Origin of the sequence: Bradyrhizobium sp. CCBAU 45321 (assembly GCF_028128975.1) — a bacterium.
Lineage (GTDB): Bacteria > Pseudomonadota > Alphaproteobacteria > Rhizobiales > Xanthobacteraceae > Bradyrhizobium > Bradyrhizobium yuanmingense.
Map to the genome: position 1 here is coordinate 169,306 of NZ_LFKZ01000125.1, position 112,389 is coordinate 281,694.

Here is a 112,389-nt window from a genome sequence, read left to right on the forward strand (position 1 = left end):
CGCCTTCGACCGCCTCGGCCATCGCATCGGCTATGGCGCCGGGCATTACGATTTCACCTTCGCGCATTTGCGCAAAACCAAGCAGATCGTCGGCATCGGGCTCGCATTCGCCGTGCAGGAGATCGAGGCGGTTCCGGCACTATCCCACGACGTGGCGCTGGATTATGTGCTAACGGAATCGGACGTGTTCGATTTCCGGAGTTCTGAAGTTGCGCATTCTGTTCGTGGGTGATGTCGTCGGCCGTAGCGGGCGCGAGGCGATTGCCGAATATCTGCCCGGCATGGTCAAGGACTGGTCGCTCGATCTCGTCGTCGTCAACGGCGAGAATTCGGCCGGCGGTTTCGGCATCACGGAAGCGATCTACCAGGAGTTTCTCGAGGCCGGCGCCGATGCGGTGACGCTCGGCAATCACTCCTGGGACCAGCGCGAGGCCCTCGTCTTCATCGAGCGCGCCGACCGCCTGGTGCGTCCCGCCAATTATCCGCGCGGCACGCCCGGCCGCGGCGCCGCCTTGGTGGAGACCAAGAATGGCAAGCACGCGCTCGTCGTCAACGCGCTGGGCCGCGTCTTCATGACCCCGTTCGACGATCCCTTCGCCGCGCTCGAGCGCGAGCTAGGAGCCTGTCCGCTCGGCGTTGCCGCCGACGCCATCGTCGTCGACTTCCATTGCGAGGCGTCAAGCGAGAAGCAGGGCATCGGCTTCTTCTGCGACGGCCGCGCCAGCCTCGTCGTCGGCACGCACACCCATGTGCCGACCGCCGACCACCAGATCCTCACCGGCGGCACCGCCTACATGACCGACGCCGGCATGACCGGCGATTACGATTCCATCATCGGCATGCAAAAGGAAGAGCCGCTGCGCCGGTTCACATCGGGGATTCCGTCGGGCCGTTTCGAGCCGGCCGCGGGCGCCGCGACGCTCAGCGGCGTTGCGGTGGAGACGGATGACGCGACGGGCCTCGCGCTCCGCATCGCGCCGGTGCGCATGGGCGGAAGGCTGGAGCCGACGACGCCGAAATTCTGGTTGAGCTGAAGCGCGAAGCCAAATCACCCGGTGTCGTCCCCGGACGATTATATCAACTTTGCCCTCAGCCGCGGACATTGGCGGGCAACCAAGGGACGTCCGCCTTGGGCCAACAGCCGACTTGCGTCGGCATTGAAAGTTGGACATTGCCACCGTGAGCCGAGGCGGGTCATGACTTTATGAGTTCGCCCGCGCAGCCGCTCTTACGAGCCGGACGAAATTGGCGACGACGGCAGACGAGTCGTTTCGTCGCGAGACTAGACTCAATGTTGACTTGGGGGCATTCGGCCCCTTGAGCGACTTATAGGTAACGCCATGCATGTTGATGCGTTGGATAGAGCTCGGAACGAAGAAGACTCCAAGCCCCGCGGCGACAAGGTTCAACGCGGACGCCAGGCGTGGAGATTCCTGTCCAAATCTGGGGCTAAAGCCTGCAGCGCGGCAGGCAATGATTGTGGCAGCGTATAAACCGAAGCCGTCCTTGCGCCCATACACGATGAAGGTCTCTCTTGCGAGAGCCTTCACCGGAATTGCTGAGTCCCGGTCCCGAGTGAGCGGGTGCTCCGATGGCAGCGCGACAACCAACGGATCGTCCAACAAAGAGAAGCTAACCAGTCCCTCGGCGCGGGGAGTCCATAGGAAGGCGACGTCGATGCGCTGGGCGCGCACCAAGTCAAGCAGCTCGCTACTGAGGCGCTCCTCCAGCGTGACATTCACATTTGGAAAATCGCGGAGGAATGCATGAATGACCTGAGGCACGAATGGAACGAAGGGTCCCGTTGGGGTAACGCCTACGCAGATGCGGCCTCTCTCGCCCCGAGCCGTGCTCCTTGTGGTCTCGACAGCTTTGTCAACGCTGGCGAGCACCTGAGTTGCCTCATGATAAAAGGCCAGACCCGCCTCCGTCAGTTCGACGCCACGCGGTTTGCGGATGAACAACCGGGCTTCGAGGTCCCGCTCGATAGTCCTAATCAATCGGCTGAGCGGCGGCTGTTGGATGCCGAGCCTGTCCGCAGCCCGCGTGATATGCCCCTCCTCCGCAACCGCGATGAAATAGCGAAGCTGGCGCAAATCCATGCCATACCCCGGCAGGTATGAGGTTCGATCCTTTCATATCATATCTAGAAAGGCGTGCCGCGGGTAGGGTTTAATAATGGAAGTCGTAAGCTAGGAGGATTCCCATGAACCGCCTGCTGGCGCTCTTTTTCGCAAGCCTCACCCTCGTTCCCGGAGTGGCCGGGGCCGACTATCCGTCGAAAGCAATTTCGCTCATCGTGCCCTATGCGGCCGGCGGATCGAACGACACCTTGTCGCGCATTCTCGCGGAGCACATGTCAAAAACGCTCGGCCGCCCCATAATTGTCGACAACGAGCCCGGTGCTGCAGGCACGACGGCGACGACGCGTGCTGCCCGTGCGGCTCCGGACGGATATACGATCATCATGGGCAACATGGGGACGCACGGCGCCGCCCCCGCACAGTATCCCGACCTAAAATACGATCCAATTAAGGACTTCGCGCCCGTCGGTCTCGCTGCCGAAGTACCTGCTGTCATCGTCACGCGAAAGGACTTCCCGGCGAACAGCCTCGCTGAGTTCATCGACTATCTCAGGACGAACCGCGACAAGGTCAGTGAAGCTCATGTCGGTGTCGGGGCTCCTACCCACCTTTTCTGCACGATGCTGCAATCAATCATTGGTGTTCAAACAGCGCGCGTGCCATATCGCGGCGGCGCACCTGCGATGAACGACCTGATGGGTGGCCAAGTCGATTTCAGCTGTATTTCGCTGAGTGGCGCCATCTCTCAGATTCAAAGCGGAACCCTGAAAGCAATCGCGATCGCGAGCCCGCACCGCGCTGACATCATCCCTAACATTCCGACCACCGTGGAAAGTGGCCTCCCCCAATTCGTCGTCTCGACCTGGAACGCGATTTTCGCGCCCAAGAGTTTGACACCTGAAATACAGGCCAAGCTAAGCCACGCCTTGAACAAAGCACTGGACGACGAAGCGACGCGTAAGCGACTTGTCGAGATGGGATTTGTCATCCCCGATGCCACGCGGCGGACACCCGAGGCTCTACGCGAATTAGTCGCAAGCGAGGTGCCGCGCTGGGGCAAAGTCGCGACCTCATCACTGGGAAAAAATTAGAGAGCGAGTTCAAGCCCCAACCAGCAACATCTGCTAAGGGGGTCATTTGCAGTCGTTCCCAGCCGGGCAAGCCACGTCTGCTCGTCCTTTGGAAACAGGCATCCCGAATTATGAGTGTCCGCCTTGGCCCGCAATTGCGAACGAGGGGCCAGAACCATGACTCCGAGCGCGAGCGCGCAGTTGTTTTGCGAAGCTTGTCACTCCGCGTTTTCGCCAAACCAATGCTGCGGCGCATGGGTCTTGGATCTGTGCTTCGCTTGTCCGTGGCAATGGCGGAGATCGGCGCGCGCAATCACGCGTCAATCTCAGGTGATCGCGCCCCGCGCCGCGACTGGCCAAAGTGCCTCCACGCGGGCATCCGGCGTGTTGAAGCCGCGCACGCCGACATACCAGTCGTAGAGATTGACGGTTGGGTCGCAATGGCCGGGGATCAGCGTCACCTTGTCGCCGATCGCCAGTCGCGACGAAGCGCTGTCGAAATCGAGCAGGCCATGCTCGTCGGAGGGCCGATGATAGCGCAGGTCGGGCCGGCCGAGCACGACCGGAAATCCGCTGTCGTTCGACAGGGCCTTGTGGCCCGCATCGATGACGGCGCGTTCGCCGGCGCCGGTGCTCATCACGGTCGCGATCACGAACAGCGCATGCTCGAACGGATTGGCGTTGCGCGTCCCGTCGGCGAGGTTCTTGGCGTAGTCGGCGTCCATGAAGATATAGGAGCCCGCCTGCAATTCGTTCCAGATGCCGCTCGCGCCTTCGAGCTCGAACGTGCCGGTTCCTGCACCTCCAATCGTCCGGCACTGAAAGCCCGCGTCCTTGAGCACGCGCAATGTTTCCGAGGTCGCATCGGCGGCGCTCGCGATGGCAGCGCGCCGCTCCTCCGGCGTGCGCAAATGCTGGGCAGAGCCGTGATAGGCCTGCAAGCCGCCGAACGACAGGAAGCGCGAACCCGCCACCTGCCGCGCCAGGGTGGCCGCCGCCGGCCCCGGCCTGACGCCGCAGCGACCGGCACCGACGTCGATTTCGACCAGGACTTCGATTTGCGATCCTGCCCGCTCCGCGGCGTGCGACAGTTGCTCGACCATGATCGCATCGTCCACGCAAACGCTGATGCGTGCGTGGCGCGCGAGGCCTGCGAGACGTTCCAGCTTCCGCGGGCCCACCACCTCATTGCTGACGAGCACGTCGCTCACCCCACCCGCAACCAGGATCTCGGCCTCGGCGACCTTCTGGCAGCACATGCCGATTGCGCCGCGCGCGATCTGCTTGGCCGCAATGATCGGCGACTTGTGGGTCTTCGCATGCGGACGCAGGCGAACGCCGAGCTTGCCGACCCGTGCCGCCATCGTATCGAGATTGCGCTCGAAGGCGTCGAGGTCGATGATCAGCGCCGGTGTGTCAATCTCGGAAAACGGCGCGCCGATTTGGGCAGGTGGACAGGACATCAAAAAACCAGCTTGCTGTGTTCGGGTTCGAATGCGCGGCGGCACTTCTACGGCAACGTCGGCCGCCGCACCAGTGCAGGCGCGGGGCGAACCGAATGCCTTCCAATTTTCGGAATATTAGCATTCTACCCCTGTTTTGCCCGACGGGTCAACGCGCGCAACGGCCTGCCGGCGCAAGCCATTGATTTCGCACACCCCGGCTACTGTGCATGGGGTTGTTTTCGAGTTTTTGTTTTGAAGATGCCGGAGCGTCCTCGTCAGCCCTGGCGAAAGCCCATCCGGAAAGCGCCCCAGTGCTTGCCGCGGATCATGATCGGCGAGGACAGGTCCTTCATCAGCACGAACTGCCCGCCGCCCATGTCGCGGCGGTAGGTCTGCAGCAGGAAGGGTTTTGTATTGGCCGCCACCTTCTTCACCGCGCGGTCGGTGAACAGGCGGCGGTTGCGGCAATTGGCGTTGTTCCAGACCGGGTCCTTGCCCTGCGGCAGGCGGTAGTTCGGATTGTGGGTCGGAAGGTAGCCGCCCCGCGCCCAGGCGACGCAGAACACGATGCGCGGATCGGAGTTCTGGATCGGGTCCTGGATCGCGGGCAGCACGCGGTCGGTGAACGCGACGTAGTTGGTCAGGTACTGCTTCGGATCGGTGCCTGATATCTCGCGGTAGGTCTCGTCCATGAGCTGGTCGAGCGTGATCTCGCCGCGGTCGATCGCGGCTTCGAACTCCGCCGAGATCCGCTTCGCGGTGTCGACGACGATGCGGATCAGCGGCGCGTCCGACGTCTCCACGCCGCTGTCGGCGATCAGCGCGATCAGGCCTTCCGAGGTGTCGAGCAGCTTCGCCACCCGATCGTCGGCGCTCCTGAGGTCGCGCGAGGAGAGGTCTACGCCCTTGGCGAGCTCGTTGAGCTCGCTGATCACGGTGTCGCAGTGGCCGAGGTTGGAGGTCGCCGCGCGGGCGACGCCGTCGATCTCGGCTTCGACCGAGGCGAAGCCCTGCTGGACCCGCGAGATGATGCCGGAGATCGCTTGCGCGCCTTCGCCGGCGGTCTTGGCGCGCTGCGAGGCGTCGCTGCTCTCGCCGATCAGGCCTTCGATCTGGCCGTCGAGATCGCGCACCGTGTCGGAGATCTCGTGCGTCGCCTGGCGGGTGGCTTCGGCGAGGCTCTTGACCTCGCTCGCGACCTCCGCGAAGCCGCGGCCGGAGGTGCCGGCGCGCGCCGCCTCGATGGTGGCGTTGAGCGCGAGCAGATTGGTCTGCTTGGCGATCGCCTCGATCGAGCCGGAGACCTTCGCCACCTGCGCCAGCGCCGCGCCGACGGCGGACAGGCGCGCCTCGATCCGCTCCACCGCGGCGACGAGTTCGGAGATGTGGCTGACCGCGGTGTCGACGGCGCCGCGCGACTGCGCGATCTCGCCGACCGCGGCCGACGTCGTGGTTTGCACCGCCTGCGAGGATTTGGCGATGTCGTGGTTGGCCGAGACCATCGTCTCGGCCGTCTTCTGCAGATGGTGAAACCGTTCCGACTGGCTCGCGACGCGGTTTGCGACGTCCTGGACGTTGCCGGCGATATCGGCGAGCTCGACGCCAAGACCGCCGATGCGGTCGGCGAGCTGGTCGATCAAGCGCTCGGCGAGCGTCCGGTTGGAGGCAGTGTCCAATACGGCAAGTTGTGCAAAGGACATGTACGGGCTCTCTCCAGTCGGAGCCGTTGATCGGCTCCTCGGCGGCATTCCGATTCCAGGTCCGACCTTAGAGGATGATTCGCGCCCGGCGTCTTGCCCAGGAGTGCACGGGGCGCGCTACAGCTTGTAGGCCGTGCGGAAGCCGCCCCAGTGCCGGCCCTGCACGCGGATCGGGACGTCGATCTCGCGCATCATCACCGTGTTCCCGTTGCCCATGTCGCGTGCATAGCTCTGGACCAGGTACGATCGCAGGTTGCGTGCGGCAGCTAACCCCGCCGGATCGTTGAAGATGCGCCGGTTGCGGCTGTTGGCCGTGTTCCAGGCGACGTCGCCCGGCCGCTGCGGATGCGAATAGATCTTGTTGTGCACCGGCAAAAAGCCGTTGCGGTCGACCATGGCGCAGAACGCCATCCGCGACTCCCGCGCCAGAAAGGCTTCCTGGAACGGCGGCAGGGCGCGATCGGCCCAGTCGAGATATTTGGTGCGGTATTGCTGCGGATTGGTGCCGGCGATTTCCAAATAGTCCGTGTCGAAGAGGTCGTCGAGCTTGACCTCGCCGCGCGCAACCGCCTGCTCGAATATCTGCGTCAGCGCATTGCCGGCTTCCATGGCACGGGTGACGAACTCGGTGTTCTCCTCATGGATCGACCAGAGCTTGTCCTCGATCTTCTCGCTGAGCGCGGCGCTGACGCCGACGAATTGCGCGCGGGCGCCGGCCTTGGATTGCTCGAGCACGCGCAGGCGGCAGGCGCCGATGTCCTCCAGGCTGCCTTCGATCGTAGACTGCGCGGCGAGCCGGCTTGCGTCCGCGCCGCCGATCAGCACGCCCTCCATCGCGATTTCATAGACCGGCATCACGCCGCGCGCGGTCTCGAATTTGAGGTGGCAGGGCAGCCGCTCGGTCTTGCGGCGGTCGTCGTGCTCGCTCTGGCGCAGCAGCACCGCGCAACGCGATTTCAGCTTCCGGGCGAAGGTGGTGACGGCCTTGCCGGCGCTGGCGACGCTCTCGCCATGGGACTCGGCCGCTTTGGTCGCCGCGTCGATCTCGGCCGCGCTCTCGCCGACCGAGATGATGAACTCCGAGGCGCTGGCGGCATTGCCGGAGACTTCGCTGGTCGTGGCATTCTGCTCGGCGACCGCGCCGTTGACGGTGTCGAACACCGGGCGGATCGCCTCGATCGCTTGCGAGATGCGGTGCACGGCGTCAGCCGAGCCGGCGGCGTCGCGCTGCAATGCGTCGATCTTCTTCGTGATTTCCTCGGTCGCACTCTGGGTCTGCACCGCGAGCGCCTTGACCTCGGTGGCGACGACTGCAAAGCCTTTTCCGGCGGCGCCCGCGCGCGCGGCCTCGATCGTCGAGTTGAGCGCGAGCAGCGTGGTCTGCCGCGCGATCTGCGCGATCAGATTGACGACGTTGCCGATCGCGGCGGAGGATTCGCGCAGGCGGTCGACATTGGCGCGGGCTTCCTGGGCGGCGGCGCTGGCCTCGTCGGCGAGCTTGCCGGCTTCCCGGACCTGCGCGCCGATCCCTTGCGCGGACTGGGTGAACTTGTCGGCGGCATGGGCGAAGGTGGAGGCGGTGGATTGCGCCGCGTTGGTCCGGCCGGTCAGGGCGTCGGTGCGGTCGCGAATGGCGGCGAGGGTCGCCGCGGTCGCCTCGGCGCCGCCAGCCACCGAATTGGCGGCGCGCTCGAGCTGGCGGATCATGGCGCCGAGCTCGAGTTCCAGCAATTCCAGGATTTCCCGGGCCGAATCACTTTCGGCGGTCGGGGCGGGTGCGGCAGGGGCTGCCGGCTGCGCAGCCTCCGGGGCTGCCGCAGGCGCGGCCGTGTCCGGCAGACGCTTCCGAAATAGTCCGAACGCCATCGGGTCTCTCTTGTCGGGGGACGGTCGGGCGCTATTTTCGCAGTCCGGAATGAAATCAGGGTTAACGGTGCCCATCTGGGCAGGGGCCGTTACGGCAGTTACCTTTACAGGGCTACCTCAGGATAAGCCCGAGCCCTTTGATTCCGGTGGGTGGGCGGCCTATAAGGCCGCGCTTCCCGCATTTACCTTGACGCACGCTTCCATCAAGAGACCACGCATGGCCGGACATTCCCAATTCAAGAACATCATGCACCGTAAGGGGCGGCAGGATGCCCAGAAGTCGAAACTGTTCGGCAAGCTGGCGCGGGAAATCACCGTCGCCGCCAAGCTGGGCACCCCCGACCCCGCCATGAACCCGCGCCTGCGCGCCGCCGTGATCGCTGCGCGCCAGGAGAACATGCCGAAGGACAATATCGAGCGCGCCATCAAGAAGGCGCTTGGCAGCGACGGCGAGAATTATGACGAGATCCGCTACGAGGGCTACGGCCCCGGCGGGGTCGCCGTCATCGTCGAGGCGCTGACCGACAATCGCAACCGCGCCGCCTCCGACATCCGCTCCTTCTTCACCAAGTCCGGCGGCAATCTCGGCGAAACCGGCTCGGTCTCCTTCATGTTCGACCGCACCGGCATCATCGAGTACGACCGCAGCGTCGCCTCGGACGATGCGGTGCTGGATGCCGCGATCGAGGCCGGCGCCGACGATGTGGTCTCTGGCGAGAACGGTCACGAGATCTACGCTTCGACGGAAAGCTATCGCGATGTCGCCAAGGCGCTGGAAGCCAAGTTCGGCGAGCCGCGCAAGGCCGCGCTGATCTGGAAGCCGCAGAACACGGTTGCGGTCGACGACGAGACCGGCGAGAAGCTCCTGAAGCTGATGGACCTGCTCAACGAGCACGACGACGTGCAGAACGTCTACGCCAATTTCGAGGTGTCGGACGCGCTTGTTGCGAAGATGGGCGGGTAGGGCTCGACGGCCCTACTTCCCCTGTTACTTCCGTTCTGTTTCTGTTTCCTCCAGGGCAGCCAGCCGCTATCACTGGCGCATGACTGCGCTCCCGATTCGTGGCCCCGTTCGCATCATCGGCATCGACCCCGGCCTGCGCCGCACCGGCTGGGGCGTGATCGAGGCCGAGGGCAATCGCTTGGTCTACGTCGCCTGCGGCTCGGTGGAACCGCCCGACGATTTGCCGCTGTCGAGCCGGCTGCTCGCTATCCATGAAGGGCTCGCTTCCGTCTTGTCCAATCACCGGCCGGTGGAAGCTGCGGTCGAGCAGACCTTCGTCAACAAGGACGGCGTCGCGACGCTGAAGCTCGGCCAAGCCCGCGGCGTTGCCATGCTGGCGCCCGCAATGTTCGGCATCTCTGTCGCCGAATACGCGCCGAACCAGGTCAAGAAGACCGTGGTCGGCGCCGGCCACGCCGACAAGCAACAGATCGCGATGATGCTGAAAATCTTGCTGCCGAAGGCCGAGCCGCCGTCCGCGGACGCAGCCGACGCGCTCGCCATCGCCATCACCCACGCCCATCATCGCCAGAGCACCGCTCTCAGGCTGAAGGTGGTGGGGATATGATTGGTCGTCACGCGTTCTCGCCGTCATGCCCGGGCTTGTCCCGGGCATCCACGTTCTTTCTTGTCGGCGTTGAAGGCGTGGATGGCCGGGTCAGGCCCGGCCATGACGATGGAGAAGACTCTGCCGCGAATGAGGTCTTGATATGATCGGCAAGCTCAAGGGCTTGATCGATTCCTACGGCGAGGATTTCGTCATCCTCGACGTCGGCGGCGTCGGCTATCAGGTACATTGCTCCTCGCGCACCCTGCAGCATCTGCCTTCGCCGGGCGAGGCCGCCGTGCTGTCGATCGAGACTTATGTCCGCGAGGACCAGATCAAGCTGTTCGGCTTCCGCACCGATCAGGAGCGCGAATGGTTTCGCCTGCTCCAGACCGTGCAGGGCGTCGGCGCCAAGGTCGCGCTGGCCGTGCTCGGCACGCTGTCGCCAGCCGATCTCGCCAATGCGATTGCGCTGCGCGACAAGGCCGCGGTGGCGCGCACGCCGGGCGTCGGCCCCAAGGTCGCCGAGCGGATCGTCACCGAATTGAAGGACAAGGCGCCGGCCTTCGCCAGTGTCGATCCCGCCGTCGTGCATCTTGCCGGCGCCGTCGACGACCAGCGCGCGCCGCGCCCCGTCGCGGATGCGATCTCCGCCCTGGTCAATCTCGGCTACGGCCAGCCGCAGGCCGCCGCCGCGATTGCCTCGGCCTCGCGCAGTGCGGGTGAGGGCGCCGAGACGGCGCAGCTGATCCGGCTCGGGTTGAAGGAGCTCGCGAAGTGAGCGATCCCAAGGCCAGCCGCATGGTCTCGCCCGAGCGGCGCAGCGATGATGTCGGCGACACCGCGCTGCGGCCGCAATCGCTGTCCGACTTCGTCGGCCAGGCGCAGGCGCGCAAGAATCTCTCGATCTTCATCGAGGCGGCGCGCAAGCGCGGCGAGGCGCTGGATCACGTGCTGTTCGTCGGCCCGCCCGGCCTCGGCAAGACTACGCTGGCGCAAATCGTCGCAAAGGAGCTCGGCGTCGGCTTCCGCGCCACCTCGGGGCCTGTCATTGCCAAGGCCGGCGACCTCGCTGCGCTGCTGACCAATCTCGAAGAGCGCGACGTGCTCTTCATCGACGAGATCCATCGCCTCAGCCCCGCGGTGGAAGAGGTGCTCTATCCCGCGATGGAGGATTTTCAGCTCGACCTCATCATCGGCGAAGGACCGGCGGCGCGCTCGGTGAAGATCGAGCTGTCGAAATTCACCCTGGTGGGCGCCACCACGCGCGCCGGCCTTCTCACCAATCCCTTGCGCGACCGCTTTGGCATTCCGGTCCGGCTCAACTTCTACACGATCGAGGAGTTGGAGAGCATCGTCAGCCGCGGCGCGCGCGTGCTCAACGTCGGCATGAGCGCGGACGGCGCCAACGAGATCGCGCGCCGCGCCCGCGGCACCCCGCGCATCGCCGGCCGCCTGCTCCGCCGCGTGCGCGATTTCGCGTCCGCGGCCGATGCCGACAAGATCGACCGCAAGATTGCCGACCACGCGCTGAGCGCGCTCGAGGTCGATGCCGCGGGGCTGGACGCCATGGATCGACGCTATCTTTCGACCATCGCGCTCAACTATGGCGGCGGCCCGGTCGGCGTCGAGACCATGGCTGCGGCCTTGTCGGAGCCGCGCGATGCCATCGAGGACATCATCGAGCCCTATCTGATCCAGTGCGGCTATCTACAGCGCACGCCGCGCGGCCGCCTGCTGACCTCGCACGCCTTCCGCCATCTCGGCCTCGCCGAGCCCTCGCGCGATGCGGCGGCGCAGTTCGGCCTGTTCGGCACGGATGACAGCGACGAGTGATCTGCTGAACCGCGCCGTTCCGGCTTTGATGAATTTCCGTTAACCTCGTGCAGACGATCTGCACGAAAGCATCCCAATTCCGCTCCAATCGGATATCATCAAGACGCCGCATCATCATCGGGCTTCCATGATCACGCGTCGTCACCTCATCCGTTCCATCGGCGGCCTGTCCGCCCTCGGCGTCTCGACCGCCGCCTATGGCGTCGGTGTCGAGCCGGTGCTGCGCCTCCGCGTCACGCGCTATCATCCGATGCCGCGGCAGTGGCCGGCGGATTTTCCGCTGAAGATTGCCGCCATCGCCGACATCCATGCCTGCGACCCCTGGATGTCGCTGGAGCGCATCGAGGGCATCGTCGACCGGACCAATGCTCTCAACGCCGATCTCATCGTGCTGCTCGGCGACTACGTAGCCGGCCTTCACCACGTCACGCGCTTCATTCCGTCGAGCGAATGGGCAAGGGTGCTGGCGCGCCTGAAGGCGCCCCTCGGCGTCCATGCCGTCATGGGCAACCACGATTATTGGGATGACAGAACAGTGCAGCGGGCAGGGCACGGACCGACCATCGCACATCGGGCGCTGGAGGCGGCCGGCATCCCCGTTTACGAGAATGATGCCGTCCGCCTCACCAAGGACGGCCGTCCGTTCTGGCTTGCCGGCCTCGGCGATCAGCTCGCCTTCCTGCCGGCGCGGCGCTTCCGGAGCATGGCGCACTTCGGTGCCGACGATCTCAATGCTACGCTGGCGAAGATCACCGACGATGCGCCCGTCATCCTGCTCGCGCACGAGCCCAATATCGCACCGCTCGTGCCCGCGCGCGTCGCACTGCAATTGTCCGGCCATACCCATGGCGGCCAGGTCCGCCTGCTCGGCTGGTCGCCGGCCGTCGCGCCCAAGAACGGCCTGCGGCTCGCCTATGGCCATTTCCGTCTGAAATGCGATCTCATCGTCTCCGGCGGCCTCGGTTGCAGCATCATGCCGCTCCGCTTCGGCGTGCCGCCCGAGATCGTCGAGGTGACGCTGGGAAGGTCAGGGCTGGTTGTGTCCTAACACGCTTGCGCGTCCGGCTGTTTTTGCGCACAACGATCCGGTTACCGACCAGTGAAGAGGCTCGCGACGTGACAGCTCATCTCGACGGCGAGATCCGCGACGGCCGCCACCACATGCAGGTCCGCGTCTATTACGAGGACACGGATTTTTCCGGCATCGTCTATCATGCCAATTACCTGCGCTACATGGAGCGCGGACGCACCAATCATCTCAGGCTGATGGGCGCCGAGCAGCAGGTGCTGTTCGAGCAGGCCGAGACGGACGGCGTCGGCTTTGCCTTCGTGGTGCGCTCGATGCATCTGGACTTCCTGAAGCCCGCGCGAATGGACGACGTGCTCGACGTCGTGACCTGGCCGGTCGCGGTGAAGGGGGCATCCATCATGCTGGCGCAGGAGGTGCGGCGCGGTGGTGACGTGCTGGTGAAAGCCGAGGTCCGCGTTGCCTTCATCAGCGGCGGCCGCGCCCAGCCGATCCCGAAATCGATCCGCCAATTGATGAAGGCCGATCTGGTTTCGTGATCGCTCGATAGTGGATGGCCTATCGACTCCGCTGATTGCGACGATACATTCGCGGTCCCGATCAACCGATGAGGCCATCATGTCGCGCCCGCCACTTCCACCCTTCACCCGCGAGACCGCCGCGCAAAAGGCCCGCATGGCCGAGGACGCCTGGAATTCACGCGATCCGGTGCGCGTCTCGCTCGCCTATACCGAGGACAGCCGCTGGCGCAACCGTTCGGAAGTGTTTCAGGGCCGCGAGGCCATCGTCGCCTTCCTCACCCGCAAATGGGAGAAGGAGCAGGATTACCGCCTGATCAAGGACCTCTGGGCCTTCGACGGCAACCGGATCGCGGTGCGCTTCCAGTACGAATGGCACGATGCAAGCGGCCAGTGGTACCGCTCCTACGGCAACGAGCAATGGGAGTTCGACGAGCACGGCCTGATGAAGCGGCGCGAGGCCTCGATCAACGACATCGCCCTTGCGGAGAAGGATCGCCGGTTTCACTGGGCGGCGCCGGGCCCGCGACCGGCCGATGTGCCGGGATTGGGAAGCGATCCGTTCTGAACCGCTTCCTCTCCCTCTCCTCGTTCTTACGGGGAGAGGGGTGGGGTGAGGGGCTGTCTCAGCAAACTCGATGGCAGACGGACTGGCGGAGAGTCCCCCCTCACCCGGATTGCGCAGACGATGCTTCGCATCGCCGCGCGCAATCCGACCTCTCCCCGCAAGCGGGGCGAGGTGAACTCACCGTTTCGTCAGGAATCTTGTAATCGCCCCGCCGAGCTTCGCATTATCCATCGGCTCCGCCAGCGACGCCCTCGCGGTGGCGACGACTTCATCAGGTGCCTTGCCGTCGCGCAGATCGCAGCACACTTGCGCAAACCCGACATCGAATTCCGGATGCGGCTGCACTGTCAGCGTCGCGCCATTGGCATAGAGCAGGCCGGCATGCGGGGTGAATTCGGAGGAGAGGATCGTCAGCGCATCGTTTGGCGGCTCGATCACCTGGTCCTGATGCGAGGCGGCGATCGCAACCGCTTCACCGTCGATGACGCCGTTTTCCGGCAGCACCTGATAGACATGCCGGCCGATGCCCCAGCCATGCTCCGATTTGCGCACGGTGCCGCCGAGCGCCTGCGCGATCAGCTGGTGGCCGAAGCAGACACCGACCATCGGTGTCTTGTTGGCGTAAGCCGTCCGCACGAAATCTTCCAGCGGCGCGATCCAGTCGAGCCCGTCATAGACCCCGGCCGCCGCGCCGGTGATCAGGACGGCCTCGAGCTTGCTCGGATCGGGAAGTGCATCGCCGTTGGGGATGCTGACGACCTCGATCGTCGCGGCCGGCTCCTCGGCGCGGATCATGCGCGCGAACATGTCCGGAAATGAACCGTGACGCTCGCGGTATTTTTGCGGCACCTCTCCGGTCTCGATGATGGTGATGCGTGCCATGGGCCTCCCGGTCAAAAGGTTGCGAAGCTCAGCCGCTTTCTGCCCCATGTTGCTGGTGCGGCGCTGTGCGCTCGAGCAGAGCGCTCTCCTTGCGGATCTCGTTGAGAAAGGCCTTGGCCAGACGCGACAGCGGCTCGGCTTCAGACCATAACATATAGGCGACCGCCTGCGTCGTCGGCGTGAACGGACGGACGACGAGGCCGCTGCCGCCGTTCTGCCGCGGCGAGAAGGGATCGACCACCGCCGCGCCGACGCCGGCGGCGGCCAGCACGCAGGCCGTGTTGCAGTAGCGCACCTCGACCGTCGGCCGGAACGGCGCACCGGCACGGGCAAAGCTGTCGCGCACGGCTTCGCCCAGCCGCGTGCCGCGTTCGAGCCCGATGAAGGGCAGGCCGGAGAGATCAGCGGCCGAGATCACCGGTCGTTCCGCGAGCGGATGCTGTGGCGGCAGCACGCAGACCATCTCGCCGGTGTGCACCACCTCATGCGCGATGCCGGGATGATGCGTGAGGCCGAGCGCGAAGCCGAGCTCGGCGACGCGGCTCAGCACACCCTCGATGATGCCCTCATAGCGCCGTACGTCGAAGAACACCCGCGTCTCCGGGCGGCGGCGCAGGAAGCCCGACAGCGCGGACGGAATGATGCTGTAGGCGAGCGGCGGCGTCGCCACGATGGCGAGATGCCCGGCGCGGTTCTCGCGCAAATCGCGCATGCGGTTCTCGAGCTTGGCGTGCAGCGCAAAGATCGCCTCGCTCTCCTTGTAGAGCGCCATCGCTTCGGCGGTTGGAAACAGCCGGTTGTTGACGCGCTCGAACAGCGCAAAGCCCGCCTGCGCCTCCATCGTCTTCAGCGCGTTGCTGACCGCCGGCTGCGACAGCGCCAGCTCGTCCGCCGCCGCCACCGTGGTGCGGTGGCGGATCACGGCGCGAAGGATCTCGAGCTGACGCAGGTTCATATCACTGCCGATTATAGTCAGGGCCAAAACATCATAGCAACGCGAATTGATTTTGCAGCAGCGCTTGCCCGTAATGGCAGCGGATTTGCGCGTCGCATCAAAGGGTTCGTTCGCCCATTGAGGCGGCAACGCGCACAGATTGGAGGCAAACTTGGTTCGTGTCCTTCGCGCCGCCGCGGCTCAGATGGGGCCGACGCAAAAAGCCGATACGCGCGAGCATACGTTGTCGCGGATGCTCGACATGCTGGAGGAGGCGGCCGGTCGGGGTGCGAGCCTCGTGGTGTTTCCGGAGCTCGCCTTCACCACCTTCTTCCCGCGCTGGCTGCTCGAAGGCGAGGCCCTCGACCGGTATTTCGAGCGCAGCATGCCGAACCCCGCGGTGGCGAAGCTGTTCGATCGCGCACGTGCGCTCCGCGTCGGCTTTTACGTCGGCTATGCCGAGCTGACGGCGGAGGGGCGGCGCTACAATTGCGCCATCCTGGTCGATCGCGACGGCGAGGTTCTCGGCCGCTATCGCAAGGTGCATCTGCCGGGCTCGGTCGAGCCGCGTCCGGGCGCGCGCTACCAGCAACTCGAGAAGCGCTACTTCGAATATGGCGACCTCGGCTTTCCCGCCTTCCGCGCCGGCTCGTCCTGGGCCCATGCCATCATGGGCATGATGATCTGCAATGATCGTCGCTGGCCGGAATCCTGGCGCGTGCTCGGTCTGCAAGGCGTCGAGCTCGTCTGCATCGGCTACAATTCGGCGGCCTACGATCCCAACGGCGGCACGACCGAAGACGGAGCCTTGCGCACCTTCCACTCGACGCTGGTGACGCAGGCCAACGCCTACATGAACGCGACCTGGGCGATTTCGGTGGCGAAGGCGGGCGAGGAGGACGGCTCCGGCCTGATCGGCGGCTCCTGCATCGTCGATCCCAACGGCCGCATCGTCGCGCAGGCGCAGACGCTGGCCGACGAGGTGATCGTCGCCGACATCGATCTCGACCTCTGCCGCCAGGGCAAGGACAAGATGTTCAACTTCGCCGCCCATCGGCGGCCCGAGCAATACAGGGTGATCACCGAGCGTGCCGGCATCATCGAGCCGGCCGTTCTCGACGCAGATTGACCAACGGCCGGTCGCGGCGTTGGCAAAAGGAGCTGACATGACACGCCTCTCGTATTTGCTTGCCTGCGCGGCGCTGGCCGCGGTGACGTCGGCGCGAGGCGCCGAGCTCCCGGCGGAGATCAAGCAGGCCGGCACGCTGAAGCTGACAGTCAACTCCACCTACGCGCCGATGGAATATCGCGATCCCGCAACCAACGAGCTGGTCGGGCTCGACATCGATCTGGCGAAAGAGCTCGCCAAGCGGCTTGGCGACCTCAAGATCGTCTGGAGCGAGACGCCGTTCGCCGAGTTGATCCCCTCGCTCCAGACCAAGCGAGCCGACTTCATTATTTCCGGCATCTCCGATCGTGCCTCGCGGCGCGAGACCGCCGACTTCGTCGATTACCTCGCAACCGGCCCGCAGTTCTTCGTGATGGCGGAGAGCGCGGCCAAGGACGCCCCCGATCTCTGCGGCAAAAAGGTCGGCACCACCCGCAGCACCAGCTTCCCGGTCGAGATCGAGAAGTGGAGCAAGCAAAATTGCGAGCCGGCCGGCAAGCCCGCGATCCAGTACGTTCCGGGCGAGAATTCCATCGACGTCCGCAACCAGCTCAAGCAGGGCCGCATCGACGCCGCCGTGCAGGGCAGCGAGACGTTGCCTTATGCGCAGCAACAGGAGCCCGGCAAGTATCGCATCGTCGGCGAGCCCTTTGCCAGGGGCTATCAGGGCATCATGTTCCGCAAGGACGATGCGGTCTTGCGCGAGGTCGTGACGGAGAAGCTCGCGGCGATGATCGCTGACGGCTCGTACAAGGCCATTCTCGACAAATGGGGCTTGGGGACCAATGCAGTCGCCCAGCCCATGCTGAACGCGGCGCCGCAATGAAGCAGGCGCCGGCACTCGCGCAAGGATTTCCCGATCTGTCGGGCATGCGGATCGCGCGCGAACCGCACTGGTTTCGCTGGATCAGCGCGGCCCTGATCGTCCTCGTGCTGGCGGCGATCGCGCGCGCCTTTGCGAACGGCCAGATCGAATGGTCCTATGTCAGCCGCTTCCTGACCGCAAAGGTCATCCTCGAAGGCATCGTCAACACCATGGTAATGGCGGTGCTGGCGATGATGCTCGGCATCTTCCTCGGCATCGTCGTCGCGATCATGCGGCTGTCGCCCAATCCGGTGCTGAAGTCGGTCGCCGCCGGCTACACCTGGCTGTTCCGCGGAACGCCACTGATCCTGCAGCTGCTGCTGTGGTTCAACCTCGCGCTGGTGTTCCCGACCATCGGTATCCCCGGCCTGTGGTCCGCGCGCGCCGTCGACGTCATGACGCCGTTCCTTGCCGCGCTGCTCGGGCTCGGCATCAACCAGGGCGCCTACACCTCCGAAGTCATGCGCGCCGGCATGCTGTCGGTCGATATCGGGCAATATGAGGCGGCGCAGGCCATCGGCATGGGACGGCTGCGCGCGCTGCGCCGGATCGTGCTGCCGCAGGCGATGCGCGTGGTGATCCCGCCGCTCGGCAACGAGTTCATCGGCATGGTGAAGGCGACCTCGCTCGCCAGCGTGATCCAGTATCCGGAGCTGCTGCACAATGCCGAGAACATCTACTACGCCAACTCCCGCGTCATCGAGCTCCTGATCGTCGCCGGGCTCTGGTACCTGCTCGCGGTTTCGATCCTGACCCCGCTCCAGATGTTGCTCGAACGCCGCTTTGCGCGCGGCACATTGCGGCTGGCGCGATGACAAAACCGCTCGTCGCGATCCGCTCCGTAGCCAAGAACTTTGGAGAGTTTCAGGCTCTCAACAACGTCTCGCTCGACGTCTGGCCCGGCGAGGTGATGTGCCTGATCGGCGCCTCCGGCTCCGGCAAGACGACGCTGCTCCGCTGCATCAATCAGCTTGCCACGATCGATGCCGGGGGCATCTGGCTCGACGGCGAGCTGCTCGGCGTGCGCGAGCAAGGCGGAAAACTCCATCGCCTCAGCGAGCGCGAGATCGGGCGGCAGCGGCTCAAGACCGGCATGGTGTTCCAGCGCTTCAACCTGTTTCCGCACAAGACCGCGCTGGAGAACATCACGGAAGGTCCGATCCAGGTTCAGGGGCGCAAGCCGGACGAGGTGCGCGCCGAGGCGATCGAACTGCTTCGTCGCGTCGGGCTGGCGGCCAAGGCGGATTCCTATCCGGCGCAGCTCTCCGGCGGCCAGCAGCAGCGTGTCGCGATCGCGCGGGCGCTCGCCATGAAGCCGATGCTGATGCTGTTCGACGAGCCCACCAGCGCGCTCGATCCCGAGCTCGTCGGCGAGGTGCTCGCGGTGATGAAGGAACTGGCGCGAAGCGGCATGTCCATGATGGTGGTGACGCACGAGCTCGGCTTCGCCCGCGAGGTCGCCGACCGCGTCGTCTACATGGATCAGGGCGCGATCGTCGAGCAGGGCCGCGCCTCCGACGTGTTGGGCGCGCCGCGCGAGGAGCGCACCAAGGCATTTCTATCGGCAGTGATCTGACATTGGGGGTATGTGATGAAGAGACTTTTGCTTGCGGCGGCGTTCCTGGGCGTCATGAGCGCGTCGGCAATGGCGGCCGAATTGCCGCCTGAAATCGCAAAGCGCGGCAGCATCAAAGTGGCGGTCGTGCCGAATTATCCGCCGATGGAGTTCCGCGATCCCGCCACCAACGCGCTCTCCGGCTTCGACGTCGATCTCGGTGAAGCCATCGGCCGCAAGCTCGGCGTCAAGATCGAATGGACCGAGACCAGTTTTGCCGAGTTCATGCCCTCGATCTCGACCGGGCGGGTGGATGCCATCCTGTCCGGCTTCACCGACTATGCGAGCCGGCACGAGGTCGCGACCTTCGTCGATTATTTGCGCAGCGGCCCGCAGTTCTTCGTGCAGGCGTCGCGCAAGCCGGAATTCAGGGGTGCGACGTCACTGTGCGGCAAGAAGGTCGGCTCCAGCCGCCGCACGATGTTCCCGGCCCAGATCACCGCGTGGAGCGAGAAGAACTGCGGCAGCAATCCGATCCAGGTCGTCGGCACCGACGGCTCGGCCGACGCGCGCACCCAGCTGAGGCAAGGCCGCATCGATGCCGCTGCCCAGGGCAACGAGACGCTGCCCTACATCATGGACCTCGAGCCCAACACCTATGCGACCGTGGGCGAGCCCATCGCACAGCAATTCACCGGCATTGCTCTGCCGGTGAAGGAGAAGGCATTGCAGCAGGCAATGCTGGAAGCCGTCGACGCACTGATCGCGGACGGCACCTACAAGACGCTGCTGGCGAAGTGGAATTGAGCGACAACGCAATCGAGAAGGCGACCATCAATGCTGGACAGTAAGGCACTCCAGAGCATTCCGCTCGTTCCGGCCAACACCGCGGATCCCGCGCCCGAATATCCCTGGCCGAAGCCGTACACATCCGCGATGTTCCTGTCGTTCGACGTGGACGCCGAGAGTGCCTGGACCAGCAAGGACGCGGCGCATGCGCAGCGGCTCATCACCATGAGCTATGGCGGCTACGAGGCGCGCGTCGGCACGCCGAAGCTGCTGGAGCTGCTCGGCCAGCTCGATCTCAAGGCGACGTTCTTCGTCACGGGGTGGTCGGTCGACGCGCATCCGGCGATGGCGGAATCCATCTTGAAGGCCGGTCACGAGATCGGACATCACGGCTATCACCATCTGCTGCCGGATCCCGGCGATCCCTGGATCGAGGAGGAGCTGGAGCGCGGTTTCGAGGCTTTGAAGCGCCGGCTCGGCGTCAAGCCGACCGGCTATCGCGCGCCCTATGGCGAGTTCACGGAGGAACTGCGCGTCGCGCTGGTGCGGCACGGTATCGTCTATACGTCCTCGTTCCGCGACGACGTCAGGCCCTATCGCCATCGTCTCGCCGACGGCAGGCCCGGCACGATCGAGCTGCCGGTCACCGCGAGCTATGACGACTGGATGCACGGCCTGTCCGCGCGCTTCAGTCCGCGCTCGATTTTCCCGAAGGAGCACGTGCTCTCGATGTGGAAGGACGAGCTGGACGAAGTCCGCGACTGGGGCGCGATGGTGACGACCGTGCTGCATCCGCAATGCAGCGGCCGCCCGATGCGGCTGCGTCTGCTGCGCGAGTTCCTGAGCTACGCAAAGTCGTGCCCGGATGTCTGGATCACCACCGGCGAGAACATCGCGGAAAACTTCCTGCGCCACGAAGCCGGTCACCGCTGATGTCCATCTCCCGCCGTTCGCTCCTCAAGGCCGGCGCGGCGCTGCCGGCGCTGTCGCTGCCGGGCATCGTCCGCGCTGAATCGCAATCCACGCTGCGCTTCATTCCCGTCATCGATCTCGCCTTCGTCGATCCCATCTATTCGACGGCACAGGTGTCGCGAAACCACGGCTTCATGGTTTACGATACGCTGTACGGCATGAGCTCCTCGCTCCAGGTCTCGCCGCAGATGCTGTCGGGCCAGGCCATCTCCGCCGACCAGCTGCAGTGGGACCTCACGCTTCGTGATGGTCTGTTCTGGCACGACGGCGAACGCGTGCTGGCGCGCGATTGCGTCGCCAGCATCCGCCGCTGGGCCGCGCGCGACGGCTTTGGCGGCGAGCTGATGGAGGCGACCGCCGAGCTCACCGCTGCCGACGACCGCACCATCCGCTTTCGTCTGAAGCGTCCTTTTCCGCTGCTGCCGCAGGCGCTCGGCAAGGCCGCGATCAACGCTTGCTTCATGATGCCGGAGCGGCTGGCGAGCCAGGATCCGTTCAAGCCGCTCACCGATGTCATTGGCAGCGGCCCGTTCCGCTATCTCGCCGACGAGCGCGTACAGGGCGCGCGCAACGCCTATGCCAAATTCGAGCGCTACCAGCCGCGCACCGACGGCAAGCCGGATTGGACCGCGGGGCCGAAGATCGTGCACTACGATCGCGTGGTCTGGACCACTACGCCCGATGCCGGCACCGGCGTCGCCGCGCTGCAGACCGGCGAGCAGGACTGGCAGGAGACCACGCCGCACGATCTCTTGCCAGTGATCAAGGCGGCCGGCGATATCGAGACGCGCATCCTCGATCCCAGAGGCTACGCCTGCATGCTGCGCCTCAACCACCTGCAGCCGCTGTTCGACAATCCCGCCATCCGCCGCGCGCTCCTGGGTGCGATCGATCAGTCCGCGTTCATGACCGCTGTCGCCGGCACCGATCCGGCGTTCCAGGTCTCGCCGGTCGGCTATTTCGCACCCGGCACCCCGATGGCAAATGAGGTCGGCCTCGACGTGTTCCGCGGCCCGCGCGACTACGCCAAGGTCAAGGCTGACCTCAAGGCCGCCGGCTATAACGGCGAGAAGATCGTGCTGCTGGTCCCCACCAATTCGCTGGCGCAAAAGCCGCTTGGCGAGATCGCGGTGGACTCGTTGCGCAAGGCCGGCATGAACGTCGAATATGCCGGCCTCGATTTCGCCGTGGTGCTGCAGCGCCAGCTGAAGAAGGATCCGCTTCCGCAGGGCGGCTGGAGCGCCGCGGTCGGCAACTGGCAGGGCATCGACTGGCTCAACCCGGCCGGCAACACCAACATCCGCGGTGAAGGCAAGGTCGCCGGCTGGTACGCGAGCACGAAGATGGGCGAGTTGCGCAGCCAGTGGCTGGCGGCCTCCGAGCTCGCCGAACAGCAGCGCATCTGCCGCGAAGTCCAGAGGGTGGCGTTCGAGGAAATCCCCTATATTCCGATCGGCCTCTACAAGCAGCCGACGGCCTATCGCAAGGCCATCACCGGCATTCTCGACGGCACCGCCGTGTTCTGGAACGTGCGCCCCGCATGAGCACCACAGCAATCTTCGGCAGCTATGTGCTGTCACGCAAAGACGGCGCGCAGGATGTCTTGCGCGACCACTGGGTTCTCGTCCAAGGCAAGAAGATTGCAGCGATCACGCGCGACAAGCCGCGCGCCGATCAGGTCTATGATCGCCCAGGCCGCTTCGTCCTGCCGGGCCTGCTCAACCTGCACAATCATTGCTTCTCGGAAGCAGTGGCGCGCAGCCACACCGAGGACGGCAACGGCCGCAAGAACAACCAGAGCATCGTCTACACGGTGCTGCTGCCGCTGACCAAGCGCGGCGCCGATATCCTCTCCGCAGAAGAGCGGCTTGCGGTGGCGCGGCTCGGCATCCTCCAGCTGCTCAAGGGCGGCGCCACCACGGTGATGGAGCCGTTCCGCAACTCGATCCCCGAGATGTTCGACGCGGCGGAGGAGATGGGCATCCGCTTCTACGGAGCGCCCTATCTGTTCTCGACCTCCGACGCCAAGGCCGGGCCTGACGGTGTGGTCCAATATTCCGGCGATGACGGCGCTGCTGATATGGCGACGTGGGACGCGCTCTATCAGCGCTGGAATAGTCGCGGCGACGGCCGCATCAAGCTCGCCATGAGCCCGCATGCGACCGACACCTGCGGCCCCGATCTGCTGAAGGCCTGCGCCAGCCGGGCGCGCGAGCTCGGCGTTCCCATCACGACGCACATGGCGCAGAGCCGCGCCGAGGTCGAGACCATCGCCAAGCGCTATGGCGGCCGCACCCCGGCGCAATATCTCGATTGGCTCGGCCTGCTCGCGCCCGATCTGATGGCGGCGCATTGCATGTTCTCGAGCGACGACGATCTCAGGCTGATGGCCGCGCGCGGCATGACCGTCTTGAACTGCCCGCGCGTGTTCGCGCGTGCCGGCATCACCGCGCCGTTCAGCCGCTTCGCCGCGCACGGCGTGCGCACCGTGGTCGGCACCGACGGCTACAACATGGACCTGCTCGGCGAGCTCAATGCGGCGTCGCTGATCTCCAAGATCATTTCGGCGCGCCCTGACGTCGCGAACTCACCCGAGCTGATCGAGGCGAACACGAGGGTCGCCGCCGACGTCATCAAGCGGCCCGATCTCGGCCGCATCGAGCCGGGCGCGACCGCCGATCTCACTATCGTCGATCTCACCCATCCGCATCTGCAGCCGCTGTTCGACCCGCGCCGCGCGCTGATCGCACTCGCCAACCGCGCCAATATCGATCAGGTCATGGTCGACGGCCGGGTCCTGGTCGATGAGGGGCGCTATCTCGGCGCGGATGAAGCTGCGATCATTGCGGCGGGCACCGCCGCGATCGGCAAGATCTGGGATCTGCCGGAGGCGCAGGCGGCGTTCAGTGGTTGAGCGCTACTGGCGCCACGAAGACGGTGCGCTCCCTCTCCCGCTTGCGGGAGAGGTGGCAGCGAGCATGGAGCTGCACTGTTCGAACCGAAGCCCTAATCCTCGAACTCCACCAGCGCCTTGCGCATGGTCTCGACCAGGTCCAGCGCCACCGGTGATGGACTGCGCTGCGCCGGAAAGACCGCGGAGAATTCGAAGTCGATGCGCGGCAGGAAGCGGCGCACGACGACGCCGCGCGTTGCAAATTCCTGCGCCGTGAAGGGATCGCAGATCGCGACGCCAAGGCCCGACGACACCATGCCGCACATGATCTCCGACAGCGTGGTCTCGACGCGCAGCACGCGGCGGACATCGTGGCGGTGGAAGACCTGGTCGACGAGATGCCGGCTCGAGGATCCCGCCGACAGCGAGATGAAGGTCTCGCCCTCGAAATCGCGCGGCTCCAGCACTTCCTTCTCCGCGAGGCGATGACCGGTCGGCAGCACTGCGACGCGCGCTGGCGCCGGCAGTCTCTGGCTCGGCAGACCGGAATGCGCGATCGGCACCTCGGCAAAGCCGACGTCACATTGATTGTTCAGCACCCAGTCGACCACGATCGGCGAGATGACACCGAAGAAGGCCAGGTTGAGGTTGGGCCGCTCCTTCAGGAAGTGACCGGTGAGCCGCGGCAGATAGCCGTTCGACAGCGCCGGCAGTGCTGCGATGCGTAGCGAGCCCGTGCGGCGTCCGCGGATTTCTTCCGCCGCCGCCGTGATGCGTTCAAGGCCGACGAAGGAACGCTCGACCTCGGTGTAGAGCGCCATCGCCGCGGCGGTCGGCACCAGACCGGTGCCGCGCCGCTCGAACAGCTCCATTTTGAGCAGGGCCTGGAGGTCGCGCAGCAAGCGGCTGACGGCCGGCTGCGTCACCTTCATCAGCGCCGCCGCCTCGGTCACGCTGCCAGTCAGCATCGTCGCGCGGAAGGCCTCCACCTGCCGCGAATTGATCCGCGCCATCCCCAGTCCCATCCATAACATTTCGGCATGCAGAGGGTGCCATTATTCATTGGACGATGGAAGCTTGGGTCTGCGATCTTTTTCATCAGGACTGGAGACAGCCCGCTTTTTCGGCAGATTGGAGGGGTTCAAACCTCCAGATCGCGCCAAAACCCACCGAATGGGGGCCGGAGCCCTGATCGGAGAGGGATTCGCGCGGAAGGGAATGCGGCAACGCGCTTCAGCCAAGCGAGACTCGTCGGCACGTCACCTCATTCCGGTATTGGAGATCGGTCCACATGAAGACTTTTCGCCTTCTGACCGCGGTCAGCATCGCAGCGCTCATTGCCGCTCCCTCGGCCGCCTCGGCCCAGCAAAAGACGCTCTACGTCGCCGGCTATGGCGGCTCGTTCGAGAAGACCATCCGCGACGAGGTGATCCCGGCCTTCGAGAAGGAGAACGGCGTCAAGGTCGAATACGTCGCTGGCAACTCCACCGACACGCTGGCCAAGCTCCAGGCCCAGAAGGGCAACCAGCAGATCGACGTTGCCATCGTCGACGACGGCCCGATGTACCAGGCCATCCAGCTCGGCTTCTGCGGCAAGCTCGACGGCCTGCCCGCCGATCTCTACGACACCGCGCGCTTCAAGGACGATCGCGCCGTCGCGATCGGCATCGTCGCTACCGGCCTGATGTACAACACCAAGGTGTTCAAGGAGAAAGGCTGGGCGCCGCCGACCTCGTGGAACGATCTGAAGGACACGAAATACGCAAAACAGCTCGTGATCCCGCCGATCAACAACACCTATGGCCTCGAAGCGCTGGTGATGCTGTCGAAGATGAACGGCGGCGGCGAGACCAACGTCGAGTCCGGCTTCAAGATCTTCAAGGAGCAGATCAATCCGAACGTGCTGGCCTATGAGCCGTCGCCGGGCAAGATGACCGAGCTGTTCCAGTCCGGCCAGGCCGTGATCGCGGTGTGGGGCACCGGCCGCGTGCAGAGCTTCGCCAATACCGGCTTCCCTGTCGACTTCGTCTATCCCAAGGAAGGCGCAGCGACGCTGCTGACCACGGCGTGTCCGATCAACAAGCCCAATGCTTCGCCGCTCGCTGCGAGCTTCGTCAAGATGCTGCTCGATCCGAAAACCCAGCTCGTGATGCTGAAGGATTACGGCTACGGCCCGGTGCTGAAATCGCTGGTGATCCCGCCCGAGCTCGGCAAGATGGCGCCGATCGGCGAGCGCGCGGCCAAGCTCTACAATCCGGACTGGACCGTCATCAACGAGAAGCGCGAGGAGTGGACCAAGCGCTGGAATCGCGAGGTCGAACGCTGATCGGTCGCCGCGGAGACAGCGTCATGGCCTATCTCGAGCTCGATCGGGTCGCAAAGCAGTTCGGCACGCAGACCGTGGTCGATGACTTCAGCCTGTCGGTGGGAAAGGGGGAGTTCATCTCCTTCCTCGGCCCGTCCGGCTGCGGCAAGACCACGACGCTGCAGATGATCGCGGGCTTCCTCGATCCGACACGCGGCGCGATCCGGCTCGAGGGCAAGGACCTGACCGCGATCCATCCGGCCAAGCGCGGCCTCGGCATCGTGTTCCAGAGCTACGCGCTGTTTCCGCACATGACCGCGGCGGAGAACGTCGCCTTCGGCCTGGAGATGCGTGGCGTGCCGCGCGCTGAAAGGTCCGAACGCGTCCGCGCCGCACTCGCGATGGTGGGCCTCGCCGGATACGAGGACCGTCACCCCCGCCGCATGTCCGGCGGCCAGCAGCAGCGCGTGGCGCTGGCGCGTGCGCTGGTGATCAAGCCGAGCGTGCTGCTGCTCGACGAGCCGCTGTCCAACCTCGACGCCAAGCTGCGCGAGGAGATGCAGATCGAGCTGCGCCAGATCCAGCGCACCGTCGGCACCACCACGATCCTGGTCACGCACGACCAGAACGAGGCGATGTCGCTGTCCGACCGTATCGTGGTGATGAGCCAGGGCAAGATCGAGCAGATCGGCACGCCGCAGCAAACCTATGAGAAGCCGGCCTCGGCCTTCGTCTCGCAATTCCTCGGCAAGACCAACGACTTTGCCGGAATGATCGACCGGACCGTGGCGCCGACGCAACTGGTGGCCGGCTCCTGGCGCGCACCGGCGCCGGCCGGGCTTGGCGGTCCCGTGACCGTCAGCGTGCGTCCCGAAAGAATCGGCTTCGGCGATACGGGGCTCAGCGCAAAGATCATCACGCGCATCTTCCAGGGCAATCACTGGCTGTTCCAGTGCGACAGCGAATGCGGCCCGGCGATCGTGATCCGCCAGAACGACGGCAAAGCGCAGCCGGCCGAAGGCGACGCGGTTCGCCTCACCTGGCGGCCCGAGGACATGAGCGTGCGCGCGAGGGCCGGCGCATGAGCATGGCGGCCGAGGAGCGCAGCCTGCGCGCGCCGTGGGTGCTGACCGCGCCCGCTTTGATGCTATTCGTTGGCGTGCTGCTGATTCCGCTGGCGATGACGGTGATGCTGTCGTTCCACGATTGGGGCCAGTACAAGGGCATCGAGCCGGTCTTCATCCTCAAGAACTGGCACGAGATCGCGACCGATCCCTATTACGCCGAGATGTTCTGGCGGACCTTCCGCATCGCGATCCTGACCACGCTGCTCACCGCACTGCTCGGCGCGCCCGAAGCCTATATCCTCAACCGCATGAGCGGCCGCTGGAAGAGTTTTTTCCTGCTGGTCATTCTCGGGCCGCTTCTCATCTCGGTGGTGGCGCGCACGCTGGGCTGGGCCCTGCTGTTTGGCGGCAACAACGGGCTGGTCAACAAGCTCCTGATGTCACTCGGGCTAATCGGCTCCCCCATTCCCTTCATGTTCACCGAAACAGGCGTGGTGATCGCGCTCGCGCATGTGATGATGCCGTTCATGGTGCTCTCGGTGTGGGCGGCGCTGCAGCGACTCGATCCGCAGATCGAGAATGCCGCGATGTCGCTCGGCGCGGGCCCTGCGACCATCATCCGCCGCATCATCATGCCCCAGATCATGCCCGGCGTGCTGTCGGGCGCGATCATCGTGTTTTCGCTCTCGGCCAGCGCGTTCGCAACACCCGCGATCATCGGCGGGCGCCGGCTCAAGGTCGCGGCAACGCTCGCCTATGACGAATTCCTCAACACCCTGAACTGGCCACTCGGTGCCGCCGTCGCGACGCTGCTGCTGGCCGCACTGGTGCTGATCGTCGTCGGCAGCAACGCGCTGATCGAGCGCCGCTATGCGGAGGTGTTCCGATGAGCCGGAACGGACCGCTCGCGCTGATCTTCCACACCGTCTTCGTCATCGTCATGGTGGCGCCAATCTTGGTGGTCTGTCTTGTCGCCTTCACGCCCGAAGGTTTTCTGTCGCTGCCGACCAACGGGTTTTCGCTGCGCTGGTTCAGGACCATCGCGAACTACCCCGAGTTCATCCATGCGTTCTGGGTCAGCCTCGGCCTTGGCGCGCTGTCCTCGCTCGTGGCGCTCCTGTTCGCGGTGCCGGCGGCGCTCGCAATCGCGCGCTATCGTTTCCGCGGCCGTGATGCGCTGGCGGCGCTGTTCCTGTCGCCGCTGATGATCCCGCACGTCGTGCTCGGCATCGCCTTCCTGCGCTTCTTCACCTCGGTGGGACTAGGCGGAAGCTTTGCCGCGCTGATCATCGCCCATGTCATCATCGTGTTCCCGTTCGCGCTGCGGCTGACGCTGGCGGCGGCGACCGGCATGGACCGCACGGTCGAGATGGCGGCGGTCTCGCTCGGCGCCGGCGGCTGGACGCTGTTTCGCCGCGTGACCTTGCCGCTGATCCTGCCCGGCGTCATCAGCGGCTGGGCGCTCGCCTTCATCCAGTCCTTCGACGATCTCACCATGACCGTCTTCCTTGCTGCGCCAGGGACCGAGACGTTGCCGGTCCGCATGTTTCTCTACATCCAGGACAACATCGATCCGCTTGTGACGTCGGTCTCGGCCTGCGTGATCGCAATCACCATGGCCGCCCTCATTCTGCTCGACCGCTTCTACGGGCTCGACCGTGTGCTCGCCGGCAAGGGCGATACGGGACGATAGGAGAACTCATGCCAGGAGAATACGACGTCGCCGTCGTCGGCGGCGGATTGCTCGGCTCCGCCATTGCCTGGGGCCTCGGCCGGCTCGGCAAGAAGGTCGCCGTGCTCGACGAAGGCGACATCACCAAGCGCGCCTCGCGCGCGAACTTCGCGCTGGTGTGGGTGCAGAGCAAAGGGCTCGGCATGCCTGCCTATACGCGGTGGACCGTGCAGGCCTCGCAAGCGTGGGGCCGGCTGGCCTCCGAGCTGAAGCAGCAGACGGGCCTCGACGTCGCCCTGCAGCAGAACGGCGGTTTTCATCTTACGCTCGGCGAGGACGAATTCGGCCAGCGCACCGAGCTCGTCAAGCGCATGCACAACCAGGTCGGCGCGGCCGACTACAAGATGGAGATGCTGCGGCCGTCCGAGGTGAAGAAGGCACTACCGCTGATCGGCCCCGAGGTCTCCGGCGGCAGCTATTGTCCGCTCGACGGCCACGTCAATTCGCTGCGCACTTTCCGCGCCTTCCACACCGGCTTCATTGCGTTCGGCATCGACTATTTTCCGGAGCGCCCGGTATCGGCGATCAGCAAGAGCGGCGGCGAATTTCGCCTGACGACGCCGCAGGGCGAGCTGCGTGCCGCCAAGATCGTGCTTGCCGCCGGCAATGCCAACCAGACGTTGGCGCCGATGGTCGGCCTCTTTGCGCCGATGGGCCCGACTCGCGGCCAGGTCGTCGTGACCGAGCGCACCATGCCGTTCCTGCCGCATCCGCTGACCACGATCCGCCAGACCGACGAGGGTACGGTGATGATCGGCGACAGCAAGGAGGACGAGCTCGACGATCGCACGTTGAAGCCGTCGATCAGCGGCGTCATGGCCGATCGCGCGCAGCGCATGTTCCCGCATCTGGCGCGGCTCAACGTGGTCAGGAGCTGGTCCGGCATTCGCGTCATGCCGCAGGACGGCTTCCCGATCTACGACCAGTCGGAGACGCATCCCGGCGCCTTCGTCGCCTGCTGCCATTCCGGCGTGACGCTCGCCTCCAACCACGCCTTCGAGATCGCGCGCATGGTGGCACAGGGCGCGCTCGAGCCGGAGCTGGTCGGCGCGTTCTCGGCGAGCCGTTTTGGCGGCGCAGGTGCTGCCAACAGCAGCGGTTACTGAAGATTTTGAGAAGGAGCCAAGAGGCATCCCCATGTTCAAGCGATCCGAACAGGACAACCGGCCAGAGGTGCAGATCTTCGTCGACGGCGTCGCCGTCGCAGCGCGCCAGGGCGACACCGTCTCTGCCGCGCTGCTGGCCTCGGGCTGCGACGCACGGCGTTCCACCGCTGTCAGCGGCGCGCCGCGTCTGCCTTATTGCATGATGGGCGTCTGCTTCGACTGCCTCGTCACCATCGACGGCGTCGGCAACCGGCAAGGGTGCCTTGTGCCCGTCGCCGAGGGCATGCAGATCGAAATTCAGAAGGGCAAGCGGGAGATCGGAAAATGAGCGTGGCTCCCAAGCGCGAAAACTATGACGTCGTGGTGATCGGCGCCGGGCCTGCCGGCCTTGCTGCTGCCGCAACATCCGCTGAGGCTGGCCTCTCGACGCTGCTGCTCGACGAGAACATCGGCCCCGGCGGTCAGGTGTTCCGTGCGATTTCTTCGACTCCGGTCACCGAGCGCAATCAGCTCGGCGCCGATTATTGGGTCGGGGCCGAGCTCGTGCAGTCGCTGCGCGCGAGCAGCGCGGAAGTCATCCAGCGTGCGACTGTCTGGAGCCTCGACCGCAATCTCGATATTGCCGTCTCGATCGGCGGCGCCTCGGCCTTCGTCAAGGCGAAACGCGTGATTCTCGCGACCGGCGCGCTGGAGCGGCCCTTCCCAATTCCCGGCTGGACGCTGCCGGGCGTGATGACCGCGGGCGCGGCGCAGACCATGCTGAAGTCCTCGGCGCTGGTGCCCGACGGACGCACGGCGATCGCAGGGCAGGGGCCGCTGCTGTGGCTGCTCGCCGCGCAGATCCTGCGGCTTGGCGGCCGCATCGATCGTATTCTAAACACCACCGAGCGCGGCAATTATTTCGCCGCGCTGCCGTATGCCTTCGCGTTCCTGACCTCGCCCTATTTCGCCAAGGGCCTGTCGATGATGCGCGAAGTGAAGGCAAAGGTGCAGGTCGTCTCTGGCGTCACCGAGCTTGCGGCTTCCGGTGATGGCCAGCTTGCCAGCGTGAGCTATGTCGCCGGCGGCAAGCGCGAGACCATTCCCACCGATCTGTTGCTGCTGCATCAGGGTGTCGTGCCCAACGTCAATCTGGCGATGTCCGCCGGCATCGAGCATCGCTGGGATGATCTGCAGCTCTGCTGGTCGCCGGTGCTGGACGCGAGCGGCAATTCGTCGGTCGCCGGCATCGCGATCGCCGGTGACGGGGCCGGCATCGGCGGCGCGAGTGCAGCCGTGGTGCGCGGTCGCATTGCCGCGCGCGCCGCGGTCGAAGCACTGGCGCCCGCTTCTGCCGCAAAACTTCCCGCAATGGCGACGCTCCGTTCCGACCTCGCCAAGGCCGAGCGTGGCCGCCTGTTTCTCGACACGCTGTTCCGCCCCGCGCCGCACTTCCGCGTTCCCTCGGGCGATACTATCGTCTGCCGCTGCGAGGAGGTGACCGCGAAGGACGTGCTCGATTCCGTCGCGATCGGCGCGACCGGACCGAATCAGCTCAAGGCCTATCGCCGCACCGGCATGGGCCCGTGCCAGGGCCGGCTCTGCGGCCTCACCGTCACCGAGCTGATGGCGCAGGCGCGCGGCAAGACCCCGCAGGAGATCGGTTACTACCGCCTGCGCGCGCCGGTGAAGCCGATCACGCTGGCCGAGCTCGCCGCCGTTCCGAAGAGCGAGGCCGACGTCAAGGCCGTGGTGCGCGGATGAGCACAAACGTGGATGCGATCGTCATTGGCGGCGGCATCCACGGGTGCTCGACCACGCTGCATCTGTGTCTCGCCGGCCTGAAGCCGGTGTTGATCGAAAAGGACTATGCCGGCCGCCACGCCTCGGGCGTCAACGCCGGTGGCGTTCGTCAGCTCGCCCGGCACATCCCGGAGATCCCGCTGTCGATCCGCTCGATGGGAATCTGGGAGAAGATTTCGGAGCTCCTCGACGACGATTGCAGCTTTGAGAGCTACGGCCAGGTTCTCGTCGCTGAGAACGAGGACGAGCTCGCGGCCTGCCGCGCGCGGGTCGCCGAGCTCAACGCACTGGGCTTCACCCACGAAGAGCTGATCGGCGCCGCCGAACTGCGCCGGCTGGTGCCGGCGGTGGCCGAGACCTGTCCCGGCGGCGTGGTCTCGCGCCGGGATGGCGCGGCTAATCCGGCGCAGACGACGACGGCGTTCCGCCGCAAGGCCGAGCAGTTAGGTGCGACCGTGCGCGAAGGCGTCGCGGCCGGCAACATCCGCCACAACGACGGTCTCTGGCACGTCGATGCGGGTTCGGAGAGCTTTGCCGCGCCGGTGCTGGTTAATGCGGCCGGCGCCTGGGCGGGCAGGATCGCGGCTGATCTCGGCGAGCCGGTGCCGGTCGAGACCGTGGCGCCGATGCTGATGATCACTTCGCGCGTTCCGCACTTCATCGACCCCGTCGTGATCCTGCGCGGCCGGAAGCTGTCCTTCAAGCAGTTCAAGAACGGCACCGTGCTGATCGGCGGCGGCCATCTGGCTACGCCTTATCAGGACCGCAACGAAACGGTGCTGGACTGGAAGAGCCTTGCGACCAGCGCGCAGATCGTGTTCGAGCTGTTTCCGGTGATGCGTAGCGCCACCATCGTTCGCGCCTGGGCCGGCATCGAAGCCAAGATGAAGGACGACATTCCCGTGTTCGGGCCGAGCTCGCGTCACAAGGGCCTCTATCACCAGTTCGGCTTCTCGCTGCACGGTTTCCAGCTCGGCCCTGGCGCCGGCGCCGTGATGGCGGAGCTGATCGTCAACGGCGGCACCCAGACCCGCATCAGTGATCTCGGCATCGACCGCTTCCACCCTTCCGCACTCTAGCATGATCCGAATAGCCGAAAAGATCATGCTCAAACAAAGGAACAAGAGGACATCATGAGCATCACCCGCAGCATCCGCACGCCCATCATGCACCGCGCCGTCGAAGCCAATGGCTTCGTCTTCCTCGGCGGCACGATCGCCGACGACACCTCGGTCTCGATGGGTGAGCAGACCCGCAACATCCTCGGCAAGATCGCCGGCTATCTGAAGGAGGCGGGAACCGACAAGTCGCGCGTGGTCAGCGCCTCGATCTTCGTCACCGATCTCTCCAAGAAGAAGGAGATGGACGCGGCCTGGACCGAATTCTTCGGCGACAATCTGCCGACCCGCGCCACCGTCGGCGTCGCCGATCTCGGCGGCGGCGCGCTAATTGAGGTGGTGGTGACCGCGCTCAAGGGCTGATGGCGCACGGCGAGGAAGGACGACAGCGCCCATCACGCTGTTGCCTCCTCGTGCCGCGCCTTGATCTCGCCCTTTGATGGGACTAGTTAGAGAATTCCTCAATCAGGATCTTCGCAGCCATGGATTTCACCCCGACCGCAACGCCCATCCGCCTTGCTCACGGGGAACTCCATGCCCGCTTCAATCATCCTGTCGAACTTGTCGCTGTCCACGCCTGACGGCCGCTCTCTCTTCTCAAACCTCGATCTGACATTCGGCGCCGAGCGAACTGGTCTCGTCGGCCGTAACGGCGTTGGCAAGACGACGCTGCTTGCGTCGATGCTCGGAGAACATATTCCTCAGTCGGGACGCGTTCTGATCAACGGCACTATCGGCTTGTTACGCCAGGACGTGCAGGTTCTTGCCGGCGCGACCGTGGCGGATATGTTCGGTGTGCGGCCAGCGCTCGAGTTGCTGCGCCGTGCCGAGCGGGGCGACGCCTCCGCCGACGAGGTCGCTGCGGTCGACTGGACGCTCGAGACGCGGCTTGGGGCCGCGCTGGCGCGCCTCGGGTTCGATCCGTCTCCCGATACGGAGCTGTCGTGCCTGTCCGGTGGCCAGATCACGCGGGTTCGTCTCGCCGCGCTGGTGTTCGCTGCGCCTGACTTCCTGCTGCTGGACGAGCCCACCAACAATCTCGACCAGGACGGACGCAAGGCCGTCACCGATCTGCTGGCTGCCTGGCGCGGCGGCGCGATTATCGTCAGCCACGACCGGACACTGCTCGACACCATGGATGCGATCGTCGAGCTGACGTCGCTCGGCGCGACACGATATGGCGGCAATTGGAGCAGCTTTCGAACGCAGAAGGCCATCGAGCTCGCGGCTGTGAGGCACGATCTCGCGCTTGCCGAGAACCGCCTGTCCGAGATCGACGGGAGGGCGCAGGAGGCCGCGGAGAAGAAAGCGCGCAAGGACAGCGGCGGCAGAAAGAAGCGCGCCAAGGGCGACATGCCGCGCATCCTGGCCGGCGCCCGCAAGGATCGCAGCGAGGACACCGGCGGCAAGAATGCGCAAATCGCCGAGCGGCAGCGCGCGGAAGCACTTCAAGCCATCGACACGGCGCGCCGGCGCATCGAGGTTCTTCAGCCGCTCTCGGTCAAATTGCCCGCAACCGACCTGCCGGCGGGGAGGGAGGTGCTTTGGCTTGACGGTGTCAGCGCTGGCTTTCGGCCGGAGCAGCCTGTCCTGCGCGACCTCTCATTTGCGGTGGTCGGGCCGGAGCGCGTCGCGCTGCTCGGGCCCAATGGCTCCGGCAAGACGACGCTGCTGAAGCTCATCGTGGGCGAGCTGCGTCCGCTTGCGGGCATCGTGCGGGTCAGGCCGGATTTCGCGTTGTTCGACCAGAAGGTCAGCCTGCTCGAACCGGCGCGCTCCATCCTGGACAATTTTCGGCGTCTCAATCCGAAGGCCGGTGCGAACGAGTGCCATGCCGCGCTGGCCCGGTTCATGTTTCGCGCCGATGCCGCCTTGCAAATCGTCGGGAGCCTGAGCGGTGGGCAAATGTTCCGCGCGGGCCTCGCTTGCGTGCTGGGCGGGCAGCCGCCGCCGTCGCTGCTGATCCTGGACGAGCCGACTAATCATCTCGACTTCGAGTCCATCGAAGCCGTCGAGGCCGGCTTGCGGGCCTATGACGGCGCTCTGCTGGTCGTCAGCCATGACGAGGCGTTCCTGCAGGCGATCGGGATCACGCGGCGGATCGAACTTGCCGCCAATTTGCCGCGCATCGATGGCGGGATCGTCTGATCCCGCCTGGCGCTCTGGATCTGGCTGTGATTATCAAAAGCCCGACGCCCTGCCCCCAGCGCGTCGGGCGGAAAAAATGAGTATAAATCCGTGATCCCAACGCCAGTGTTGTGACGCGGGCCGCATCGATTTTCTACTCCGGGAAACTACCGCATCGGAACCAGGCTTCGTCTGCTCACCGACTGCGCGGCCTACGAGGCCGCGCCTCCACCCGGCTCCAGCGCCTCGCCGATCTCCAGCGGATGCGCCATGGTCTCGTGCAGCGCGTCGCGGTCGAGCTCGCCTTCGGAGATGCTGATGACCACGCAGGCAACGCCATTTCCGATCAGGTTGGTCAGCGCGCGGCATTCGCTCATGAACTTGTCGATGCCGACCAGGATCGCGATCGACTGGATCGGGATATCAGGCACGATCGACAGCGTCGCGGCGAGCGTGATGAAGCCGGCGCCGGTCACGCCCGAGGCCCCCTTGGAGGTGATCATGGCGATGCCGAGAATGCCGAGCTCCTGCCAGATGGTCAGATGGGTGTTGGTCGCCTGCGCCAGGAACAGCGTCGCCAGCGTCATGTAGATGTTAGTGCCGTCGAGATTGAAGCTGTAGCCGGTCGGGATGACGAGGCCCACCACGGAGCGTGAGGCGCCGAGATGCTCCATCTTCTGGATCATCTGCGGCAGCACGGTCTCGGAGGACGAGGTGCCGAGAACGATCAAAAGCTCGTCCTTGATATAGGCGATGAAGCGCAGGATCGAGAAGCCGGCGAGCCGGGCGATCGAACCCAGCACGATCAGCACGAACAGGATACTGGTCAGATAGAACGTGCCGATCAGCGCGGCGAGATTGAGCAGCGAGCCGAGGCCGTAGGCGCCGACGGTGAACGCCATCGCGCCGAAGGCGCCGATCGGCGCGACGCGCACGATGATGCGGATGATGCCGAAGAACATCTTCGCCGCCTTGTCGATAGCGTCCGCAATAGGCTCGCCGGCCTTGCCGAGAAAGGCGATGGCGAAGCCGGACAGGATCGAGATCAGCAGCACCTGCAAGAGGTCGCCGCGCGCAATGGCGCCGAGATAGCTGTCGGGAATGATCGCCATCAGATGGGCGACGATGCCCTCTTCGTGGGCCTTGGTGACGTAGGTCGCCACCGATTTCGGGTCGATCGTGGTTGGATCGATGTTGAAGCCGTGTCCGGGCTGGAGAATCTCCCCGACCAGAAGGCCGACCGCGAGCGCCACGGTCGAGACCGTCTCGAAATAGATTAGCGACTTCAGCCCGACCCGGCCGACCCGCTTCAGATCGCCCATCGAGGAAATGCCGTGCACCACGGTGCAGAAGATCACGGGCGCGATCATCATCTTGATCAGCGCGATGAAGCCGTCGCCGAGTGGCTTCAAGGCCTTGCCGAGATCGGGATAGAGATAGCCGATGAGCACGCCGAGTGCGATCGCGATCAGCACCTGGACGTAGAGGATCTTGTACCAGGGCTGGTGCCGGCGCTGGATGGCTGACGGGATCGCAATCTGTGTCATAATGTAAGCTCGGGAACGGATTGATTGTGCATGATTTGCATCATGTGATGGGCGCCGCAGAAGCGACAATCACGTTTTTGTCTGTTGGCACGACCATCGGTCGTTGCGCCGAACTTGGGTGGGAACATGACGATCGCAACAGGCTCGGACGAGCAGAGCTATTTTCCACGTTGGAAGCTCAAGACCTCGGGCGTGATCATGCCGGAGGAGCGGCTGTCCTGGGGCCAGACCATCGTCTCGGGTCTTCAACATTGCGTCGCGATGTCCGGTGCGACGATCATCGCGCCGCTGTTGATGGGGTTCGATCCCAACGTTGCAGTTCTGTTCTCCGGCGTCGGCACGCTGATCTTCTTCGTCATCGTCGCCGGGCGCGTGCCGAGCTATCTCGGCTCGAGCTTCGCCTTCATCGCCGTCGTCATCGCCGCCACCGGCTATGCCGGGCAGGGGCCGAACCCGAACCTGTCGGTTGCGCTCGGCGGCATCGTCGGCGCCGGAGTGCTGTATGGCCTGATTTCGCTGGTCGTGATGTGGTCCGGTGTCGGCTGGATCGAGCGGCTGCTGCCGCCGGCCGTTACCGGCGCCGTCGTCGCCGCGATCGGCCTCAATCTCGCGCCGGTTGCGGTCAAGGCAGTTAGCGCCAATGCATTCGACACCTGGATCGGCCTCGCTACCGTCTTGATCATCGGCGTGGTCGCCGTTGCAGCACCAGGCCTGTGGCGCCGCCTACCGATCATCCTCGGGGCGCTCGGCGGCTATCTCTTGTACCTGCTGTTCGCGAACGGCCTCGGCTTCGGCAAGCCGATCGACTTCACGCAATTGTCGGCCGCGCCGTGGCTCGGGCTGCCGAACTTCACTGCGCCGAGCTTCCATGCCGATGCGATCTTCCTCATCGCGCCGGTTGCCGTCATTCTCGTTGCCGAGAACCTCGGGCACATCAAGGCCGTTGGCGCCATGACCGGCCGAAGCCTCGATTTTTATCTTGGCCGCGCCCTTTTCGCCGACAGCTTAGCTACCATCGTGGCGGCGTGCGGCGGGGGCACCGGCGTCACCACCTATGCCGAGAACATCGGCGTGATGGCAGCGACCAAGGTTTATTCGACCCTGCTGTTCGTGTTCGCAGCCCTGGTGTCGATCCTGCTCGGCTTCTCGCCGAAATTCGGCGCGCTCATCTTGTCCATCCCGGGTCCCGTCATCGGGGGGCTTTCGATCGTGCTGTTCGGATTGATCGCGGCGATGGCCGGACGGATCTGGGTCGAGAACAAGGTCGACTTCGCCAATCCTGCGAACCTCATCACGGTCGCGGTGGCGCTGATCGCAGGGGCCGGCGATCTCACGCTCAAATTCGGTGCATTCACGATCGGCGGCATCGGCACCGCGACGTTCGGCGCGATCATCCTCTATCAGATCTTGACCTCGCCGCGCGCGCAGCGAGCCGACTAGATGCCGGCATCTGCGAGGGATGGAACAAAACGCCGGTTCCATCCATGATGATGCATCCCGGAGAAAACACATGCCGCAAACCGAACGCTCGACCCCGTTTCCCTCGCGCCTCGTCGGCCAGTACGCGCTGGTGACCGGCGCCTCACAAGGCATCGGTCGTGCCGTTGCCATCCGGCTCGCCCAGGAAGGCGCGACCGTCGCCATCAATTATTTCGGCAGTCCCGACGGGGCGGACGAGACGCTCGCGCTCGCACGAGCCGCATCGAGCGATCGCGGCCACGGCAGGCTCGACCATATCGTCGTCAAGGCCGATGTCGGCAATGAGCAGGACATCGCCGCGATGTTCGAGACGGTCCTGGCGCGCTTCAAGCGTCTCGATTGTCTCGTCAACAATGCCGGCTTCCAGCGGGAATCGCCGAGCGAGGCGCTCGACGTCGAAACCTATCGCCGCATCATCGACGTCAACCTGAACGGCGCCGTGCTGTGTGCCCAGAAGGCGCTGGCGCATTTCGTCGCGCGCGGCGCAGGCGGCAGCATCATCAACTGCTCCAGCGTCCACCAGATCATCCCCAAACCCGGCTATCTCGCTTACTCGATCAGCAAGGGCGGCATGGCCAATCTCACGCGCACGCTGGCGCTGGAATTCGCCGGCCAGCGCATCCGCGTCAATGCGGTTGGTCCCGGCGCGATCGACACGCCGATCAATGCGGCCTGGACCGGCGATCCGGAGAAGCGCGGCGTCGTCACCTCCCACATTCCGATGGGGCGCGTCGGCACGCCGGAAGAGATCGCCGCGGTGTTCGCCTTCCTCGCCTCGGAGGACGCCAGCTACATCACCGGGCAGACCATCTATGCCTGCGGGGGCCTGACGCTGTTTCCAGAGTTTCGGGAGAACTGGGCAAGCTGAAAACCGGCTTGGGGTTGCGCGCGCCTCGCGTGGGATAGTGGGGCGCGACCGGTTGGGGGTCTGCGGCGCCGTGTGCTATCGATCGTGGATGGCGCTGCCGCTATTGGCGAGCGCCGACACGTGAAGGGCCCGTGACCACAACCATCAACATCAATGCCTATAGTGACGCGCTGGTGGTCCTCGGCACCGCCGGCGTCGTGGTGCCGATCGTCCGGCATTGGGGCATCAATCCGGTGCTGGGCTATCTCGGGGCCGGCGCCATTCTCGGTCCGCTCGGGCTCGGCTCGCTCGTCAAGGACCTCCCGTTCCTGTACTGGTTCACCGTGACGGACGCGAAGAACGTCGAGGGTATCGCCAATCTCGGCATTGTGTTCCTGCTATTCCTGATCGGGCTCGAGCTGTCTTTCAGACGGCTGATGACGATGCGGCGTCTGGTGTTCGGGCTCGGCGGCCTGCAAGTCCTCGCGACGTCGGCGATGATTTTCGGCGTGGCGCTTCTCTTCGGGCAGAGCTCCGATACGGCCGTGATCCTCGGCGCGAGCCTTGCGCTGTCCTCGACGGCGATCGTGCTCGAGCTCCTGTCCGCCGAGAGGCGGCTTTCCACCTCGGCTGGGCGCGCCAGCTTCTCGGTGCTGCTGGCTCAAGACCTCGCAGTCGTCCCCATTCTGGTTTTCGTCTCGGTGCTCGGCGCGGGAAGCGGTGGCTCGGTCGTGGCGCATATCTCCAGTGCGGTCCTGAAGGCGGTGCTGGCGGTAGCCTTCCTCACGCTGGTCGGACGGCTATTGATGCGTCCGCTCTTCCAGATGGTTGCAGGCACCCATTCGACGGAGTTGTTCGTTGCCGCGACCCTGTTCGTCATTGTCGGCGCAGGGCTTGCCGCCCACCAGGCCGGCCTGTCGATGGCGCTCGGAGCCTTCGTTGCAGGACTGATGCTAGCGGAGACCGAGTATGGCAAGGCCATCGAGGCCACCGTGGAGCCGTTCAAGGGCCTGCTGCTGGGCATCTTCTTCTTCACCGTCGGCATGGCCATCGACGTCCGCGTGTTCCTGCGCGAGCCCGTCTGGCTGCTGGCCGCCGTCGTCGGCATTCTCGTCGGCAAGGCGATCGTGCTCATCATCCTGGGGCGCCTCTTCAGGCTGTCATGGCCGGCGGCGATCGAGATCGGCTTCCTGCTGGGCCCCGTCGGCGAATTCGCCTTCGTCAGCATCGGAATGGCGGCGGCCGGAGGCATGATCGAGCCCCGCGTATCGAGCTTTGCCGTCGCCGTGACCGCCGTGACGATGGCCCTGACGCCGCTTCTGAGTATTCTTGGACGAAAATTGGCCGCGAAACTGAGCAGCGAACGCACGCCCGATCCCGAGCTCGCGGTTCGGCCGCCCGGCGACCGCGCGCACGCCATCGTGGTCGGCTATGGCCGTGTTGGAAAGGTGGTCTGCTCCCTGCTGACCAGCCATGGCCTGAACTACATCGCGGTCGATCACGCGGCCGTCGACGTGGCGCGTGATCGCCGGGACGGTCACAAGGTCTATTTCGGCGATGCGACAGAGCCGGGTTTCCTCGAAGCCTGCGGCTTGATGCAGACGACCGGCGTGATCATCACCATCCAGTCGCGGCCGGCGATCGATGCCGTCGTCGAGCGGGTCCGGGCGGTGCGGCCGGACGTGCTGATCGTCTCGCGTGCGCGGGATGCCGATCATGCCCGGCACCTCTACGCGATCGGCGCAACCGATGCGGTGCCGGAAACCATCGAGGCGAGCCTGCAGCTCTCCGAAGCCGCACTGGTCGGCCTCGGCGTTGCGGTCGGGCATGCGATCGCCTCCGTGCACGAGAAGCGGGACGAGTTCAGGCTGACGCTGCAGCAGGCCGCGCGGATCGCGGGACAAGAGAAAGCTCGTCCGCTCGATCTCACGGGACGGCGGTCGCCGCGATAACGGCTATGCGGCCGCCATGCGCCGGGATTGTCGTCATCTGGCAAAACGGGCCGGCGCGAACTACATCATGCGCCATGACGAATGCCCCTCCGGCAAAACCTCCGCTCCAGGATTTCATCGGCCGGCACGAACGCCTGTTCGTGCTGACGGGCGCCGGCTGCAGCACCAATTCGGGCATTCCCGACTATCGCGACAGCCAGGGCAACTGGAAACGGACCCAGCCGGTCAATTTTCAGGCCTTCATGTCGGAGGAGCCAACCCGCCGGCGCTATTGGGCACGCAGCCTGATCGGCTGGCGGCGGTTCGGCCAGGCGAGGCCGAACGATGCTCATCGTGCGCTGGCCCGGCTCGAGGCGAACGGCCGGTGCGGGATGCTGCTGACCCAGAACGTCGACCGGTTGCATCAGTCGGCCGGCCATCGGCAGGTGATCGACCTGCACGGCCGGCTCGATCTGGTCCGCTGCATGGGCTGCGGGGCGAAGACGCCGCGCGAGGAGTTTCAGCACGCGCTCGGCCGCGCCAATGAGGCATGGCTGACGCTCGATGCCGCCGATGCACCCGACGGCGATGCCGATCTGGAGCACGAGGATTTTTCCTCCTTCGAGGTGCCTCCTTGCGAAGCCTGCGGCGGCATCCTCAAGCCCGACGTGGTGTTCTTCGGCGAGAACGTGCCGCGTGAGGTGGTGGCCACGGCGCAGGAGCATCTGGCGCAGGCCGATGCCATGCTGATCGTTGGCTCGTCATTGATGGTCTATTCCGGCTTCCGCTTCGTGCAGGCCGCCGCGAAACGGCAGATTCCGATCGCCGCGGTCAATCTCGGCCGCACCCGCGCCGACGATCTCCTGACGCTGAAGGTCGAGCAGCGCTGCGAGGCGGCGCTTGCATTCCTGCTCTGATCGCTCAGGCGCGAACACGCCTTGCCTATTGCATAGGTGCCGCGCAAAATAGCCGGGCACAGCGTTACAGGCATGCGTCATGGCACGGGAATTGCTGCGCTTTTGGACCCGGTCTTGACGACCAGCACGGAGAAATTGGAATGCTCGAGGGAGCCGAGGTACGGCTTGCCGTTGATATCGGTGGCACGTTCACCGACATCGTGCTGGACGTGGGACAAGACCGCAAAACCCGCAAGGTGCTGACGACGCCGCAGCGGCCTGAGCAGGCGGTGCTGGACGGCATGCGGCTCATTCTTGCCGATGCGCGCGCGCATATCAGCGATATCGACGTCTTCATCCATGGCACGACGCTCGCGACCAACGCGATCATCGAGCGGCGCGGCGCCAGGACGGCGCTGATCGCAACCGAAGGCTTTCGCGACGTGCTCGATATCGGCACGGAGAGCCGCTACGACCAGTACGACCTCAGCATCGACAAGCCGAAGCCGCTGGCGCCGCGCGGCCTCCGCTTCACCGTGCCCGAGCGCATCGACGCTCACGGCGCCGTCCGCCTCCCGCTCGACGAAGCTTCGGTGCGGGCGCTCGCGCCGAAATTGCGCGAACTCGAGGTCAAGAGCGTCGCCATCGCCTTCCTGCATTCCTATGCCAATCCCGAGCACGAGCGGCGCACAGCGGCGATCCTGGCCGAGGAGATGCCCGGCATCTCCGTCACATTGTCTTCCGCCGTCTGTCCCGAAATTCGCGAGTATGAGCGCACATCGACTGCGGTCGCGAACGCCTATGTGCAACCCCTGATCGACGGCTATCTCGCCCGCATGGCCGACGCCCTGCAGGTCGAGCAGTTCCGCGGCTCGATCTATCTCGTCACGTCAGGCGGCGGCGTCACCTCGATCAAGACGGCGCGGCGCTTTCCGGTGCGTCTCGTCGAATCCGGTCCTGCGGGCGGCGCGATCTTCGCGGCGCAGATCGCGGCGCGCCTTGGCGAGAGCAAGGTGCTCTCTTTTGACATGGGCGGCACCACGGCAAAAATCTGCCTGATCGAGAAATACCAGCCCGAGACCTCACGCGTGTTCGAGGTCGATCGCGCGGCGCGCTTCCTCAAGGGCTCCGGCCTGCCGGTGCGCATCCCCGTGATCGAGATGGTCGAGATCGGCGCCGGCGGCGGCTCGATTGCCCATGTCGACGCGATGAAGCGCGTCACCGTCGGCCCGGAGAGCGCCTCGTCGGAGCCGGGGCCGGCCTGCTATGGCCGCGGCGGCCAGCGTCCGGCAGTGACGGATGCCGACGTTGCGCTCGGCATGATCGATCCCGATACCTTTGCGGCCGGTACGATCAAGCTCGATCCGGAGCTGTCGAAAGAGGCGCTGCTGCGCGATGTCGGTGCGCCGCTCGGCCTGTCGGCGGAAACCGCGGCTTATGCCGTGCACGAGGTGGTCTGCGAGAACATGGCGAGCGCGGCGCGCGTGCACGCTGTCGAGCGCGGCGCGGTGGTCGGCCAGCACACGCTGATCGCCTTCGGCGGCGCCGCGCCGCTGCATGCGGCCCGTGTCGCCGAGAAGATCGGCGTGTCCCGCGTGATCGTGCCCTCGAATGCCGGCGTCGGCTCGGCGGTCGGATTTCTGGCGGCTCCCATCGCGTATGAATTGGTGCGCAGCCGGCACGTGCGCCTCGATGATTTCGACACCGAGGCTGTCTCCGACCTCTTGCGGGAGATGGCGACCGAAGCGCGTGCGCTGGTCGAGCCTGGCGCCGCTGGCGCGCCGGTGCGCGAGCGCCGTGCTGCCTTCATGCGCTATGTCGGCCAGGGCCACGAGATCTCGGTCGAGCTGCCGAACCGGCCGCTGACGTCGGCCGATCTCGCTGGCCTGCGGCAAAAGTTCGAGGCCGACTATTCGGCGATGTTCGAGCGACCGATCCCGGGCGCGGCGATCGAGGTGTTGAGCTGGTCGGTGCTGGCGACCACCGAGGCGCGCAATCCGCCTGCCGTTGCGGCGGTCGCGCGCAAGCCCGCGGCCAAGGCGTCCGGCAGCCGAAAATTCTTCGACGGCCGGGCCGGCGAAGTGATCGAGATCCCGCTCTATCGGCGCGAGGACATGGCGCCAGGGGCAACCATCGCAGGCCCCGCCGTGATCGCGGAAGACGAAACCTCGACGTTCGTCTCCACCAGTTTCGACGCCCATATCGACGGTGCCGGCAGCATCGTCATGGAACGAAAGGCGGCCTAATCATGAGCAAGGCAAATGGCGCGAGCCTGATCGACCTCCAGATCATGTGGCACCGGCTGATCGCCGTGGTCGAGGAGCAGGCCCAGGTGCTGCTTCGCACCGCCTTCAGCCCGATCGTGCGCGAATGCGGCGACCTCTCGGCCGGCGTGTTCGACCTCAGGGGGCGGATGCTGGCGCAGGCGGTGACCGGCACACCCGGCCACGTCAACTCGATGGCCGAATCGGTCAAGCACTTCATCGCTCACTTCCCGATCGAGACGATGAAGGAGGGTGATGCCTACATCACCAACGATCCCTGGATGGGGACCGGTCATCTCAACGATTTCGTCGTCACCACGCCCTGCTTCAAGGACGGCAAGGTCGTCGCGCTGTTCTCCTGCACCAGCCATCTCATGGACATCGGCGGCATCGGCTTCGGGCCCGACGCTACCGACGTCTTCATGGAGGGGCTCTACATCCCCATGCTGAAGCTGATCGACCAGGGCGTCGTCAACGAGACGCTGATGGCGATGATCCGCACCAATACGCGACTGCCGATCGACACCGAGGGCGACACCTATTCGCTCGCCGGCTGCAACGATGTCGGCTGCGAGCGGCTGGTCGAGATGATGACCGAGTTCGGCATCGACACGCTCGACGAACTCGGCGACTACATCTGCGACCGCTCGCGCGAGGCCGTGCTGGCCGAAATCGCAAAGCTGCCGAAGGGCAGCTGGCGCAACACCATGGTGGTCGATGGCTATGATGCGCCGGTGACGCTGGCGGCGACGCTGACGATCTCGGATACCGGCATCCACGTCGATTTCGACGGCACCTCGGCGGCCTCGAAGTTCGGCATCAACGTGCCGCTGTCCTACACCACCGCCTATACCGTGTTCGGCCTCGGCTGCGTCGTCGCCTCGCAGATCCCCAACAATGCCGGCTCGCTCTCGCCGCTGACGGTGTCTGCGCCGGCTGGTGCCATCCTCAATGCGCCAAAGCCGGCGCCCGTGGCGTCGCGCCACGTCATCGGCCAGATGCTGCCCGACGTCGTGTTCGGCTGCCTGCGCCAGATCATTCCCGAGCGCGTGCCTGCGGAAGGCACCTCCTGCCTGTGGAATCTCAACGTGCGCGGCCAGACCCGCTCCGGCGCCGGCGGCAATTACGGGTTCTCGATGGCAGTCACCTCCAACGGCGGCACCGGTGCGCGCTTCGGCAAGGACGGGCTGTCGGCGACCGCTTACCCAAGCGGCGTGCGCGGCACGCCGGTCGAGATCGCGGAGACCCAGACGCCGCTGATCTTCTGGCGCAAGGAGCTGCGCCCGGATTCCGGCGGGGCAGGGCGCACCCGCGGCGGCCTCGGCCAGATCATCGAAGTCGGCAGCGGGGTCGATGCGCCGTTCGACATCCTCGCCGCGTTCGACCGCATCGACCACCCGCCGCGCGGGCGGGACGGCGGCCAGAACGGCGAGGCCGGCTATGTCGGTCTCAAATCCGGCAAGAAGCTGCGCGGCAAGGGCTTTCAGCAGGTGCCGCCGGATGACCGGCTGGTCGTGCTGACGCCCGGCGGTGCCGGCATCGGCGATCCCAGGGAGCGCGATCGCGCGGCCGTCAACGACGACGTCGCAAGCGGTCTCGTGTCTTCGGAGAACGCAGTCAAGGTCTATGGGTACGCGCGTTGATGCCATCAACGCGCTCGGTGAACGGAGGGGAGCAATGATTACGCGACGGAACTTCACTGTGGGCGCAGCAACGCTGCTCGCCGCCGGCCACATCTCGAGCCGCGCCCGGGCGGCAACGAGCTGGGACATGTCGACCGTCTGGCCCGACGGCAATTTCCACACCCAGAACGCGATAGCCTTCGCGGAAGAAGTGAAGAAGCAGAGCAATGGTGCGGTCGCCATCACCGTGAAGGCCGGCGGCCAGCTCGGCTTCAAGGGGCCCGAGCACTTGCGGGCCGTGCGCGACGGCCTCGTGCCGCTCGCCGACGTCCTCAACATCCAGCAGGTCGGCGACGAGCCCTTCATGGGCGTCGAGAGCATCCCCTTCCTTTGCGGCTCCGTGGACGAGCTCAAGGTGCTGCACAAATATGTGCGGCCCGAATATGAGAAGATCGCCGCGCGTAACAATCAGAAGATCCTCTACATCGTGCCGTGGCCGACGCAATATCTGCATCTCAAGACCAAGGTCGCCGACGTCGAGGGCCTCAAGAACATCAAGATCCGCGTGCCCGACAAGAACGCGGTCGAGATGCTCAATGCCGTCGGTATGGCCGCGGTGATGATCCCCTGGGGCGAAACAATCCCCGCACTCGCCTCCGGCGCGGTGGCCGGCGTCTCCACCTCGTCGGTGTCGGGCGTCGACGGCAAGTTCTGGGAGTTCCTCAAATACGTCTACCCGACCAACCATGTCTGGTCGTCGCAGATGCTCACCGTCAATCTCGATGCCTGGAAGGCGCTCGGCGCCGATCAACAGAAGCTGGTCGCTGACATCGCGGCGAAGATGGAGCCCGGCTTCTGGGCCAATTCGCTCAAGGCCGACGTTGACAGCCTCAATCGCCTCAAGGAAGGCGGCATGGAGGTGGTGCCGGTCTCGGACGCCATGATGAAGGACATCCGGGCCAAGACCGCGCCGCAGTTGGATGCCTTCCTCAAGCGCGTGCCGGCGGCGGACAAGCCGGTGCGAGCCTATCTCGCTGAAATCAAGCGCGGCTGAGGACGAGGCGTGGTGAGCCTTTCGCCCGAAGCATCGCAAAGCCTCAACGCAGCGGCGCCCGCGCCGCTGCGCATCGTCCTCGACGGCATCGATCGCCTTGGCCGGCTCGACGGCTGGATCGGCGGCTTCTGTCTCCTGATGCTGACGCTGTTGATGCTGTGCGAGGTCGCAACCCGCTTCCTCTCGAACTTCCTGCCGTTCTTCCCGCCGACCATCTCGATCGCGTGGGAATACTCCTCCTATCTGATGGCGGCGGCCTTCACTTTCGGCGCCGCCATGACGCTGCGCGTCGGCGGCCACATCCGCGTCGTGCTGCTCCTGAAGAACGCAGCCGTGCCGGTGCAGCGCGCGCTCGAGATCCTCTCGGCGGCGGCCGGCTTCGCCTTCATGGCGTTCCTGACCATGGCCATGGCGAAATTCGCCTGGAGCGCCTTCGTGCGCGGCCAGGTCTCGACCTCGAGCGACACGCCGCTGTGGTTTCCGCAAGCGATCGTCACCTTCGGCATGTTGCTGCTGACGCTGCAGTTCCTGGCGCGTGCGATCCAGGCCGCGCTCGGCCTGCCGCTGGAGGATCATCGCATGAAGGCCTCGCCCGTCGAATGATCGCCTTGCCCGCATCCGGATCCAAGATCGCATGACCATCGAAGTCGTTGCCCTGTTCGCGATCCTGTTTGTGCTGCTGGCTTGCGGCGTCTGGATCGGCCTCACCCTTGCGCTGACCGCGACGCTGCTGCTCGCGATGTTCCGTTCGGTCCCGCTCGACAAGCTGCTGCCGCAATACGCCTGGAACATCCTGACCACGCAGGAGCTGCTGGCGCTGCCGCTGTTCATCCTGATGGGCGAGCTCTTGTTCCGCACCCGCCTGTCGCGCTCGCTGTTTCAGGGATTGGCGCCCTGGGCCGGGCTGCTGCCCGGCCGTCTTCTGCATGTGAACGTGATCGGCTGTACCATCTTCGCGGCGATCTCGGGCTCGTCGGCGGCGACGACGCAGGTGATCGGCCGCATGTCGCTCAACGAGCTCACGCGCCGCGGATATTCCCGCGACATCGCGATCGGCTCGCTCGCCGGCGCCGGCACGCTCGGCTTCCTGATCCCGCCGTCCAACATCATGATCATCTACGGGGTGCTCGGCGACGTCTCGATCCTGAAGCTGTTCACCGCCGGCGTTCTGCCGGGCTTCCTGCTGGCCGCGACGTTCATGGCCTGGGTGATGCTGCACACCACCCTCAAACCCGCGATAGTGCCCGAGACCGAAGCGAAGCTCTCGCAGGTGCCTTGGAGCGAGCGCTTTGCAGCACTGAAGGATCTCGCGCCGGCGCTGTTCCTGATCGCATGCGTGCTCGGCTCGATGTATGGCGGGCTCGCAACGCCCTCGGAAGCTGCCGCGGTCGGCGTGCTCGGCGCGGCCCTGGTTGCCTGGGCGCAAGGCGCAATGTCGCAGCAGGTGATCCGCGACGTCTTGATCGGCTCGGTCGTCACTTGCTCGATGATCGCGCTGATTGTGCTGGGGGCCTCGATCCTCGGCAATGCCGCGGCCTTCCTCGGCATCCCGCAGGCGGTGGCCGCGTTCGTCAAAAGCCTCGGCCTGTCGCCGTTCATGCTGATCGTGGCGCTGATCGTCTTCTATCTCGTGCTCGGCTGTTTCCTCGACGGCTTCTCGATGATCGTGATGACGCTGCCGATCGTGCTGCCGATCGTGAAGGGTGCCGGCTTCGACGAGGTCTGGTTCGGCATCTTCCTTGTGCTCGCCGTGGAGATGGCGCAGATCACGCCGCCCGTCGGCTTCAACCTGTTCGTCATCCAGGGCCTCACCGATGACGGGCTCGGCTACATCGCGCGTGTCACCTTGCCCTATCTCTTGATCATGATCGGCTTCGTGCTGCTGCTGACGCTGTGGCCGGGCATCGTCACGATACTGCCGAAGGTGCTTTACGGATAAGACGACCTGTTCCGGGATCGGCGGATCGAAAGCAAAAACGGTCAGCGCCGCTGCCGTTTCAAGTCGCCCTGCATCGAATCGGCTTCGGCGCGCATTCCATATTTGCAGGCCCTGTGATCCGTCGTACAGTGTGACGGCAAGCAGAAGTACAACAGCAACCACTCCGGTGAACGTGGCTCCTCGGCGCGATGCGCCGAGGAGGGGACGTCTGTTGACGATTCGGTCCGATGGAGGACGATCGACGCACACTGAACTGCAAGTACCCCTCGCAAGCCGCATTCACGAGACGCAATCAACAAACACAAGAGCGGGAGGAAGTGCAAATGAGAAAGCAATGGCTCAGCTCGGCCTTGGCTGTCGTTGTCGTTGCGACACTTGCAGCGACGGCGGCATTGGCTCAGTCCGTGGATACGGCCCGTATCGAGGCCGCCGGCCAGAACGATTGGCTCACCTATCACGGTTCGTACAAATCCCATCACTACAGCCCGCTTGCACAGATTAATACGAGCAATGTCGGCAATCTGGGCGTGGCATGGATGCACATTCCCGGGCGATCGACGCGCGGCCTGCAGTCGATGCCGCTCGTCGCCGACGGCGTGCTGTACTATTCGGGCTCTTACAGCCGGGTCTTCGCGCTGAACGGCGCCAGCGGCGAGGTCATCTGGTCGTTCTTTCCGGAGCTGGATGAGGCGCTGATCAGCCGGCAGACGCACTCTCCTTACAACCGCGGCGTCGCTCTCGGCGAAGGCAAGGTCTTCGTCGGCACCATGGACGGTCGTGTCTTCGGGCTGGATGCCAAGACCGGAAAGGTTCTCTGGGAGACCAGGCTGATCGACTCGCAGAAGCTGACTGTCGGCTTCACCGGCGCGCCGCTCTACGCCAAGGGCAGCGTGATCATAGGCGCGCAAGGCGGCGAATGGCCGGGCCGCGGCCCGATCTTCGCGCTCGATGCCGCAACCGGAAAGAAGAAGTGGGAGTTCCTCACGGTCGCAGGCACCGAAGAGGCGATGAAGACCTGGGGCAACGAGTCCTGGCGCACCGGTGGTGGTGGCGGCTGGATGCCGGGCACCTACGATTCCGAGACCAACACCATCCTGTGGGGCACTGCGAACCCGGCGCCGCTCTACGATTGGTCGGGTCCGGACTACAAGACCCAGGGGGCGCGTCCCGGCGACAACCTCTACACGAGTTCGGTGATCGGGCTCGACATCGATACCGGCAAGCTGAAATTCTACCATCAGGAACTGCCGCACGATGCCTGGGACTTCGACAGCTCGGTCGGCGAATTCGTGATGCTCGAGCGTGACGGCCAGAAATACGTCGTCCATCCGAACAAGGGCGGCTTCGTCTTCGTCTACGACCGCAATCTCAAAGTGAAGAACGTCTGGCGGCTGGTCGAGAACATCAACTTCGTCAAGGATATCGATCCCAAGACCGGCGCGCTGATCGGCCGTCGCGATTTCCCGGTCGGCAAGGTCACCGAACCACCGCTGTGTCCGTTCATCGGCGGCGGCATCAGCTGGAACGCCGGCTCCTACAGCCCCAAGACCGGTCTCTATTACAAGATCGGACAGGAATGGTGCATGACGCTGGATATCCAGAAGACGACGCCGGTCACCACGCCGCAGGTCCAGCTCAACATCGGTGCCGATTTCAAGATGGTGCCTCCTCCGGGTGGCGAGATCTACGGACATCTCGACGCGCGCGATCCCATCACGGGCGCGAAGAAATGGGAGGTTCGCTATCCCGAGCCTCCGCTCGGAAGCGTGCTGTCGACCGCGGGCAACCTCGTCTTCGTGCCTGATTCGCGTGGCGTGCTGCACGCCTATGATGCCGAAACCGGCGCCGAGCTATGGAGGCACAACAACGGCACCGGCCATCAGGGCGGGATCGTCAGCTACTCCGTCGGCGGCAAGCAATATATCGCGGTGACGGCGGGCTTCGGCGGGATGCTGGCGGACGAATATGCGCCGAACTTCGGCGGCGTCTACAAGAGCATGCCGCGTGACGACGGCGCCTTGGTCGTCTTCAGCCTGAAATAGTCTGCCGCAGATGTTCTGATCATGGAGCGGGCGCAAGCCCGCTCCTCGATCGATGTCGCGGCCGCGTGGCTCAGGAATGGAGCGTAGCTGTTGAGACTGTCTTGCAAGACGATCTTGGCGGGGCTGGGCGCCTCGTTGCTGTGGGCTGCGATGGCCCAGGCCCAATCCGCCACACCGGCGCCGGAGAACGCGGCGTTCGAGGTCGAGCAGGTGTTCGCCGGGACTTGCGGCTTCTGTCACTCCGACGGCGGCCGGGCCGCGGGCAAGGGGCCGCAATTGATGAATTCGCCGCGCGACGACGACTACATCCGCAATCGCATCAAGCACGGCAAGCAAGGGGCGATGCCGGCGTTCGACGGCGCGTTCACCGACGCCCAGATCGACCAGATGGTCAAGTACATCCGCGCGCTGAAACCGCGCGAGGGTTGAACCGCAGAGAGCGCGGAATGAAGGCACATGTCCCCGTCATCGTCGCTGCCGCCATCGCTCTGTCCGGGCAGGCGGCGGCGCGACCCCTGGAGGCGATCCGATCCAGCGGCGTGATCGGGCTCTGCGCACATCCCAATTCGCTTCCCTTCGCGCACAAGACCGGCGATCCGCCCGGCTTCCAGGTCGAACTCGGTCGGGTGCTGGCACGCGAGCTCGGTGTCTCGCTGAGGCTCGATTGGATCATCACGCAGTACCAGATGCGCAGCGCCGGCTGCGACATCCTTCTGGACGTCATCGCCGATCGCGAAGCGCAAGGTGAAACCCGCCTGAGAATCTCCAAGCCGTATTATCGCACAGGCGTCGCGCTCGCCGTGCCCGCATCCAGCACGCTCACGTCCTTCGCCAGCCTCAACGAATCGACCAAGGTGGGCGTGCAGGTTGGATCGATCGCAGCCATGATCATCGGCCGGCGGCGCGTGCCGATATCGACCTTCGGCTTCGAGAGCGACAGCCTGGAGGCCGTGTCGAACCGCGAGATCGATGCCGCCGCAGTCACGCCCACCGCCGCCAGCTATTTCAATCTGACCCATCCGGACAATCCGCTCCGGATCCTCGATCGCGATGAGAGCACGGCAGATCTGAACTGGAATGTCGGCGTCGGCATGGTCCGCCCGGACGATGCGCTGCGCGAAGCCATCGACGCCGCCGTGGAACGGCTACGCAGCGACGGCACGATCGACCGGATCTACCGTCGCTATGGCATCGCGCTGCAGGCGCCGAGATAGCGCGCAGGTCGAATCGATTGCCACGGCTCGTTCACCTCTCCCGCTTGCGGGAGAGGTCGCGCCGGAGGCGTGGGTGAGGGCTTTCTCCTCTTGGGGATGGTCCCATTGGAGAAGCACCCTCTCCCCAACCCTCTCCCGCAAGCGGGAGAGGGAGCGCACCTCCGTCGGTGCAGCGATCGAGCCTCATTTCGTCATGCCTCAGGCCGCCGCCTTCTTCCGCGCGAGCTCGGCCTTGTACAGCTCGAACTCCTCGGCGATCGCCTTGGCAATCGAAGGTCGCTGACGCAGCCGCTCGTGATACGCCTTCAGGTTCGGCCATTTCGCAAGCTCGATCGGCGGCGTCGCCATGGTCCAGTTGATGACCGTGACGAGATAGGCATCGGCCACGCTGAAATGGTCGAGCAGGAACTCGCGTCCTTTCAGGTAATTGTCGAGATAGTCGAGCCGCGACAGGTTCTTCTCCAGGGCATAGGCCTTGGCTTCCTGCGGCGCCTTGCGGTCGAGCATGGGGATGAACAGACCCTTGTGCAGCTCGGTGCCGATGAAGCAGAGCCATTGATGCAGCCGGGTGCGTTCGATGCCGGCGCTCGCGCCGAGGCCGGCTTGCGGGAAACGGTCCGCGACATATTGCAGGATCGCAGCGTTCTCGGTCAGCACCATGCCGTCGTCGGTGCGCAGCGTCGGCACGAGGCCGATCGGATTCACGGTGCGGAAGTCGGAGCCGTCGCTCAGCACCTTCTTGGTCGGCGGATCGACTTCGAGGTAATTCGCCTCGGCGCCGGCTTCATACAGCGCGACGCGTGTCGCCATCGAGCAGGCAAGCGGCGAGAAATAGAGATCCATCTGTAGCCTCCTTGGGCAATTCCTCTTTGGGTGTCGCTCAACCTGGCCAGATTGATTTTTGTACCATCTTGCATAATATGGGTGAGGTCAAGGAATAACTTGCGGAATGGTACAAAAATCGAAGCCGCCAGCTGCTGCCAATCAGCCCGAACGCCGCGGCGAACCCGAGCGTCGCGGTGGGCCTAAGCGCCGCGGCCGTCCGCGCGCCTACGAGCCCGATATCGCGCTCGGCAAGGCGCTCGATCTGTTCCGCAAGCAGGGTTTCGCGGCCACCTCGCTCGACGATCTCAGCGCAGCCACCGGCATGAACCGGCCGAGCCTCTACGGCGCCTTCGGCGACAAGCGCGAGCTCTACATCAGGAGCTACCAGCGCTATCGCGACGAGGCGAGCGCGGCGATGGTCGCGATCTTCCGCGAGGAGATGCCGCTGCGCCAGCGGCTGGAGCGCATCTACGCGGCCGCGCTGGACATCTATCTGTCCGGCGACACCGGGCCGCGCGGTTGCTTCACGGTCGTCACCGCGGCCTCCGAGGCGGTCGGCGATCCCGAGATCCGCGCCATGGTGCTGGACGGCCTCACCGGGCTCGACAAGGGGTTTGCCAGTTGCTTCCGCCGCGCCAAGGAGAAAGGCGAGCTGCCGGAGAGCGCCGATCCGTTCGCGCTGGCGCAGATCGCATCGGCCACCATCCACACCATCGCCATCCGCTCCCGCGCCCGCGTGCCGCGCAAGGAGCTGGAGGCGATCGTCAAGGGGGCGATCGATGTGATGGTGGGAGCTAAAAGCTAGAGCATGATCCGGAAAAGTGTGCAGCGGTTTTCCGAAAGATCATGCTCAAACAATAGCCTAAAGCGAAGCCTCAGTACCCCCTTGCGCGGTCCACCACGTTCTCCAGCGCGCCGCCCGCCTCGAACCGAGCGATCTGCTCGGCGACATAGGCCGAGATCGCATCCGCGTCGGTGTCGGCGGCATTGTGCGGCGTCAACACCACCTTGGGGTGGGTCCAGAACCGGCTGTCCTTCGGCTGCGGCTCCTGCACGAAGACGTCGATCGAGGCGGCGCCGAGCGTGCCGTCGTCGAGGCAGGCGAGAATATCGGCCTCGTTCTGCAGGCCGCCACGGCCGGCATTGATCAGCACCGGCGCGCCGAGCGGGCTGGTGCGATTGAGTTTTTCGAAGATCTCGCGGTTGAGGATGCCGTGCGTGTCTGATGTCAGCGGCAGCAGGCAGACCAGGATATCGGTCTTGCGCAGGAACGCGTCCATGCCTGGAGTGCCATGGAAGCATTCGACGCCCTCGATCGTGCGCGGGCTGCGGCTCCAGCCGGCGACGCGGAAGCCGAGCCGCCGCAGCACGTCGGCCGCATCGGCGCCGAGCGTGCCCAGTCCCATGACGCCGACCGTGATCGCGCTCGCCGGCCACTGATATCTGGGCTCCCAGCGCTTCTCGCGCTGCGATTGCCGGAGGTAAAGCTCCTGGCGGTGATGCATCAGAACGTGCAGCACGACATATTCGGTCATGCGGTTGGTGAGATCGGGCACGGCGACGCGCACCAGCGGCACCTCGGGCAGGCTCTTGTCGGCCATCAGCGCGTCGACGCCGGCGCCGAGGTTGAAGATCGCCCGCAGATTTGGGAACGCCCCGAGATCGCCCGGCACCGGCTTCCATACCGCCGCATAATGCACCTCCGCCGGATCGAGTCCGGCGTCCGGCAGCAGCACCACGCGGCGGTCCTCGCAGACGGCTTCGAATCGGGCCTTCCACCGCTCCGGCAGCCAGTTCTGCTGCGTGCTGTTGATCAGGACGGCCAGTGTGCCCATGGTCATTCGAAGTGCCTCTTTCGGGTTCCGCTCGAGAAAGCCCTCCTTGGCACGATCTGCCGGATTTTTCTTGCAAATTTTTTCCGCAGCGCTGTCGGCGCGGGGCATATTGGCGCGTCTTCAGTACAGACGAGGGAAGTGCCGCCCATGCTTTACGCCATACTTTGCTATCACGATGAGGATTTCGTCGGCTCCTGGAGCAAGGAGCAGGACGAGGCCGTGATGAAGAAGCTCGCCGTGGTGCAGGACAAGCTCACAAGGCAGGGCCGGCTCGGGCCGGTGGCGCGGCTGTTGCCGACGACCGCGGCGGCGACGCTGCGCAAGGAGGATCCGCCGCTGGTGCTCGACGGTCCCTATGCCGAGACCAAGGAGCAGCTGCTCGGCTTCTACATCGTCGACTGCAAGAATCTCGACGACGCGCTCGACGTCGCACGCGAGCTGGGTGCCGCCAATCCCGGCGGCGCCTATGAGGTGCGTCCCGTCGGCGTGTTCCGGCCTGGAGGAAACCTGACGTGAGCGAGGCCGATACCGCCTGGATCGAGACTGCGCTGACTTCGGCGCGACCCCAGGCGGTCGGCGCGCTGCTGCGCTATTTCCGCGATCTCGACACCGCCGAGGAGGCGTTTCAGAACGCCTGCCTGCGCGCGCTCAAGACCTGGCCGCAGAATGGGCCGCCGCGCGATCCCGCGGCCTGGCTGATCATGGTCGGCCGCAACGTTGCGATCGACGAAGTGCGACGCGCGCGCAGGCAGCAGCCGCTGCCGGAGGACGACCAGGCGATCTCCGATCTCGACGACGCCGAAGGTGAGCTGGCCGAGCGGCTCGACGGCTCGCACTATCGCGACGACATCTTGCGGCTGATGTTCATCTGCTGCCATCCAGGATTGCCGGCGACGCAGCAGATCGCGCTGGCTCTGCGCATCGTCTCGGGCCTCACTGTGAAGCAGATCGCCCGCGCGTTCCTGGTTTCGGAAGCGGCGATGGAGCAGCGCATCACGCGCGCCAAGGCAAAGGTGGCCGAGGCCGGGACGCCGTTCGAGGCGCCGGGCGCGGTCGAGCGCTCTGAACGGCTCGCCGGCGTCGCGGCGATGATCTACCTGATCTTCAATGAAGGCTATTCGGCGAGCGGTGACACCGCGGAGATCAGGAAGCCGCTGTGCGAGGAGGCGATCCGGCTGGCGCGGCTGCTGCTGCGGCTGTTTCCGAGCGAGCCGGAGATCATGGGCCTGACCGCGCTGATCCTGTTGCAGCACGCGCGCAGCGCGGCGCGCTTTGCCGCGGACGGGTCGCTGATCCTGCTGGATGATCAGGATCGTTCGTTGTGGAACGGCACAATGATCGCGGAGGGCCTAGCGCTGATCGACAAGGCGATGCGCCACCGCCGCAGCGGGCCCTATCAGATTCAGGCTGCGATCGCCGCACTGCATGCGCGCGCGGCGACGCCGGAGGAGACCGACTGGACGGAGATCGACCTGCTCTACGGGGCGCTCGAAGTGGTGCAGCCCTCGCCGGTGGTGACGCTCAACCGGGCGGTCGCAGTCTCCAAGGTGCGCGGGCCGCAGGCCGCGCTCGAGCTGATCGAGCCGTTGGCGCCGAAGCTCGCCAATTATTTTCATTTCTACGGCGTGCGCGGCGCCTTCCTGATGCAGCTCGGCCGCAACGACGAAGCCCGCGTCGCCTTCGACCGCGCCATTGCGCTCGCCAACACCTCGGCCGAAGCCGCCCACATCCGCATGCATCTCGATCGCCTGATCCGGGACAGCCAGCCGAAGCGCAGCGATGGCAGCGTGAAGTTGGGTACGAAGGCAAAGTAGGCCCGTCTGCCTCCACATCGTCATGCCCGGGCTTGTCCCGGGCATCCACGGTCTTTCCATCTACGCCAAGAACGTGGATGGCCGGGACAAGCCCGTCCATGACGAGCGGTGGGCAGTGCGCCAAAGAATTTCTCTCCCATTGTCGGCCCCCGCCGTTCCCCTTCGTCTTAATCCCGTACCAGGGGAGCCATCCATGCTGAAAGCCATTGCCGTCACCGCCATCGTTTTCGCCGCCGGCCTTGCCGCGGTCCTCGTCTTCGCCCTGACGAAACCCGACACGTTCCGTGTGGAACGCTCGCTCGCCGTCAAGGCGCCGGCCGCTGCGATCTATCCGCTGGTTGCCGATTTCCATCGCTGGACCGCCTGGTCGCCCTATGAGACCCGCGATCCCGCCATGAAGCGGACGTTCGGCGGAACCCCGGCAGGGAAGGGTGCGACCTATGCCAGGGACGGCAACAACAAGGTCGGCGCCGGCCATATGGAGATCCTGGAGGCGACCGGGTCCTCCAAGCTCCGGATCAAGCTTGATTTCGAGCGGCCGTTCGAAGGCCACAACACCGCCGAGTTCACCTTTGTGCCGCAAGGCGATGCCACACTCGTCACATGGGCGATGTACGGTCCGGCCCCGTTCATGTCCAAGCTGATGCAGGTGTTCTTCAACATGGACAGCATGATCGGCAAGGATTTCGAGACCGGCCTCGCCGGCCTGAAGAAGCTCACCGAGAAGCGATAGGTCTCAAGGCAAACGAAGAGGAGAGAAACGATGCTCAATCCCTATCTGTTCTACCAGGACAATTGCGAAGCCGCGTTCAACTATTACGTCAAGGTTCTCGGGGGCAAGATCGATGCGATGATGCGTTCATCGGACGCGCCGCCGGAGGTGCCGGCTACGCCCGGCCGTGAGAAGATGATCATGCACGCGCGGATGTCACTGCCGGACGGCACGGTATTGATGGCCTCCGACTCGCCGGCCGAGCATTTCCAGAAGCCGCAGGGCTTTGCAATCTCGCTTACAGTCAAAGACCCCGCGGATGGCGAGCGCAAGTTCAACGCGCTGGCCGACGGTGGCAGCGTCACCATGCCCTTCAGCAAGACGTTCTGGGCCAAGGGCTTCGGCATGTGCGTCGACAAGTTCGGCATTCCCTGGATGGTGAATTGCCCGGCCGAAGGCATGTGATAGAGCATGATCCGGAAAAGTGTGAAGCGGTTTTCCGAAAAGATCATGCTCAAACAACAACCTAAAGCGCGATGACGATTTATCCTATCGCATCGCGCTTTGGGCGCGACCGTCGCGTTGCGATCCCCTCTCTCCAATGCTGAGGGAGAGGGGACGTACGTTTCGTTACGTCAGGCGCCGATCGGCCGTTTGTCCTCTCACCGGATTGATCCGGTGACGTCCTCGCGCGGCGCTGACGATTCCACGCAGCGAGGGCAGATCACGAGCTTGGCGCCGAGCGTCCTGTCGTTCTCCGCCTGTATCTCGTCCTGGACCGCCCACCACGCCTCGGAATAGGGGCGCAACGTGCCGAGCACTTTTTCGCGCTCCTGATTCGGATCACTTGCAGCCGGCGCGCCGGTCGTGACGCGCCGCTTGGCGACATGCGGACGGTTCGGATCCTTGCCGAGGCCATCCCATGCCATGGCGCGGCGTTCCTGCGCTGGCGCCTCTGCGCATCCGATCAGCGCTGTGCAAAAAGTGAGCACGATCAAGCCGTGTCGAATCATGCCGGGCTCTTGCCTCCATAATCGGCGCGCAGAATCTGCATGAGACACGCGCATCGTCGGTTCAATGGAACTCAAGGCAAAACAAGCTTGCCGGCATGGCCGAATATGAGTCGTGCTTTCGCATCACTTTGCGGACGCAGTGAGGCCGCTTCGTGAAGCGAGCTGCATCGCACAACAATTGGCGCAATATTGGGCTGTGCTCTGCACGCCAGAATCGTTATTGGTGAGTCATAAAAGCTACAAACTGGGATGGACGTCACTTGCAAGGGGAGCGACCGATGGCGGCGGCGCTACAGATCAACTTTGCTCTTTGGGGAATGCTCATTTGCGCCAGCGCGAAGCTGGCGCCAGTGATCCAGACGCTGTTTTGAAAGCGGTTGGCGGCTGCCGGCTGTATCAGCGGCAACGCGGATAGATCGCGGCGAGATCGCGCCCCTTCAACAGCAGCAACCGCGAGGTCAGGCCGCCACGGCGGCTGATCCAGTCGCGCACCGGACCGGGATAGGCGGCAAGCACCGCGACCGATGCTTCCGGCTCGGCATAGAAGCGGCCGCGCCGATCGACCGAGCGTGCGGCATGGAAGCCGAGCACGGCGCGCTTGGTGACGCAGATGCGCTCGCCCGGCACGATGCTCAGCACCAGCGTGCAGGCGGACAGGCAGGGGCCGTCGATCACCACGCGCTCGCCACTGTCGCGGACCTTTTCGAACAGATCGAGGAACGGCCCGACCTGTCCGCCCGGGGACTGGATGATGCGGATCTCGGCCGCCGCGGGCGCGGCGGCGAGCAGCGCGGATGCAAGCATCAGAGCTTTGAGGAAGGTGATGCGTTGCATGAACTCTCCACCAAACCGCTTTCGTGGGGTGGGCAAAGCGTAGCGTGCCCACCATCCGCACCGCAAACTTGCGATAGTGGTGGGCACGGCGCGTTGCGCCTTTGCCCACCCTACAAATCCTGTGCCTACCCGTTGCGCCTCTGCCCGCGCAGCGTCGGCAGGCCGATGCCCGCCGCATCGAAGCCGCCGTCCACGGCCAAAATTTGGCCGGTGATGTAGCTCGCGCGGCCCGAGCACAGGAAATAGATCGCTTCCGCGAGTTCCTCTTCCAGGCCGTAGCGGTTGAGCGGAATGGCGTCGTGATAGTCGGCTCGGATCTCCTTGGTGTGCACCTGCTTCGCCATCGCGGTGTCGACGGGTCCCGGTGCGACCGCGTTGACGCGGATGTTGAGGGAGGCGAGCTCGACCGCGAGCTGCTTGGTGAGGTGTGCAAGGCCTGCCTTGCTGGTGCCGTAGGCCGAGCGCAGCGTCGAAGCGCGCACGGCCGAGATCGAGGTGATGTTGACGATGGCGCCGCCATTGCCGTCGCGCATCAAAGGCACAGCCGCCTTGGTGCAGAGGAACGGTCCGGTGAGGTTGACCTCGAGCACGCGGCGCCAGTCGGCATCCGACGTCTCCATCAGCGGCGCGAACACCGCGATGCCGGCATTGTTGACCAGCGCGTCCAGCCGGCCGAACCGCCGCTCGATCGCCGTCATTGCGGCGCTGACTGCGGCCGCGTCGGCGATATCGCAGGTCAGCGCCAGCGTCGCCTCGCTCTGGCCGATGTCCGCGACCGCGTGGCCGAGCAGTTCGTGCTCGATGTCGAGCAGGGCCACGCGCCAGCCCTCGGCCAAGAATTTCTTCGCGGTCGCAAGCCCGATGCCGCGGGCGGCACCGGTGACGAGGGCGACTTTTTGCGGGGCTTGCGGCATTGGCTGATCTGTCCTGCGTCCGGGAGCGGCGTGCGAGAGCGCCGGCCCCTTTTACTGCGCTTTGGTTCCGGCATGAAAGGCCTCGCCGAGCCGATCGAGCCCGATGCGGCCCAGAATGCGCCAGCCGCGGCTGCGCTGCGGCCTCGAAATAATTTCTGTCCCACTGTCGGCCGGGCAGAATGCCGTTCGTCTTGGAGGTGAGCGCGGGCCAGCCGTTTCCGCCCGCAGGACATATCGGAGCGACTGAGACAGCAAGGAACTCCCATGCGATTCATGATGCTGATGATCCCGCTCGGCTACGAGAACGCGCCGCCGGAGCTTCAACTCGATCCCGAGCGCGTCGCCGCGATGATGCGCTACAACGAGGCGCTGAAGGATGCGGGCGTGCTGATCACGCTCGATGGGCTGCACCCGCCGTCGACCGGGGCGCGCGTCTCGTTCGCGACCGGCAAGCCCGTCGTCACCGACGGGCCCTTTGCCGAAGCCAAGGAAGTCCTGGGCGGCTATTGGATGATCGAGGTCGCCTCGCGCGAGGAAGCGATCGCGTGGGCCAAGAAGTGCCCGGCTTCAGCCAACGAGATCATCGAGGTCCGCCAAGTGCAGGAGATGGCCGACTACTCGCCCGAAGTGCAGGAGATCGTCGCCGGGTTTGGCGACCTGAAGACGTAGACGAGACGGCGGCTGCGCGATTCCCAATCAACCTGAAGGAGAAAACCCATGAGCGCCGAACATAAATTTCTCGCCGTCTATCTCGGCAGCATGAGCGGATCGAAAATGGCGGCGTGGCGGGCGCTGCCCGAGGCCGAGCGGAAGGCGAAGGAGCAGGCGGGCATGGCCGCTTGGCATGGCTGGGTCGAGAAGCACAAATCCGTGATCGTCGAGATGGGCGGCCCGCTCGGCAAGACCCGCAGGATCGACGGGAGCGGCATCACGGAAGTCAGCAACGCGCTGACCGGTTTCACGGTGGTGCGCGCCGCCTCGCAGGAGGACGCTGCAAAGCTGTTCGAGAACCATCCGCATTTTGCGATCTTCCCGGGCGAAGCAATCGAGGTCATGCCCGTGCTGCCGATTCCGGAGATGTAGCCCCGGTCACCCGTCATTCCGGGTTCGATACTCCGTATCGCCCCGGAATGACGTGAAAATACGGGTTAACCAGTCCGGCCGCCGCTAGTGACCTTCACGCCCGGCTCATGTAAAGGTCGTTCACATGAGCTGGCGCAAGGAGCAGCGCCGCGCCGAGCGCGGCTATCACCACGGCAATCTGAAGGAAGCCCTGTTGCAGGCGGCCCTCGGGCTGATCGCCGAGAAGGGGGCGGCCGGCTTCACCTTCGCCGATGCCGCGCGCATGGCCGGCGTCAGTGCGGCGGCGCCTTACCGGCATTTCCGCGACCGTGACGAGCTGCTGTCCTCGATCGCCCAGCGCGGTTTCGAGCAGTTCGAGGCGCGCCTGGCCGCGGTCTGGGACGACGGGCGCCCCGATACGGTCACCGCGTTCGAGCGCGTCGGCAAGGCCTATTTGGCCTTCGCCCGCGAGGAGCCCGCCTTCTACAGCGCGATGTTCGAATCGGGCGTGCCGGTGGATGCCAATCCTGCGCTTCAGGCGGCCAGCGAGCGCGCATTCAACATCATTCGCGCCGCCGCCGAGCGGCTCGCGGCCCTGACGCCGCCGGGCACGCCGCGGCCGCCGGCCATGATGATGGCCTTGCACATCTGGTCGATGGCCCACGGCGTGGCCTCGCTGTTTTCCCGCGGCGATGCCGCGCGCCGCAAGCTGCCGATGTCGCCGGACGAGCTGCTGGAGGCCGAGGTGCTGATCTATTTGCGCGGCCTCGGCTTCCCGACCGACCGTCGTCCCTCAGGCAAGGGCGCCGAGCCGCCGCCGGTGCCACCGGAGGCTTCCTCCGGTTCGGGCCTGCCGCCCGGCAGTCCCTGGGGCAAGCCGAAATAAGATTGCGCGAATAATCACGCGGGCGTGTCTGGCGGTCGGCTTGACAAAATCGCGGGATAGTCTAGCTATGTAAATGTTATTTACATTCACAACGGCGCTGGTGCCGTGATGGAGATGGGAAATGGCCTACACCGCTGACGTCAATCGCTGGCGCGGCCCTTCGGACCAATACCAACAGTACGAGCGTCCTCGCATGCTCGATACGCCTTGGCATCCGGGCTGGATCGCCGTGACCATCCTCGGCTTCATCATCTGGTGGCCGATCGGACTTGCCCTTCTCTTTTTCACACTCGGGAGCAGAAGAATGTCGTGCTGGAGCCACCAGGACCGCTGGCAGAACAAGATGGAAAAGATGCAGTACAAGATGGATCGCATGCGCGACCGCATGGAGCGCCGCGGCTTCGGCTTTGGCTTCGGGCCGCCGTCCTCCGGCAACCGAGCCTTCGACGAGTATCGCAGTGAGACGCTGCGCCGGCTCGAGGAAGAGCAGGTCGAGTTCAAGAACTTCCTCGACCGCCTGCGTCACGCCAAGGACAAGGAAGAGTTCGACCAGTTCATGGCGCAGCACAAGACGCGCCCGACTCCGCCGCCGACCGACCAGCAGCAGGGCTGATCTGAAGAAGTCCACCTCTCAAGCCTTCAGGCGCATGCCCCCAAAGTCCTGATGGCCTCGAGCCGCCCGTCTGCGCAACCCGCAGGCGGGCGGTTTGGTTTATGTCAAACTTCGATGGTCGTCCTGGCGATGCGAAGCGCCTGCGAGGGCTTTGCGAGGCCCATCACGCAGATGTGCAGGGTCGATAGAACCCGGACCGCGCGAGCACCGACCAAGCCTTGACTGCGCCTCCGCGGCGCCGACGGGCACGATCATGACCAATATTGAACGCAAACAAATCGGCCAGCGCCTCGCATTGTTCGAGCGCGCGGCCGTGTTGTTCGAGCGCTTCGGCCCTGTGGTGCCGGCGGCGATTGCGTTCCTCAGTGGGTGGCCCACGGAAGTTCAGCTCTACCCGGAATGGCAGCTCGGTGAGTCCTGGCGGTTGTTTCTCAGCGCCAATCTATATTGGGGCGCATCGTACGCACTCAGCCGCGCGGTGTCGTTCGCGAAGGGAAGTATCGTCCCATGATCCTGCTCCGCGATTTCGCGCTTTTCGTCCTGCCGGTGCTGATCGCCGCAGGCGGCTGGCTCTATGCGCTCAGCCTCCGCAAGCAGGCTGACCCCGGCCGCGCCCGCGATGGACGCGCCCCGGCAGCATGACCGCTGCCGGCCGGTGTCGCATTGCGTGAAGTTTCAGCGCACCGCGGCGAGTTGCGCGTGAACCGAGGCCAGGAAGTATTCGTAGGCGTGGTCGACGATCTCGTTGAGCGATCGCGTGCGCGCGAACATCGCTTTGGCCTCCGCGAGAAACTCCTCGCGGGTCGGGATCTTCGGCAGATGCAGATGCGTCAGCGCGTCGACACCTTCATGCGCGCGATTGAGGATGTCGTGCAGCGTCGGCAGCTGCAACTGAGCGAGATCGGCCCGGCGGCATGCCGACGAAATCGCATGCGCCAGGGTTTGCGCATCGAACCGTCCGGCGAGCTCGCGGGCGGCCCGCTGGATGACCCGCGCGCCGAGCGGCTGCTCGTTGCGCAGCACCTGTTCGGGCGGCGCCTTCATGTTCCAGACGACCCCGATCCACGACAGCAGCGTCAGGATGTAATAGGTCACGTCGACTTCCCACCAGCGAAAGCCCTGTCGCACGCTGCTCTGATAGGCGTGGTGATTGTTGTGCCAGCCCTCACCCAGCGTGACCAATGCCAGCAGCCAGTTGTTACGGGAATCATCGCCGGTCACGTAGCGCTTGCGCCCGTGCACATGGGCAAGCGAATTGATGCAGAAGGTCGCGTGATAGACGAGCACAGTGCTCCAGAGAAAGCCGACCACTAGGCCCGACCATCCTGCGACCAGGAAGCAGAGCCCTGCCAGCACGAAGGCCGGCAGCAGCTCCAGCCGATGCAGCCACATCAGCTCGGGATAGGCGGCGAGATCGCCAACCTTCACGAGGTCGGTTGCGTCGTGCTGCCGGTAAAAGATCCAGCCGAGATGGCTATAGAGGAAGCCGCGGTGACGCGGTGAATGCACGTCGTTTTCAGTGTCGGAATGCAGGTGATGGTGGCGATGTTTGGCTGCCCACCACAACACGCTCTTCTGGGCGCTGCTTTGCGCAAGGCAGGCCAGGATGAACTGAAACACCCGGCTGGTCGCAAACGCCCGATGCGAGAAATAGCGATGGTAGCCGGCTCCGATCGCGAACATCCGCAAGCAATAGAGTGAGACGCAGATCGCGACCGCCTGCCAGGTGACGCCCGACCAGATTGCCGCAAGGCAGCCGAGATGGACCAGCAGGAACGGCAGGGCGGATGGATACATGATGTCGTCGTGCTGGTCGTCGGCGGGGGCGTTGGGCGACATATTTGAGCGTGACCTCGAATGACGTGGATTCGGAACTGGATCCGGCAGCTTGACGTCCGGCGGATACCAAAACCCGCGGATGCCACCGCGGGCTTCGGCTGAAGGCTGGCCGCAGCTCTCTGGCAAGCAAGCCCGTAGCCTTACGGGGAGCATGGCGCACAGGTGGCCGCGCGTGTTGCCGACGCCAATTGGCGCGCAGGCGGCCTGGGTCCTATATTCGACAGCGAGAAGCAAGCGTCAAAACACCGCAGGCGGCAATGCGGACGGAGACTGCGATCATGGCGAGCGACATCCTCTGGCAGGAGATACGCGGCGAGGCGGCGCGCCGCAGCGGCGGATTCCGTCTTCGGCAAGGCTGTCGCCGATGCCATCCTTGCCCATGACGATTTTACCGCTGCCTTGGCCGATCTGATCGGGCGTCGGCTGGGCGGCAGCGCCGCCGATCGCGAGCGCTTCACGACGTTTTCCCGCGATGCCTTTCGCGGCCAACCGGATCTGGTCGAAGCGGCCGGCCGCGACCTAACCGCCATCGTGCTCCGCGATCCCGCCATCGCCGGATTGTTGCCGCCGCTGCTGCACTTCAAGGGCTATGTCGCGCTGCAGTCCTGGCGCGTCTCGCACTGGCTATGGCGTCATGACCATCGTGATGCGGCGCTGCTGTTGCAGAACGAGGCTTCGAACGTCCTGCAGGTCAGCATTCATCCGGCCGCGAGCCTCGGCTCGTCGGTTTATCTCGACCATGCCACCGGCATCGTGATCGGTGCCAATGTCGTCATCGGCGACGAGGCGACCATCCTTCAGAATGTCAGCATCGGACGCCATGGCGACCTGCCGATGCGCTCGCCTCGCATCGGTCGCGGCGTGTTCATCGGCTCCGGCGCGACCATCCTCGGCGACATCGAGATCGGCGACTTCGCCAAGATCGGCGCCGGGACTGTCGTGACCGGTGACGTGCCTGGCGGCTGCACCGCAATCGGCAATCCCGCGCGGCTCACCAATTGCCTTGCGGCCGCTTCGTCCGCTTGACTGTCGCTCAGGCGGCGCGGCGGTGGCTTTCGCCGCCATGATGCGGGTTGACCGGCTCCGAGCTGGTCTGGCCCGGCGCGTCCAGCACCGCGACGTGGTGGCGGTAGACCATTTCCCAGCCCTTCCATCCCGTGAACAGGAGGATGCCGACCACGACCAGGGACAGCACGACGCCCCAGGGGTTGATCGCCGCCTCCGCGCCTTGGGCGTAGCGGAGATAGAAATTGACCAGGGCCAGCACCACCGCCGCGAGATTGCCGATCATGTGGTACCAGGCGTCGTTCAGGCGGCGGATGCGCGGCTCGCTGAAGAAGTCGGTAAAGCCGGCTGCGGCGGCAACCAGCGCCATGACGATGCCGGCGCCGATCAGCCACATCGCGGCGCGTGCCCAAAAACCGTCGCCGGTTCCGATGAAGGCGAGATCGGCGATGGGGGCGCCGACCAGGAACGCGACGGGGAACGGGATCAGCATGGGGTGGAGCGGGTGATCGCCGATCGCGGCGGTCGTCTTGGGGTTGATGGACATGGCAGGACCTCGCTGAGAGTGATTTTCCGGACAATTTTTGGCGCGAGAGCAGGTTCCTCCGGCCGGTGCGTCCGGAACACGGGATCCGGGGTCCATCCCCCTGCACGGACTGCCTTTCCTGCAACCAAATGCGCCGCCGGTAACCCCGCATTAACCATCGGCGGGCTCTGGTATGTGCGGACAGGCGTGCCCGGAGCCCGACGTCAAGGCCTGGGGTCGAGGCCCCTTAGTTTTGACATCTTGGCGGGGAATGCAGGCGGCCGGCTTTTGACGAGCCGTTGGACGAGCCCTGCACCCCAGAAAGACAAGGCTTTGAGCGGGCTTGCCCGCCGCGCGGGTCCAGCGCGGCTGTTGGGGAACACCGGCCGCGATTTGCTGGCCGAAGGACATTAGGTGACGATTGCCTTGAGAGGATACTGCTTATGAATCCGGCCGAATTGGCTCAGTCAGCCCTTCCGGTTGCTGCCTCCGCCGACGTGTCGCTGATCGCGCTGTTCTGGCAGGCTCACTGGATCGTGAAAGCGGTGATGCTGGGGCTTCTGGCCTGCTCGGTCTGGGTCTGGGCGATCGCCATCGACAAGATTTTTCTCTACGCGCGCACCCGCCGCTCGATGGACCGGTTCGAGCAGGCGTTCTGGTCCGGCGAGTCGATCGAGGAGCTCTATCGCACGCTGTCGGCCAAGCCGACGCATTCCATGGCGGCCTGCTTCGTGGCGGCGATGCGCGAGTGGAAGCGCTCGTTCGAGAGCCATGCCCGCTCGGTCGCAGGGCTTCAGATGCGCATCGACAAGGTGATGAACGTCTCGATTGCGCGCGAGGTCGAGCGGCTGGAACGGCGCCTTTTGGTGCTGGCGACCGTCGGCTCCGCCGGCCCCTTCGTCGGCCTGTTCGGCACGGTCTGGGGCATCATGTCGAGCTTCCAGTCGATCGCGGCCTCGAAAAATACCTCTCTGGCGGTGGTCGCCCCCGGTATCGCCGAGGCGCTGTTTGCGACCGCCGTCGGCCTTATCGCCGCCATTCCTGCCACTATTTTCTACAATAAGTTCACCTCCGAGGTGAACCGGCAGGCCCAGCGGCTCGAGGGCTTTGCTGATGAATTTTCAGCCATTCTGTCTCGTCAGATCGACGAGCGGGGCTGACGGACGGCATGTATAGTGTGAAGGGCAATCTGGGCACGCGATCATGGCCATGAACGTTGCGAGTTCGTCCGGCGGCGGCGGGCGCCGCGGCCGGCGCAAGCCGGTCGTGGCCGAGATCAACGTCACGCCGATGGTCGACGTCATGCTGGTGCTGCTCATCATCTTCATGGTGTCGGCACCGATGTTGACGGTCGGCGTCCCGCTCGACCTGCCCCAGACCAGTGCCAAGAGCCTCGAAAACAACGACCAGAAGCCGATCCAGATGTCGGTCGACATCAAGGGCAAGGTGTTCATCAACGACACCGAGATTGCGCTGAACGAGCTGATCCCGAAGCTGAAGGCGATCACCGATGCGCGCGGCGGCCTCGAGGAACGCATCTATCTGCGCGCCGACAAGAAGGCGGATTACGGCACCGTGGCCAAGGTGATGGGCCAGCTCTCGGGCGCCGGATTCAAGAAGCTGGCGCTCGTCACGGAAGCGGATCAGGGGTCTTGAGGCCGTGAAGGTGAACGTCGACAAGACACTCGTTGCGTCGATTGCCCTGCATGTCCTCGTGCTGGGATGGGGGCTCGTCACCTTCAGCAGCAAGGCCTACATCGCTACGCAGGAATCGCTTCCGATCGACATCATCTCCTCCGATCAGCTCGCCAAGATGATGGCGGGGCAGAAGACCGGCAAGAAGGAGGAGCCGAAGCCGAAGGTCGAGAAGATCGCGGAGCCCAAGCCCGAGGAAGACGCCGTCGGCAAGGTCACGGAGAAGAAAGAGCTGATCAAGACCAACTCCCAGCCGGAGCCGCCGCCGAAGCCGGTCGAGAAGCCGGTGGAGAAGAAGCCGGAGCCGCCGAAGCCCGTGGCGGAGGCCAAGCCGAAGGAAGAGCCGAAGCCGCAGGAAAAGAAGCCTGATCCGGCCAAGGAAGATCCGATCGCCGAGCTGCAGAAGAAGATGGAGACCAAGAAGCCGCCGCCCAAGCCCGTGGAGCAGAAGGTCGCGGCGGTGCAGCCGCAGCAGCAGCCCAAGCCCAAGGAGCGCACCTTCGACCCCGCGCAGATCCAGCGCGACCTCGACAAGCGCGCCGCGACACGGCACGAGCAGACCGGCGCGGCGCTGAATGCATCGGCGTCGCTGGGAGCAGCAACCGGGACGGCCGCCAACAATGTTGCGACCTGGCAGGGCGCGTTCATGTCGGCGGTCAGGCGCTGCTTCACGCCCACCTACAACGGGCAGGATGCCGACCAATACGAAGTCGACATCGATATTTTTATGAAGATCGATGGAACACTGGCATCCGAGCCGGTTGTCGTTGCAGCGCGTGGACCGTCCAGGTCGATCGCTCAGGCCGTGGCGGAGAGTGGCAAGCGTGCCATCGTCCAGTGTCAGGTCTATTCGTTCCTGCCGAAGCAGCAGTATGACACCTGGAAGACCATTCCGATGCGCTTCGGCCTGAAGGATATGTTGTGACATCCGAACAAAAGAATTTTGCGATGAATGACATTCGATCGATGAACCGCCGCCGCTTCATGACGCTGACCGGATCCGCGCTTGCGACGCTTGGGGCTGGACATGCGCTCGCCCAACCGCAAAAGCGGCTTGAAATCAATCCCACCGAATTCCAGCCGATCCCGATCGCGATCAGCAACTTCCTGCCCGGCTCGCCCTCCGACGGCGACGTCGGCAACGGCGTCACGCAGGTCATCACCAACAATCTGAAGCGCTCGGGCCTGTTCGCGCCGATCGATCAGGCCGCCTTCATCGAGCGCATCAACAACATGGATGTCGCGCCGCAATTCCAGAACTGGAAGACCATCAACGCGCAGGCGCTCGTTACCGGCCGCATGACGCGGCAGCCGGACGGGCGGCTCAAGGCCGAATTCCGTCTGTGGGACGTCATCTCCGGCCAGCAGCTCGCCGGCCAGCAATATTTCACCTCGCCGGAATATTGGCGCCGCATCGCCCACATCATCTCCGACCAGATCTACGAGCGCATGACCGGCGAGAAGGGCTATTTCGACAGCCGCGTCGTGTTCGTGGACGAGACCGGGCCGAAGGAGCGCCGCGTCAAGCGCCTCGCGATCATGGATCAGGACGGCGCCAATGTGCGCTATCTGACCCGCGGCTCCGATCTCGTGCTGACCCCGCGCTTCTCGCCGAACTCGCAAGAGATCACCTATATGGAGTTCGGCCAGGGCGATCCGAAGGTCTACCTCTACAACATCGAGACCGGCCAGCGCGAGATCGTCGGCAATTTCCCCGGCATGACCTTTGCGCCGCGCTTCTCGCCGGACGGCCAGCGCGTCATCATGAGCCTGCAGCAGGGCGGCAATTCCAACCTGTTCGTGATGGATCTGCGCTCGCGCTCGACCACGCGTCTCACCGACACGCCGGCGATCGACACCTCGCCGTCCTATTCGCCCGACGGCAGCCGCATCTGCTTCGAGTCCGATCGTGGCGGCAGGTCGCAGATCTACGTGATGAGTGCGGGCGGCGGACAGGCGCAGCGCATCTCCTTCTCCAAGGACGACACCAACGCCAGCTATTCGACGCCGGTGTGGTCGCCGAAGGGCGACTACATCGCCTTCACCCGGCAGGGCGGCGGGCAGTTCGCGATCGGCGTCATGAAGCCCGACGGCTCGGGCGAGCGGCTGCTCACCTCCGGCTTTCACAACGAAGGCCCGACCTTCTCGCCGAACGGCCGCGTGCTGATGTTCTTCCGCGATCCTGGCGGCAATGGCGGACCGTCGCTGTACTCGGTCGACATCTCCGGCCGCAACGAATTGAAAGTGCCGACGCCGGGTTTTGCCTCGGACCCGGCATGGTCGCCACTGTTGTCCTCGACCTCGGGCTGACAACGGCGCAGTTGAAACATCGCGCGTTCAGACGCGCGATGTTTTCGAAAAACCGCGCCGATTTTTTCCGAGTTTGCCGTGAACGGCAACACTTCCTTCACCTTGCGCCCGGCAAGGCTTGCCTACCTGCTTGATATTCCAGCAGAAATCATTTCGCTATTGCCGAAAAACAACCCGACTTTAACGATGTTCCCTCAGAAAAGCTTCATCTCGGCTGGGTAAGACTACGCGCTGAACAGGACGCGCGTACAAACCAAAATGCAGTTCGCAAGCCAGAGCGGAGAGCAGGGGCAGCCGCCGCCGGTCAATCCGGCGGCGCAGATCGATTCGCTCTTTGAAGCGCCCGGACCGCTGCTGGCCGGTCTCATCTTCGTGTCGATCGGTGCTGCGCTGACTGCGCTGAAGACAGGTGAGACCCTGATTTGGGCGTGCGTCGCGTTGCTCGTCTTGGCCGGAACGGTGCGGGCGATCGATTTGCGGCGCTATCAGGGACGCAAGTCGAGCGTGACCGCCGAGGCGGCCAAACGCTGGCAGGCGCGGTATCAGATCGGCGCGAAGATCCAAGCTGCAGCGATCGGCATCTGGTGCGGCACGACTCTGCTCGCCACCGACGACGCGGTCGCGCATATGATTGCCCTGTCGGTCACGACAGGCATCGCCGCAGGGGGAGCGGGAAGGGCGTACGGACGACCGTCGATCTTCCATCTGCAGGCGCTGCTCATTTTCGCCCCCGCGGTGTTGGCATTGGCGTGGCGCGGCACGCCCTACTACATCGCGATGGCCGTTGTGAGCGCGGCCTTCCTGCTGGCCATCATGCAGCTCTCGGTCAACTTGCACCGGATCTTCATGGGCGCCGTGGTGGCGCGCGAACGCGAAGCCGCACTTGCGGGCCAGTTCGATACCGCCCTCAACAACATGCCGCACGGTCTTTGCATGTTCCATCGCGATGGCCAGCTCGCGGTGATGAATCACCGCTTCGCGGCGATGATGAACCTGCCCGACCATCTGCCTCGGAGCGGCGCCAGTGCGCGCGACATCATCGCGGCGTGCGTGCAGGCAAGATCCATCTCGAGCGCGGACGGCGAGCATATCGTCGCCGGCATCGAAAGTTCGCGAGAGAAGGAGATCATCACCGCCGAGGCGAACCTGGAGCGAAATCGGTCGCTGTGCTGGACCGTTCAGCCGATGGCGGACGGAGGGGCGGTGCTGCTGCTCGAGGACATCACCGAGCGGCGCAACGCAGAGGCCAAGATCACCCATCTTGCGCGATACGACGACCTGACGGCGTTGCCGAACAGGGTCAACTTCCGCGACCAGATCGAGCACCTGCTGGCTGTCTCCCACGATGCGGCGCAGCTCTCTGCGCTGCTGTTCATCGACCTCGACCAGTTCAAGCAGGTCAACGACACGCTGGGCCATCCCTGCGGCGACCAGCTCCTGTGCGCCGTCGCCAACCGCCTGCGCGAGATGCTGCGCCCCGAGGATTTCGTCGCCCGGTTCGGCGGCGACGAGTTCGTCGTGTTCCAGCAGAACCTCACGGCGCCCGAGGACGCCGCGGCACTCGCCCGCCGCATCGTCGAGCGGTTGAGCGAGCGGTACCGCATCGACAATCATCTGGTCGAGATCGGCGCCAGCGTTGGCATCGCGCTGACCTCGCCGGAGGGCACCAGCGCCGACACGCTGCTCAAGAACGCCGATATGGCGCTGTACCGCGCCAAAGCCGACGGCCGCGGCACCTATTGTTTCTTCCGCGACGAGATGGCCGCGACCGTCGAGCAGCGCCGCATCCTCGAGCTCGACCTGCGCAAGGCGCTCGCCAACGAGGAATTCGAGCTGTTCTTCCAGCCGCTGGTCAATCTGAGGTCCGGCAAGATCACCACCTGCGAAGCGCTGCTGCGCTGGAATCATCCGGTGCGCGGCACGGTCTCCCCGGTCGACATCATCCCGGTCGCCGAGGACATGGGCCTGATCGTCGATCTCGGCCGCTGGATCCTGCGCCGCGCCTGCATGGAATGCATGAAGTGGCCGGAGGGTGTCAGCGTCGCCGTCAATTTCTCGCCGCAACAATTCCACCAGCGCGACGTCCTGAACGAAATCCGCTACGCGCTCGAAGTGTCGGGCCTGCCGGCGCATCGTCTTGAGATCGAGATCACCGAGTCCTCGCTGCTGCGCAACACCCAACTCACCCACGACATTCTGTCGCAATTGCATGCGCTCGGCGTGCGCATCTCGCTCGACGATTTCGGCACCGGCTATTCCAGCCTCAGCTACCTGCACAATTTCCCGATGCAGAAGGTGAAGATCGATCGCTCCTTCCTCGAAGGCATCGATTCCGACCGGCCGCTGACGCTGCTGCGCGGTGTCGCGCGGCTGTCCGCCGATCTCGGCATGGCCGTCGTGGTCGAAGGCATCGAGACCAATGAGCAGCTCGAGCTGATCAGCGCCGACGGCACCGTGACCGAAGGGCAGGGCTACCTGTTCAGCCGGCCCGTACCGGCGGTGCGGATCCGGCAATTGCTCAACGCCTCGCATGGTCGTCGCGTGCCCGACGACCAGCTCGCCCTCGTGTCGTCGCGATAGGCCCGATCCCTTCCCGACAGCTCCACTCCCGCACTCGGCTCCCATCTGCACCGTAGTCTTGCGGGCTCGCAAAGGTTAACCCTAACGATTCTATAGCTTTGCAATTCCGTTAAGGAACCATTAAGGTCTGGCTACTCGTGGAAGTTGCTTGGAGTCAGAGGTTGCAGATGAAGTCCGGAGCCGAACCGAACACGGCGCTCCTTCCACGAGGCGCCGCGTTGTTTGACCGCATCGATTATCGGCTCATCGAAACGCCCGAGGACAAGGACAACCTGTATCTGATGCGCTACCGCGCCTATCTGCAGGCCGGTCTGATCGAGCCATCACCTTCACTGCGCGTCAGCGATCGTTTCGACGAAACGCCCAACACCTGGAATTTCGGGGTCTACGTTGACGGAGAGCTTTGCAGCTCCGTCCGCATCCATCTGCTGACGTCGGAATGGCGGATGTCCTATACCACCGAGGTGTTCGGCGACATCCTGCATCCCCGCCTCGATCGCGGTGAGGTTTTTGTCGATCCGTGCCGGCTCGTTGCAGATCCCGACAAGCACCACCGCTTTCCCGAGCTGCCCTATTTGACCGTCCGCCTCGCCTTTGTCGCATGCGATCATTTCAACGCCGACACCGGCCTTGCCATGATCCGGACCGATCATCAGGCGTTCTACCGCCGCATCTTCCTGCACGAGACCATTTCGCCGGAGCCGCGGGGCTTTCCGGGCTGGCCCACCAAGAAGGCGGTCCTGATGGCGACAGACGTCCGGCGGCAGCGGGACAAGGTGCTGGCGCGCTTTCCGATCATGCGCTCCAGCGCGTTCGAGCGGCGCATGCTGTTTGAACGCAGCATCCCCCGCCAGGCCGCCACGCGGCCGATTCTGCTCACCACGCCGCGGACCCTGGACGTGGCCTCTCAAGCGCTCGGTTCGGTCTAGGCGGGCGCTCCCCGGTCATTTCGGCCCAAAATTCCAGCAAGTGCCGGCTCTTTTGCCGGCCGACGCGGCTTGCCTTCACCCTCGCGCCACATTTACAACCCATTAACCATGACGTTTGCTTTTCGCTGGTTGGGGGCATTTGACCGGCTGAGGCAAGGTTCCGTCAAGGTTGACGGAACGTTCGCTTAACCAACCCCCTGTAGACCGGACAGCAGTGGACTAACGTGAGCGTGGAGGCTCCGGAATGAGACATCCTATGCGTATCCTCCAGGGATTGAAGCTGGCCGCGGTGCTCGCCGTCGCGCTGTCGATGGGCGCCTGCGCCAACAAGAATGCCGCGACGGATGCGATGGCCAATGCGGCGACGCCCGGCAGCCAGCAGGACTTCGTCGTCAACGTCGGCGACCGCGTGTTCTTCGAAAGCGACCAGACCGATCTGACCCCGCAGGCGATCGTGACCCTGGAGAAGCAGGCGCAGTGGCTGCAAACCTATCCGCGCTACGCCTTCACCATCGAAGGTCATGCCGACGAGCGCGGCACCCGCGAATACAACATCGCGCTCGGCGCCCGCCGTGCCCAGTCGGTGCGTTCGTTCCTCGCCTCGCGCGGCATCGACCCGAACCGCATGCGCACGATCTCCTACGGCAAGGAACGGCCGGTCGCCGTCTGTAACGACATCTCCTGCTGGTCGCAGAACCGCCGCGCCGTCACGGTCCTGAACGCCAGCTCCTGACGATCAGTCAGGTCCCCGGCGATCAGTCAGGCCCCGTTCAGCTTTGCAATTGGATGATGCCGGCGCCCTCTCGGGCGCCGGTTTCGTTTCAGCATTCTGTGACTGAAAACCCCTTGGTATCAGTCACATTTTTGGCGTACTCCACTTCAATGTGTGGCGCGTCGAGGGTTCCGTCGCAGGCCATTTCGCTTTCGTCGTCAGGGCAAGATGTCATCCAGATTTAAGGCTTTTACCGGTACCGCGGCGACCGCCGCGCTGCTCTCCTTGTGCTCGCCCGCGCTTGCGCAATCGGTCTACGGGCAGTCGGATGATGCCGACCCGGAGATGCGGATCGAGCGGCTGGAGAACCGGCTGCGCCAGCTCACCGGCCAGAACGAGGAGCTGCAATATCGCAACCGCCAGCTCGAAGAGCGCCTGCGGGCGCTCGAGGGCGGCGCGCAAGGGGCGCCCGGGCAGGCACCCAACGTCGCGGCGATGCCGCCCGCGCAGATCGCACCGAGCCAGATTGCTCCGGGTCAGGTCGCGCCCGGCTATCGCCAGCCGCCGCAACAGCAAGCCGCGCAGCCGAGCCAGGCCGCGCCGCCGAGCTACGAGCAGCCGCAGATCGCCGCCCCCGCGCCGATCGTTCAGGAGCAGCCGGCGCCCGGTGCACCCGGCACGCGCCGCCGCGGCGATGCCTTCGACCCCAGCCAGAACCCGAATGCGCCCGGTGCGCCGCGCGCACTCGGCGGCGGACAGCAGCCGATGCCGGCGGTCACGCCTGGCGGCGGCCGCAATGCGGGCGAGCCGCTCGATCTCGCCAACACCAGCCCGCGCTACCAGCAAGGTGTGCCGCCGGCCGCGCAGCCCGGCTATCCGCCGGCACAATCGGGTTATCCCGCACCGGCCGGTGGCGCTGCTTTGGCCACCCTGCCGCCGTCGGCGACGCCCCGCGACGAGTTCGACCTCGGCATTGGCTACATGCAGCGCAAGGACTACGCGCTGGCCGAGCAGACCATGAAGAACTTCACGCAGAAATTTCCGAGCGACCCGCTGGTCGGCGACGCGCAATACTGGCTCGGCGAGAGCTATTTCCAGCGCCAGCAATATCGCGATTCCGCCGAAGCGTTCCTCGTCGTCACGACCAAATACGAGAAATCGGCCAAGGCGCCGGATGCGCTGCTGCGGCTCGGCCAGTCGCTCGCCGCGCTGAAGGAGAAGGAGGCCGCCTGCGCCGCCTTCGGCGAGATCGGCCGCAAATATCCCCGCGCCTCCGCCGGCGTCAAAGCCACCGTCGATCGCGAGCAGAAGCGGGTGAAGTGCTGATCCGCTGACAAAGCGGATGGCGTTGCGCTAAACATTCGATCCATCCGCGGATGATTGCAGCGTCATGTCAGACGACGACGATTCACCGATCTCGGCGCGCGAGGCGAGGCGGCTCTTCGCGGGCCTGAGAGATGCCCCCGCGCTGGTGCTCGCGGTCTCCGGCGGGCCCGACTCGGTTGCCCTGATGTGGCTCGCGGCGCGCTGGCAGCGCAGCCTCGCGCGAGGCCCGCAAATCACGGTCGTCACGATTGATCACGGCCTGCGCCCGGAGGCCGCCCGCGAGGCGCGCGAGGTCAAGCGGCTCGCCGCAGCGCTCGGATTGCCGCACCGGACCCTGCGCTGGCGCGGTGAAAAGCCGAAGACGGGGCTGCCTGCCGCTGCGCGCGAGGCCCGCTATCGCCTGCTCGCACAGGCCGCGCGTGCCGCCGGCGCGAGCCATGTCCTGACAGCCCACACCCGCGACGATCAGGCCGAGACCCTGTTGATGCGCCTGTTCCGCGGCAGCGGACTTGCCGGACTCTCCGCCATGGCTCCATTCACCGATCGCGACGGAATCGTGCTGGCGCGTCCGTTGCTCGACGTTCCGAAATCGCAGCTGATCGCGACCTTGCGGCGGGCGAGGATCGGCTTTGCCGAGGATCCCACTAACCGCGACACCGCCTTCACACGGCCGCGGCTGCGCGCGCTGCTGCCGCTCCTCGCGGCCGAGGGCGGCGATGCCAGAAATCTGGCCCGGCTCGCGGCAAGGCTGGCGCGGGCCAATGCGGCGGTCGAGGTGCTCGCCGACGGCGCCGAGCGCTTCCTCCGCCTGCGGGCTCGCGGCGATGCGCCGCAGGCGGGCGTCAGGAGCTTCGAGGCCTCGGCCTTTGCGGCCCTGCCGGAGGAGGTGCGGCTGCGGCTCCTGCTGCGGGCCATCGACGCGCTCGGCCATGAGGGGCCGGCGGAACTCGGCAAAGTCGAAACCCTGATGTCCGTCCTTGATCGGGCGATCGCCAGCCCCCGCGCGGCCGCAAATGGCCGGCCGGTCCTGAAGCAGACCCTCGCAGGAGCCTTGATCAGCCTTGCCGGCGGGCGTATCCAGATCGCGCCGGCGCCGGCCCGGCGGCGCAAGGGCAGATGAGCGCGACGAGAGCGGATCATGACACCGGTCAATTCGCGTCCGTGCCGTCAGGCCACCTTAACCAGGCAGGAAAAACCCGGGTTCGGACGCCATGATTTCAGCGGGAATCGCGCTAAGATGGGATAAATAGTCCCATCTCGTTCCCTTGGCAGCGACCGGGGCGGCACCTAAATTGTATCCGTCTAACGATGAGGATTCCTTGGGATTTCCTCGCATTGACCAAATCAACTGCCCAAGGATCACGGCCGCGATCCGCGCGACCACGAAGGAAGATCGATGAACGCCAATCTGCGCAATTTCGCCCTCTGGGTCATCATTGTCTTGCTGCTGTTGGCGTTGTTCACGCTCTTCCAGAATCCGGGTCAGCGGGCCTCCTCGCAGGACATCGCCTTCTCGCAGCTGCTGAGCGAAGTTGACCGCGGCAATGTGCGCGACGTCGTGATCCAGGGGCCGGACATCCACGGCACCTTTACCAACGGCTCCAGCTTCCAGACTTACGCGCCGAACGACCCGACGCTGGTGAAGCGCCTCTATGACAGCAAGGTGCAGATCACCGCGAAGCCGCCCGGCGACAACGTGCCGTGGTTCGTCTCGCTCTTAGTCTCCTGGCTGCCCTTCATCGCGCTGATCGGCGTCTGGATCTTCCTGTCGCGGCAGATGCAGGGCGGCGCCGGCAAGGCGATGGGCTTCGGCAAGTCGCGTGCGAAGATGCTGACGGAGGCCCATGGCCGCGTCACCTTCGAGGACGTCGCCGGCGTCGACGAGGCCAAGCAGGACCTGCAGGAGATCGTCGAGTTCCTGCGCGACCCCGGCAAATTCCAGCGCCTCGGCGGCCGCATTCCGCGCGGCGTGCTGCTGGTCGGCCCTCCCGGCACCGGTAAGACCCTGATCGCGCGCGCGGTCGCGGGCGAAGCCAACGTGCCGTTCTTCACCATCTCCGGTTCCGACTTCGTCGAGATGTTCGTCGGCGTCGGCGCGAGCCGCGTCCGCGACATGTTCGAGCAGGCCAAGAAGAATGCGCCCTGCATCATCTTCATCGACGAAATCGATGCCGTCGGTCGTCACCGTGGCGCCGGTCTCGGCGGCGGCAATGACGAGCGCGAGCAGACGCTGAACCAGCTGCTCGTCGAGATGGACGGCTTCGAGGCCAACGAGGGCGTGATCCTGATCGCCGCCACCAACCGTCCCGACGTGCTCGATCCCGCGCTGCTGCGTCCGGGCCGCTTCGACCGTCAGGTCGTGGTGCCGAACCCCGACGTCGTCGGCCGCGAGCAGATCCTGAAGGTGCATGTTCGTAAAGTTCCGCTGGCGCCCGATATCAATCTCAAGACCATCGCGCGCGGCACCCCGGGCTTCTCCGGCGCCGACCTGATGAACCTCGTCAACGAGGCCGCTTTGACCGCCGCCCGCCGCAACAAGCGGATGGTGACGCAGGCCGAGTTCGAGGAGGCCAAGGACAAGGTGATGATGGGCGCCGAGCGCAAGTCGCTCGTCATGACCGAGGAAGAGAAGCTGCTCACGGCCTATCACGAGGGCGGCCACGCCATCGTCGGCCTCAACGTGCCCGCGACCGATCCGATCCACAAGGCGACCATCATCCCGCGCGGCCGTGCGCTCGGCATGGTCATGCAGCTGCCCGAGCGCGACAAGCTGTCGATGTCGCTGGAGCAGATGACCTCGCGCCTCGCCATCATGATGGGCGGCCGCGTCGCCGAAGAGCTGATCTTCGGCCGCGAGAAGGTGACCTCGGGTGCGGCCTCCGACATCGAGCAGGCCACGCGCTTGGCCCGCATGATGGTGACGCGCTGGGGCCTGTCGGAAGAGCTCGGCACCGTCTCCTATGGCGAGAACCAGGACGAGGTCTTCCTCGGCATGTCGGTATCGCGCACGCAGAACGCCTCCGAAGCCACCGTCCAGAAGATCGATTCCGAGATCAAGCGCCTGGTCGAGGAAGGCTACAAGGAGGCGACCCGCATCCTCACCGAGAAGCGCGCCGATCTCGAGACGCTGGCCAAGGGCCTGCTCGAGTTCGAGACGCTAACCGGCGATGAGATCGTCGACCTGCTCAAGGGCAAGAAGCCAAACCGCGAGTCGGTGCTCGAGCCGACCACCCCGCGCGCCTCCGCCGTGCCCCCGGCCGGCAAGCCGCGCCCGCGTCCCGATCCGGATCCCGGCCTCGAGCCGCAGCCGCAGGCGTAATTCTAAGCGGCAGCTGAGAATCGAAAAACGCGGCGGTAACGCCGCGTTTTTTTATTGTCCGAGCGCGTCTTCGCGAGCTGGCATTGCGCTGGCCCCTCCCACAAGGCAGGCGCCGCCGAACCAGAGCGTTCTGTTCCGGCGCATCGTTCGAGCCTGGGCCGTTTTGCCACAGCCATCCGGCTGAATCGGTTGCGGTGGGTCAAGAAGGAGCATCTCGACGGCGTTAGGTTCCGCCTCGTCAAAGGAGGCACGCATGGCTTTCAAGGATGTTCTGTTGACCCTGGCGAGCTATCCGGAGCCGACGCCGGTTTCGGTGATCGACGATGCCGTCTCGGTGGCCGCCGCCCTGGGTGCGCACCTCGCAGCCATTTCCTGCGAGGTCCATGCGGAGGTGCGCGCAAGCCTGCTCGGGGATGTCATCCTGGACATCCCCGCGCTTGTTGCGCGCGAGGCCGCCAAGAGCCGCGGGAATGCGAAAGCCCTGCTTGCCGCATTCGAAGCCTCCGCCGACAAATCCGGCGTCCGGCATGAGACCATCTTCGAGCAATGTGCAACCGCCAGCGAGGCCGCGCTGCTGGTCGACTATGCAAGGCTTCGCGATCTCACGATCATGGCGGTGCCGGACTCCCATGATCTGGGATACGCCGAGGAGGTGATCTTCGAATCCGGCAGGCCGACGCTGATCCTCCCCACCGGCCCGCGGTCGCGTCCGTTGCGGCTCGATGCCATCTGCGTGGCTTGGGACTTCAGCCGCACCGCTGCGCGAGCGGTTTCCGACGCACTTCCTTTGCTCGAAATCGCAAGAAGTGTGCGCCTCGTGACTGTCACCAATGAAAAGCCCCTGGATTCCAGACATTCCGGCCGAGAACTGGCGAAGAACCTCGCTCGTCATGGCATCGAGATTGTGCGCGACGAGATCGATGCCGAGGGCAAGCCGATCGACGAGATCCTTGCATCTTACGTGCTATCCCACGGCATCGACGTCCTCGTGATGGGCGCATACGGAACGCCGAGGTGGCGGGAATTCGTGCTCGGCGGCGCGACCAGGGGCCTGCTGTCCAAGCCGCCGGTGCCGATCCTGTTTTCGCATTGACGGCTGGTGATGCAGGAGGTGGCGCCGCTCGGGTCTACGAAACTGGTCAGATCGCTGACGCTCACGCACGCGGTCCTCTACGGGCTCGGCGTGACGATCGGCGCCGGAATCTACGTCCTGGTGGGCGCGGCCGCCGCCCGGAGCGGAATGCATGCACCTCTGGCGTTCCTCGCTGCCGCGGTCGTGATGGGCGTGACGGCCGGGAGCTTTGCCGAACTGGGCACGCGACTGCCGGTCGCGGCGAGCGAGGCCGCCTATGTCCAGGCCGCGTTTCATCGAAAATGGCTCAGCGGTGCCACAGGGTTGCTCGTGGTGGCTGCAGCGACGATTTCGGGCGCGACCATCACCGTTGGGAGCGCCGGCTACATCAGCGTGTTCCTGCCGCTGCCGGCCAGCTGGATCATCGCCGGCGTCGTGCTCGCGATGGGAGCGATCGCCTGCCTGTCCGCGGTTCAGTCCATCAGCTTCGCCGGCTTGATGACGGTCGTGGAGATCGGAGGATTGGTCCTTATTGTCGGAGCCGGGCTGTTTGAGGGCGACGCCCTGGTCTCCCGGCTGCCCGAACTGTTGGCTCCCTTGAGCGATAAAGCAGCGTGGACCGGGATCGCACAGACGTCGCTGCTCGCCGTGTTTGCGTTCATCGGGTTCGAGCACCTCGTGAACATCTCCGAGGAAATGAAGAATCCGTCCCAAACGTTGCCTTGGGCGCTCTTCATCACCCTCGGCGTGACCGCGCTCCTCTACATGATCGTCGTCTGGGTTGCGGTGGTCGCGGTGCCCCCGGCCGAGCTCGCGCACGCCTCGGCTCCGCTTGCACTTGTCTTTCAGCGGTTGACCGGTCTTCCCCTCTCGGTCTTGAGCGTCATTGCGATCGTTGCGACGGTCAACGGGATCATCGTTCACATGCTGATGATCGGACGTGTGCTGTACGGGCTTGCGAACCAAGGCAGCCTTCCGGCCTTTCTGGCCCGGGTGAACGCCAGAAGCGGCGCGCCGGTGGTTGCAACCCTCTTCGGCGTGGGCGCCATCCTGATCCTCTCCCTTGGCGTTCCCTTGACCGGATTGGCCGAATGGACCTCACGCCTGACGCTCGGGATCTTCGTCCTGGTCAACCTGGCGCTTCTTCGCATCAAGACGAGAGAATCCAAGCCTCCCGCCGGCGTGTTCCTCGTGCCCATTTGGGTGCCGATCGCAGGACTGTTCACAAGCGCCGCATTGCTCCTGATCGATCTCGTGCGATAGCGCCCGCGTGGCGTTTCGGCGGAGGACCCGGGCGTTGCGATGGCGGTTCTCTCGCTTCCGCACGCGCGTTCGGTGAAACATTAAAGAACACCTTAACAATTAAGGCCTAGCTTGGCCCGCCATGACTGATCAGGTCGTCTCCAGCGCGGTTCAACCGTTTTCGGCGCGTGCAGTGCTCCCTTGGGCTGTGGGGCTCGCCGTCTACGCTGTGTTGCTGGCTGTCGGCCCGAAGCTGCTCGGAGATCCCGACAGCTATTCTCACGTCGAGCTCGGGCGCTGGATCATGGCGCATGGGACCCTGCCGACGAGCGATCCATTTTCGTTTTCGAAGCATGGCGCGCCCTGGATCACGTTCGAATGGCTGTCGGAAGTCATCTATGCCGGAGCCTACGTCCTGTCCGGCTGGTCCGGCGTCGTCGTCGTCGCGGCCGCGGCGATCGCACTCGCCTTTGGTCTGCTCACATACTTCCTGCTGCGCGAGCTGTCGCCGACCCAGACGCTGGTCATGGTGATCGCGGCCGTCATCCTGACGGCGCCGCACATGCTGGCGAGGCCACACGTGCTCGTGATGCCCATCATGGTGATCTGGGCGGCTGCCCTGGTGCGTTGCATGGATCATGGCAGGCCGCCACCATACTGGGCCCTGCCGCTGCTGGTCGTGTGGGGCAATCTGCACGGCAGCGGAGTGTTGGCGCTTGGCTTGATTGGACCCGTGGTGCTCGAGGCGCTGCTGCGCGAGGAGCGAAGCCAATGGCCACGCGTGCTGCTGCGCTGGGTGCCATTCACACTGCTTGCCGTCGCCGCATCCTGCCTGACGCCGCATGGGCCGGAACCGCTGCTGATGCCGATCACGACACTCGGCCTCGGTCCCGCGCTCGCCTGGATCGCGGAATGGCGGCCGCAGGATTTCAGCCGCATCGGCGGCTTCGAGCTGCTGTTGCTGGGGGGCATCTTCGCGCTCTCGCGCGGCGTCACGCTGCCGGTCGTGCGGACCCTGGTGGTGATCGGCTTGCTCCATTTCGCGCTGGCGCAGATGCGCAATGCGGATCTGTTGGCCATGCTGGCGCCGCTCTACCTCGCGGCCCCGCTGGCCCGGAGGTTCGGCGGGCCGAGCGGGAACGAGACCGACCGCTCCTCGCGCGGCTTGAACCTGGCGGCATTCGGCATCTTGGCCGCGATGAGTGGCTTGGCGCTGGCGCGCGACATCCGGCCGGTTCACCTCATCACCCCCGAGGCGGCGGTCGCCCGTGCCGACCTCGCCAAGGCGGGGCCGCTGCTCAACGATTATTCCTTCGGCGGCTATTTGGTCTTTGCCGGCATTCCCACCTTCATCGACGGCCGCGCGGAACTGTTCGGCGGACCGTTCATCGACCGCTACAATCGCGCCCTGGCGCTGATTGACCTCGGAGATTTTCTCAAGCTGCTCGACGACTACAAGATCCGCGCCACGCTGCTCGCACCGAATACGCCCGCCACAGCGATGCTTGACCGGCTGCCGCACTGGCAGCGCGTGTACAGCGACGATGTGGCGGTCGTCCACAAGCGCCGGGAGATGCAGTAAAGCCCGCTCGGCAGCGGCATCGAAGACCAGGTGTTGGCCTCACGTCCGAGATGATTGCGGCGGATCACTCGTTGATTGCGTGCTTGGCGGGTACGGTCGCCGCCTCGTTGCGATCGAAGCCGGCTCGCTTCTGGACCACGTACAGTGGACGGCGCTTTACTTCGGCATGGATGCGGCCGACGTAAAGGCCCACGATCCCCGTCATCAGCATGTTCATTCCACACAACAGCGAGAGGAGGACGATGGTCGAGGACCAGCCGGTCACGAGATGAGCGTCGTTGCTCAGCCACATCACGACGACCCAGCCGCCGTAGAGCAGAGCGAATGCCGAGACGGTCAATCCGCACCAGATCGCCAGGCGCAAGGGCAGATCGGAAAAGCCGAGCGCGGCGTTCACCGCGAGTCGGATCATCTTGAACAGGGGGTACTTGGTCTCGCCCGCGGCGCGCTCGAGACGATGGAAGGCGACCTCGGCTTGGCGGAAGCCGAGCCAGGCGATCATGCCGCGTACGAAGCGATCCTGCTCCGGCATCTGCCTGAGCGCGTCCAGCACCTTGCGATCGATCAGGCGGAAGTCGCCGACGTCGGCGGGGATGCCGACGGAGGACATCTTGCCGAGCAGCCGGTAGAACAGGTGTGCGGTCGCGCGCTTGAATGGGCTCTCTCCCTCGCGCGACAGGCGGCGGGCGTGGACGACGTCATTGCCTTCGTGCCATTTCGCGATCAATTGCTCGATCACTTCGGGCGGATCCTGCAAATCGGCGTCCATGACGATGATCGCGTCACCCTGCGCGGCGTCCATGCCGGCGGTGATGGCGACTTGATGGCCGAAATTCCGCGACAGGCCGATATAGCGAAAGCGGGCGTCGCGCACAGCGAGTGCCTGTAGCACGATCGAGCTGGAATCGCTGCTGCCGTCGTCGACGAAAATCGCCTCTGCCGGCCCGTCGAGCCGGGACAGCAGCAAGTCGAGCCGGCGTAACAATATCGGCAGTACGGCTTCCTCGTTGAACACGGGAATGACGAGGCTGTAGCGGATCGGTCCGGAATTGGCCGCCATGCGAAGGAGTCCAGCTGGGTTGCAGGGGCGGAAGTCTATGGGCAGGTGGTTAAGGTCGCCTTTCTCAGGACTTGCGGCGAATCCTGTAGAGGACGAACCGATCCGAGGTCTGCAATAGTTCCAGCAGATCCGGCAGCGGGTTTGCGGCCCGCGGTCCCAGCACATAGAGGTAGTCGAAATCCCGGTACCAGGTGCGGACAAAGCGCGGCGAGTCCGCCGGTGGGCGGCCCGCTGCTATCGCGGTGAGCAGGCCTGAGGACACCAATCCGCCATCCGGAGTGGCAAGATGGCGCACGGCCTCGACGGCCCGAACAGGCTGCTTGCCCGCCTCCGTGAAGAGATTGGGCACGAACGCGTTGGCATAGTGCACCGCCAGCGTTGGCGCATAATACATCGGATACGCGGTGAGATCGGCGAAGGGCGGGTCGCCCGCTTCGTCCGCATTGCTGACGAGGACGCGCGAGCCGCGTTCGACCTTGCGGAACGACTCGACAATGGCCGCGTAGTCAGCGCGGTAGGGCAGCCATACCGTGAAGACAACGGCGAGATTGATCAGCGTGATGCCGCTGATCGCAGCGAGTGCAGCCATCCGCCAAGCCCGGCTTGGCAGCGACAGCGAGCAGAACGCCGGCAGGATCAGCGCCGCAGCAGGAAACACGCGGAGGTCGGCGAAAGAGGTCCCGAACAGTCTCGAGGGAATGGCCACGTACAGGAGCGCAAGACCGAGCGCGATCCAGATCCCGGCGGGCTCGAGCCTGAGCACGCCGCGCCTTGCGGCGAACAGCAACGCGGTCATGAGGGTCAGCCCGGTCACCGCCGCGGCCGTCAGGTTGTAGCCGTTCATGATGCGGAGCGGCCAGACCGGCTTGAATGCGAGGAACCAATCGTTGCCTTGGCTTCCGATCGCGCCTGCCGTGACATGCATGATCGCAAGCAGCGCAAGCGCCGGTAGGGCCAGCGCGCCAAGCCGCGCGGCCGCGACGGGATACGCGACCCGCCCTTGGCGGATGCGCGACAGCTCGAAAAGGCCGAGCGTTGCGCCATAGATGCCGAGCGAAAAGAAATGCGCCACATAGAGCGCGGCGACGAAGATCAGATTGGCCATGAAGCGCAGCGGCCAGGGGCCTTCGGGCAGCATCAGATAGACGGCGATGCCCCAGAGCGCGAGGCCGAGCCCGAACTCGAAGTTCACGAAACCCCAGCTGAACGGCAGGCAATAGAGGAAAGCGAGCGCGGCGAAACCGGCGAGATGGATGCGTCCCTTCCTGACCCATTCGAGCAGAAGCGCACCGGTGACGATCAGGCATTGGCTCAGCAACAGAAACAGCCGCGTCGCGTTCTCGACGCTCATCAGCCGCGCCAGCTGCGGGACCAGCAGATCCATTCCGAGGTTGGGATAGAAGGCCCACCTCACCTCGTAATACGGATTTGCACCCGCGGTGCCGTTCTGGCTCAGAACAGACATGCGGGCGAGGTGATTGGGATAATCGACCATCGCCGGAATGGGCGTCAGCAGCACCGGAACAAGCGAGACCACAGCCAGCATCGCAAGCAGGATCATCGCCACGGCTCGGTCCGGGGCGGGACGCGCCGGATCTGTCAGGGTCGGCGTGCTGGAAGGAACCATCTGATGAAGTCGCTGAGGCCGAAGACGCGCGCTGGAGCGGGTCGTCACTTCGGAGGTGCCGCGGTCGCGCCGTCTGCGGTGTCGCGCACGTGGATCACGGCGATGTCGTCCGCATAGATCCGCTTCCAGCCCTTGAGCTGGTCGAGGATCTGCGGGCCCGGCGCATCCGCGCCCAGCAGTGTCGCATCGATCTTGTGCTCGTCGAGCAGGCGTGGCAGCAGCTCGGGCTTCTTGCCCTCGGTCGCCCTGAAGAAGTCCATGATGAATTTCTCGCCGTAGAGCTCGGCGCGGCCGTCGACGAACACGGGGATGTCGCGCGAGATCAGATAGCCGCCGAACTGGTAGGCGTTGAAGACGCGCTGCACCTTGCGCTGCTCGAGCAGGTCGACCGCCGCAACCGGCGTCTGCGTCATGGTGAAGGTGAAGCGGTGGTGCCCCAGATAGAGCGAGGTCGAGGTCCAGCTTGCCGCCACGATCATCAGCGCGCCGAGCGCCGTGACGTAGCGGCCCGGCCAGCTTTCGGCACCGGCGGCCGCGGGCTGTGGCTGCGGGAACATTTCGCCGAGCGGCTTTGCCAGCACCAGCGGCACCAGGAATGCAAATGCGTCGATGCTCCTGACATGGCTCAACGCGCTCCAGGTCAGGAACAGGATCAGGAAGATCCGGGGTGCCGACAGCACCAGGCCGCGATAATAACCGAATGCGATCAGGGCGAGCAGGGCGCCTTCGAACGGGGTGAACGTGGCGAAGTTCGCCGGCATCCATTCGACGATCAGCGTCAGCAACTCGCCGAGGCTGAGAATGTTGGTCGCGCCCTGCAGCGTTCGCCAGCCGTACGGCGTGCAGCAGCTCGCGATCAGCGCCCCGATTCCGAACAGCACCCAGCGCATGAACAGGGCGAGCCGCCGTCCCTTCTCGGCATGCTCGACCGCTTCGAGCGAGATCGGGCCGATCAGCGCGAGCCCGAGCACGAAGCCTCCGTGCAGGTTCGCCCACAGCGCCATCAGCGGCAGCCAGGTCCAGGACGGCGCGCTCCTGCGGCTCGCAGCCGCCATCAGCAAGCCGACCCACGCCACCATCACCGGCAGCGCGAGAATATGCGGGCGCGCCAGCACGTGGTGAATCGACAGCAGCAGCGCCAGCATCGCAAACAGCACCGCGCGCGGGGCTCCGATGTGCGCCTCGAGCAGATGGACGAAGATCGCGACGGTGAGCGCGACGGCGGCCGCGGTAAGGATGACAGGACCTGCCCAGCCCCATTGTGCATGCGAGAAGGCGAACGCGACCTGCGACAGCCAGGACGTCGAGATCCACGGCGCGCCCGTCCGCGTGAAGGAATAGAAGTCGATCATGGGCATGGCGCGGTGATCGAGGATCCATTGCCCGATCTTGATCTGCCAGAACGAGTCGGAATCCTGAAGCAGCGTGTCGCCGAGAAAAAGGAAGAACAGATAGGCGCCGGCGCCGACGCACAACGGCACCAGGGCACGCGCGCGACCCTGCACCGCGATGCTGTTGGCGAAGGAAAGGGACATGCCGTCTCGTCGTCCTGGTTGTTCTTGCCGGCCCGAGCGGGCGGCATTGGACCACGCCGGTCATAACTTCGGGTAAACCGGCCGCGCTAGGCCGGCGTCAGATGCGTACAATTTAACGGATTGTTTCGAACTTGGATTTACCATGGGCCGATACACGCAATCCGCTCGGTGTTTACGCAGCCAAATTAACTGCGGTGCAATTCTTTGCCTCTACGTTCCGTTGCCATGGTCGGGCGGCGCTGGGAAGCCGAAGAGACCAGATCAGTTGTAGCCTCGTGTACTCATTTGGAGCACTCTATGAAGAACCTCGTTGCGCGTTTCATGAAGGATGAATCCGGCGCCACCGCCATTGAATACGGCCTGATCGCTGCCGGCATCGCGCTGGCGATCATCACCGTCGTCAACAACCTCGGCACCACGCTGAACACGAAGTTCAGCTCGATCTCGACCAGCCTCAAGTAAGGCCGGACGACCAGCGGAATAGCGAAGGGCCCCGTCATCGACGGGGCTCTTTTGCGTTGCCCGGGAATTCGGCGCGGGGCGTTCGACGATCAGGCTTAAGCCTCCTTCAAGTCACTCGGGTGTATGGCTTGGGCGCATCCGCCTCACATCATCGCGCAAGGAAGCCGCATGGCCGAAGCCTCCTCCGTCCCGTCTGCCGTCGGCCGTCACGGTGCGGTCCCCGCGATCCTCGTCAACATCTCCTTCGTGCTGGCGATCGTCACGCTGGCGTATTTTCCGACGGCCTATCTCGCCCATCTCTGGATCTTTGACGCCGACGGGCGCGGCATTCCCACCGATTTCGTCAACGTCTGGGCGGCCGGAAGACTGGCGCTCGAGGGGCATCCCGCGCAGGCCTGGGATTGGGACATTCAGAAGCAGGTCGAGCTTGCGCTGCTCAAGCAGGATTTCGTCGGCCATTTCGCCTGGCACTATCCGCCGCCCTTCCTGTTCGTCGCGTCCTTCCTCGCGCAGTTTCCCTATACGGTGGCTTTCATCGGCTGGGCCGCGTTCAGCATGGTGCCCTATCTCGCCGTGATGCGCGCGATCATCGGGCGCAATGCGGGCCTTGTGATTGCGGTTGGATTTCCGGCCGCCTTCCTCAACATCCTGGTCGGGCAGAACGGTTTCCTCACGGCCTCGCTGATCGGCGGCATGCTGTATCTGCTGCCGACGCGGCCGGTGCTGGCCGGCATCTGTCTCGGCCTTCTCAGCTACAAGCCGCAATACGGATTGTTGTTTCCGCTTGTCCTGCTCGCCGCCGCCGAATGGACCGTGCTGTTCACCGCCGCAATCGTCACCGTTGCCATCGCTGCGACGTCCTGGCTCGCCTTCGGCACCGAGAGCTGGCAGGCGTTCTTCCACTGGATTCCGATGTTCTCCCAGGCCTTCCTGACCGAAGGCCGGGCGCCCTGGTTCAAGATGCAGAGCATCTTCGCGCTGGTGCGCTATGTCGGCGGCACCGAGCAGCTCGCATGGATCTTCCAGTGGGTGTTGACCGCTTCTGTGGCCGTGGCGCTGGTCGTGGTGTGGCGGAGCCGGCTGCCCTACGCCCTTAAGGCGGCGATGCTGGCGACCGCGACGCTGCTCACGACGCCCTATCTCTTCATGTACGATCTGGTCGTGCTGGGCATCGCGGTGGCGTTCCTCATCCGCGCCGGGCTCGACGAAGGTTTCGCACGCCACGAGGTGATGGCGCTTGCGCTCGTCTTCGCGCTGCTGGCGAGCTTCCTGTTTCTCGGGCAACCGGTCGGCTTCCCGGCGATCCTGATTGTTTTCTGGCTGGTCCTCGGCCGCTGCGCAGCCTGGCGGAGGGCCGAGGCCGCATCGGCGCAGCTCGCTCTCACGCGAACGAGCTGAGAAGCGCGATCATGCTCTGATCGGGCTCCGGGTGAGACGCTGGGGCGTGTACTCGTTGACGCTCGCCGTCAGCGCGCCGGTGTTTGCTGCACTCTCGATGGCGCCGGACAAGTTGACATTTCTCAACGGCCGCGATGGTCGATGAATGGACATGGCGGAATTATTCGATCACCTCGTCGGCGCGGGCAAGCAACGCCGGGGGCAGGGTCAGGGCGAATGCTTTTGCCGTTTTCAGATTGATTAGGAATTCAAATCTGGTCGCCTGATAAATCGGAATGTCACCCGGTTTGGCACCTTTCAGGACCTTGTGCACGTCGTCGGCCAACCGCCGGAACAGCTCCGAGAGATTGAGAGCATAACCCATCAGCACGCCGGCTTCGACGTAATCGCGGTACGGACATATCGTCGGCAGGCGTTTTTTCACGGCGAGCTCGGCGATAAGTTGGCGGTTGGCGTAAAGATCGCCCTCTCCGCTCACAAGCACGGCGTCCGGCCGTTGCTCCGCTATCGCATCGAAGACGCGCTCAATCTCCGAGGGTTTCCCCTCCTGTGGGAAGACAAAGGTCAGTGAGATTCCCAGGCGGGTGGCGGCATTCTGCAAGACCTGGCCCACAGACCCATCCCAACCGCCGCGCATCCCGAGGAATACGGCCTTCTGCATCGAAGGAATCGCTTCTTTCAAGAACTCCAGCCGCTTGCCCCAGATCTCGATGCCGGCATCAAGCGTGATGCCGGTGAGGTTGCCGCCGGGCTGCTGAAGGTTGGTCACCAGTCCCGCCTGCAGCGGATCCAGCATGAAAGCAACGATCGGTATCGTATCGGTTGCCGCCTTGAACATGGTTACGACGGGATTCGTTCCGGTGACGATGACATCCGGCTTGCGGCTCACGATTTCACGGATCACTTCGGCATAACGATCATGACGCCCCTCGGCCCAGTAGCGCTCGATGATCAGATTTTGTCCTTCCAAATAACCCAAACGGCGCAACTCGCCGAAAAAGGCGCGCCATGGGCTGCCTCCGCCCGTTTCAGTCAGGAGCGCCGGCGGGATTGCCGGATGGAACATCGCCAGCAGCGGCGGTCTGGCCGCTTGCTGCGCGTGCGCCGCCAGCGGCCACACCGCCGCGGCGCCTAGCAGAGTAATGAGCTCGCGTCGCCTCACAGCATTGCCTCCGCGCGCTGACCGAAACAATAGCACACCTCGGCAACGTGGGAGAGCGCTGCGCTGCGGAATTCCGGCCCGGCTCGGGACTGGGTTGGGTTATTCTCGACGGTTGGGCCTGGACACCGTTGCGCCCGGTCTACCCCTCACAGGCGACGTCGAGGCGGCAGACGGTGTTGGCCGCGATGGGCGCCGGCTGAGAGCCGGAGATTGTCGGCCGAGCGCCGGAGATGGAACGCGGCTGGCAATTTACCGAAGCTTAGCGCTCGTTGCTGCACAACCGACAGATGTTGCGCCTTCGCACGAGGGATGTCCGCGCGTGAGAACGCTGCTCAAAATTGCCCTCGTGGCTGCCTGCGCTGCAATCCTCGCCACAGTGCTCCTGGTCATCGTCTTGGCTGGCGTCCTTGGGATGCAATGGAGCAGGACGTCGCAAATACTGAGCTCTGAGACGGGGCTCTATGTTTTGCCGACCATCATCTTCTTCGAGTTCTGTTTCCTCACGAACGACCTTTTGGCCTATCTTTGTGAGAAATACGAGCTGGACTTCGGGCTACGTTTCTCCGAGGTGCCATTCGAGTTCGACCTCGACAACCGTGGCACTCCCATTCCGCTCAGGACGAAGCTCGCTCGGCTGTATCCCCTCTCCATTCTGCTGACTCTGCTTGGGTTCGCTGTCGCGCTGATGACGCGGCAATGAGGTCGGTCCTTCAGGTCCGCAGCGGCTCAAAGGCGGCCCTGGCCAGCTTGCATTGCCTCGTTCGGATCACCATCAGGAAGCCGGCTTCGTGCATTTAGTTGCGCGCGCTCCCGCGGCACTTGAAGGCCGCCTTATCATCTTCCAGCAATTCGATGGTGCATCGGATCATCGCCAGGCTAAGCGCGTCCATTCCCGGTGCCATCAACCTGCGGAACTGTTCAATCTCGTTGTCTATCTTGACGCATTTGTTGCACATGTTCATCCCGCGGCTTGGAGGCGGGAGCAACCAGCTCTCAGTCACCGATAGTAGCCCACGGATCCGAAAAGGTGATTAAGCTTAAAGCCGTTCGCCCAGCGGCGTTCCCAGAAAGCCACATGGAAATCACGATCAGCAGCAGGACGTCCCGTCAATGGCATACCAACTCGAGCAAAAACGCCGCCCGCTTAAATGAAGCGCAGGCGGCGGCTTACCAGCCCCGGGAGGGTGAGAGTAAAATCCCGATAGACGTTGGTCTCCACGTGGCATGCTGAAGTTCATCACGCCCCACAAGAGCGAGACTTAAATTCACGAGGGCGCCTGTAGTCCCGGTGAGGACAGCCAATTGTTAATCTCCCCCGCAACATCGATCTGCCGGGCTTTTCGCAGAAGCTCCGTGCGGCGGACACCAACGGGCATCCCCTCGGCCTGTAGGCGCAGGTTGATCGCCTCTTGCGCGAGGCGGTATTCAAGTGTCGAGAATTGTCCTGGGGACCGTTGAGGCGGCATGTTTGACGCTCCGCTTGGGGTTGAGCGGGAGCGCAACTTTGCGTTCACACCACCGATAGATGCTAAGGGCCGCTCGATGGTAGTGAGACAGTGCGCCTTTATCTGCCGAATAGCGAGCGCTTTGTTCGGTTCCTGGCAGGAACTATTGCGAATTGCTGGAAGCTGACGCCGGGGTCGAGAGGCAACGTGCCGAGGACAGAGACAGCTGCAAACCGAGCGCTTCTATTGGCGTTGCTGATCTCTGAGCGATCGGCTGATCGCTCGTTCAGCTGCGCTGACGGCCTCCGCTCGATTGAAGGCAATTCCCGTTCGGGGTGACCGACCGTCTCGCTCAAACGACCATTTCCAGCCGGGCGGGTTGATCGTCTGGACCACCGTGTATCTAATCCCAAGATGTTCCATGCGTCATCATGACTCCGGGCCGAAGCAACCATGCGCGGTGACAAACCTCGATCACTCAGCATCGTTTGAAGTCTTCTTCGAACGATCGACGCGGACCGCTTTGAATTCCGCTGGCCCCTCAAGCAGGCGCTGCTTTCTGGCCGATTGGTCCTTGGAACTCGCAGAGCGGTCTGCCTTGCCATCCAAAACCGTGCCCGCCAGATGAAGAGCGCGCTTTCGTTGGCGGCCCACTCGGCGATCATTAGCATCGTTCGTCATCTTACAGGGTCTCGTAATGGGCGCGTATGTCGGAAGCGAAGCTCAGCAACCGCGGCAAATATTCTTGAGCTTCGCGGCGGTTCGGGCTTCTTCCGCAAGGAATGGATCCTTGTAGCCTGACGATGGATCGACGCCGGCTTCGGCGGGCTTCCTGGCTTTTGGAGGAAATGCCGCATCGTAACAGGAAAGGCGGGCGCTGGTGCTTTCGATCGCACGGCAATTCGGCTCCGCAGCAACAGCTGCTGGCGTGAATGTGCCCAGTGCGGATGTCAGCAAAAGCGCCGCGGTCAATATGCCGGTTCGAACCATCTTCATGCTGAGCACTCCTAGCTAATTGGTTTTACTCGCCCAGGTGGGACTCTCGCCGGTCCAGGCCGGAAGAGCATCCCATTCGGACCAACGCATCCGGCGCTCCTCACCTCCGACCCTCACGAAAACAAAGGGAGCATCGTCCCGGCCAGTCTTCGAACCAACGAAGATCGCCGGAACCCCGTAGGCATCCCTGATGATTGCCGTGTTTGCCATTTTTGGGCTCCCGTTTGGCTTGAACTGGCGCAACGCCCCGGTTTGCAGTTCTGACGCATGGTGATTGAACGGACTTACCGCTATAAAATGGCCGTGACCGCAATCAGCAGTACGAGGAAGACCGGTACCAACAAAGGTGGTACGAGCCACTCACGAATGTCGAATTTGTCGGAATTTGCCATCTGACCGCCTTCTCTTGGGTTGAGGGCGGGAGCGCAAAGCTCTCAGTCACCGATAACAGCCACGTAGCGCGCGGTGATGCGAACTCTGTAGCAGTCTTCTAAGCAATTAGCGAGATCAATCTCAGCCGGCTGGTACCCAATCGCCCAAGGCGAGCGCTTTACACAAGCTCGTCAGTCCACACCTTGAAGCTGACGAGCGTATTGGGTCCGAAAGTATGGACGATCGGAACATCCGCCGCATCGCGGCCTTGCGCGATCAGGACGCGCCCGATTCGCGGAGTGTTGTTGCGGGCATCGAACGTGTACCAGCGGCCGCCAAGATAGGCTTCGAACCAGCCTGCAAAGTCCCCGGGGGCATGGGGCGGCGGGATCCCGATGTCGCCGAGATAGCCGGTGCAATAGCGCGCTGGAATGTTCATGCAACGGCAGAATGCAATGGCAAGATGCGCATAGTCGCGGCAGACGCCCTTGCCCTCGTTGAATACGTCCCAAGCCGTCATGGTGGCCCGCGCGTGCTCGTAGCCGAACGCGATGTGATTGTGCACGAAATCGCAGATCGCCTGGACCCGTGGCCAACCCGGCGCCGCTTTCTCGAACAGCTTCCATGCGATGTCGGAAAGCCGATCGGTTTCGCAGTAGCGGCTGCCAAGCAGATAAACGATGGTATCAGGTGGAAGATCCTCGACCGCGTATTGTGTCGCGGAAGGTGCGATCACATCAGGCAAACCGTTATCGCGCACTGCACCGTTGGCGGAAAGGCGCATGCGGCCAGCAGGCGCAACGAACCGACTGCACCAGTTTCCAAAGCCGTCGCGGTATGGCGAGATCGGCACGGAAGGCTCGGTGATGAGGTAATCCGGCACAATGATGTCGGACGCGCGGGTGAAGTGCATGCCGACGACAGCAATCAATGGTGTGACTTGCTGGAAGTCGTAGGTCATTTCGAAGCCAACCTGTATTTTCATGCTTGGGGCCTGTCTCGACAAAACTCGAATTGGCCGCGGGGGTGATCGTGCTGGCAACGGCGGGCGGCGGTCCGGTGACAAGCCTAGTCGAGCGTGCCCGAGGTCTGCAACGGGCCAATAGGCCACATGGCAAGTTTGCCCGGAGAAGAGATTTGCTCGGAGTAGAGAGAAGGCGCCAGCTGAAGATGCCCCTTGGCGCCCATTGAAGAGATCGAGCCTGCCAAAGCTTCGAAAACATCATCCAGGAGCAAAGTTCGTTCGCCTTGGCTGGGCTCTCAAGTCTGCGTTCCGCGCGCGGCCCGCGCGATCACCATAGAAGCAGCCAAGGCTGCCCTTCTTCGCCTGCGGGAGGTTCCCGTGCGAACCGTTGACGTCTCGGCCGCGATCGAACGGGCACTCGATGTCTTCATCGAACTTGATGGTGTCACGCAACAGGAAATGTCGCCCCTCAAGCTAGAGCCGGCAACGTCACTGACGAGGCCTGCTTTGATTTGTCATTGGACAACCGCCACAGGAGACGAGCGGCGAACAAGGGGAGGATCAGTAAAGCGATCGGTATTTGCGCGAAGCCGAATGGAAACATCAGAATAGGCAACATCCACAACGCAAGCGAAAGAATTTGATCGGCGAACGCTTCGTTTCCGCGCTGACGCAGGAGCGCGACAATCCATCCGAATACGACCATGTCGTAGTTCATGATCCAGGGTGAAAACAAGAAGGTGGCGGTAACGAAGAGCGCTAGTGAGAGGACCGGATCGCGCTTGCGCCAGAACGTCCAAACCACCGCACCGACGGCGCATACCGACGCCGCTCCTTGCACCACCCAGGCTAGATCAGCCGGAAGACCCGCAAGGCGTGCGTTGATCAAGGCTGAGGCGACGATCGGCCAGCCCATGATACCTGCCACATCGAGCAGTTCGTTCTGTTGCGGTAAAACCTTATGCCAATACGCTGTCCAGATTTCTGGCCCAAACCATGCTGCAGTCGCGGCGACAAGAAACACCGTCGTGACGACGGCTGAACCAATGACTCGCCAGTGCCCACCCAGCACCAGCACGATCGGAAGCAGGAGTCCGAGTTGCGGCTTGATGGTCAGGATACCAAACAAAATTCCAGCGAGTATCGGCCGTCGCTCGAGGTTTGCAAGACCGCCGATCAAGAGCGCGGCGGTCAAGAAACCATTTTGACCGAGGAAGACGTTAACCGTGACGGCAGGTGCGACGGCCAGAAACACCCAGTATTTTCGTTCGACACCACACGATGTTGCCGTCCAAACATACAGGGCGAGCCCGGCGACGCACCACGAAATGTACGACGGCAGAAAACCAAGCAAGCCAAGGGGCCAAATGAAGAACAGCAGATGCGGCGGATACGACCAATACAGAGGTGCCAGATCGGGGATGCCGGTCACCTTCGTTATTGCAGCCATGTAGGCGCCGGAATCAAACCAGTCAGCAGGGCCGCCGGAAAAAGCCGATCGGCCGCCCATCCAGGTGTTCATGAAATCTCGACCAACCGGAAAGCCGCCTGGGTCAAGTACGAACGATGGGAACGACTGGGCTGCTGCCAGTTGGAAGTCAAATATGACGATCGCTAGCAGAATGGCCGCAGCGACCACGGTGAAGGCCGCGTAGATCCTGACTGATGTGGAATTGCCTGTGCCAAGCTCGCCATGATTCATTGTACAGCTCAAAGGGGTAAAGCCTCTGTTCAAGGAAGGGCGGTGGTTTTCAAAGTGAGCCCCGCGCGATCAGCGGGCAGCTTTCGATCACCGTGCCGGGGCGGGCGCCCTCGATGGTGACGCAGGGCCGTGAGCGATCGATGGTGAGCTCGTAGCGACCCAAGAGCGCGCTGCGGTCCGGTTCGCCGCGCATGTGCAATTCGCGGACGCCGCCGGGCAGCGGCGCCTTCAGCCCGGCGCGAATGCGCTGGTCGAAGATGCCGCCGGGGACGATTGGCACGGCGATATCGGCGAGCAGGTAGAAGCGCGACTGGGAGGGGAGCTGCGGCGCGATATAGGCGAGCGGCTTGCCGAGGATGAAATAGGTCGCGGGCTGATCGAGCTCGTAGGCGATCTTCGGCCGGTAGACGTCGGACCAGGGGCGGTGCCACCAGTCCGCCGGCTGCGACCACGCTGCGATCGCGACTGCGACCGTCAACGTCAGCGCGGCGAGCGGTCGAGGGGACGTCGTCAGCCATGTCGGCCCCACGCTTCCGGCGAGGCGCGCGAGCAACAGAACGATCAGCGGGCCGCACAGGAGCTCCAGAACCACCGCATAGCGCTGGATCGAGAACAAGCCGAGCCATGCGAGGTAAGAGGCCGCAAACAGCACCACCAGCTGCAAGTCACCCCGGGTGAGGATCGCGCTCTTGCGCCTCGCGCGGACCCACAGGCCGAGCGCGAGCAGGACCATCACCACCGCGAAGCGCGCGTCGCGGAACGGATGCTCCGCGCCTCGGTGGTCGCCGATCAGCCAGTAGAAGGGGTAGGCCAGTGCGTCGAGCACGCCATGCGGCATGAACTGCGCATCCATCAGATTGACGTCGGCTACCTCGCTCGACTGAAACAGTACATTGAACAGCGGGAAGATCGGATTGCCGGTGTCGCGCCACGTGATCAGGCACCATCCGCCGCCGGTGAGCGCCGCGCCGAAAATCCCCCCGATTCCAAGAAGCGTGATCGCCCGCAGCGGACGCGCAGAGACGAGCAGCGCCGCGGCAGCGCCGATCGCGTAGACGACATTGGTCAGCTTCAGCCCGACGGCGGCGCCGATCAGCAATCCCGCGAGCAGGACACAGATCGTGGGTCGGCGATCCGCAGTCAGGATCAGAAGGCAGCCGCCGATCACGGGCAGGGCCAGCAGCACGTCGGAAAAGCTGGTGCCGACTTCCGAGAGCGTCATCGGACCTGACGCCGCGATGACGACCACTGCTGCGACCGACGCGATGGTTGCGGCCTGGCGCAGCACCAGACGTGCGAACAGCCAGATCAGCGCAAGGTTGAGGCCGTGAACGGCGCCGATGATCATCAGCCCCGTAGGGCGCCGGCAGGACATGGCGGAAATGGTAGACGGGAAAATAGACGAGCGGATTGAAGTAGGTCTGAAAGCCCGGTGGAATCACATCGACGCCATAGCGGCCGTTGAGAACGGCCCAGACATTGTATTCGTGGTAGTTCTGCCAATCCCAGTTGACGTCCTCTCCCATGGCCAGGGTGTAGAGCGCGCCTGCCAGCATCGAGCAGACGACAACGGCGATCGCTGCAAGCGCATTGCCGCGCTGCTTCGCCCTCCACGATCGCCGCAGCCTGTCGGCCGCCGGCAGGGACATGACCTCTCGCAGATCGGAGGAAATCGCCGCGCGTTCCAGCATCAAGGCGCCATGTGCGCCGGCAACTTCACGAGCAGAGTCGGGTCGCTGAACCGCAGGAAGCCCGCTCGTGAAACGCATTGCCGAATTCCAATTTACAACCGTATGACTACGGATAGCCAGTTAAGGTTGTATGAATCAATGCGGGAATTCCTCGGTACTACACGTAAAGGTCGCGTTCGGCCGATCAGTTTGCGGGAGAGGGCAGGGAGGGGTGTTTCCACAATGGGATGATCCCAAGCCGAAGCTATTCACGCGCCCGCGCAGTCCGCTCACGCTGCGCAGCCTGGCGGGGGGCCGGCGGCCGACCTCAACTGCTTCGGCCGGCCGTCCAAATGCGCGCCCGCGGACGGTCGCTGCGCGTGCGTGATCCGCGTTTGCGTCCATCCTGACGGCTTGCAGTTATCGTCTCGGCAGAGCCGTAAGCTCTCGAGGCGGCTTGATCGGCCAGAACGAATATGCCGCCAGTTCTTTCGAATGCTGCGCGAACATTTTGACCTGTCTGCTTGTAAACTCCGTCATGACGCCGAAAAATTCAGTTGGTGACCTGATCGTCGCAAGTCTCAGGCCCAATTCAAAAGCAAATTGCGCGTTGATCCCGGCTATCTCAAGAAGCTTCGTTTGAAACGCCTGCATGTTTGCCGTCGCTAGAGCAGAGCCTTCCGTTGCATCGCTATCCGTCATTCTCTGACTGAGGTCATCTACTAAGGAATCCGGCAGAGGCTCAATGATAGTGACCTCGTGTTGAGGATCATCTTGAAGCTCAGGAAGCGGTTCGACCGAGTCTGCCGCAGCAGAGTGAAGTAAATTCTCTTTCGGGCTTCTAACAATGGCCTGCTTGTTCCGTTGGGCCCGCGAGGGCATTTTCGGATTGCGGGCGCGCTTTGGCGCTGCCGCTGGTTTGCGCTTGCTCATCTGACGCTCCAGGAAAATGGGGGGGGGCGACCACAACGGTCATGTCTGAAATGACAACAGGCTTGGTGACGTGGCGTTCCAATTCCGTGCTGTTGGGTGCCGCATGAACTGAGACCAATCGCACGTTCTACGATGTCGACCCTGATCTTTGGTAGCAAACATCGGCGTCAGTCTGAGAACAATCAGCCCTCCGCTCGTTGTTCTCTCCAGATCGCCTTAAATTGCGGCGACCATGATGGGCCATATCGCTGGAGCGAGTTGGTGCTCTAGCACTAGCAGTAGTACCAGCGGTTCTTGGTGGAGGAGAGGAAGAGTACGAGGTCATCCATGTGGCTGACGGCGCAGAGCCGTAGGCGTGGTACGCAACGGCGGGTCGCCGACCCTCATCACGGACGTCAAGCTGCCCGAAGGCATCGACGGATGGCAGATCGCCGAACGTTGCCGCGAGGATGGCCCCAACCGACCGGAGATCTATGCGATCTGTTTCTCGCCGTCGCGCCCGCGCTGGCGGATACAGGCCGGCTTCGGACGCCAAACTGATCCGGGAGCTCGGCGATGTGCTCGAGGACAACCTGAGCGCCCTGACTATCCACTGAGCGAATGCTCGAGGAAGAAGCGCAATATTTCCCTGGTCGCATCCGGCCCTTGCGGATCAGTGTAGGACCCAGCGGGGCTACCGCCTGACCACGCGTGTCCGGCGCCATCGATGTTCCAGTGTTCGGAAATCGCCCGGCCGGCCCCGTCGATCAGGATGGTGCGAGTATAGGAATGGCCGTGGGGTACGCGTCCGCGAAGCACCTTCCTAGTCGACCTCGTTGCGCTGGCGGACTGCTCGATAATCTGATCGCCATTATTTGGATGCACCGTTGTGTCGCGATCGCCATGGAAAACGATGGTCGGCACAGAAATGTCCGCAATTGCCCTGGAGCCGCCTCCCTGCCGCATGGCGATGAACGCGGAGGAAAGATCACTCGCGGCTCCGCACGCGAGGCCTGAATGAATACCGACGGCCGCATACAGGTCGCTATACGTTGCGCCCATGATGGCTGCGGCGGCCCCGCCGGCCGACAGACCCGCGACGTATACGCGCTTCGGATCGATCACATAGTCGCGCATGATCTGGCGGGTAATGCCGGCGATTATCGAGGGCTCGCCCCCGCCGCGGCGCTGGTCGCTCGTGCGAAACCAGTTCCAGCACTTCGACTGGTTGGCTCCGCTCGGCTGCTCAGGATAGGCCACCAAGCAATTCTGCTCTTCCGCCAGAAAGTTCATCCGGGTGCCGGCCGCGAAATCGTCCGGCGACTGGGTGCAGCCGTGAAGCATGACGATCAGGGGAAGCCGTTGTCCCTGATAGCGGCTTGGGATGAACAGCTTATAGGTCCGGCTTCCCGCGACGTTACTGAACTGGCCGGCGATGAACCGTGTGCCCTCCGGCACGATGTCCGATGGGGACAGAGGAGCGCGTGCGATCGGACTTCGCAGGCGGAGCCCGGAAACATCCCGCATGCCGTCGCGCAGTAAGGAGGGTCTGAGTCCCTGACCAGAGCGGGCCGGCGCAATCTGCGGAGCTTTCCGCTCCTCGACAACGTCGGCCGTGGCGTCGATGGTAAGCGGATCGCACCGCGGGAGCTGAGCCTGAGTGGCGCTGCGCCAGTCCGGTGTTGGAGCAATGCCGCCCTGGAGCATGCGCTGCAGCAGTGCGGTGGCCTCAACTAGTTGGCCGGCACGCGTGAGGCGGGTTGCTTCGCGGACTATGTCTTGATTCAGCATCATTCACCTTGTTCTGTCGGCGAGAGCGGCCTTGACCGCGGGAGTGGCGTGAAGCGCCCCCAGCACCGAGACCGACGCGATTGTGGCGCGAGCCAACGCGGGAGTGACGTCCTGGGCGATGGTGGCCAAGCCCAAAACATTGATTTGCAGCATCTCGCCGGCGCGCCGCGCCGCTTCGAGGTCCTCGCGAGTGTAATGGCGGAGCCCGAGGTCCAGGTTCTTCCGGGCCGTGGACTGTCTGACGACCTCTCTGTGTCGCTCGAGCTGGTTGCGGATTGCTGTCCGGATGAAATCGGTCCGGTTCGAATAGAACCCTTCCTGCACCATAAGATCGACATGACCGAGGTCAACGTAGCCAAGGTTGATCGTGATCTTCTCGGTGTCGGGGGCCTTGGGTCGCAGCTCGTGCACGTTAGCAGCCATAGCGAAACATCCCCTTACCATCCAGCTGGATGGTGATTGGATGTTAGTTGGATGTTCGCCAGCGTTTTTCAAGGGAAGCCATTCAAATGATCCTGGACGAGCAGCTCGCGTGGGTGGGCCGTCTCACGTCGAGAGCGGTCGCCGCTTCATGGAGGCCAGACAAATTCCTGGCGAAACTAGCTTCCACGCGGCGTTGCGGGCACTCTCTGGCTTCTCCTTGCGGCTAGGAGCTTTCGATTGGGCCCCGCTTGCCTCATTCTGTTCCTCTCGAGAAATCGCCGGGCTAGGCGGATATTCTCATGTGAATGACGCGCTCCATGGCAGGCCTCCTTAAACGCGGCCAAGAATTCAAATTAGGACAGCGCTGCGCCTTTGGTCGGATATGCCGCCCAATCCTTTCCCATGCAGGCGAGTACATTGGCGGCGAGCGACAGGTCTTTGAAGTCGTCGTTCGCTGTAGAACTAACAAAGGGAGATCGCCGCGCATCAGGGTGCACGATGAAGTGCATACCGCTACGGGGTGATGATTCAGATGCAGGTTCGATCCTTGGTGGACCTTGTTTCTTCTGCCGAGAGCGTCGAGTCCTCGCATCCGCCTCGAGGGACGTCGTCGATTGCAGCACTGTCACCTTCGCGAAACACCTTGCGGTTGACCTACGGAACAACATTACATCTGGAAAATCGCGGAACGAATTGACTCATCAGTCTTTCTCTGACTTCGGGAGGTGCCCATGACTTCTCAGGCCATAGAAGGCGCATGTGCGTTTGCTTGGCGGAACTACTTGCTGCTCCATAGTGGCATCAGTGAGGACGATAACAGGCGTTCCGCCCTCTTTCGCTACGTCACCAATCTTCGTGATTCCGGCGAATATGATTTCGATCTCTTGCAAACAGCAGCGGTCGCTTACTTGAAAAAGCTGGACGAACTGCATGACGACCGACGCGCTACACTCGCGGCAGATCAGGCTTTGGCCGAACGGTTAGCATCACGTGGTGCACAACCTGGCAACTAGCTTTGGGTTAATCACCGGACAAGGAGCAAGTCATGGCAGACAACACCTCTAACTCAGACCGTCTCGCGCGCGACGCCCAAAAGCGCACAACCGCCGCGACAGAAATCGGTATGATTGCCTTGAAGCCGATTATGCACTTTCAGGTCTCAATGCTGAGGATGTGGGCCGACAGCATCGAACGGTTTGCGGGCAATTACGAAAAGGGGTTCGAAGAAACCGCGACCGCAGTCAAGGAACAGTCCGACAAGGATCGCGCCGCGTAAATCAACCTAATCCTTCGACGGAGTTGGGTCAAAGGCTGCCCGTGAGCTCGCATCACGGTGGTCGGCTCACCTACCGGAAGCAGACGACACGGTGCTCTGAGCTATGGTCGGTGACGGGCCAAAATGCGCATTCTTTATTGGTCTGATATCCTACTCGCCAGCGGAGACCATCGATTCAAGCCCATGAACGGACATTAAGCAGGGATTGCTGATTGTGGATTTGCGCACTATGCGCGCCTGCCGCTCGGACATGAGCTCGACCCCTAGCGTCGCCAGTGCTGCCGCCTTTTCAAAGTCCATGTGTCGCCGTCCCACGGGGCTCTCGTACAGGTCGTCAGGCTCAGAGTTCGGCCAGAGCCGCGAGCAAGATGCTCTCCGAATAGGTTATAAGAAGAGCCAAGCCCGGCGCGACCACATCGATCCCATAGCGGCCGTTGAGAACGGCCCAGACATTGTATTCGTGGTAGTTCTGCCAATCCCAGTTGACGTCCTCGCCCATGGCCAGGGTGTAGAGCGCGCCTGCCAGCATCGAGCAGACGACAACGGTGATGGCGGCAAGCGCATTGCCGCGCAGCTTCGCCGTCCATGATCGCCGCAGCCTCCCGGCCGCGGGCAGGGACATGACCTCCCGCAGGCCGGAGGAAATCGCCGCGCGTTCCAGCGTCAAGGCGCCATGTGCGCCGGGAACATCAGGAGCAGAGCCGGATCGCTCAACGCAGAAAGCCCGCTCGTGAAACGCATTGCCGAATTCCAATTTACAACCGCATGACTAGGGAGAGCCAGTTAAGGTTGCATGGATCCTTGCGAGAACTTTCTGAGTTGACACGTAGAGATTGCGGACTTCGGAAACGAGAATGAGGGCGGAGTGCGTTGCAGAACGAAAGCTTACGCGCCCGCCAGCGCAGCCGTGGCGTCCCCGTCCGCCCACCATGGCGCTTCACGCATTTGCATCTTGTCATTCACCCTGAATAGTTGTTCAGTCCTTGCGGGGCGATTTGCATCTATTGCGTGAGAAGCGTCGGGCCGCAGGGCGTGCGGCCGGCGTGTGGGACAGGAAGCGCGCCATGGTTTATCGGCGGACGCATCAAGTGGTGAAGCGCCTTGCGGCGCGGCGCAGCGCCATTCTGGCGGCAGCGCGGGAGGCGGCGGCGGAAGGCGGGATGGCGGCGGTGCAGATCGCGCCGGTCGCGGTCCGGGCCAATGTCGCAGCGGGCACGGTCTACCGTTATTTCCCTTCTAAGGCCGAGCTGATCTCCGAGCTCATTGCCGAGGTCTCCCGCGACGAGCTCGCGGCGATCCGAAGGGCGGCCGATGCCGCGCCGGGGCCGTCCTCGGCGCTGGCGGCCGCGGTGACCACCGTGGCGGTGCATACGCTGTCGCAGCGCAGGCTGGCCTGGGGCATCCTGGCCGAGCCTGTTGATGTCGATGTCAGCGCCTCCCGGCTTGCCAGCCGGCGCGAGATCGCCGGGGAGATCGCTGGCCGGATCGACGCAGCCGTGCGCGCCGGCCATCTGCCGGCGCAGGACACCGCGCTCGCCGCCACCGCCTTGCTCGGCGCGCTGCATGAGGCGCTGGTCGGCCCGCTCGCGCCCGACAATCTCGATGATCCCGTCAAGATGCGCGATGCGGTGCAGACCGTGACGCTGCTGGCGCTGCGCGCCGTCGGCGTCATGGACGCCCGCGCCCGCGGCCTCGTGGTCCAGCAGACGCTGCTGCCGACGACCAAGGCTTTGGTCGGGGCGTAAAGATCGCCCCGCGTGCGCGGTGGCGGCCACGCTCAGGCCATTGCCTGAGCGTGCCTTTTCGTAAAATCCCGGCAAAACCGGCCAGAGCGGCCGGTTACTGTGCATGGGGTTGTTTTTCGACTTTTTGTTTGGCCGCCCCGGCGGGCCTCACATGTTCGCGTCGCCCTCGGGGCCGACCGAGGCGATGCGCACCATGTTGGTGGTGCCGGGGATGCCGAGCGGCACGCCGGCGACGATGATGACGCGCTGGCCGGCGCGGACGAAACCGTCGCGGAATGCGATCTGCCCGGCGCGGCCCACCATGTCGTCCTGGTCGCGCGCGTCCTCGGCCACGACGCAGTGCACGCCCCAGACCACGGCGAGCCTGCGGCCGGCGGTGATGTTCGGGGTGATCGCCACGATCGGCGGCTTCGGCCGCTCGCGCGCCACGCGCACGGCGGTCGAGCCCGATGAGGTCCAGCAGATCAGGGCGGGCAGGTCGAGCGTCTCGGCGATCTGCCGCGCGGCATCCGCGATGGCGTCGCCCGCGGTGGATTCCGGCGCCGGACGCTGGGCCATGATCACCGCACGGTAGGTCGGATCGCGCTCGACCTCCTCGCCGATGCGGTTCATGGTCGAGACCGCCTCGACCGGGAATTTGCCGGCCGCCGATTCCGCCGACAGCATGATGGCGTCGGCGCCCTCATAGACCGCGGTGGCGACGTCGGAGACTTCGGCGCGGGTCGGCACCGGCGACTGGATCATCGATTCCAGCATCTGGGTCGCGATCACCACCGGCTTGCCGGCGCGGCGCGCCATCCGCGTCATCTGCTTCTGCAGGCTCGGCACCCGCTCCAGCGGCAGCTCGACGCCGAGGTCGCCGCGCGCCACCATCAGCGCATCGGAAGCCTCGATGATGTCGGCGAGGCGGTCGATCGCCTGCGGCTTCTCGATCTTGGCCATCACGGCGGCACGGCCGCGGATCATCTTCTTGGCCTCGATCACGTCGTCAGCGCGCTGCACGAAGGACAGCGCGATCCAGTCGACGCCGGTGACGAGGGCGGCCTCGAGGTCGGCGCGGTCCTTGGGCGTCATCGCCGAGACCGGCAGGTCGGTGTCGGGCAGGCTGACGCCCTTGCGGTCGCTCATCTTGCCGCCGACCACGACACGCGTCACCGCATGCTCCTTCGAGGTCTCCTCCGCGATCAGCCGCACCTTGCCGTCGTCGAGCAGCAGCGCATGGCCGGGCCTGAGCGCCGCCAGGATCTCCGGATGCGGGAGCTGGACGCGCGTGGCATCGCCGGGCGTCTTGTCGGAATCCAGCGTGAAGGTCTGCCCGTTCTGGAGCTGGATCGCCCCTTCGGCAAAGGAGCCCAGTCTCAGCTTCGGGCCCTGCAGGTCGACCAGGATGCCGATCGGCCGGCCGTAGCTGCTCTCGACGTTGCGGATCGTCGCCACCAGCTCCCGCATCTTGTCATGCGGGGTGTGGCTCATGTTGATGCGGAACAGGTCGGCGCCGGCCTCGAACAGGCGGCGGATCATCGCGAGGTCTGAAGAGGCTGGTCCCAGGGTCGCGAGAATCTTGATACGGCGAAGGCGCCTCATGGCTTATTTCCAGACGGGGGTGGCAGGCCGGGCGAGCCCGGGGGCGTAGCACCGGGCGGGCTATTGGGCAAACCCGGAACGCCGCCCGGGCCCACCGGGCCGGGCAGGCCAGGCACGCGCTGCTGCGCCGGCTGTTCGTTGGCGTCGGTCAGCTGCACCGTCCAGGCGCGCTGCTCGCCGGTGTCGACCTCGAAATAGCCGGTGCGGTCATAGCCGCGCGCCAGGCAATCCTCGGTGCCGCGGATGGTGAACTCCTTGTCGCGGGAGCACATGAAGGCCTGGCCCGACCATTCGCCGCCGCGGTCGTAGTCGATGGCGTAGATGTAGTAGTACCGGGCGACCAGCGTGCCGCGCAGCAGCGTCTCGCAGGAGCGGGACGAGATGTTCCACCAGCCCTCGGTGGTCCAGCCCTCGGCGTCCTTGTAGCCGAGCGCGATCCCGACCCGGCTCGACGTGTTGTTGCAGAGGCGGAAATCGGCGGAGGCCGGGCCGGCGTAGAGGCACGCCAGGGCGACCACCAGCACCGGGACCAACCGGGCGAGCAGGTAAAGCGGGGAGCGGGGAGATTCGGCAGTCATTGTCGCGGAAGCTATACCAGATCATTGACGATTTGGCGTTGGGCCGGGGGCAGCCGGGCAGTGGCCCCTTTGCGCCGCGATATGGCAAAATCTGTGACAAGACCCACCTGATCCCGTAACCCTGCCCCGGAACGGATCTTGAGGAAGACAGCCATGGCGATCGACGACAAAACCAGAACGGAGCTCGAGGCGGCCGCTTTTCGGCGCCTGGTCGAGCATCTGCGGAGCCGCACCGACGTCCAGAACATCGATCTGATGAATCTGGCCGGCTTCTGCCGCAATTGCCTGTCCAACTGGCTCAAGGACGCCGCGGACGCCCAGGGCGTCGCCTTGAGCAAGGACGAGAGCCGGGAGGCCGTCTACGGCATGCCCTATGAGACCTGGAAGGCGAAGCACCAGGGCGCGGCCACGCCCGAGCAGCTCGAGGCGATGAAGAAGGTCCATCCCCACGGGCATTGAACGGCCCATCGCCGAGCCCTGAGTCGCACCACACAACAGCTTTCTGTGCGTCGGCGCAGGAAGGTGTGGGCGCGCTGTGGACGAGCGTGATGCTTGCTTGAACGCTGGGAGCGCCGACCCTAAGGGTCTACCCAGCACGCGCGGTGAGGGATGCCGGCGTCACCTCGTTTTGCCAGTTCCATTGGGAGTACCAAGATGGCCACCTCCGCCGCCGTCCGCGACGACGAGCCCGCGACGAAATTCGCCAAGGACCAGCTCAAATCCATCATCGAGCGCATCGAGCGGCTGGAGGAAGAGAAGAAGGCGATCTCCGACGACATCCGCGACGTCTATGCCGAAAGCAAGGGCAACGGCTACGACGTCAAGGCGCTGCGCACCATCGTGCGCCTGCGCAAGCAGGACCCCAACGAGCGCGCCGAGGCCGAGACCATCCTCGAGACCTACATGCAGGCGCTGGGGATGCTCTGAGGCGCCCCGCCCGGTCGGCGTTGCAGCGCACCAAGCTTGGGCAAAATCTCGGCATCTGCTAGGTTGCTCGGTGAAGGGACCGAGCGATGGATGTGCCGGGACCAGAGCGCAGGCTTGCCGCGGTTCTCGCTGCCGACATGGTCGGCTTCAGCCGGCTGATGGAGGTCGACGAGGCCGGCACCCTTGCGCGCCTCAAGACCCATCGTGTCGAGCTCATCGATCCCGCCATTGCCAAGAATCGCGGCCGTATCATCAAGACGACCGGCGACGGCATGCTTGCGGAATTCCACAGCGTCGTCGATGCCGTGCTATGTGCGGCCGAGGTTCAGCGCCGCATGGCGCGGCGCAATGCCGACGTCCCGCCGCCGCGGTGGATCCAATTCCGCATCGGCATCAATCTCGGCGACGTCATCGTCGATCAGAACGACATATTCGGCGATGGCGTCAACGTCGCGGCGCGGCTGGAGACGCTGGCCGAGCCCGGAGGAATCTGCGTCTCGGGCGCGGTGCGCGATCAGGTCGGCGACCGGCTCGACGGCGTTCAGTTCGACGATCTCGGCGAACAGAGCGTCAAGAACATCGCCCGTCCGATCCGCATCTTCCGCATTCGGCTGGCGGAGGGGCCCGCAAGCCTGCCTGACGGGTCCAATCGTGCTCTGACACCGCCGGGTGTTTCGAAGAAGCCGTCCATCGCCGTGCTGCCGTTCGCCAATATGAGCGGCGATCCGGAGCAGGAGTTCTTCGCTGACGGTCTCACCGAGGACATCATCACCGAGCTTTCGCGCTTCCACGACCTGCTCGTCATCTCCCGCAACTCGACGTTCGTCTACAAGGGCAAGGCCGTAAAGGTCCAGGACATCGGCCGTGAGTTCGGAGTCGACTATGTCATCGAGGGCAGCGTTCGCAAGGCCGGCGAGCGCGTCCGCGTCACTGTGCAGCTGATCGATGCAGAGACCGATCGCCATATCTGGGCCGAACGCTACGACCGCGAGCTCCGGGATATCTTCGCCATCCAGGACGAGATGACCCGCGCGATCGTGGCGACGTTGCCGGGGCGGGTAGAAGCCGCAACGCACGACCGCACCAAGCGCAAGCCGACCGACAACATGCCCGCTTACGAATGCGTGCTGGCTGCAAAGCTCCTGCATCATCGGTCAACCCGCGACGACAACGCTCAGGCGCAGACGCTGCTCAACCGTGCGCTGGCGATGGATCCGAACTATGCCCACGCTCATGCCTGGAAGGCATGCGTGCTCGGTCAGTGCTGGATCTATGGCTGGTGCGCCGACCGCGAGGCGACCTTCGAGCAGGTTGCTTCGGAGTTGGAAATTGCGTTGGCGCTCGACGACAACGATGCGGACGTGCACCGAATTCTCGCCGCGCTCAATCTGACGCGACACGACTACGAAAAGGCCACCTATCACCAGGAGCGTGCACTCGCCCTCAATCCGAACTACGACCTCGTCGTCGTGCAACAGGGAGAGCTTCTGACCTGGCTGGGCCTGCCGGAGGAAGGCATCGACTGGATCAGGAGAGCGATGCGTCTCAACCCCTATCATCCCGAGCGCTTCTGGAGCCACCTGGGCCGCGCCTATTATTGCGCGGAGAAATACGCCGAGGCCGCCGAGGCGTTTTCAAGGATCACGCGCCCCGACTATACCCATCACGCGTTCCTGGCGGCGACATTCGCGCAGATGAAGAACGCGATCGCGGCCGGCGCTCACGCCGCCGAGGTCTTGAAGCGCGAACCGGGATTCTCGGTGGCAGCTTATCTTGCGACGCTGCACTACAAGCGCGAGCCCGACCGGCAGCGTCACGAGGCCGGCCTCATCGCGGCCGGCTTGCCGGCTTGATCGACCCGGGCAAGGACGAACAGAGAGAGTTTTGCGGGTACAGAGGACTCAGCGCAGCGCGGCGGTGCGCATGACGAACGACGTCGTCTCGAGCTTTGCGGTCGCGCTGCCCGAGAAATTGTCGCAGGACAGGCCCTGCATCGGGTCGTCGGAGAAGCCCATCGCGAGCACGGCGTTCGGCTTGACGAAATAGCCGCGCAGCGCCGCGGTATCGAGCTCGCCCATCAGCGTCACCGACATCGCGCGGCTGGCGCTCGGCGACAGCATCACGATCTTGAGCCAGATGCTCTCGCCCTTGGCCGCGGAGAGACGGGTCGCGGTTGCGATCCTGCCGTCGATGCTCTTGCCGACCACCGTGTTGATCTCCGTGGCCTGAGCCAGGCTGCGGGGGCGGGCGGTGCGCGGAATCGGCGCGGAGGCGGCGACGACATTGGCGCGGTCGACCGGGGAGGCCGCTGGCGCGAAAGCCAGGGCTTGGAGGGCCGCGTTGGACACTCTCGCGGTTGGCTGCGGATCGGTGGCCGCGGCCAGCGCCTGGCGCGCCTTCAGCGCGGCGACCTGCGCCGGCGTCGCTTGCTGCGGCGTGGCCGGAACGTCATCCCAGAAACCGCGCGCATTGATGATGTCGGCCGGGGTCTCCGGCTTTCCGTCAACAGGCTTGCCGGTCGCGGGCTTGTCAGCCACGGGGGCGGGCTTCGGCTTGGGCGGCGCGACGATCTGCGCATCGGCCGAGGCGAGCTGGATCGTGGCGGCGATCTGCGGCTTGGCGCGCGGCGTCGGCACCGGCTCGGCGGGCTTGGCGGCGGCTGCGACGACGGTCGGTGCCGCCGGCTTCGCGGCCGGGGCGGGCGCGCCCTCGTCATCCTCGTCGCTGGCGGCCGGAGCTGCCGGCTTGCTCCTGAACAAGGCGGCGAAGAAATTCGGCTTGCTGCCGGCATCGTCGCCGCTGCCGCGTCGCTCGATCTCGGCCTTGGCGAGCTCATAGTTCTTCAGCGGCGTGCCGTCGGTCGGCAGATGCACCGTCTTTCCATCCGGGAATACACGGGCGAGCTGGTCATGCGTCATGCGCGGCCAGTGCCGGACACTGCCGGTGTCGAGGTGCACGAAAGGCGAGCCCGAGGTCGGATAGAAACCGACACCGCCGCGCTGCAGGCGCAGGCCGGCGAAGCGGATCTGCTCCAGCGGCACGCCGGGGATGTAGAAGTCCATCGCATGGCCCAGCGTGTGCTGGCTGAAGCGCGCCACGCCGGAGGAGCGGCGGCGGAGCATGGCGTTGGTGGCGGGGGAACGGTAGGCGGAGATGATCTGGATCGGCTGCTTGCCGTCGACGTCCTTGTAGACTTCCCAGAGGATGTCGAACAGACGACGGTCCATCACCGTCGCCTCCTGGCTGCGCCAGTCGCGCAGGAAATGGTTGAGCTGCTTCAGCGCCGCTTCGTCGTAGCGCCCGTCGCGCTTGAAGGTGACGGTGAGGTCTTCGCCGGAATGGGTGTGGTGGAACGAGAGCGTCTTGGTCTCGTTCAGCGCGGCGGCGTCATGAACCGAACCGGCCGCCGCAAGCAGCAATGCAGCGGCAAGGCCGATTCGGGACCCGGCCTTCACGCCCGCATGGGACAACGACAGCACAGCGAATTGGCGTGCGAGACAAGTCAGCACGTATGAGCCCACCCAGTCGACGAGCGTTCAAATGGACTCTCCCGCCAACCCCGTTAGCAGCGCGAAAGAGGATGAACGCTTTCTTAAAGCGAGAAGGTTAATTTGAGGTTGACCTTCTCGCCCCCAAACCAAGTCAGAATACGATCCTAACCGGTTGACTGTGGCAAAAAAACGCCCACTGCCCGGGTAGACGGTGGGACATGGTTAAGTCAGACGACCCCATCGGGGGATGGGGTCGCTCATTTCGTTGTAGAATTTCAGGAAAACGAGTGCCGGACGGGCGTCAGCGGGTAAACACCCGCTGCTGCTGTTGCGGACGGCGGCCGACCGGTGCCGGCGGCACGGCCTGGGTGGGCGCCCCGAACAGCCGCTCGAAGAAGTTCGGCCCGGACGAGCCGAAGCCGCTGCCGTTGTTGGCTACGGCCACTCCTGCGGGCAGCGTCGTCGCCGGACGCGAATAGCTCGGCTGGGAATGTGCCACGACGGCCTCGAGGTCCTTGCCGCGATTGTTCTTCAGGACGTTGATCATGACCGCGTCGCGACCATAGACGTCCTTGCGGAATTGCAGCTTGCCGGCCTCATCCACGAACGCGGTCTGATAGGTGATGTTGACCGGAATCGGCGTCGGGAATTTCAGGTCGATCTCGCTCTTGCCGTACATGCTGCGGATGCGCTCCGGCGTGTACTTCTCGTTCGGCATGACGATGTTGAGTAGGACGGAGGCGTACTGATCCGGATTCTGCACGCGCATGCAGCCATGGCTGAAGGCGCGCTCTTCCTTGGCGAACAAGTGCTTGTCCGGCGTGTCGTGTTGATAGACGAGGAACTTGTTCGGGAAGTTGAAGCGGATGCGGCCGAGCGCGTTGGCTTCGCCCGGCGGCTGCGAAATGTGCACCGAGCCGTCGCGGTTTTGCTCAAGCCTCAGGCCCATGCGTTGAAGCACGGTCGGGTCCTGCTGCAATGCCGGCAGGTACTCGTTGTAAACGATGGATGGCGGCACATTCCAGGTCGGGTTCACCGTGATGTACTTCATCGTCTCGGTGAGGAGCGGGGTGGCTTGCTTGCCCGGCTTGCCGGTGACGACGCGTGTGGTCCAGACCTGCTGGCCGCGTTGCATCACTTTCAAAGTGAAATCGGGAATGTTGAGGATGACATAGGCATCACCCAGCGACGGCGCGCCGAGCTCGCGCGGCAGCCAGCGCCAGCGTTCCATGTTCACCAGCACCACGTCGATCTGCTTGTCGCGCTTGGGGGTGTTGAGCGCCTTCACCGTTTTGTCGTCGAGGATGCCGGTCGCCTTCAACTCAGCGCCGCTCTGGAATTTGCGCACGGCTTCGGCGACCGCCGCGTCATAGCGGGTGTCGCCCGCGTTCTCGGCGAGGCCGAGCTTGGCGCGCAGCTGCGGCACGCGCGGATCTTCCACGACGATCTCGGCCTGCTTCTTGCCGGCCGGGGTGTATTTCAACGCGGGGCCGTCGGCGATCTCGATCGCCGGACCGCTGCCCTGGCCGCGCAGCTCGGCGAGCTTGGCCTTCAGCTCCTTGTAGAGCTTGTGCGGCGGGTTGTAACTCTCGAGCGCCGCGGAGGCGTCCGCCGCCATCGTGACCTTGGTGAGCACTTCGCCGGGATCGACCGGATGCTCGGGATAGAGAATGTCGCCGCTCGCCTGCGACCAATGCATGCGGCCGCTCTGGGCATGGCGCGCATAGTCGAACATGCTGGCGGTGAGCTTGAGCTCGGCATCCGCCAGCGCATCGGGGGTCGTGGCGGCGAAATCCGGCACCGGATAGTCGGCGGGATTGAGGCCGTCGGAGGCCGCATCCTTGAGCCGTGCGATTACACCCTTGGCCGCGGCAGTCAGGTTGCCGCCTTGCGTCCAGACCGGCGTGTAGTCGCGCGCGCCGTAGAACTTCTCAATCGCTGCACGTTCGTTCTTGCGGTCGAAGTGCCGCGAGGTCTTGGCGCCGATGATGTCCTTGAGCTTGTCCGCGACCGGCTGGTCGGCGGCGGGAACGTTGCTTGCGGCTTTCACCGGCTCGGCGGCCGGAGCGGTCGCAGCAGCCGGAGCGGTCGGTGCTGTCGTAGCGGTGTCGGCCTTGGCGGGCTCGGTCTTTGCCGGTTCCGTCTTTGTCGGCTCAGTTTTGGCTGTGTCGTTCTTGGGCGCGTCAGTGGCAGGCGTAGTGGCGACGTCCGAAGGACTGGGTGCGGCCGATGGTGCCGCGTCAGCCTTCGCAGACTCCTTGGCGCCGTCCTGAAGCGTCGCGGTGGTGTCGATCTTGATGTCTGCTGCAGTCGGGGGCGGGACGTTTGCGGGCTCGGGGCGCGGGATCGCGGCCTCGATCGCGAGTTCGGCGGCGCTGCTGCGCGGCAGATCCTGCGCCAGGGCCGAGCTGGCCGACACCGTGAGGAAGGTCGCCGCGACCGTCATCAAGACACGGTCAAAGCCCACACGGTGGTTCAAACAGTCAAGCATTGTGTCGCACCCCTCGGGTGAACTGTTCCTTCGTGGAACAGCTTCGTTATCGCTTATTGATGTTTCGGCTAAACCGCGCCGGCCTCTCGAAAGTTGCACGCCTGCACGCAACGATTCTGACGCAGACGATATACAGGCCCCGATTTTGCGGCCAGCGCTACCCGGGGCAACTCACGACAAACTGACTTCAAGGGAGCCTCTTGGCAACGGATTGTACGCTTCTGCCACGCGCTTTTCCCTCTGTCTGTCACTTCCAAGTCACGGTTCAAACCGCAGACGAATTCCGTCGTCACGCGAACGGCTTAGAGCGATCTCGCACCGCCGCGCGAAGCTTCGTTC

Annotated in this window: 105 protein-coding genes and 2 pseudogenes (1 of these 107 only partly in view); 75 read left to right on the forward strand and 32 right to left on the reverse strand. The window is 64.5% G+C overall.

The genetic code is table 11. The features are described from left to right. A protein-coding gene (locus tag ACM43_RS22490; protein ID WP_271542879.1) for a 5-formyltetrahydrofolate cyclo-ligase crosses the window boundary here: on the forward strand, positions 1 to 232 show its 3' portion. 365 nt of this gene lie to the left of the window's left edge; only the last 232 of its 597 coding nucleotides appear in the window; its start codon lies off the left edge, out of view; its stop codon occupies positions 230 to 232. Then, on the forward strand, positions 210 to 1,034 hold the full coding sequence (locus tag ACM43_RS22495) for a TIGR00282 family metallophosphoesterase (RefSeq protein ID WP_271542880.1): 825 nt from the start codon (positions 210 to 212) through the stop codon (positions 1,032 to 1,034). The genes ACM43_RS22490 and ACM43_RS22495 overlap by 23 nt, the downstream gene beginning before the upstream one ends. Before the next feature lie 168 nt (positions 1,035 to 1,202). Here the strand turns inward: ACM43_RS22495 and ACM43_RS22500 are convergent, their stop codons facing one another. Then, positions 1,203 to 2,102 (reverse strand): LysR family transcriptional regulator, encoded by a 900-nt coding sequence (locus tag ACM43_RS22500; protein WP_271542881.1) that lies wholly within the window; start codon positions 2,100 to 2,102, stop codon positions 1,203 to 1,205. Between the two features lie 104 nt (positions 2,103 to 2,206). Here ACM43_RS22500 and ACM43_RS22505 point away from each other — a divergent pair, with 104 nt between their 5' ends. Then, the gene (locus ACM43_RS22505; RefSeq protein WP_271542882.1) at positions 2,207 to 3,175 is read left to right on the forward strand and encodes a tripartite tricarboxylate transporter substrate-binding protein; all 969 of its coding nucleotides are present in this window, start codon (positions 2,207 to 2,209) and stop codon (positions 3,173 to 3,175) included. Positions 3,176 to 3,480: 305 nt separating this feature from the next. On the opposite strand, the gene ACM43_RS22510 is transcribed toward ACM43_RS22505, so the two are convergent. The 3 genes from ACM43_RS22510 to ACM43_RS22520 form a co-directional block, all read right to left on the reverse strand. Next, positions 3,481 to 4,617 carry a DSD1 family PLP-dependent enzyme gene (locus ACM43_RS22510; protein WP_271542883.1) on the reverse strand — a complete coding sequence of 379 codons (1,137 nt, stop codon included), beginning with the start codon at positions 4,615 to 4,617 and terminating at the stop codon, positions 3,481 to 3,483. Between the two features lie 257 nt (positions 4,618 to 4,874). Next, the gene (locus ACM43_RS22515) at positions 4,875 to 6,299 is read right to left on the reverse strand and encodes a methyl-accepting chemotaxis protein (protein WP_271542884.1); all 1,425 of its coding nucleotides are present in this window, start codon (positions 6,297 to 6,299) and stop codon (positions 4,875 to 4,877) included. Between the two features lie 117 nt (positions 6,300 to 6,416). Beyond that, on the reverse strand, positions 6,417 to 8,165 hold the full coding sequence (locus tag ACM43_RS22520; protein WP_271542885.1) for a methyl-accepting chemotaxis protein: 1,749 nt from the start codon (positions 8,163 to 8,165) through the stop codon (positions 6,417 to 6,419). A gap of 217 nt (positions 8,166 to 8,382) precedes the next feature. On the opposite strand from ACM43_RS22520, the gene ACM43_RS22525 reads away from it, so the two are divergent. The 7 genes from ACM43_RS22525 to ACM43_RS22555 all read left to right on the forward strand — a co-directional run bounded on the left by ACM43_RS22525 (position 8,383) and on the right by ACM43_RS22555 (position 13,664). Next, complete coding sequence (locus ACM43_RS22525) at positions 8,383 to 9,129, forward strand: YebC/PmpR family DNA-binding transcriptional regulator (protein ID WP_035998371.1); 747 nt, start codon at positions 8,383 to 8,385, stop codon at positions 9,127 to 9,129. A 79-nt stretch (positions 9,130 to 9,208) separates the two neighbouring features. Next, positions 9,209 to 9,736, forward strand: coding sequence for a crossover junction endodeoxyribonuclease RuvC (ruvC, locus tag ACM43_RS22530; protein WP_271542886.1), 528 nt, complete (start codon positions 9,209 to 9,211; stop codon positions 9,734 to 9,736). A gap of 142 nt (positions 9,737 to 9,878) precedes the next feature. Then, positions 9,879 to 10,496 carry a Holliday junction branch migration protein RuvA gene (ruvA, locus tag ACM43_RS22535; protein ID WP_271542887.1) on the forward strand — a complete coding sequence of 206 codons (618 nt, stop codon included), beginning with the start codon at positions 9,879 to 9,881 and terminating at the stop codon, positions 10,494 to 10,496. A gap of 20 nt (positions 10,497 to 10,516) precedes the next feature. Beyond that, on the forward strand, positions 10,517 to 11,551 hold the full coding sequence (gene ruvB, locus ACM43_RS22540; RefSeq protein WP_157283837.1) for a Holliday junction branch migration DNA helicase RuvB: 1,035 nt from the start codon (positions 10,517 to 10,519) through the stop codon (positions 11,549 to 11,551). A 127-nt stretch (positions 11,552 to 11,678) separates the two neighbouring features. Then, a complete protein-coding gene (locus tag ACM43_RS22545; RefSeq protein ID WP_271542888.1) occupies positions 11,679 to 12,599 on the forward strand; it encodes a metallophosphoesterase in 921 nt (306 codons plus the stop codon). Positions 12,600 to 12,667: 68 nt separating this feature from the next. After that, a complete protein-coding gene (gene ybgC, locus ACM43_RS22550; protein ID WP_271542889.1) occupies positions 12,668 to 13,117 on the forward strand; it encodes a tol-pal system-associated acyl-CoA thioesterase in 450 nt (149 codons plus the stop codon). A gap of 79 nt (positions 13,118 to 13,196) precedes the next feature. After that, the gene (locus tag ACM43_RS22555) at positions 13,197 to 13,664 is read left to right on the forward strand and encodes a nuclear transport factor 2 family protein (RefSeq protein ID WP_271542890.1); all 468 of its coding nucleotides are present in this window, start codon (positions 13,197 to 13,199) and stop codon (positions 13,662 to 13,664) included. A 177-nt stretch (positions 13,665 to 13,841) separates the two neighbouring features. On the opposite strand, the gene ACM43_RS22560 is transcribed toward ACM43_RS22555, so the two are convergent. Both ACM43_RS22560 and ACM43_RS22565 read right to left on the reverse strand, forming a co-directional pair. Next, positions 13,842 to 14,546 (reverse strand): type 1 glutamine amidotransferase, encoded by a 705-nt coding sequence (locus ACM43_RS22560; protein WP_271542891.1) that lies wholly within the window; start codon positions 14,544 to 14,546, stop codon positions 13,842 to 13,844. Positions 14,547 to 14,574: 28 nt separating this feature from the next. Beyond that, positions 14,575 to 15,501 carry a LysR family transcriptional regulator gene (locus tag ACM43_RS22565; protein ID WP_271542892.1) on the reverse strand — a complete coding sequence of 309 codons (927 nt, stop codon included), beginning with the start codon at positions 15,499 to 15,501 and terminating at the stop codon, positions 14,575 to 14,577. Positions 15,502 to 15,652: 151 nt separating this feature from the next. On the opposite strand from ACM43_RS22565, the gene ACM43_RS22570 reads away from it, so the two are divergent. From ACM43_RS22570 to ACM43_RS22605, 8 genes and pseudogenes are all read left to right on the forward strand, one after another. Continuing rightward, the gene (locus ACM43_RS22570) at positions 15,653 to 16,609 is read left to right on the forward strand and encodes an N-carbamoyl-D-amino-acid hydrolase (RefSeq protein WP_271542893.1); all 957 of its coding nucleotides are present in this window, start codon (positions 15,653 to 15,655) and stop codon (positions 16,607 to 16,609) included. Positions 16,610 to 16,646: 37 nt separating this feature from the next. Continuing rightward, positions 16,647 to 17,474 carry an ABC transporter substrate-binding protein gene (locus ACM43_RS22575; RefSeq protein ID WP_271542894.1) on the forward strand — a complete coding sequence of 276 codons (828 nt, stop codon included), beginning with the start codon at positions 16,647 to 16,649 and terminating at the stop codon, positions 17,472 to 17,474. After that, the gene (locus tag ACM43_RS22580; protein WP_036021759.1) at positions 17,471 to 18,328 is read left to right on the forward strand and encodes an amino acid ABC transporter permease; all 858 of its coding nucleotides are present in this window, start codon (positions 17,471 to 17,473) and stop codon (positions 18,326 to 18,328) included. The genes ACM43_RS22575 and ACM43_RS22580 overlap by 4 nt, the downstream gene beginning before the upstream one ends. Next, on the forward strand, positions 18,325 to 19,089 hold the full coding sequence (locus ACM43_RS22585; protein ID WP_271542895.1) for an amino acid ABC transporter ATP-binding protein: 765 nt from the start codon (positions 18,325 to 18,327) through the stop codon (positions 19,087 to 19,089). Before ACM43_RS22580 ends, ACM43_RS22585 begins: the two co-directional genes overlap by 4 nt. A gap of 15 nt (positions 19,090 to 19,104) precedes the next feature. After that, positions 19,105 to 19,919: pseudogene (locus ACM43_RS22590) on the forward strand (ABC transporter substrate-binding protein). After that, a complete protein-coding gene (locus tag ACM43_RS22595; RefSeq protein ID WP_271542896.1) occupies positions 19,906 to 20,790 on the forward strand; it encodes a polysaccharide deacetylase family protein in 885 nt (294 codons plus the stop codon). The pseudogene ACM43_RS22590 and the gene ACM43_RS22595 overlap by 14 nt, the downstream one beginning before the upstream one ends. After that, positions 20,790 to 22,373: an ABC transporter substrate-binding protein gene (locus ACM43_RS22600; protein WP_271542897.1), complete on the forward strand. Its 1,584-nt coding sequence runs from the start codon at positions 20,790 to 20,792 to the stop codon at positions 22,371 to 22,373. Before ACM43_RS22595 ends, ACM43_RS22600 begins: the two co-directional genes overlap by 1 nt. Next, a complete protein-coding gene (locus ACM43_RS22605) occupies positions 22,370 to 23,743 on the forward strand; it encodes an amidohydrolase family protein (RefSeq protein ID WP_271542898.1) in 1,374 nt (457 codons plus the stop codon). The genes ACM43_RS22600 and ACM43_RS22605 overlap by 4 nt, the downstream gene beginning before the upstream one ends. Positions 23,744 to 23,835: 92 nt before the next feature. On the opposite strand, the gene ACM43_RS22610 is transcribed toward ACM43_RS22605, so the two are convergent. Then, positions 23,836 to 24,735: a LysR substrate-binding domain-containing protein gene (locus ACM43_RS22610; protein ID WP_128264216.1), complete on the reverse strand. Its 900-nt coding sequence runs from the start codon at positions 24,733 to 24,735 to the stop codon at positions 23,836 to 23,838. Between the two features lie 278 nt (positions 24,736 to 25,013). Between ACM43_RS22610 and ACM43_RS22615 the strand changes: the two genes are divergently transcribed. The 10 genes from ACM43_RS22615 to ACM43_RS22660 all read left to right on the forward strand — a co-directional run bounded on the left by ACM43_RS22615 (position 25,014) and on the right by ACM43_RS22660 (position 34,980). Beyond that, positions 25,014 to 26,048 (forward strand): ABC transporter substrate-binding protein, encoded by a 1,035-nt coding sequence (locus ACM43_RS22615; RefSeq protein WP_271542899.1) that lies wholly within the window; start codon positions 25,014 to 25,016, stop codon positions 26,046 to 26,048. Between the two features lie 23 nt (positions 26,049 to 26,071). Beyond that, the gene (locus ACM43_RS22620; protein ID WP_271542900.1) at positions 26,072 to 27,112 is read left to right on the forward strand and encodes an ABC transporter ATP-binding protein; all 1,041 of its coding nucleotides are present in this window, start codon (positions 26,072 to 26,074) and stop codon (positions 27,110 to 27,112) included. Further along, positions 27,109 to 27,984, forward strand: a complete 876-nt coding sequence (locus tag ACM43_RS22625; protein WP_036041395.1) for an ABC transporter permease — start codon at positions 27,109 to 27,111, stop codon at positions 27,982 to 27,984. The genes ACM43_RS22620 and ACM43_RS22625 overlap by 4 nt, the downstream gene beginning before the upstream one ends. Further along, positions 27,981 to 28,787: an ABC transporter permease gene (locus ACM43_RS22630; protein WP_271542901.1), complete on the forward strand. Its 807-nt coding sequence runs from the start codon at positions 27,981 to 27,983 to the stop codon at positions 28,785 to 28,787. The genes ACM43_RS22625 and ACM43_RS22630 overlap by 4 nt, the downstream gene beginning before the upstream one ends. An 8-nt stretch (positions 28,788 to 28,795) precedes the next feature. Beyond that, complete coding sequence (locus ACM43_RS22635; RefSeq protein WP_271542902.1) at positions 28,796 to 29,932, forward strand: NAD(P)/FAD-dependent oxidoreductase; 1,137 nt, start codon at positions 28,796 to 28,798, stop codon at positions 29,930 to 29,932. A 31-nt stretch (positions 29,933 to 29,963) separates the two neighbouring features. Further along, positions 29,964 to 30,260 (forward strand): (2Fe-2S)-binding protein, encoded by a 297-nt coding sequence (locus ACM43_RS22640; RefSeq protein ID WP_271542903.1) that lies wholly within the window; start codon positions 29,964 to 29,966, stop codon positions 30,258 to 30,260. After that, on the forward strand, positions 30,257 to 31,675 hold the full coding sequence (locus ACM43_RS22645) for an FAD/NAD(P)-dependent oxidoreductase (protein ID WP_271542904.1): 1,419 nt from the start codon (positions 30,257 to 30,259) through the stop codon (positions 31,673 to 31,675). The genes ACM43_RS22640 and ACM43_RS22645 overlap by 4 nt, the downstream gene beginning before the upstream one ends. Next, positions 31,672 to 32,793 carry an NAD(P)/FAD-dependent oxidoreductase gene (locus ACM43_RS22650; protein ID WP_271542905.1) on the forward strand — a complete coding sequence of 374 codons (1,122 nt, stop codon included), beginning with the start codon at positions 31,672 to 31,674 and terminating at the stop codon, positions 32,791 to 32,793. The genes ACM43_RS22645 and ACM43_RS22650 overlap by 4 nt, the downstream gene beginning before the upstream one ends. Positions 32,794 to 32,847: 54 nt before the next feature. Beyond that, the gene (locus ACM43_RS22655; RefSeq protein WP_028138431.1) at positions 32,848 to 33,195 is read left to right on the forward strand and encodes a RidA family protein; all 348 of its coding nucleotides are present in this window, start codon (positions 32,848 to 32,850) and stop codon (positions 33,193 to 33,195) included. 171 nt (positions 33,196 to 33,366) lie between these two features. Further along, positions 33,367 to 34,980: an ABC-F family ATP-binding cassette domain-containing protein gene (locus ACM43_RS22660; RefSeq protein ID WP_271542906.1), complete on the forward strand. Its 1,614-nt coding sequence runs from the start codon at positions 33,367 to 33,369 to the stop codon at positions 34,978 to 34,980. A gap of 191 nt (positions 34,981 to 35,171) precedes the next feature. Here ACM43_RS22660 and ACM43_RS22665 read toward each other — a convergent pair whose 3' ends face one another. Next, a complete protein-coding gene (locus tag ACM43_RS22665; protein WP_271542907.1) occupies positions 35,172 to 36,506 on the reverse strand; it encodes a dicarboxylate/amino acid:cation symporter in 1,335 nt (444 codons plus the stop codon). 126 nt (positions 36,507 to 36,632) lie between these two features. Here ACM43_RS22665 and ACM43_RS22670 point away from each other — a divergent pair, with 126 nt between their 5' ends. The 12 genes from ACM43_RS22670 (at position 36,633) to ACM43_RS22725 (ending at position 51,794) form a co-directional block, all read left to right on the forward strand. Then, a complete protein-coding gene (locus ACM43_RS22670) occupies positions 36,633 to 37,946 on the forward strand; it encodes a solute carrier family 23 protein (protein ID WP_271542908.1) in 1,314 nt (437 codons plus the stop codon). 70 nt (positions 37,947 to 38,016) lie between these two features. Then, positions 38,017 to 38,853, forward strand: a complete 837-nt coding sequence (locus ACM43_RS22675) for an SDR family oxidoreductase (RefSeq protein WP_271542909.1) — start codon at positions 38,017 to 38,019, stop codon at positions 38,851 to 38,853. 131 nt (positions 38,854 to 38,984) lie between these two features. Then, positions 38,985 to 40,784: a cation:proton antiporter domain-containing protein gene (locus ACM43_RS22680; RefSeq protein WP_271542910.1), complete on the forward strand. Its 1,800-nt coding sequence runs from the start codon at positions 38,985 to 38,987 to the stop codon at positions 40,782 to 40,784. Positions 40,785 to 40,858: 74 nt separating this feature from the next. After that, positions 40,859 to 41,680 (forward strand): NAD-dependent protein deacetylase, encoded by an 822-nt coding sequence (locus ACM43_RS22685; RefSeq protein WP_271542911.1) that lies wholly within the window; start codon positions 40,859 to 40,861, stop codon positions 41,678 to 41,680. Positions 41,681 to 41,820: 140 nt separating this feature from the next. Beyond that, positions 41,821 to 43,905 (forward strand): hydantoinase/oxoprolinase family protein, encoded by a 2,085-nt coding sequence (locus ACM43_RS22690; RefSeq protein WP_271542912.1) that lies wholly within the window; start codon positions 41,821 to 41,823, stop codon positions 43,903 to 43,905. Positions 43,906 to 43,907: 2 nt separating this feature from the next. Further along, on the forward strand, positions 43,908 to 45,566 hold the full coding sequence (locus tag ACM43_RS22695) for a hydantoinase B/oxoprolinase family protein (RefSeq protein WP_271542913.1): 1,659 nt from the start codon (positions 43,908 to 43,910) through the stop codon (positions 45,564 to 45,566). Positions 45,567 to 45,600: 34 nt separating this feature from the next. Next, a complete protein-coding gene (locus ACM43_RS22700; RefSeq protein ID WP_271542914.1) occupies positions 45,601 to 46,599 on the forward strand; it encodes a TRAP transporter substrate-binding protein in 999 nt (332 codons plus the stop codon). Between the two features lie 9 nt (positions 46,600 to 46,608). Next, entirely contained in the window at positions 46,609 to 47,202 is a 594-nt protein-coding gene (locus ACM43_RS22705; protein WP_271542915.1) for a TRAP transporter small permease subunit, read from the forward strand. 31 nt (positions 47,203 to 47,233) lie between these two features. Continuing rightward, entirely contained in the window at positions 47,234 to 48,538 is a 1,305-nt protein-coding gene (locus ACM43_RS22710; protein WP_271542916.1) for a TRAP transporter large permease, read from the forward strand. A gap of 323 nt (positions 48,539 to 48,861) precedes the next feature. Then, the gene (locus ACM43_RS22715) at positions 48,862 to 50,580 is read left to right on the forward strand and encodes a pyrroloquinoline quinone-dependent dehydrogenase (protein ID WP_271542917.1); all 1,719 of its coding nucleotides are present in this window, start codon (positions 48,862 to 48,864) and stop codon (positions 50,578 to 50,580) included. 90 nt (positions 50,581 to 50,670) lie between these two features. Continuing rightward, positions 50,671 to 51,009, forward strand: a complete 339-nt coding sequence (locus ACM43_RS22720; RefSeq protein ID WP_271542918.1) for a c-type cytochrome — start codon at positions 50,671 to 50,673, stop codon at positions 51,007 to 51,009. Positions 51,010 to 51,026: 17 nt separating this feature from the next. Next, positions 51,027 to 51,794, forward strand: a complete 768-nt coding sequence (locus tag ACM43_RS22725) for a substrate-binding periplasmic protein (protein ID WP_271542919.1) — start codon at positions 51,027 to 51,029, stop codon at positions 51,792 to 51,794. Positions 51,795 to 51,992: 198 nt separating this feature from the next. Here ACM43_RS22725 and ACM43_RS22730 read toward each other — a convergent pair whose 3' ends face one another. After that, positions 51,993 to 52,637, reverse strand: a complete 645-nt coding sequence (locus tag ACM43_RS22730; RefSeq protein ID WP_057028081.1) for a glutathione binding-like protein — start codon at positions 52,635 to 52,637, stop codon at positions 51,993 to 51,995. Between the two features lie 106 nt (positions 52,638 to 52,743). Between ACM43_RS22730 and ACM43_RS22735 the strand changes: the two genes are divergently transcribed. Continuing rightward, entirely contained in the window at positions 52,744 to 53,424 is a 681-nt protein-coding gene (locus ACM43_RS22735) for a TetR/AcrR family transcriptional regulator (protein WP_271542920.1), read from the forward strand. 70 nt (positions 53,425 to 53,494) lie between these two features. On the opposite strand, the gene ACM43_RS22740 is transcribed toward ACM43_RS22735, so the two are convergent. After that, a complete protein-coding gene (locus ACM43_RS22740) occupies positions 53,495 to 54,460 on the reverse strand; it encodes a 2-hydroxyacid dehydrogenase (RefSeq protein ID WP_271542921.1) in 966 nt (321 codons plus the stop codon). A 141-nt stretch (positions 54,461 to 54,601) separates the two neighbouring features. On the opposite strand from ACM43_RS22740, the gene ACM43_RS22745 reads away from it, so the two are divergent. From ACM43_RS22745 to ACM43_RS22760, 4 genes are all read left to right on the forward strand, one after another. Next, positions 54,602 to 54,970, forward strand: a complete 369-nt coding sequence (locus tag ACM43_RS22745) for a YciI family protein (RefSeq protein ID WP_157283793.1) — start codon at positions 54,602 to 54,604, stop codon at positions 54,968 to 54,970. Further along, positions 54,967 to 56,268, forward strand: coding sequence for an RNA polymerase sigma factor (locus ACM43_RS22750; protein WP_271542922.1), 1,302 nt, complete (start codon positions 54,967 to 54,969; stop codon positions 56,266 to 56,268). Before ACM43_RS22745 ends, ACM43_RS22750 begins: the two co-directional genes overlap by 4 nt. A gap of 193 nt (positions 56,269 to 56,461) precedes the next feature. Then, positions 56,462 to 57,001, forward strand: a complete 540-nt coding sequence (locus ACM43_RS22755; RefSeq protein ID WP_271542923.1) for an SRPBCC family protein — start codon at positions 56,462 to 56,464, stop codon at positions 56,999 to 57,001. A gap of 30 nt (positions 57,002 to 57,031) precedes the next feature. After that, on the forward strand, positions 57,032 to 57,445 hold the full coding sequence (locus ACM43_RS22760; RefSeq protein ID WP_271542924.1) for a VOC family protein: 414 nt from the start codon (positions 57,032 to 57,034) through the stop codon (positions 57,443 to 57,445). 197 nt (positions 57,446 to 57,642) lie between these two features. On the opposite strand, the gene ACM43_RS22765 is transcribed toward ACM43_RS22760, so the two are convergent. The 3 genes from ACM43_RS22765 to ACM43_RS22775 form a co-directional block, all read right to left on the reverse strand. Beyond that, positions 57,643 to 57,993 (reverse strand): hypothetical protein, encoded by a 351-nt coding sequence (locus ACM43_RS22765; protein WP_157283795.1) that lies wholly within the window; start codon positions 57,991 to 57,993, stop codon positions 57,643 to 57,645. Positions 57,994 to 58,389: 396 nt separating this feature from the next. Next, the gene (locus ACM43_RS22770) at positions 58,390 to 58,827 is read right to left on the reverse strand and encodes a hypothetical protein (RefSeq protein WP_035998510.1); all 438 of its coding nucleotides are present in this window, start codon (positions 58,825 to 58,827) and stop codon (positions 58,390 to 58,392) included. Between the two features lie 125 nt (positions 58,828 to 58,952). After that, a complete protein-coding gene (locus ACM43_RS22775) occupies positions 58,953 to 59,741 on the reverse strand; it encodes an SDR family NAD(P)-dependent oxidoreductase (protein ID WP_157283796.1) in 789 nt (262 codons plus the stop codon). A gap of 264 nt (positions 59,742 to 60,005) precedes the next feature. On the opposite strand from ACM43_RS22775, the gene ACM43_RS22780 reads away from it, so the two are divergent. From ACM43_RS22780 to ACM43_RS22805, 6 genes are all read left to right on the forward strand, one after another. Then, entirely contained in the window at positions 60,006 to 60,410 is a 405-nt protein-coding gene (locus ACM43_RS22780) for a YciI family protein (protein WP_128264189.1), read from the forward strand. A gap of 48 nt (positions 60,411 to 60,458) precedes the next feature. After that, positions 60,459 to 60,824, forward strand: a complete 366-nt coding sequence (locus ACM43_RS22785) for a YciI family protein (protein ID WP_128264188.1) — start codon at positions 60,459 to 60,461, stop codon at positions 60,822 to 60,824. Between the two features lie 124 nt (positions 60,825 to 60,948). Next, positions 60,949 to 61,689 carry a TetR/AcrR family transcriptional regulator gene (locus ACM43_RS22790; protein WP_128264187.1) on the forward strand — a complete coding sequence of 247 codons (741 nt, stop codon included), beginning with the start codon at positions 60,949 to 60,951 and terminating at the stop codon, positions 61,687 to 61,689. Between the two features lie 121 nt (positions 61,690 to 61,810). Further along, a complete protein-coding gene (locus ACM43_RS22795; protein WP_025034098.1) occupies positions 61,811 to 62,302 on the forward strand; it encodes a DUF2852 domain-containing protein in 492 nt (163 codons plus the stop codon). 253 nt (positions 62,303 to 62,555) lie between these two features. Further along, positions 62,556 to 62,813, forward strand: coding sequence for a hypothetical protein (locus tag ACM43_RS22800; RefSeq protein ID WP_271542925.1), 258 nt, complete (start codon positions 62,556 to 62,558; stop codon positions 62,811 to 62,813). After that, positions 62,810 to 62,944, forward strand: a complete 135-nt coding sequence (locus tag ACM43_RS22805; protein ID WP_271542926.1) for a hypothetical protein — start codon at positions 62,810 to 62,812, stop codon at positions 62,942 to 62,944. The genes ACM43_RS22800 and ACM43_RS22805 overlap by 4 nt, the downstream gene beginning before the upstream one ends. A gap of 33 nt (positions 62,945 to 62,977) precedes the next feature. Here the strand turns inward: ACM43_RS22805 and ACM43_RS22810 are convergent, their stop codons facing one another. Then, on the reverse strand, positions 62,978 to 64,141 hold the full coding sequence (locus ACM43_RS22810) for an acyl-CoA desaturase (RefSeq protein WP_271542927.1): 1,164 nt from the start codon (positions 64,139 to 64,141) through the stop codon (positions 62,978 to 62,980). A gap of 257 nt (positions 64,142 to 64,398) precedes the next feature. Here ACM43_RS22810 and ACM43_RS22815 point away from each other — a divergent pair. Then, positions 64,399 to 65,167: pseudogene (locus ACM43_RS22815) on the forward strand (serine O-acetyltransferase). A gap of 7 nt (positions 65,168 to 65,174) precedes the next feature. Here the strand turns inward: ACM43_RS22815 and ACM43_RS22820 are convergent. Continuing rightward, a complete protein-coding gene (locus tag ACM43_RS22820) occupies positions 65,175 to 65,693 on the reverse strand; it encodes a DUF2231 domain-containing protein (protein ID WP_157283799.1) in 519 nt (172 codons plus the stop codon). A 422-nt stretch (positions 65,694 to 66,115) separates the two neighbouring features. Here ACM43_RS22820 and tolQ point away from each other — a divergent pair, with 422 nt between their 5' ends. The 14 genes from tolQ (at position 66,116) to ACM43_RS22890 (ending at position 82,439) form a co-directional block, all read left to right on the forward strand. Further along, complete coding sequence (tolQ, locus tag ACM43_RS22825) at positions 66,116 to 66,832, forward strand: protein TolQ (protein WP_008546343.1); 717 nt, start codon at positions 66,116 to 66,118, stop codon at positions 66,830 to 66,832. 43 nt (positions 66,833 to 66,875) lie between these two features. Then, entirely contained in the window at positions 66,876 to 67,328 is a 453-nt protein-coding gene (gene tolR, locus ACM43_RS22830; protein WP_036021864.1) for a protein TolR, read from the forward strand. 4 nt (positions 67,329 to 67,332) lie between these two features. After that, positions 67,333 to 68,292, forward strand: coding sequence for a protein TolA (locus ACM43_RS22835; RefSeq protein ID WP_128264182.1), 960 nt, complete (start codon positions 67,333 to 67,335; stop codon positions 68,290 to 68,292). Positions 68,293 to 68,333: 41 nt separating this feature from the next. Continuing rightward, positions 68,334 to 69,677: a Tol-Pal system beta propeller repeat protein TolB gene (gene tolB, locus ACM43_RS22840; RefSeq protein ID WP_035998559.1), complete on the forward strand. Its 1,344-nt coding sequence runs from the start codon at positions 68,334 to 68,336 to the stop codon at positions 69,675 to 69,677. A gap of 78 nt (positions 69,678 to 69,755) precedes the next feature. Then, the gene (locus ACM43_RS22845; RefSeq protein ID WP_193760487.1) at positions 69,756 to 69,899 is read left to right on the forward strand and encodes a hypothetical protein; all 144 of its coding nucleotides are present in this window, start codon (positions 69,756 to 69,758) and stop codon (positions 69,897 to 69,899) included. 36 nt (positions 69,900 to 69,935) lie between these two features. Beyond that, on the forward strand, positions 69,936 to 72,257 hold the full coding sequence (locus ACM43_RS22850) for a putative bifunctional diguanylate cyclase/phosphodiesterase (RefSeq protein WP_271542929.1): 2,322 nt from the start codon (positions 69,936 to 69,938) through the stop codon (positions 72,255 to 72,257). Between the two features lie 167 nt (positions 72,258 to 72,424). Beyond that, the gene (locus ACM43_RS22855) at positions 72,425 to 73,186 is read left to right on the forward strand and encodes an N-acyl amino acid synthase FeeM domain-containing protein (RefSeq protein WP_035998571.1); all 762 of its coding nucleotides are present in this window, start codon (positions 72,425 to 72,427) and stop codon (positions 73,184 to 73,186) included. A 244-nt stretch (positions 73,187 to 73,430) separates the two neighbouring features. Beyond that, positions 73,431 to 73,919, forward strand: coding sequence for a peptidoglycan-associated lipoprotein Pal (gene pal / locus ACM43_RS22860; RefSeq protein WP_157283802.1), 489 nt, complete (start codon positions 73,431 to 73,433; stop codon positions 73,917 to 73,919). A 207-nt stretch (positions 73,920 to 74,126) separates the two neighbouring features. Then, a complete protein-coding gene (gene ybgF / locus ACM43_RS22865) occupies positions 74,127 to 75,224 on the forward strand; it encodes a tol-pal system protein YbgF (RefSeq protein WP_271542934.1) in 1,098 nt (365 codons plus the stop codon). Positions 75,225 to 75,288: 64 nt separating this feature from the next. Further along, the gene (gene tilS / locus ACM43_RS22870; protein WP_271542935.1) at positions 75,289 to 76,344 is read left to right on the forward strand and encodes a tRNA lysidine(34) synthetase TilS; all 1,056 of its coding nucleotides are present in this window, start codon (positions 75,289 to 75,291) and stop codon (positions 76,342 to 76,344) included. Between the two features lie 276 nt (positions 76,345 to 76,620). Beyond that, positions 76,621 to 78,543, forward strand: coding sequence for an ATP-dependent zinc metalloprotease FtsH (ftsH, locus tag ACM43_RS22875; RefSeq protein ID WP_035998585.1), 1,923 nt, complete (start codon positions 76,621 to 76,623; stop codon positions 78,541 to 78,543). 253 nt (positions 78,544 to 78,796) lie between these two features. After that, the gene (locus tag ACM43_RS22880; protein WP_271542938.1) at positions 78,797 to 79,636 is read left to right on the forward strand and encodes a universal stress protein; all 840 of its coding nucleotides are present in this window, start codon (positions 78,797 to 78,799) and stop codon (positions 79,634 to 79,636) included. Between the two features lie 9 nt (positions 79,637 to 79,645). Beyond that, the gene (locus tag ACM43_RS22885) at positions 79,646 to 80,878 is read left to right on the forward strand and encodes an APC family permease (protein ID WP_271542940.1); all 1,233 of its coding nucleotides are present in this window, start codon (positions 79,646 to 79,648) and stop codon (positions 80,876 to 80,878) included. Positions 80,879 to 80,999: 121 nt separating this feature from the next. Further along, a complete protein-coding gene (locus ACM43_RS22890; protein WP_271542942.1) occupies positions 81,000 to 82,439 on the forward strand; it encodes a hypothetical protein in 1,440 nt (479 codons plus the stop codon). Positions 82,440 to 82,503: 64 nt separating this feature from the next. Here the strand turns inward: ACM43_RS22890 and ACM43_RS22895 are convergent, their stop codons facing one another. The 3 genes from ACM43_RS22895 to ACM43_RS22905 form a co-directional block, all read right to left on the reverse strand. Next, the gene (locus ACM43_RS22895) at positions 82,504 to 83,499 is read right to left on the reverse strand and encodes a glycosyltransferase family 2 protein (RefSeq protein WP_271542944.1); all 996 of its coding nucleotides are present in this window, start codon (positions 83,497 to 83,499) and stop codon (positions 82,504 to 82,506) included. Positions 83,500 to 83,563: 64 nt separating this feature from the next. Further along, positions 83,564 to 85,060 carry a hypothetical protein gene (locus tag ACM43_RS22900; RefSeq protein WP_271543095.1) on the reverse strand — a complete coding sequence of 499 codons (1,497 nt, stop codon included), beginning with the start codon at positions 85,058 to 85,060 and terminating at the stop codon, positions 83,564 to 83,566. Positions 85,061 to 85,170: 110 nt separating this feature from the next. Beyond that, positions 85,171 to 86,661, reverse strand: a complete 1,491-nt coding sequence (locus ACM43_RS22905) for a hypothetical protein (protein WP_271542946.1) — start codon at positions 86,659 to 86,661, stop codon at positions 85,171 to 85,173. A gap of 297 nt (positions 86,662 to 86,958) precedes the next feature. On the opposite strand from ACM43_RS22905, the gene ACM43_RS22910 reads away from it, so the two are divergent. After that, on the forward strand, positions 86,959 to 87,123 hold the full coding sequence (locus ACM43_RS22910) for a Flp family type IVb pilin (protein ID WP_035998610.1): 165 nt from the start codon (positions 86,959 to 86,961) through the stop codon (positions 87,121 to 87,123). A gap of 168 nt (positions 87,124 to 87,291) precedes the next feature. Next, positions 87,292 to 88,521 carry a glycosyltransferase family 87 protein gene (locus tag ACM43_RS22915; RefSeq protein ID WP_157283811.1) on the forward strand — a complete coding sequence of 410 codons (1,230 nt, stop codon included), beginning with the start codon at positions 87,292 to 87,294 and terminating at the stop codon, positions 88,519 to 88,521. A gap of 160 nt (positions 88,522 to 88,681) precedes the next feature. On the opposite strand, the gene ACM43_RS22920 is transcribed toward ACM43_RS22915, so the two are convergent. Further along, the gene (locus tag ACM43_RS22920; protein WP_271542949.1) at positions 88,682 to 89,683 is read right to left on the reverse strand and encodes an ABC transporter substrate-binding protein; all 1,002 of its coding nucleotides are present in this window, start codon (positions 89,681 to 89,683) and stop codon (positions 88,682 to 88,684) included. Positions 89,684 to 90,002: 319 nt separating this feature from the next. Between ACM43_RS22920 and ACM43_RS22925 the strand changes: the two genes are divergently transcribed. Further along, complete coding sequence (locus tag ACM43_RS22925) at positions 90,003 to 90,383, forward strand: hypothetical protein (protein WP_271542951.1); 381 nt, start codon at positions 90,003 to 90,005, stop codon at positions 90,381 to 90,383. Between the two features lie 1,219 nt (positions 90,384 to 91,602). Here ACM43_RS22925 and ACM43_RS22935 read toward each other — a convergent pair. The 8 genes from ACM43_RS22935 to ACM43_RS22970 form a co-directional block, all read right to left on the reverse strand. Further along, on the reverse strand, positions 91,603 to 91,809 hold the full coding sequence (locus ACM43_RS22935) for a hypothetical protein (protein WP_271542955.1): 207 nt from the start codon (positions 91,807 to 91,809) through the stop codon (positions 91,603 to 91,605). A 42-nt stretch (positions 91,810 to 91,851) separates the two neighbouring features. Next, positions 91,852 to 92,124: a hypothetical protein gene (locus ACM43_RS22940; RefSeq protein WP_271542957.1), complete on the reverse strand. Its 273-nt coding sequence runs from the start codon at positions 92,122 to 92,124 to the stop codon at positions 91,852 to 91,854. A gap of 550 nt (positions 92,125 to 92,674) precedes the next feature. After that, entirely contained in the window at positions 92,675 to 93,481 is an 807-nt protein-coding gene (locus ACM43_RS22945; protein ID WP_271542959.1) for a transglutaminase-like domain-containing protein, read from the reverse strand. A gap of 448 nt (positions 93,482 to 93,929) precedes the next feature. Beyond that, positions 93,930 to 95,162 (reverse strand): glycosyltransferase family 87 protein, encoded by a 1,233-nt coding sequence (locus ACM43_RS22950; RefSeq protein WP_271542960.1) that lies wholly within the window; start codon positions 95,160 to 95,162, stop codon positions 93,930 to 93,932. Positions 95,163 to 95,211: 49 nt separating this feature from the next. Then, the gene (locus tag ACM43_RS22955) at positions 95,212 to 96,510 is read right to left on the reverse strand and encodes a glycosyltransferase 87 family protein (protein ID WP_271542962.1); all 1,299 of its coding nucleotides are present in this window, start codon (positions 96,508 to 96,510) and stop codon (positions 95,212 to 95,214) included. 742 nt (positions 96,511 to 97,252) lie between these two features. Next, entirely contained in the window at positions 97,253 to 97,765 is a 513-nt protein-coding gene (locus ACM43_RS22960) for a Phasin protein (protein ID WP_271542964.1), read from the reverse strand. Between the two features lie 585 nt (positions 97,766 to 98,350). Beyond that, positions 98,351 to 99,535, reverse strand: coding sequence for an extracellular catalytic domain type 1 short-chain-length polyhydroxyalkanoate depolymerase (locus ACM43_RS22965; RefSeq protein WP_271543097.1), 1,185 nt, complete (start codon positions 99,533 to 99,535; stop codon positions 98,351 to 98,353). Positions 99,536 to 99,538: 3 nt separating this feature from the next. Beyond that, positions 99,539 to 99,958 (reverse strand): CopG family transcriptional regulator, encoded by a 420-nt coding sequence (locus ACM43_RS22970; RefSeq protein ID WP_271542966.1) that lies wholly within the window; start codon positions 99,956 to 99,958, stop codon positions 99,539 to 99,541. A 731-nt stretch (positions 99,959 to 100,689) separates the two neighbouring features. Between ACM43_RS22970 and ACM43_RS22975 the strand changes: the two genes are divergently transcribed. Beyond that, positions 100,690 to 100,971, forward strand: coding sequence for a hypothetical protein (locus tag ACM43_RS22975; protein ID WP_271542967.1), 282 nt, complete (start codon positions 100,690 to 100,692; stop codon positions 100,969 to 100,971). Between the two features lie 32 nt (positions 100,972 to 101,003). Continuing rightward, a complete protein-coding gene (locus ACM43_RS22980) occupies positions 101,004 to 101,234 on the forward strand; it encodes a hypothetical protein (RefSeq protein WP_271542969.1) in 231 nt (76 codons plus the stop codon). 340 nt (positions 101,235 to 101,574) lie between these two features. On the opposite strand, the gene ACM43_RS22985 is transcribed toward ACM43_RS22980, so the two are convergent. Beyond that, positions 101,575 to 101,988, reverse strand: a complete 414-nt coding sequence (locus ACM43_RS22985) for a hypothetical protein (RefSeq protein ID WP_271542971.1) — start codon at positions 101,986 to 101,988, stop codon at positions 101,575 to 101,577. 310 nt (positions 101,989 to 102,298) lie between these two features. Here ACM43_RS22985 and ACM43_RS22990 point away from each other — a divergent pair, with 310 nt between their 5' ends. Beyond that, a complete protein-coding gene (locus ACM43_RS22990; protein ID WP_025034128.1) occupies positions 102,299 to 102,979 on the forward strand; it encodes a TetR/AcrR family transcriptional regulator in 681 nt (226 codons plus the stop codon). A 147-nt stretch (positions 102,980 to 103,126) separates the two neighbouring features. On the opposite strand, the gene pyk is transcribed toward ACM43_RS22990, so the two are convergent. Continuing rightward, entirely contained in the window at positions 103,127 to 104,563 is a 1,437-nt protein-coding gene (gene pyk / locus ACM43_RS22995; RefSeq protein WP_271542974.1) for a pyruvate kinase, read from the reverse strand. Continuing rightward, positions 104,560 to 105,141 carry a DUF1036 domain-containing protein gene (locus ACM43_RS23000; RefSeq protein ID WP_035998649.1) on the reverse strand — a complete coding sequence of 194 codons (582 nt, stop codon included), beginning with the start codon at positions 105,139 to 105,141 and terminating at the stop codon, positions 104,560 to 104,562. The genes pyk and ACM43_RS23000 overlap by 4 nt, the downstream gene beginning before the upstream one ends. 153 nt (positions 105,142 to 105,294) lie before the next feature. Between ACM43_RS23000 and ACM43_RS23005 the strand changes: the two genes are divergently transcribed. The 3 genes from ACM43_RS23005 (at position 105,295) to ACM43_RS23015 (ending at position 107,921) form a co-directional block, all read left to right on the forward strand. Continuing rightward, positions 105,295 to 105,600, forward strand: coding sequence for a DUF1244 domain-containing protein (locus ACM43_RS23005; protein WP_271503819.1), 306 nt, complete (start codon positions 105,295 to 105,297; stop codon positions 105,598 to 105,600). A 195-nt stretch (positions 105,601 to 105,795) separates the two neighbouring features. Further along, a complete protein-coding gene (locus ACM43_RS23010; protein WP_018641571.1) occupies positions 105,796 to 106,068 on the forward strand; it encodes a DUF2312 domain-containing protein in 273 nt (90 codons plus the stop codon). Positions 106,069 to 106,154: 86 nt separating this feature from the next. Continuing rightward, positions 106,155 to 107,921 carry an adenylate/guanylate cyclase domain-containing protein gene (locus ACM43_RS23015; RefSeq protein ID WP_157283818.1) on the forward strand — a complete coding sequence of 589 codons (1,767 nt, stop codon included), beginning with the start codon at positions 106,155 to 106,157 and terminating at the stop codon, positions 107,919 to 107,921. A 48-nt stretch (positions 107,922 to 107,969) separates the two neighbouring features. Here ACM43_RS23015 and ACM43_RS23020 read toward each other — a convergent pair whose 3' ends face one another. Together ACM43_RS23020 and ACM43_RS23025 are read right to left on the reverse strand one after the other, a co-directional pair. Next, on the reverse strand, positions 107,970 to 109,589 hold the full coding sequence (locus ACM43_RS23020) for a DUF882 domain-containing protein (protein ID WP_271542977.1): 1,620 nt from the start codon (positions 109,587 to 109,589) through the stop codon (positions 107,970 to 107,972). Between the two features lie 271 nt (positions 109,590 to 109,860). Next, positions 109,861 to 112,050, reverse strand: coding sequence for a L,D-transpeptidase family protein (locus ACM43_RS23025; protein WP_271542979.1), 2,190 nt, complete (start codon positions 112,048 to 112,050; stop codon positions 109,861 to 109,863). Positions 112,051 to 112,389 lie beyond the last annotated feature (339 nt).

What these genes read in the sequence shown, in the direction of transcription:
- ACM43_RS22500 (WP_271542881.1), bottom strand. Translation starts at nt 2,102, where the DNA reads ATGGATTTGCGCCAGCTTCGCTATTTCATCGCGGTTGCGGAGGAGGGG.
- ACM43_RS22505 (WP_271542882.1), top strand. Translation starts at nt 2,207, where the DNA reads ATGAACCGCCTGCTGGCGCTCTTTTTCGCAAGCCTCACCCTCGTTCCC.
- ACM43_RS22510 (WP_271542883.1), bottom strand. Translation starts at nt 4,617, where the DNA reads ATGTCCTGTCCACCTGCCCAAATCGGCGCGCCGTTTTCCGAGATTGAC.
- ACM43_RS22515 (WP_271542884.1), bottom strand. Translation starts at nt 6,299, where the DNA reads ATGTCCTTTGCACAACTTGCCGTATTGGACACTGCCTCCAACCGGACG.
- ACM43_RS22520 (WP_271542885.1), bottom strand. Translation starts at nt 8,165, where the DNA reads ATGGCGTTCGGACTATTTCGGAAGCGTCTGCCGGACACGGCCGCGCCT.
- ACM43_RS22525 (WP_035998371.1), top strand. Translation starts at nt 8,383, where the DNA reads ATGGCCGGACATTCCCAATTCAAGAACATCATGCACCGTAAGGGGCGG.
- ruvC (WP_271542886.1), top strand. Translation starts at nt 9,209, where the DNA reads ATGACTGCGCTCCCGATTCGTGGCCCCGTTCGCATCATCGGCATCGAC.
- ruvA (WP_271542887.1), top strand. Translation starts at nt 9,879, where the DNA reads ATGATCGGCAAGCTCAAGGGCTTGATCGATTCCTACGGCGAGGATTTC.
- ruvB (WP_157283837.1), top strand. Translation starts at nt 10,517, where the DNA reads ATGGTCTCGCCCGAGCGGCGCAGCGATGATGTCGGCGACACCGCGCTG.
- ACM43_RS22545 (WP_271542888.1), top strand. Translation starts at nt 11,679, where the DNA reads ATGATCACGCGTCGTCACCTCATCCGTTCCATCGGCGGCCTGTCCGCC.
- ACM43_RS22555 (WP_271542890.1), top strand. Translation starts at nt 13,197, where the DNA reads ATGTCGCGCCCGCCACTTCCACCCTTCACCCGCGAGACCGCCGCGCAA.
- ACM43_RS22560 (WP_271542891.1), bottom strand. Translation starts at nt 14,546, where the DNA reads ATGGCACGCATCACCATCATCGAGACCGGAGAGGTGCCGCAAAAATAC.
- ACM43_RS22565 (WP_271542892.1), bottom strand. Translation starts at nt 15,501, where the DNA reads ATGAACCTGCGTCAGCTCGAGATCCTTCGCGCCGTGATCCGCCACCGC.
- ACM43_RS22575 (WP_271542894.1), top strand. Translation starts at nt 16,647, where the DNA reads ATGACACGCCTCTCGTATTTGCTTGCCTGCGCGGCGCTGGCCGCGGTG.
- ACM43_RS22580 (WP_036021759.1), top strand. Translation starts at nt 17,471, where the DNA reads ATGAAGCAGGCGCCGGCACTCGCGCAAGGATTTCCCGATCTGTCGGGC.
- ACM43_RS22585 (WP_271542895.1), top strand. Translation starts at nt 18,325, where the DNA reads ATGACAAAACCGCTCGTCGCGATCCGCTCCGTAGCCAAGAACTTTGGA.
- ACM43_RS22595 (WP_271542896.1), top strand. Translation starts at nt 19,906, where the DNA reads ATGCTGGACAGTAAGGCACTCCAGAGCATTCCGCTCGTTCCGGCCAAC.
- ACM43_RS22600 (WP_271542897.1), top strand. Translation starts at nt 20,790, where the DNA reads ATGTCCATCTCCCGCCGTTCGCTCCTCAAGGCCGGCGCGGCGCTGCCG.
- ACM43_RS22605 (WP_271542898.1), top strand. Translation starts at nt 22,370, where the DNA reads ATGAGCACCACAGCAATCTTCGGCAGCTATGTGCTGTCACGCAAAGAC.
- ACM43_RS22610 (WP_128264216.1), bottom strand. Translation starts at nt 24,735, where the DNA reads ATGGCGCGGATCAATTCGCGGCAGGTGGAGGCCTTCCGCGCGACGATG.
- ACM43_RS22615 (WP_271542899.1), top strand. Translation starts at nt 25,014, where the DNA reads ATGAAGACTTTTCGCCTTCTGACCGCGGTCAGCATCGCAGCGCTCATT.
- ACM43_RS22620 (WP_271542900.1), top strand. Translation starts at nt 26,072, where the DNA reads ATGGCCTATCTCGAGCTCGATCGGGTCGCAAAGCAGTTCGGCACGCAG.
- ACM43_RS22625 (WP_036041395.1), top strand. Translation starts at nt 27,109, where the DNA reads ATGAGCATGGCGGCCGAGGAGCGCAGCCTGCGCGCGCCGTGGGTGCTG.
- ACM43_RS22630 (WP_271542901.1), top strand. Translation starts at nt 27,981, where the DNA reads ATGAGCCGGAACGGACCGCTCGCGCTGATCTTCCACACCGTCTTCGTC.
- ACM43_RS22635 (WP_271542902.1), top strand. Translation starts at nt 28,796, where the DNA reads ATGCCAGGAGAATACGACGTCGCCGTCGTCGGCGGCGGATTGCTCGGC.
- ACM43_RS22640 (WP_271542903.1), top strand. Translation starts at nt 29,964, where the DNA reads ATGTTCAAGCGATCCGAACAGGACAACCGGCCAGAGGTGCAGATCTTC.
- ACM43_RS22645 (WP_271542904.1), top strand. Translation starts at nt 30,257, where the DNA reads ATGAGCGTGGCTCCCAAGCGCGAAAACTATGACGTCGTGGTGATCGGC.
- ACM43_RS22650 (WP_271542905.1), top strand. Translation starts at nt 31,672, where the DNA reads ATGAGCACAAACGTGGATGCGATCGTCATTGGCGGCGGCATCCACGGG.
- ACM43_RS22655 (WP_028138431.1), top strand. Translation starts at nt 32,848, where the DNA reads ATGAGCATCACCCGCAGCATCCGCACGCCCATCATGCACCGCGCCGTC.
- ACM43_RS22660 (WP_271542906.1), top strand. Translation starts at nt 33,367, where the DNA reads ATGCCCGCTTCAATCATCCTGTCGAACTTGTCGCTGTCCACGCCTGAC.
- ACM43_RS22665 (WP_271542907.1), bottom strand. Translation starts at nt 36,506, where the DNA reads ATGACACAGATTGCGATCCCGTCAGCCATCCAGCGCCGGCACCAGCCC.
- ACM43_RS22670 (WP_271542908.1), top strand. Translation starts at nt 36,633, where the DNA reads ATGACGATCGCAACAGGCTCGGACGAGCAGAGCTATTTTCCACGTTGG.
- ACM43_RS22675 (WP_271542909.1), top strand. Translation starts at nt 38,017, where the DNA reads ATGCCGCAAACCGAACGCTCGACCCCGTTTCCCTCGCGCCTCGTCGGC.
- ACM43_RS22685 (WP_271542911.1), top strand. Translation starts at nt 40,859, where the DNA reads ATGACGAATGCCCCTCCGGCAAAACCTCCGCTCCAGGATTTCATCGGC.
- ACM43_RS22690 (WP_271542912.1), top strand. Translation starts at nt 41,821, where the DNA reads ATGCTCGAGGGAGCCGAGGTACGGCTTGCCGTTGATATCGGTGGCACG.
- ACM43_RS22695 (WP_271542913.1), top strand. Translation starts at nt 43,908, where the DNA reads ATGAGCAAGGCAAATGGCGCGAGCCTGATCGACCTCCAGATCATGTGG.
- ACM43_RS22700 (WP_271542914.1), top strand. Translation starts at nt 45,601, where the DNA reads ATGATTACGCGACGGAACTTCACTGTGGGCGCAGCAACGCTGCTCGCC.
- ACM43_RS22710 (WP_271542916.1), top strand. Translation starts at nt 47,234, where the DNA reads ATGACCATCGAAGTCGTTGCCCTGTTCGCGATCCTGTTTGTGCTGCTG.
- ACM43_RS22715 (WP_271542917.1), top strand. Translation starts at nt 48,862, where the DNA reads ATGAGAAAGCAATGGCTCAGCTCGGCCTTGGCTGTCGTTGTCGTTGCG.
- ACM43_RS22725 (WP_271542919.1), top strand. Translation starts at nt 51,027, where the DNA reads ATGAAGGCACATGTCCCCGTCATCGTCGCTGCCGCCATCGCTCTGTCC.
- ACM43_RS22730 (WP_057028081.1), bottom strand. Translation starts at nt 52,637, where the DNA reads ATGGATCTCTATTTCTCGCCGCTTGCCTGCTCGATGGCGACACGCGTC.
- ACM43_RS22735 (WP_271542920.1), top strand. Translation starts at nt 52,744, where the DNA reads ATGGTACAAAAATCGAAGCCGCCAGCTGCTGCCAATCAGCCCGAACGC.
- ACM43_RS22740 (WP_271542921.1), bottom strand. Translation starts at nt 54,460, where the DNA reads ATGACCATGGGCACACTGGCCGTCCTGATCAACAGCACGCAGCAGAAC.
- ACM43_RS22745 (WP_157283793.1), top strand. Translation starts at nt 54,602, where the DNA reads ATGCTTTACGCCATACTTTGCTATCACGATGAGGATTTCGTCGGCTCC.
- ACM43_RS22755 (WP_271542923.1), top strand. Translation starts at nt 56,462, where the DNA reads ATGCTGAAAGCCATTGCCGTCACCGCCATCGTTTTCGCCGCCGGCCTT.
- ACM43_RS22760 (WP_271542924.1), top strand. Translation starts at nt 57,032, where the DNA reads ATGCTCAATCCCTATCTGTTCTACCAGGACAATTGCGAAGCCGCGTTC.
- ACM43_RS22765 (WP_157283795.1), bottom strand. Translation starts at nt 57,993, where the DNA reads ATGATTCGACACGGCTTGATCGTGCTCACTTTTTGCACAGCGCTGATC.
- ACM43_RS22770 (WP_035998510.1), bottom strand. Translation starts at nt 58,827, where the DNA reads ATGCAACGCATCACCTTCCTCAAAGCTCTGATGCTTGCATCCGCGCTG.
- ACM43_RS22775 (WP_157283796.1), bottom strand. Translation starts at nt 59,741, where the DNA reads ATGCCGCAAGCCCCGCAAAAAGTCGCCCTCGTCACCGGTGCCGCCCGC.
- ACM43_RS22780 (WP_128264189.1), top strand. Translation starts at nt 60,006, where the DNA reads ATGCGATTCATGATGCTGATGATCCCGCTCGGCTACGAGAACGCGCCG.
- ACM43_RS22785 (WP_128264188.1), top strand. Translation starts at nt 60,459, where the DNA reads ATGAGCGCCGAACATAAATTTCTCGCCGTCTATCTCGGCAGCATGAGC.
- ACM43_RS22790 (WP_128264187.1), top strand. Translation starts at nt 60,949, where the DNA reads ATGAGCTGGCGCAAGGAGCAGCGCCGCGCCGAGCGCGGCTATCACCAC.
- ACM43_RS22795 (WP_025034098.1), top strand. Translation starts at nt 61,811, where the DNA reads ATGGCCTACACCGCTGACGTCAATCGCTGGCGCGGCCCTTCGGACCAA.
- ACM43_RS22800 (WP_271542925.1), top strand. Translation starts at nt 62,556, where the DNA reads ATGACCAATATTGAACGCAAACAAATCGGCCAGCGCCTCGCATTGTTC.
- ACM43_RS22805 (WP_271542926.1), top strand. Translation starts at nt 62,810, where the DNA reads ATGATCCTGCTCCGCGATTTCGCGCTTTTCGTCCTGCCGGTGCTGATC.
- ACM43_RS22810 (WP_271542927.1), bottom strand. Translation starts at nt 64,141, where the DNA reads ATGTCGCCCAACGCCCCCGCCGACGACCAGCACGACGACATCATGTAT.
- ACM43_RS22820 (WP_157283799.1), bottom strand. Translation starts at nt 65,693, where the DNA reads ATGTCCATCAACCCCAAGACGACCGCCGCGATCGGCGATCACCCGCTC.
- tolQ (WP_008546343.1), top strand. Translation starts at nt 66,116, where the DNA reads ATGAATCCGGCCGAATTGGCTCAGTCAGCCCTTCCGGTTGCTGCCTCC.
- tolR (WP_036021864.1), top strand. Translation starts at nt 66,876, where the DNA reads ATGGCCATGAACGTTGCGAGTTCGTCCGGCGGCGGCGGGCGCCGCGGC.
- tolB (WP_035998559.1), top strand. Translation starts at nt 68,334, where the DNA reads ATGAACCGCCGCCGCTTCATGACGCTGACCGGATCCGCGCTTGCGACG.
- ACM43_RS22850 (WP_271542929.1), top strand. Translation starts at nt 69,936, where the DNA reads ATGCAGTTCGCAAGCCAGAGCGGAGAGCAGGGGCAGCCGCCGCCGGTC.
- ACM43_RS22855 (WP_035998571.1), top strand. Translation starts at nt 72,425, where the DNA reads ATGAAGTCCGGAGCCGAACCGAACACGGCGCTCCTTCCACGAGGCGCC.
- pal (WP_157283802.1), top strand. Translation starts at nt 73,431, where the DNA reads ATGAGACATCCTATGCGTATCCTCCAGGGATTGAAGCTGGCCGCGGTG.
- ybgF (WP_271542934.1), top strand. Translation starts at nt 74,127, where the DNA reads ATGTCATCCAGATTTAAGGCTTTTACCGGTACCGCGGCGACCGCCGCG.
- tilS (WP_271542935.1), top strand. Translation starts at nt 75,289, where the DNA reads ATGTCAGACGACGACGATTCACCGATCTCGGCGCGCGAGGCGAGGCGG.
- ftsH (WP_035998585.1), top strand. Translation starts at nt 76,621, where the DNA reads ATGAACGCCAATCTGCGCAATTTCGCCCTCTGGGTCATCATTGTCTTG.
- ACM43_RS22880 (WP_271542938.1), top strand. Translation starts at nt 78,797, where the DNA reads ATGGCTTTCAAGGATGTTCTGTTGACCCTGGCGAGCTATCCGGAGCCG.
- ACM43_RS22885 (WP_271542940.1), top strand. Translation starts at nt 79,646, where the DNA reads ATGCAGGAGGTGGCGCCGCTCGGGTCTACGAAACTGGTCAGATCGCTG.
- ACM43_RS22890 (WP_271542942.1), top strand. Translation starts at nt 81,000, where the DNA reads ATGACTGATCAGGTCGTCTCCAGCGCGGTTCAACCGTTTTCGGCGCGT.
- ACM43_RS22895 (WP_271542944.1), bottom strand. Translation starts at nt 83,499, where the DNA reads ATGGCGGCCAATTCCGGACCGATCCGCTACAGCCTCGTCATTCCCGTG.
- ACM43_RS22900 (WP_271543095.1), bottom strand. Translation starts at nt 85,060, where the DNA reads ATGATCCTGCTTGCGATGCTGGCTGTGGTCTCGCTTGTTCCGGTGCTG.
- ACM43_RS22905 (WP_271542946.1), bottom strand. Translation starts at nt 86,661, where the DNA reads ATGTCCCTTTCCTTCGCCAACAGCATCGCGGTGCAGGGTCGCGCGCGT.
- ACM43_RS22910 (WP_035998610.1), top strand. Translation starts at nt 86,959, where the DNA reads ATGAAGAACCTCGTTGCGCGTTTCATGAAGGATGAATCCGGCGCCACC.
- ACM43_RS22915 (WP_157283811.1), top strand. Translation starts at nt 87,292, where the DNA reads ATGGCCGAAGCCTCCTCCGTCCCGTCTGCCGTCGGCCGTCACGGTGCG.
- ACM43_RS22935 (WP_271542955.1), bottom strand. Translation starts at nt 91,809, where the DNA reads ATGACGAACGATGCTAATGATCGCCGAGTGGGCCGCCAACGAAAGCGC.
- ACM43_RS22940 (WP_271542957.1), bottom strand. Translation starts at nt 92,124, where the DNA reads ATGAAGATGGTTCGAACCGGCATATTGACCGCGGCGCTTTTGCTGACA.
- ACM43_RS22945 (WP_271542959.1), bottom strand. Translation starts at nt 93,481, where the DNA reads ATGAAAATACAGGTTGGCTTCGAAATGACCTACGACTTCCAGCAAGTC.
- ACM43_RS22950 (WP_271542960.1), bottom strand. Translation starts at nt 95,162, where the DNA reads ATGAATCATGGCGAGCTTGGCACAGGCAATTCCACATCAGTCAGGATC.
- ACM43_RS22955 (WP_271542962.1), bottom strand. Translation starts at nt 96,510, where the DNA reads ATGATCATCGGCGCCGTTCACGGCCTCAACCTTGCGCTGATCTGGCTG.
- ACM43_RS22960 (WP_271542964.1), bottom strand. Translation starts at nt 97,765, where the DNA reads ATGAGCAAGCGCAAACCAGCGGCAGCGCCAAAGCGCGCCCGCAATCCG.
- ACM43_RS22965 (WP_271543097.1), bottom strand. Translation starts at nt 99,535, where the DNA reads ATGCTGAATCAAGACATAGTCCGCGAAGCAACCCGCCTCACGCGTGCC.
- ACM43_RS22970 (WP_271542966.1), bottom strand. Translation starts at nt 99,958, where the DNA reads ATGGCTGCTAACGTGCACGAGCTGCGACCCAAGGCCCCCGACACCGAG.
- ACM43_RS22975 (WP_271542967.1), top strand. Translation starts at nt 100,690, where the DNA reads ATGACTTCTCAGGCCATAGAAGGCGCATGTGCGTTTGCTTGGCGGAAC.
- ACM43_RS22980 (WP_271542969.1), top strand. Translation starts at nt 101,004, where the DNA reads ATGGCAGACAACACCTCTAACTCAGACCGTCTCGCGCGCGACGCCCAA.
- ACM43_RS22990 (WP_025034128.1), top strand. Translation starts at nt 102,299, where the DNA reads ATGGTTTATCGGCGGACGCATCAAGTGGTGAAGCGCCTTGCGGCGCGG.
- pyk (WP_271542974.1), bottom strand. Translation starts at nt 104,563, where the DNA reads ATGAGGCGCCTTCGCCGTATCAAGATTCTCGCGACCCTGGGACCAGCC.
- ACM43_RS23000 (WP_035998649.1), bottom strand. Translation starts at nt 105,141, where the DNA reads ATGACTGCCGAATCTCCCCGCTCCCCGCTTTACCTGCTCGCCCGGTTG.
- ACM43_RS23005 (WP_271503819.1), top strand. Translation starts at nt 105,295, where the DNA reads ATGGCGATCGACGACAAAACCAGAACGGAGCTCGAGGCGGCCGCTTTT.
- ACM43_RS23010 (WP_018641571.1), top strand. Translation starts at nt 105,796, where the DNA reads ATGGCCACCTCCGCCGCCGTCCGCGACGACGAGCCCGCGACGAAATTC.
- ACM43_RS23015 (WP_157283818.1), top strand. Translation starts at nt 106,155, where the DNA reads ATGGATGTGCCGGGACCAGAGCGCAGGCTTGCCGCGGTTCTCGCTGCC.
- ACM43_RS23025 (WP_271542979.1), bottom strand. Translation starts at nt 112,050, where the DNA reads ATGCTTGACTGTTTGAACCACCGTGTGGGCTTTGACCGTGTCTTGATG.